General features: G+C 51.8%; 107 protein-coding genes, 1 tRNA gene and 4 pseudogenes (2 of these 112 running past the window's edge). 46 read left to right on the forward strand and 66 right to left on the reverse strand.

The annotated features are described in order from the left end of the window. A protein-coding gene (gene tesA / locus A7Z29_RS03520; protein ID WP_001295836.1) for a multifunctional acyl-CoA thioesterase I/protease I/lysophospholipase L1 crosses the window boundary here: on the reverse strand, positions 1 to 60 show its 5' portion. It extends 564 nt beyond the left edge of the window; the window shows 60 of its 624 coding nt (coding positions 1–60); the start codon lies at positions 58 to 60; the stop codon falls past the left edge of the window. On the opposite strand from tesA, the gene ybbA reads away from it, so the two are divergent. Together ybbA and ybbP are read left to right on the forward strand one after the other, a co-directional pair. Next, complete coding sequence (gene ybbA / locus A7Z29_RS03525; RefSeq protein ID WP_001110581.1) at positions 31 to 717, forward strand: putative ABC transporter ATP-binding protein YbbA; 687 nt, start codon at positions 31 to 33, stop codon at positions 715 to 717. The two genes, tesA and ybbA, sit on opposite strands and share 30 nt — an antisense overlap. Further along, the gene (gene ybbP, locus A7Z29_RS03530) at positions 714 to 3,128 is read left to right on the forward strand and encodes a putative ABC transporter permease subunit YbbP (RefSeq protein WP_105289789.1); all 2,415 of its coding nucleotides are present in this window, start codon (positions 714 to 716) and stop codon (positions 3,126 to 3,128) included. The genes ybbA and ybbP overlap by 4 nt, the downstream gene beginning before the upstream one ends. Before the next feature lie 124 nt (positions 3,129 to 3,252). On the opposite strand, the gene dinQ is transcribed toward ybbP, so the two are convergent. From dinQ to allS, 3 genes are all read right to left on the reverse strand, one after another. After that, on the reverse strand, positions 3,253 to 3,408 hold the full coding sequence (gene dinQ / locus A7Z29_RS23900) for a damage-inducible type I toxin DinQ (RefSeq protein ID WP_001308457.1): 156 nt from the start codon (positions 3,406 to 3,408) through the stop codon (positions 3,253 to 3,255). Positions 3,409 to 3,747: 339 nt separating this feature from the next. Then, on the reverse strand, positions 3,748 to 4,842 hold the full coding sequence (gene mnmH, locus A7Z29_RS03535; RefSeq protein ID WP_105289790.1) for a tRNA 2-selenouridine(34) synthase MnmH: 1,095 nt from the start codon (positions 4,840 to 4,842) through the stop codon (positions 3,748 to 3,750). Between the two features lie 68 nt (positions 4,843 to 4,910). Further along, positions 4,911 to 5,837 (reverse strand): HTH-type transcriptional activator AllS, encoded by a 927-nt coding sequence (allS, locus tag A7Z29_RS03540; RefSeq protein WP_065226315.1) that lies wholly within the window; start codon positions 5,835 to 5,837, stop codon positions 4,911 to 4,913. A 229-nt stretch (positions 5,838 to 6,066) separates the two neighbouring features. Here allS and allA point away from each other — a divergent pair, with 229 nt between their 5' ends. From allA to glxK, 9 genes are all read left to right on the forward strand, one after another. Continuing rightward, positions 6,067 to 6,549: an ureidoglycolate lyase gene (gene allA / locus A7Z29_RS03545; protein WP_000776394.1), complete on the forward strand. Its 483-nt coding sequence runs from the start codon at positions 6,067 to 6,069 to the stop codon at positions 6,547 to 6,549. A gap of 77 nt (positions 6,550 to 6,626) precedes the next feature. Beyond that, positions 6,627 to 7,442 carry an HTH-type transcriptional repressor AllR gene (gene allR, locus A7Z29_RS03550; protein WP_105289791.1) on the forward strand — a complete coding sequence of 272 codons (816 nt, stop codon included), beginning with the start codon at positions 6,627 to 6,629 and terminating at the stop codon, positions 7,440 to 7,442. Between the two features lie 89 nt (positions 7,443 to 7,531). Continuing rightward, the gene (gene gcl / locus A7Z29_RS03555; protein WP_105289792.1) at positions 7,532 to 9,313 is read left to right on the forward strand and encodes a glyoxylate carboligase; all 1,782 of its coding nucleotides are present in this window, start codon (positions 7,532 to 7,534) and stop codon (positions 9,311 to 9,313) included. A gap of 12 nt (positions 9,314 to 9,325) precedes the next feature. Beyond that, on the forward strand, positions 9,326 to 10,102 hold the full coding sequence (gene hyi, locus A7Z29_RS03560) for a hydroxypyruvate isomerase (protein ID WP_105281317.1): 777 nt from the start codon (positions 9,326 to 9,328) through the stop codon (positions 10,100 to 10,102). A gap of 99 nt (positions 10,103 to 10,201) precedes the next feature. After that, complete coding sequence (glxR, locus tag A7Z29_RS03565; protein ID WP_000765851.1) at positions 10,202 to 11,080, forward strand: 2-hydroxy-3-oxopropionate reductase; 879 nt, start codon at positions 10,202 to 10,204, stop codon at positions 11,078 to 11,080. A gap of 197 nt (positions 11,081 to 11,277) precedes the next feature. After that, positions 11,278 to 12,732, forward strand: coding sequence for an allantoin transporter (locus A7Z29_RS03570; RefSeq protein WP_000401111.1), 1,455 nt, complete (start codon positions 11,278 to 11,280; stop codon positions 12,730 to 12,732). A 59-nt stretch (positions 12,733 to 12,791) separates the two neighbouring features. Then, positions 12,792 to 14,153: an allantoinase AllB gene (allB, locus tag A7Z29_RS03575; protein WP_000006875.1), complete on the forward strand. Its 1,362-nt coding sequence runs from the start codon at positions 12,792 to 12,794 to the stop codon at positions 14,151 to 14,153. Positions 14,154 to 14,209: 56 nt separating this feature from the next. Next, positions 14,210 to 15,511 carry a uracil/xanthine transporter gene (locus A7Z29_RS03580; protein WP_105289793.1) on the forward strand — a complete coding sequence of 434 codons (1,302 nt, stop codon included), beginning with the start codon at positions 14,210 to 14,212 and terminating at the stop codon, positions 15,509 to 15,511. Between the two features lie 21 nt (positions 15,512 to 15,532). Continuing rightward, positions 15,533 to 16,678, forward strand: a complete 1,146-nt coding sequence (gene glxK / locus A7Z29_RS03585) for a glycerate 3-kinase (RefSeq protein WP_085460481.1) — start codon at positions 15,533 to 15,535, stop codon at positions 16,676 to 16,678. A 232-nt stretch (positions 16,679 to 16,910) separates the two neighbouring features. Here the strand turns inward: glxK and allE are convergent, their stop codons facing one another. The 3 genes from allE to allD are packed head-to-tail and all read right to left on the reverse strand — an operon-like array spanning position 16,911 to position 20,013. Then, positions 16,911 to 17,696 carry a (S)-ureidoglycine aminohydrolase gene (allE, locus tag A7Z29_RS03590; protein WP_000540971.1) on the reverse strand — a complete coding sequence of 262 codons (786 nt, stop codon included), beginning with the start codon at positions 17,694 to 17,696 and terminating at the stop codon, positions 16,911 to 16,913. A 10-nt stretch (positions 17,697 to 17,706) separates the two neighbouring features. Further along, positions 17,707 to 18,942 (reverse strand): allantoate deiminase, encoded by a 1,236-nt coding sequence (gene allC / locus A7Z29_RS03595; RefSeq protein ID WP_024212677.1) that lies wholly within the window; start codon positions 18,940 to 18,942, stop codon positions 17,707 to 17,709. 21 nt (positions 18,943 to 18,963) lie between these two features. Beyond that, positions 18,964 to 20,013: an ureidoglycolate dehydrogenase gene (gene allD / locus A7Z29_RS03600; RefSeq protein WP_000703919.1), complete on the reverse strand. Its 1,050-nt coding sequence runs from the start codon at positions 20,011 to 20,013 to the stop codon at positions 18,964 to 18,966. 316 nt (positions 20,014 to 20,329) lie between these two features. Here allD and A7Z29_RS03605 point away from each other — a divergent pair, with 316 nt between their 5' ends. From A7Z29_RS03605 to A7Z29_RS03620, 4 genes are read left to right on the forward strand one after another with little or no spacing between them, the layout of a single operon-like run. Next, on the forward strand, positions 20,330 to 21,997 hold the full coding sequence (locus A7Z29_RS03605) for an acyl-CoA synthetase FdrA (RefSeq protein ID WP_105289794.1): 1,668 nt from the start codon (positions 20,330 to 20,332) through the stop codon (positions 21,995 to 21,997). 9 nt (positions 21,998 to 22,006) lie between these two features. Beyond that, positions 22,007 to 23,266, forward strand: coding sequence for a YlbE family protein (locus A7Z29_RS03610; RefSeq protein ID WP_085460486.1), 1,260 nt, complete (start codon positions 22,007 to 22,009; stop codon positions 23,264 to 23,266). 10 nt (positions 23,267 to 23,276) lie between these two features. Further along, complete coding sequence (locus A7Z29_RS03615; RefSeq protein WP_065226323.1) at positions 23,277 to 24,092, forward strand: oxamate carbamoyltransferase subunit AllH family protein; 816 nt, start codon at positions 23,277 to 23,279, stop codon at positions 24,090 to 24,092. Then, positions 24,089 to 24,982 (forward strand): carbamate kinase, encoded by an 894-nt coding sequence (locus A7Z29_RS03620; RefSeq protein WP_105289795.1) that lies wholly within the window; start codon positions 24,089 to 24,091, stop codon positions 24,980 to 24,982. The genes A7Z29_RS03615 and A7Z29_RS03620 overlap by 4 nt, the downstream gene beginning before the upstream one ends. Positions 24,983 to 25,118: 136 nt before the next feature. Here the strand turns inward: A7Z29_RS03620 and purK are convergent, their stop codons facing one another. The 4 genes from purK to ppiB all read right to left on the reverse strand — a co-directional run bounded on the left by purK (position 25,119) and on the right by ppiB (position 28,028). After that, on the reverse strand, positions 25,119 to 26,186 hold the full coding sequence (gene purK, locus A7Z29_RS03625) for a 5-(carboxyamino)imidazole ribonucleotide synthase (protein WP_065226324.1): 1,068 nt from the start codon (positions 26,184 to 26,186) through the stop codon (positions 25,119 to 25,121). Beyond that, positions 26,183 to 26,692, reverse strand: a complete 510-nt coding sequence (purE, locus tag A7Z29_RS03630; RefSeq protein ID WP_010349513.1) for a 5-(carboxyamino)imidazole ribonucleotide mutase — start codon at positions 26,690 to 26,692, stop codon at positions 26,183 to 26,185. Before purE ends, purK begins: the two co-directional genes overlap by 4 nt. Before the next feature lie 116 nt (positions 26,693 to 26,808). Continuing rightward, positions 26,809 to 27,531: a UDP-2,3-diacylglucosamine diphosphatase gene (lpxH, locus tag A7Z29_RS03640; RefSeq protein WP_105289796.1), complete on the reverse strand. Its 723-nt coding sequence runs from the start codon at positions 27,529 to 27,531 to the stop codon at positions 26,809 to 26,811. Between the two features lie 2 nt (positions 27,532 to 27,533). Beyond that, positions 27,534 to 28,028, reverse strand: coding sequence for a peptidylprolyl isomerase B (gene ppiB, locus A7Z29_RS03645; protein WP_000256002.1), 495 nt, complete (start codon positions 28,026 to 28,028; stop codon positions 27,534 to 27,536). 173 nt (positions 28,029 to 28,201) lie between these two features. Between ppiB and cysS the strand changes: the two genes are divergently transcribed. Next, positions 28,202 to 29,587, forward strand: coding sequence for a cysteine--tRNA ligase (gene cysS, locus A7Z29_RS03650; protein ID WP_000912349.1), 1,386 nt, complete (start codon positions 28,202 to 28,204; stop codon positions 29,585 to 29,587). Between the two features lie 35 nt (positions 29,588 to 29,622). Here cysS and A7Z29_RS03655 read toward each other — a convergent pair whose 3' ends face one another. The 3 genes from A7Z29_RS03655 to folD form a co-directional block, all read right to left on the reverse strand. Further along, positions 29,623 to 30,144: a metal-dependent hydrolase gene (locus A7Z29_RS03655; protein ID WP_065226326.1), complete on the reverse strand. Its 522-nt coding sequence runs from the start codon at positions 30,142 to 30,144 to the stop codon at positions 29,623 to 29,625. A gap of 107 nt (positions 30,145 to 30,251) precedes the next feature. Then, the gene (gene ybcJ, locus A7Z29_RS03660) at positions 30,252 to 30,464 is read right to left on the reverse strand and encodes a ribosome-associated protein YbcJ (protein ID WP_000190288.1); all 213 of its coding nucleotides are present in this window, start codon (positions 30,462 to 30,464) and stop codon (positions 30,252 to 30,254) included. A gap of 1 nt (position 30,465) precedes the next feature. After that, positions 30,466 to 31,332, reverse strand: a complete 867-nt coding sequence (gene folD / locus A7Z29_RS03665; protein WP_105289797.1) for a bifunctional methylenetetrahydrofolate dehydrogenase/methenyltetrahydrofolate cyclohydrolase FolD — start codon at positions 31,330 to 31,332, stop codon at positions 30,466 to 30,468. A 260-nt stretch (positions 31,333 to 31,592) separates the two neighbouring features. Here folD and A7Z29_RS03670 point away from each other — a divergent pair. Beyond that, positions 31,593 to 31,669: transfer RNA gene (locus tag A7Z29_RS03670), tRNA-Arg, on the forward strand. Between the two features lie 15 nt (positions 31,670 to 31,684). On the opposite strand, the pseudogene A7Z29_RS03675 reads toward A7Z29_RS03670, so the two are convergent. After that, a pseudogene (locus tag A7Z29_RS03675) lies at positions 31,685 to 31,855 on the reverse strand (integrase); the annotation flags it as partial. A 94-nt stretch (positions 31,856 to 31,949) separates the two neighbouring features. Between A7Z29_RS03675 and emrE the strand changes: the two are divergent. Beyond that, entirely contained in the window at positions 31,950 to 32,282 is a 333-nt protein-coding gene (gene emrE, locus A7Z29_RS03680; RefSeq protein ID WP_001070447.1) for a multidrug efflux SMR transporter EmrE, read from the forward strand. A 354-nt stretch (positions 32,283 to 32,636) separates the two neighbouring features. Here the strand turns inward: emrE and A7Z29_RS03685 are convergent, their stop codons facing one another. The 6 genes from A7Z29_RS03685 to cusR form a co-directional block, all read right to left on the reverse strand. Continuing rightward, entirely contained in the window at positions 32,637 to 33,311 is a 675-nt protein-coding gene (locus tag A7Z29_RS03685; protein ID WP_105289799.1) for a hypothetical protein, read from the reverse strand. A 324-nt stretch (positions 33,312 to 33,635) separates the two neighbouring features. Next, positions 33,636 to 34,526, reverse strand: coding sequence for a DUF4434 family protein (locus A7Z29_RS03690; RefSeq protein WP_105289800.1), 891 nt, complete (start codon positions 34,524 to 34,526; stop codon positions 33,636 to 33,638). Further along, positions 34,527 to 37,499, reverse strand: a complete 2,973-nt coding sequence (gene nfrA, locus A7Z29_RS03695; RefSeq protein ID WP_105289801.1) for a bacteriophage adsorption protein NfrA — start codon at positions 37,497 to 37,499, stop codon at positions 34,527 to 34,529. Further along, positions 37,486 to 39,723 (reverse strand): cyclic di-3',5'-guanylate-activated glycosyltransferase NfrB, encoded by a 2,238-nt coding sequence (gene nfrB / locus A7Z29_RS03700; RefSeq protein WP_032224863.1) that lies wholly within the window; start codon positions 39,721 to 39,723, stop codon positions 37,486 to 37,488. Before nfrB ends, nfrA begins: the two co-directional genes overlap by 14 nt. Before the next feature lie 149 nt (positions 39,724 to 39,872). Beyond that, on the reverse strand, positions 39,873 to 41,315 hold the full coding sequence (cusS, locus tag A7Z29_RS03705; RefSeq protein WP_105289802.1) for a Cu(+)/Ag(+) sensor histidine kinase CusS: 1,443 nt from the start codon (positions 41,313 to 41,315) through the stop codon (positions 39,873 to 39,875). After that, positions 41,305 to 41,988 carry a copper response regulator transcription factor CusR gene (gene cusR / locus A7Z29_RS03710; protein WP_000770938.1) on the reverse strand — a complete coding sequence of 228 codons (684 nt, stop codon included), beginning with the start codon at positions 41,986 to 41,988 and terminating at the stop codon, positions 41,305 to 41,307. Before cusR ends, cusS begins: the two co-directional genes overlap by 11 nt. A gap of 156 nt (positions 41,989 to 42,144) precedes the next feature. Here cusR and cusC point away from each other — a divergent pair, with 156 nt between their 5' ends. The 5 genes from cusC (at position 42,145) to pheP (ending at position 49,755) form a co-directional block, all read left to right on the forward strand. After that, a complete protein-coding gene (gene cusC / locus A7Z29_RS03715; protein ID WP_105289803.1) occupies positions 42,145 to 43,527 on the forward strand; it encodes a Cu(+)/Ag(+) efflux RND transporter outer membrane channel CusC in 1,383 nt (460 codons plus the stop codon). Positions 43,528 to 43,550: 23 nt separating this feature from the next. Then, positions 43,551 to 43,883, forward strand: a complete 333-nt coding sequence (gene cusF / locus A7Z29_RS03720) for a Cu(+)/Ag(+) efflux RND transporter periplasmic metallochaperone CusF (protein WP_105281333.1) — start codon at positions 43,551 to 43,553, stop codon at positions 43,881 to 43,883. 15 nt (positions 43,884 to 43,898) lie between these two features. Next, positions 43,899 to 45,122: a Cu(+)/Ag(+) efflux RND transporter periplasmic adaptor subunit CusB gene (gene cusB, locus A7Z29_RS03725; protein ID WP_105289804.1), complete on the forward strand. Its 1,224-nt coding sequence runs from the start codon at positions 43,899 to 43,901 to the stop codon at positions 45,120 to 45,122. An 11-nt stretch (positions 45,123 to 45,133) separates the two neighbouring features. Beyond that, complete coding sequence (gene cusA / locus A7Z29_RS03730; RefSeq protein ID WP_105289805.1) at positions 45,134 to 48,277, forward strand: Cu(+)/Ag(+) efflux RND transporter permease subunit CusA; 3,144 nt, start codon at positions 45,134 to 45,136, stop codon at positions 48,275 to 48,277. 101 nt (positions 48,278 to 48,378) lie between these two features. Then, complete coding sequence (gene pheP, locus A7Z29_RS03735) at positions 48,379 to 49,755, forward strand: phenylalanine transporter (protein ID WP_105289806.1); 1,377 nt, start codon at positions 48,379 to 48,381, stop codon at positions 49,753 to 49,755. 79 nt (positions 49,756 to 49,834) lie between these two features. Here the strand turns inward: pheP and ybdG are convergent, their stop codons facing one another. The 6 genes and pseudogenes from ybdG to A7Z29_RS23905 all read right to left on the reverse strand — a co-directional run. Beyond that, a complete protein-coding gene (ybdG, locus tag A7Z29_RS03740; protein ID WP_001153137.1) occupies positions 49,835 to 51,082 on the reverse strand; it encodes a mechanosensitive ion channel YbdG in 1,248 nt (415 codons plus the stop codon). 111 nt (positions 51,083 to 51,193) lie between these two features. Continuing rightward, positions 51,194 to 51,847 (reverse strand): oxygen-insensitive NAD(P)H nitroreductase, encoded by a 654-nt coding sequence (nfsB, locus tag A7Z29_RS03745; RefSeq protein ID WP_105281335.1) that lies wholly within the window; start codon positions 51,845 to 51,847, stop codon positions 51,194 to 51,196. A 92-nt stretch (positions 51,848 to 51,939) separates the two neighbouring features. Next, complete coding sequence (locus tag A7Z29_RS03750) at positions 51,940 to 52,308, reverse strand: MmcQ/YjbR family DNA-binding protein (RefSeq protein ID WP_105289807.1); 369 nt, start codon at positions 52,306 to 52,308, stop codon at positions 51,940 to 51,942. 64 nt (positions 52,309 to 52,372) lie between these two features. Then, on the reverse strand, positions 52,373 to 52,621 hold the full coding sequence (locus A7Z29_RS03755; RefSeq protein WP_000682511.1) for a DUF1158 domain-containing protein: 249 nt from the start codon (positions 52,619 to 52,621) through the stop codon (positions 52,373 to 52,375). A gap of 65 nt (positions 52,622 to 52,686) precedes the next feature. Further along, positions 52,687 to 53,805 (reverse strand): YbdK family carboxylate-amine ligase, encoded by a 1,119-nt coding sequence (locus A7Z29_RS03760; protein ID WP_105289808.1) that lies wholly within the window; start codon positions 53,803 to 53,805, stop codon positions 52,687 to 52,689. A gap of 234 nt (positions 53,806 to 54,039) precedes the next feature. Further along, positions 54,040 to 54,289 (reverse strand): annotated as a pseudogene (locus tag A7Z29_RS23905) (hypothetical protein); the annotation flags it as partial. Between A7Z29_RS23905 and hokE (A7Z29_RS03770) the strand changes: the two are divergent. Beyond that, positions 54,258 to 54,410, forward strand: a complete 153-nt coding sequence (gene hokE, locus A7Z29_RS03770; RefSeq protein ID WP_000956467.1) for a type I toxin-antitoxin system toxin HokE — start codon at positions 54,258 to 54,260, stop codon at positions 54,408 to 54,410. The pseudogene A7Z29_RS23905 and the gene hokE (A7Z29_RS03770) overlap by 32 nt on opposite strands. Positions 54,411 to 54,528: 118 nt before the next feature. Here the strand turns inward: hokE (A7Z29_RS03770) and A7Z29_RS23910 are convergent. Beyond that, positions 54,529 to 54,790, reverse strand: a pseudogene (locus tag A7Z29_RS23910) (hypothetical protein); the annotation flags it as partial. Here A7Z29_RS23910 and hokE (A7Z29_RS03775) point away from each other — a divergent pair. Further along, positions 54,759 to 54,911 (forward strand): type I toxin-antitoxin system toxin HokE, encoded by a 153-nt coding sequence (gene hokE, locus A7Z29_RS03775; RefSeq protein ID WP_000956467.1) that lies wholly within the window; start codon positions 54,759 to 54,761, stop codon positions 54,909 to 54,911. The pseudogene A7Z29_RS23910 and the gene hokE (A7Z29_RS03775) sit on opposite strands and share 32 nt — an antisense overlap. A gap of 121 nt (positions 54,912 to 55,032) precedes the next feature. Here hokE (A7Z29_RS03775) and entD read toward each other — a convergent pair whose 3' ends face one another. Continuing rightward, positions 55,033 to 55,653 carry an enterobactin synthase subunit EntD gene (entD, locus tag A7Z29_RS03780; RefSeq protein ID WP_085460758.1) on the reverse strand — a complete coding sequence of 207 codons (621 nt, stop codon included), beginning with the start codon at positions 55,651 to 55,653 and terminating at the stop codon, positions 55,033 to 55,035. Positions 55,654 to 55,828: 175 nt separating this feature from the next. Continuing rightward, positions 55,829 to 58,069, reverse strand: a complete 2,241-nt coding sequence (fepA, locus tag A7Z29_RS03785) for a siderophore enterobactin receptor FepA (protein WP_001612583.1) — start codon at positions 58,067 to 58,069, stop codon at positions 55,829 to 55,831. A gap of 242 nt (positions 58,070 to 58,311) precedes the next feature. Between fepA and fes the strand changes: the two genes are divergently transcribed. The 4 genes from fes (at position 58,312) to wzz(fepE) (ending at position 64,961) form a co-directional block, all read left to right on the forward strand. Continuing rightward, positions 58,312 to 59,514, forward strand: a complete 1,203-nt coding sequence (gene fes, locus A7Z29_RS03790; RefSeq protein ID WP_105289809.1) for an enterochelin esterase — start codon at positions 58,312 to 58,314, stop codon at positions 59,512 to 59,514. 2 nt (positions 59,515 to 59,516) lie between these two features. Continuing rightward, positions 59,517 to 59,735, forward strand: a complete 219-nt coding sequence (locus A7Z29_RS03795; protein ID WP_085460498.1) for an MbtH family protein — start codon at positions 59,517 to 59,519, stop codon at positions 59,733 to 59,735. Continuing rightward, on the forward strand, positions 59,732 to 63,613 hold the full coding sequence (gene entF / locus A7Z29_RS03800) for an enterobactin non-ribosomal peptide synthetase EntF (RefSeq protein WP_105289810.1): 3,882 nt from the start codon (positions 59,732 to 59,734) through the stop codon (positions 63,611 to 63,613). The genes A7Z29_RS03795 and entF overlap by 4 nt, the downstream gene beginning before the upstream one ends. A gap of 214 nt (positions 63,614 to 63,827) precedes the next feature. Next, positions 63,828 to 64,961: an LPS O-antigen length regulator Wzz(fepE) gene (gene wzz(fepE) / locus A7Z29_RS03805; RefSeq protein ID WP_105289811.1), complete on the forward strand. Its 1,134-nt coding sequence runs from the start codon at positions 63,828 to 63,830 to the stop codon at positions 64,959 to 64,961. On the opposite strand, the gene fepC is transcribed toward wzz(fepE), so the two are convergent. Genes fepC through fepD form a run of 3 tightly spaced genes read right to left on the reverse strand, consistent with a single transcriptional unit; the run spans position 64,958 to position 67,763 of the window. Further along, a complete protein-coding gene (fepC, locus tag A7Z29_RS03810) occupies positions 64,958 to 65,773 on the reverse strand; it encodes an iron-enterobactin ABC transporter ATP-binding protein (RefSeq protein WP_105289812.1) in 816 nt (271 codons plus the stop codon). The genes wzz(fepE) and fepC overlap by 4 nt on opposite strands. Continuing rightward, entirely contained in the window at positions 65,770 to 66,762 is a 993-nt protein-coding gene (gene fepG, locus A7Z29_RS03815; RefSeq protein WP_105289813.1) for an iron-enterobactin ABC transporter permease, read from the reverse strand. Before fepG ends, fepC begins: the two co-directional genes overlap by 4 nt. Beyond that, positions 66,759 to 67,763 (reverse strand): Fe(3+)-siderophore ABC transporter permease, encoded by a 1,005-nt coding sequence (fepD, locus tag A7Z29_RS03820; RefSeq protein ID WP_001295314.1) that lies wholly within the window; start codon positions 67,761 to 67,763, stop codon positions 66,759 to 66,761. The genes fepG and fepD overlap by 4 nt, the downstream gene beginning before the upstream one ends. 110 nt (positions 67,764 to 67,873) lie before the next feature. Between fepD and entS the strand changes: the two genes are divergently transcribed. Then, the gene (gene entS, locus A7Z29_RS03825) at positions 67,874 to 69,124 is read left to right on the forward strand and encodes an enterobactin transporter EntS (RefSeq protein WP_001041810.1); all 1,251 of its coding nucleotides are present in this window, start codon (positions 67,874 to 67,876) and stop codon (positions 69,122 to 69,124) included. 80 nt (positions 69,125 to 69,204) lie between these two features. Here entS and fepB read toward each other — a convergent pair whose 3' ends face one another. Next, positions 69,205 to 70,170 (reverse strand): Fe2+-enterobactin ABC transporter substrate-binding protein, encoded by a 966-nt coding sequence (fepB, locus tag A7Z29_RS03830; protein ID WP_085460500.1) that lies wholly within the window; start codon positions 70,168 to 70,170, stop codon positions 69,205 to 69,207. A 374-nt stretch (positions 70,171 to 70,544) separates the two neighbouring features. Between fepB and entC the strand changes: the two genes are divergently transcribed. The 7 genes from entC to A7Z29_RS03870 all read left to right on the forward strand — a co-directional run bounded on the left by entC (position 70,545) and on the right by A7Z29_RS03870 (position 78,009). Continuing rightward, positions 70,545 to 71,720, forward strand: coding sequence for an isochorismate synthase EntC (gene entC, locus A7Z29_RS03840; protein ID WP_105289815.1), 1,176 nt, complete (start codon positions 70,545 to 70,547; stop codon positions 71,718 to 71,720). A gap of 9 nt (positions 71,721 to 71,729) precedes the next feature. Further along, positions 71,730 to 73,340, forward strand: a complete 1,611-nt coding sequence (entE, locus tag A7Z29_RS03845; RefSeq protein ID WP_105289816.1) for a (2,3-dihydroxybenzoyl)adenylate synthase EntE — start codon at positions 71,730 to 71,732, stop codon at positions 73,338 to 73,340. A 13-nt stretch (positions 73,341 to 73,353) separates the two neighbouring features. After that, on the forward strand, positions 73,354 to 74,211 hold the full coding sequence (gene entB / locus A7Z29_RS03850) for an enterobactin biosynthesis bifunctional isochorismatase/aryl carrier protein EntB (protein ID WP_085460503.1): 858 nt from the start codon (positions 73,354 to 73,356) through the stop codon (positions 74,209 to 74,211). Further along, a complete protein-coding gene (entA, locus tag A7Z29_RS03855; protein ID WP_000347667.1) occupies positions 74,211 to 74,957 on the forward strand; it encodes a 2,3-dihydro-2,3-dihydroxybenzoate dehydrogenase EntA in 747 nt (248 codons plus the stop codon). The genes entB and entA overlap by 1 nt, the downstream gene beginning before the upstream one ends. A 2-nt stretch (positions 74,958 to 74,959) precedes the next feature. Beyond that, a complete protein-coding gene (gene entH / locus A7Z29_RS03860; protein WP_000637953.1) occupies positions 74,960 to 75,373 on the forward strand; it encodes a proofreading thioesterase EntH in 414 nt (137 codons plus the stop codon). 180 nt (positions 75,374 to 75,553) lie between these two features. Further along, positions 75,554 to 77,659, forward strand: a complete 2,106-nt coding sequence (gene cstA / locus A7Z29_RS03865) for a pyruvate/proton symporter CstA (RefSeq protein ID WP_001043146.1) — start codon at positions 75,554 to 75,556, stop codon at positions 77,657 to 77,659. A gap of 152 nt (positions 77,660 to 77,811) precedes the next feature. Further along, positions 77,812 to 78,009 carry a YbdD/YjiX family protein gene (locus tag A7Z29_RS03870; RefSeq protein ID WP_000460431.1) on the forward strand — a complete coding sequence of 66 codons (198 nt, stop codon included), beginning with the start codon at positions 77,812 to 77,814 and terminating at the stop codon, positions 78,007 to 78,009. A 9-nt stretch (positions 78,010 to 78,018) separates the two neighbouring features. Here A7Z29_RS03870 and hcxA read toward each other — a convergent pair whose 3' ends face one another. Further along, a complete protein-coding gene (gene hcxA, locus A7Z29_RS03875; RefSeq protein WP_105289817.1) occupies positions 78,019 to 79,107 on the reverse strand; it encodes a hydroxycarboxylate dehydrogenase HcxA in 1,089 nt (362 codons plus the stop codon). Between the two features lie 108 nt (positions 79,108 to 79,215). On the opposite strand from hcxA, the gene ybdL reads away from it, so the two are divergent. Then, positions 79,216 to 80,376, forward strand: coding sequence for a methionine-oxo-acid transaminase (ybdL, locus tag A7Z29_RS03880; protein ID WP_105289818.1), 1,161 nt, complete (start codon positions 79,216 to 79,218; stop codon positions 80,374 to 80,376). Here the strand turns inward: ybdL and A7Z29_RS03885 are convergent, their stop codons facing one another. The 4 genes from A7Z29_RS03885 to dsbG form a co-directional block, all read right to left on the reverse strand. Then, positions 80,377 to 81,006 (reverse strand): IbrB-like domain-containing protein, encoded by a 630-nt coding sequence (locus A7Z29_RS03885; RefSeq protein WP_000528559.1) that lies wholly within the window; start codon positions 81,004 to 81,006, stop codon positions 80,377 to 80,379. Beyond that, complete coding sequence (locus tag A7Z29_RS03890) at positions 80,979 to 82,199, reverse strand: phosphoadenosine phosphosulfate reductase (RefSeq protein ID WP_105289819.1); 1,221 nt, start codon at positions 82,197 to 82,199, stop codon at positions 80,979 to 80,981. Before A7Z29_RS03890 ends, A7Z29_RS03885 begins: the two co-directional genes overlap by 28 nt. Positions 82,200 to 82,339: 140 nt before the next feature. After that, positions 82,340 to 83,245 carry a DNA-binding transcriptional repressor CitR gene (citR, locus tag A7Z29_RS03895; protein ID WP_000002457.1) on the reverse strand — a complete coding sequence of 302 codons (906 nt, stop codon included), beginning with the start codon at positions 83,243 to 83,245 and terminating at the stop codon, positions 82,340 to 82,342. 208 nt (positions 83,246 to 83,453) lie between these two features. After that, the gene (gene dsbG / locus A7Z29_RS03900) at positions 83,454 to 84,200 is read right to left on the reverse strand and encodes a thiol:disulfide interchange protein DsbG (protein ID WP_000913736.1); all 747 of its coding nucleotides are present in this window, start codon (positions 84,198 to 84,200) and stop codon (positions 83,454 to 83,456) included. 373 nt (positions 84,201 to 84,573) lie between these two features. Between dsbG and ahpC the strand changes: the two genes are divergently transcribed. Together ahpC and ahpF are read left to right on the forward strand one after the other, a co-directional pair. After that, a complete protein-coding gene (ahpC, locus tag A7Z29_RS03905) occupies positions 84,574 to 85,137 on the forward strand; it encodes an alkyl hydroperoxide reductase subunit C (RefSeq protein ID WP_000052796.1) in 564 nt (187 codons plus the stop codon). 244 nt (positions 85,138 to 85,381) lie between these two features. Beyond that, the gene (gene ahpF, locus A7Z29_RS03910) at positions 85,382 to 86,947 is read left to right on the forward strand and encodes an alkyl hydroperoxide reductase subunit F (RefSeq protein WP_032224910.1); all 1,566 of its coding nucleotides are present in this window, start codon (positions 85,382 to 85,384) and stop codon (positions 86,945 to 86,947) included. Positions 86,948 to 87,066: 119 nt separating this feature from the next. Here ahpF and uspG read toward each other — a convergent pair whose 3' ends face one another. The 11 genes from uspG to citC all read right to left on the reverse strand — a co-directional run bounded on the left by uspG (position 87,067) and on the right by citC (position 96,150). Next, positions 87,067 to 87,495, reverse strand: a complete 429-nt coding sequence (uspG, locus tag A7Z29_RS03915) for a universal stress protein UspG (protein WP_010346594.1) — start codon at positions 87,493 to 87,495, stop codon at positions 87,067 to 87,069. Between the two features lie 123 nt (positions 87,496 to 87,618). After that, positions 87,619 to 87,708, reverse strand: coding sequence for a small membrane protein YldA (gene yldA, locus A7Z29_RS23915; RefSeq protein WP_016159109.1), 90 nt, complete (start codon positions 87,706 to 87,708; stop codon positions 87,619 to 87,621). A gap of 142 nt (positions 87,709 to 87,850) precedes the next feature. Beyond that, positions 87,851 to 88,261: a nucleoside diphosphate kinase regulator gene (gene rnk / locus A7Z29_RS03920; protein ID WP_000089725.1), complete on the reverse strand. Its 411-nt coding sequence runs from the start codon at positions 88,259 to 88,261 to the stop codon at positions 87,851 to 87,853. A gap of 229 nt (positions 88,262 to 88,490) precedes the next feature. Beyond that, a complete protein-coding gene (gene rna, locus A7Z29_RS03925; protein WP_010346591.1) occupies positions 88,491 to 89,297 on the reverse strand; it encodes a ribonuclease I in 807 nt (268 codons plus the stop codon). Positions 89,298 to 89,410: 113 nt separating this feature from the next. Beyond that, on the reverse strand, positions 89,411 to 90,874 hold the full coding sequence (citT, locus tag A7Z29_RS03930) for a citrate/succinate antiporter CitT (protein ID WP_085460509.1): 1,464 nt from the start codon (positions 90,872 to 90,874) through the stop codon (positions 89,411 to 89,413). A gap of 50 nt (positions 90,875 to 90,924) precedes the next feature. Then, the gene (gene citG, locus A7Z29_RS03935; protein WP_085460510.1) at positions 90,925 to 91,803 is read right to left on the reverse strand and encodes a triphosphoribosyl-dephospho-CoA synthase CitG; all 879 of its coding nucleotides are present in this window, start codon (positions 91,801 to 91,803) and stop codon (positions 90,925 to 90,927) included. Beyond that, positions 91,778 to 92,329 carry a citrate lyase holo-[acyl-carrier protein] synthase gene (gene citX, locus A7Z29_RS03940; protein ID WP_032224916.1) on the reverse strand — a complete coding sequence of 184 codons (552 nt, stop codon included), beginning with the start codon at positions 92,327 to 92,329 and terminating at the stop codon, positions 91,778 to 91,780. The genes citG and citX overlap by 26 nt, the downstream gene beginning before the upstream one ends. A 3-nt stretch (positions 92,330 to 92,332) precedes the next feature. Beyond that, complete coding sequence (citF, locus tag A7Z29_RS03945; RefSeq protein ID WP_000192233.1) at positions 92,333 to 93,865, reverse strand: citrate lyase subunit alpha; 1,533 nt, start codon at positions 93,863 to 93,865, stop codon at positions 92,333 to 92,335. A gap of 10 nt (positions 93,866 to 93,875) precedes the next feature. Then, a complete protein-coding gene (gene citE, locus A7Z29_RS03950) occupies positions 93,876 to 94,784 on the reverse strand; it encodes a citrate (pro-3S)-lyase subunit beta (RefSeq protein ID WP_000622357.1) in 909 nt (302 codons plus the stop codon). Further along, positions 94,781 to 95,077 (reverse strand): citrate lyase acyl carrier protein, encoded by a 297-nt coding sequence (gene citD / locus A7Z29_RS03955; RefSeq protein ID WP_000700703.1) that lies wholly within the window; start codon positions 95,075 to 95,077, stop codon positions 94,781 to 94,783. The genes citE and citD overlap by 4 nt, the downstream gene beginning before the upstream one ends. Positions 95,078 to 95,091: 14 nt before the next feature. Then, entirely contained in the window at positions 95,092 to 96,150 is a 1,059-nt protein-coding gene (gene citC, locus A7Z29_RS03960; protein ID WP_000467676.1) for a [citrate (pro-3S)-lyase] ligase, read from the reverse strand. Positions 96,151 to 96,528: 378 nt separating this feature from the next. On the opposite strand from citC, the gene dpiB reads away from it, so the two are divergent. After that, positions 96,529 to 98,187 (forward strand): sensor histidine kinase DpiB, encoded by a 1,659-nt coding sequence (gene dpiB, locus A7Z29_RS03965; RefSeq protein WP_000938911.1) that lies wholly within the window; start codon positions 96,529 to 96,531, stop codon positions 98,185 to 98,187. Continuing rightward, positions 98,156 to 98,836 carry a two-component response regulator DpiA gene (gene dpiA, locus A7Z29_RS03970; RefSeq protein ID WP_000126493.1) on the forward strand — a complete coding sequence of 227 codons (681 nt, stop codon included), beginning with the start codon at positions 98,156 to 98,158 and terminating at the stop codon, positions 98,834 to 98,836. Before dpiB ends, dpiA begins: the two co-directional genes overlap by 32 nt. Positions 98,837 to 98,874: 38 nt before the next feature. Here dpiA and dcuC read toward each other — a convergent pair whose 3' ends face one another. Further along, positions 98,875 to 100,260, reverse strand: coding sequence for an anaerobic C4-dicarboxylate transporter DcuC (gene dcuC / locus A7Z29_RS03975; protein ID WP_032224920.1), 1,386 nt, complete (start codon positions 100,258 to 100,260; stop codon positions 98,875 to 98,877). Between the two features lie 689 nt (positions 100,261 to 100,949). On the opposite strand from dcuC, the pseudogene pagP reads away from it, so the two are divergent. Both pagP and cspE read left to right on the forward strand, forming a co-directional pair. Beyond that, positions 100,950 to 101,223 (forward strand): annotated as a pseudogene (gene pagP / locus A7Z29_RS03980) (lipid IV(A) palmitoyltransferase PagP); the annotation flags it as partial. Positions 101,224 to 101,397: 174 nt separating this feature from the next. Continuing rightward, on the forward strand, positions 101,398 to 101,607 hold the full coding sequence (gene cspE, locus A7Z29_RS03985) for a transcription antiterminator/RNA stability regulator CspE (RefSeq protein ID WP_000034825.1): 210 nt from the start codon (positions 101,398 to 101,400) through the stop codon (positions 101,605 to 101,607). 53 nt (positions 101,608 to 101,660) lie between these two features. On the opposite strand, the gene crcB is transcribed toward cspE, so the two are convergent. Further along, on the reverse strand, positions 101,661 to 102,044 hold the full coding sequence (gene crcB, locus A7Z29_RS03990; RefSeq protein ID WP_000939738.1) for a fluoride efflux transporter CrcB: 384 nt from the start codon (positions 102,042 to 102,044) through the stop codon (positions 101,661 to 101,663). Positions 102,045 to 102,136: 92 nt separating this feature from the next. Between crcB and A7Z29_RS03995 the strand changes: the two genes are divergently transcribed. Beyond that, positions 102,137 to 102,925 (forward strand): deaminated glutathione amidase, encoded by a 789-nt coding sequence (locus A7Z29_RS03995; RefSeq protein ID WP_024212406.1) that lies wholly within the window; start codon positions 102,137 to 102,139, stop codon positions 102,923 to 102,925. A gap of 128 nt (positions 102,926 to 103,053) precedes the next feature. Continuing rightward, positions 103,054 to 103,257 carry a twin-arginine translocase subunit TatE gene (gene tatE / locus A7Z29_RS04000; protein ID WP_000503931.1) on the forward strand — a complete coding sequence of 68 codons (204 nt, stop codon included), beginning with the start codon at positions 103,054 to 103,056 and terminating at the stop codon, positions 103,255 to 103,257. 98 nt (positions 103,258 to 103,355) lie between these two features. Here tatE and lipA read toward each other — a convergent pair whose 3' ends face one another. The 14 genes from lipA to leuS all read right to left on the reverse strand — a co-directional run. Beyond that, on the reverse strand, positions 103,356 to 104,321 hold the full coding sequence (gene lipA, locus A7Z29_RS04005; protein WP_000042625.1) for a lipoyl synthase: 966 nt from the start codon (positions 104,319 to 104,321) through the stop codon (positions 103,356 to 103,358). A gap of 410 nt (positions 104,322 to 104,731) precedes the next feature. Beyond that, entirely contained in the window at positions 104,732 to 105,373 is a 642-nt protein-coding gene (lipB, locus tag A7Z29_RS04015; protein ID WP_105289820.1) for a lipoyl(octanoyl) transferase LipB, read from the reverse strand. 101 nt (positions 105,374 to 105,474) lie between these two features. Continuing rightward, entirely contained in the window at positions 105,475 to 105,738 is a 264-nt protein-coding gene (gene ybeD, locus A7Z29_RS04020; protein WP_000850550.1) for a DUF493 family protein YbeD, read from the reverse strand. Between the two features lie 108 nt (positions 105,739 to 105,846). Next, positions 105,847 to 107,058 (reverse strand): D-alanyl-D-alanine carboxypeptidase DacA, encoded by a 1,212-nt coding sequence (dacA, locus tag A7Z29_RS04025; RefSeq protein ID WP_001092444.1) that lies wholly within the window; start codon positions 107,056 to 107,058, stop codon positions 105,847 to 105,849. A 139-nt stretch (positions 107,059 to 107,197) separates the two neighbouring features. Further along, on the reverse strand, positions 107,198 to 108,286 hold the full coding sequence (rlpA, locus tag A7Z29_RS04030; protein WP_085460513.1) for an endolytic peptidoglycan transglycosylase RlpA: 1,089 nt from the start codon (positions 108,284 to 108,286) through the stop codon (positions 107,198 to 107,200). Positions 108,287 to 108,296: 10 nt separating this feature from the next. Then, complete coding sequence (gene mrdB, locus A7Z29_RS04035; RefSeq protein ID WP_000131717.1) at positions 108,297 to 109,409, reverse strand: peptidoglycan glycosyltransferase MrdB; 1,113 nt, start codon at positions 109,407 to 109,409, stop codon at positions 108,297 to 108,299. Positions 109,410 to 109,411: 2 nt separating this feature from the next. After that, positions 109,412 to 111,313 (reverse strand): peptidoglycan DD-transpeptidase MrdA, encoded by a 1,902-nt coding sequence (mrdA, locus tag A7Z29_RS04040; RefSeq protein ID WP_000776207.1) that lies wholly within the window; start codon positions 111,311 to 111,313, stop codon positions 109,412 to 109,414. Between the two features lie 30 nt (positions 111,314 to 111,343). Further along, positions 111,344 to 111,811, reverse strand: a complete 468-nt coding sequence (rlmH, locus tag A7Z29_RS04045) for a 23S rRNA (pseudouridine(1915)-N(3))-methyltransferase RlmH (protein WP_000776104.1) — start codon at positions 111,809 to 111,811, stop codon at positions 111,344 to 111,346. A 3-nt stretch (positions 111,812 to 111,814) separates the two neighbouring features. Continuing rightward, positions 111,815 to 112,132 (reverse strand): ribosome silencing factor, encoded by a 318-nt coding sequence (rsfS, locus tag A7Z29_RS04050; RefSeq protein WP_001161665.1) that lies wholly within the window; start codon positions 112,130 to 112,132, stop codon positions 111,815 to 111,817. 260 nt (positions 112,133 to 112,392) lie between these two features. Next, a complete protein-coding gene (locus A7Z29_RS04060) occupies positions 112,393 to 113,004 on the reverse strand; it encodes an adenosylcobalamin/alpha-ribazole phosphatase (protein WP_010346554.1) in 612 nt (203 codons plus the stop codon). A 23-nt stretch (positions 113,005 to 113,027) separates the two neighbouring features. Continuing rightward, a complete protein-coding gene (gene nadD, locus A7Z29_RS04065; protein ID WP_105289834.1) occupies positions 113,028 to 113,669 on the reverse strand; it encodes a nicotinate-nucleotide adenylyltransferase in 642 nt (213 codons plus the stop codon). Position 113,670: 1 nt separating this feature from the next. Beyond that, on the reverse strand, positions 113,671 to 114,702 hold the full coding sequence (gene holA / locus A7Z29_RS04070; protein WP_000620515.1) for a DNA polymerase III subunit delta: 1,032 nt from the start codon (positions 114,700 to 114,702) through the stop codon (positions 113,671 to 113,673). After that, entirely contained in the window at positions 114,702 to 115,280 is a 579-nt protein-coding gene (lptE, locus tag A7Z29_RS04075) for an LPS assembly lipoprotein LptE (RefSeq protein WP_001269667.1), read from the reverse strand. The genes holA and lptE overlap by 1 nt, the downstream gene beginning before the upstream one ends. Before the next feature lie 14 nt (positions 115,281 to 115,294). Continuing rightward, positions 115,295 to 115,343 carry the 3' end of a leucine--tRNA ligase gene (gene leuS / locus A7Z29_RS04080; protein WP_010346551.1) on the reverse strand. The gene runs 2,534 nt beyond the window's last position, so 49 of the gene's 2,583 nt are visible here — the last part of the coding sequence; its start codon lies off the right edge, out of view; the stop codon is at positions 115,295 to 115,297.

Consider the following 115,343-nt stretch of genomic DNA (forward strand, 5'->3'; position numbering starts at 1 on the left):
GGTTAACAGAACCAGGAACAGGAAGGGCAAATGCCAGCGGAAAACATTGTTGAAGTTCATCATCTTAAGAAGTCCGTCGGTCAGGGGGAGCATGAACTCTCCATCCTCACCGGAGTTGAGCTGGTTGTCAAACGTGGCGAAACCATCGCACTGGTGGGCGAGTCGGGATCGGGTAAGTCAACCTTACTGGCGATCCTCGCCGGGCTGGATGACGGCAGCAGTGGCGAAGTGAGTCTGGTGGGACAACCGCTACATAATATGGACGAAGAAGCGCGGGCAAAGTTGCGCGCGAAGCACGTCGGCTTTGTTTTTCAGTCATTTATGTTAATTCCTACCCTTAACGCGCTGGAAAACGTCGAGCTTCCGGCGCTGCTGCGCGGTGAGAGTAGCGTGGAAAGTCGTAACGGAGCGAAAGCGTTGCTCGAACAGTTAGGGCTGGGTAAACGTCTTGATCATCTTCCGGCACAGCTTTCCGGCGGCGAACAGCAACGTGTGGCGCTGGCGCGAGCCTTTAACGGTCGGCCTGATGTGCTGTTTGCCGATGAACCCACCGGCAACCTTGACCGCCAGACGGGCGATAAAATTGCCGACCTGCTGTTTTCCCTCAACCGTGAACATGGCACCACGTTGATTATGGTGACCCACGACCTGCAACTGGCGGCACGCTGCGACCGCTGCTTACGGCTGGTGAACGGGCAATTGCAGGAGGAAGCATGATTGCACGTTGGTTCTGGCGCGAATGGCGCTCGCCGTCGCTATTAATTGTCTGGCTGGCGCTAAGCCTGGCGGTGGCCTGCGTGCTGGCGCTGGGCAATATCAGCGATCGCATGGAGAAGGGCTTAAGCCAGCAAAGCCGGGAGTTTATGGCGGGCGATCGGGCGTTGCGCAGTTCACGCGAAGTGCCGCAAGCGTGGCTGGAGGAAGCGCAAAAGCGCGGCCTGAAAGTCGGCAAGCAGCTGACTTTCGCCACAATGACCTTTGCAGGCGACACACCGCAGCTGGCGAACGTCAAGGCGGTGGATGATATCTACCCGATGTATGGCGATCTGCAAACTAATCCCCCAGGCCTGAAACCGCAGGCGGGCAGCGTATTGCTGGCCCCACGCCTGATGGCACTGCTTAACCTGAAAACGGGCGACACTATTGACGTGGGCGATGCCACCTTGCGGATTGCCGGAGAAGTGATTCAGGAGCCGGATTCCGGTTTTAATCCCTTCCAGATGGCTCCGCGTCTGATGATGAATCTGGCGGATGTCGATAAAACCGGAGCCGTGCAGCCGGGAAGTCGGGTCACCTGGCGCTATAAATTCGGCGGCAGCGAGAACCAGCTCGACGGCTATGAGAAATGGCTGTTACCGCAGCTTAAACCCGAACAACGTTGGTACGGGCTGGAACAGGACGAAGGCGCGCTGGGGCGATCGATGGAACGCTCGCAGCAGTTCCTGCTGCTTTCGGCGCTTCTGACCTTGCTGCTGGCAGTGGCAGCGGTGGCTGTGGCGATGAATCATTACTGTCGCAGTCGCTACGATCTGGTGGCGATCCTCAAAACGCTGGGGGCAGGGCGAGCGCAACTGCGTAAGCTAATCGTCGGTCAGTGGTTGATGGTGCTGACGCTTTCAGCCGTTACCGGTGGGGCGATAGGTCTGTTGTTCGAAAACGTGTTGATGGTGCTGCTCAAGCCCGTTCTGCCTGCTGCACTACCGCCAGCCAGCCTCTGGCCGTGGCTGTGGGCGCTCGGCACCATGACGGTCATCTCGCTGCTGGTGGGGCTACGACCGTACCGCTTGTTGCTGGCAACGCAGCCTTTACGCGTATTACGTAATGATGTGGTAGCGAACGTCTGGCCGCTGAAGTTTTATCTGCCGATTGTCAGTGTGGTGGTTGTGCTGCTGCTCGCCGGATTAATGGGTGGCAGTATGCTGCTCTGGGCGGTGCTGGCGGGCGCGGTAGTGCTGGCTTTGCTGTGCGGTGTGCTGGGCTGGATGCTGCTTAATGTATTACGCAGCATGACGCTAAAATCGCTACCTCTGCGTCTGGCAGTCAGCCGCCTGTTACGTCAGCCGTGGTCAACGTTAAGCCAGCTTTCGGCATTTTCGCTCTCCTTTATGCTGCTGGCACTGCTGCTGGTGTTGCGTGGCGATCTGCTCGACCGCTGGCAACAGCAGCTACCGCCAGAAAGCCCGAACTACTTTTTAATCAACATCGCAACAGAACAGGTTACACCGCTAAAAGCGTTCCTTGCGGAACATCAGATAGTCCCGGAATCGTTTTATCCGGTGGTGCGGGCGCGGCTGACGACGATTAACGGCAAGCCGACAGAAGGCAATGAAGATGAGGCGCTCAACCGTGAACTCAATCTCACCTGGCAAAATACGCGACCCGATCATAACCCGATTGTCGCCGGTAACTGGCCGCCAAAAGCGGATGAAGTGTCGATGGAAGAGGGGCTGGCGAAACGCTTAAACGTTGCCCTCGGCGATACCGTGACTTTTATGGGCGATACCCAGGAGTTCCGCGCTAAAGTGACCAGCCTGCGCAAAGTGGACTGGGAAAGTCTGCGGCCTAATTTCTATTTTATTTTCCCGGAAGGGGCGCTGGACGGGCAGCCGCAAAGCTGGCTCACCAGTTTCCGCTGGGAGAACGGCAACGGCATGTTGACGCAACTCAACCGCCAGTTCCCGACCATTAGCCTGTTAGACATTGGCGCGATTTTAAAACAGGTCGGTCAGGTGCTGGAGCAGGTAAGTCGGGCGCTGGAAGTGATGGTGGTGCTGGTCACCGCCTGCGGTATGTTGCTGTTGCTGGCGCAGGTGCAGGTGGGAATGCGTCAGCGCCATCAGGAGCTGGTGGTGTGGCGCACTCTCGGTGCGGGCAAAAAACTGCTGCGCACGACATTGTGGTGTGAGTTCGCCATGCTCGGGTTTGTTTCTGGCCTGGTGGCCGCCATCGGTGCGGAAACGGCGCTGGCGGTACTGCAATCAAAAGTGTTTGATTTCCCGTGGGAGCCAGACTGGCGATTGTGGATTGTGCTGCCGTGCAGCGGTGCGTTGCTGCTGTCGCTTTGCGGCGGCTGGCTGGGTGCGCGACTGGTTAAGGGGAAGGCGCTGTTCAGGCAGTTTGCGGGGTGATGACAGGCGTAGCGCATCCGGCATGAATAGTGCGCCCTTTGGCAACAATCTGAAACCAACTGTCATGTCGGTTTTTTTAAAGGCCGAAGGTGGTAAACCTTCGGCCTTAGCTACGTTTCCTCAGTTATTCAATAAACTGACGGATCAGTTCCAGCAGCGCGATTAGCGCCTTAAGAACGATGAGAACTTTATCGAGAAAAGTTTTCATCCGTTGCTCCCTTAAGGGAGAAAGACAATCACAGCTTACCCTTACGTTGCCTGTAACTATGATTTTCTTCATGTGCTAGATGAGGACTGCCTCTCTCCAAATTAGAGCACCAGAATCAGCACCACCTGTATCCTGACCAGGACTTAAAAGTACTTTTCCGCACTGCGGTAATCCCTTGAGGCAGTATCACTACTAGCGTCGGGATTGTATCGCCAACATAGCTGTTTGAATATGTAGGCATCCTGACTTATAATTCACTTGCTAGATGAGGACTGTTTCATTTCTGCCCGGAACCACCAAGTCTTGGGCGGAAAAAATAAAAAAACCGACTGTCATGTCGGTTTTTTTATATCTGTATTCTGGTGCAACCATTCTGTTCTCACGACAATCGCCGTTTCAGAATACCGCCCATCACTGCGTCTTAACCCATTCCGCCACTTCCGCCCACTCACCGCGAAAGACAACTTTTTCCGCTTTTTTCTCAAGCTGATAGCGATACATTGGGTCGTAATATTCTTTAAGTAACGGCACCAGCCAGGCCAGATGACCGTCGGTGCTGCCGGTGGTGAGTTGCGTTGTCAGCGCCGTATCCAGCCGGGCAGCCAGTTCGTTATATCGCTGTAACCCCAGCCGACGCTTAATCGCCGAAAGTCCGTGATGCAGGTATTCGCAATACGCTTGCCAGCCCTGTTCGTCGCCATAAGCGTGGGTAAAATCATGATGCATACGCAAGAAATACTCTTCGTTCAGGCGTTCAAGACGGATCTCAAACGGATCTTCTACCACCGCAATCGCCGCCTGAGTCATTCGCTCGCGCAGACATTCCGGCAGGTGATTCGAACCGATCATCCGGCTTTCATCTTCCAGCACCCACAGGCGCAAATCCTGACGGGCGTCGGTTTTTAGCATTTCGGCAGCCAGCAGGTTTTCAAAACTCGCCTGGCTAAGTTGTGGTTGTAACGTGCGACCAAACGCCGAACCGCGATGACGCGCCAGCCCTTCCAGATCAACACCGTTCGGCTGTTGTTGCACTAACAGCGTTTTACCGCAGCCGGTACAACCGCCAATCAGCACTATCGATTTTTGTGACAGTTCAATGGTCGCCTGAATCGCAGTCTGGCGCAGTACCTTATAACCGCCTTCCACCAGCGGATAATTAATCCCCACTTCATGCAACCAGCGTTGCACAATATGTGAGCGCTGACCGCCACGGGCGCAGCAGAGAATACCTTGCGGATTTTGCAGGCACGCTGCCCGCCAGGCGTCTATGCGCTGCTGACGAATTTCACCCGCCACCAGTTTATGACCCAGCGCCAGCGCCGCGTCTGACCCTTGCTGTTTATAGCAGGTGCCAACAGCGGCGCGTTCATCGTTATTCATTAACGGCAGGTTGATTGCGGCGGGCATTGCGCCTTGCTCAAACTCGATGGGGGCGCGAACATCAATAATGGGCGTATCAGCAATCAGCAGGGCACGATAGTCCTGTTCCGTGTGTCTCTCTTGCATAGTTAAAAGTGAACCTCAAATCAGCTTGCGCGCTATTTTACGCGCCAACGCGCAAGGAAACTTGATTTTTAACTGCGTGGGTTGCCGAAAATTTCTAAAAATCCGCTGATTTCCGGCCTGCGCTGGGTAAACAAGGTCACAATATCTTCTACCGCTTTGCCGCTGCCAAATTTGCGCCATGCCAGACTCAATGGCGAAGGAGGGCGCATCGTTGGGATTACCCGGCTGACCAGTTGTTGATTATCGATCATTGACTGGCAAAGTGATTTTGGCAAAAAACCAATGCCAACGCCCGCCAGATGGGCGGCGATTTTCGTTTCCATATCGGGAACAATAATCTCTTTTTGCCCCGGCAATCGCCAGGCGACGCGTTTGGTTAGTGTGCGGGCGCTGTCTTCAATATTGACCGCCGGAAAGCGCCGCAACTGCGCTTCTGTTAGCGGCTCTTCAATGTTCGCCAGCGGATGATCCGCCGCCATGACAAAGCGCCATTGCACCGATCCTAAGGGATCAAGACTAAAGGTATTTGCCAGCGCCTCGGTTCCCGTGACGCCGATAGCCAGTGAAAAACCTTCGTACAATAGCGAGTCCCAGACGCCCATATAGATTTGTCGGGAGATGTGAAACTGGGTAAAGGGGTAACGTTCATTCAGCCACGCCAGCAGTTGGGCGACGGCCTGGGGGTTGTAGAGCAGGTTGTTGATGACAATATTCACCTGGCGTTCCACGCCATCATTCACCTGTTGCAGCTCGCTGGGCATACTTTCCAGCCAGCTCAGCCAGTCTCTGGCCTGAGAAAGTAGATGCTCGCCAGCCGCTGTCAACGTCACGCTGCGAGTCGTGCGGAAAAACAGCGCCACTCCGGTATTCTCTTCCAGAAGTTTAATGCGATAACTGATCGTCGCCGTGGTTTTACATAATCGTTCTGCCGCTTTTGAAAAACTTCCTGTTTCAGCAACCGCAATGAAAGTCCGCAAGGTTTCTGGATCGAACATCTTCAGGTATCCCCTTTTAAATCAGCAAGTTGCGTGATTTTCTTATCCTCTGATTTATCAGTATTTTTACATGATAACCCTGTTCAATTTGTGGACTAAATCTAGTTTTGGAAAAATATTCCAACTTTTGTGTTGATGTTGTTCTCTTAAGGTTTTAGATTGCCTGTTATTGAAACCAAGCTGACCGGTCGGCGCTGGTTGAACGGAATTATGTTACAAGGACAACAAGATGAAACTTCAGGTATTACCGTTAAGTCAGGAAGCCTTCAGTGCTTATGGCGACGTAATCGAAACGCAGCAACGGGATTTTTTTCATATTAACAATGGCCTGGTGGAGCGTTATCACGATTTGGCGCTGGTTGAGATTCTTGAGCAAGACCGTACTCTGATTAGCATTAACCGCGCGCAACCGGCCAGGCTGCCGCTGACCATTCACGAACTCGAACGTCATCCGCTGGGCACTCAGGCGTTTATCCCGATGAAAGGGGAAGTGTTTGTGGTGGTCGTGGCGTTAGGTGACGACAAACCAGACCTGACAACGCTGCGGGCGTTTATCACCAACGGTGAGCAGGGGGTGAATTACCATCGTAATGTCTGGCATCACCCGCTTTTCGCCTGGCAGCGAGTCACCGATTTTCTGACCATCGATCGCGGCGGCAGTGACAACTGTGATGTCGAAAGTATTCCTGAGCAGGAGCTCTGTTTTGCGTGACGCCTACAACCGACTTGCATAAGATAAACGAATTGTTCATTGTTTATGCTCACTTGTAGGTCGGAGTTAACGTAGGTATGACGGAAGTTAGACGGCGCGGCAGGCCAGGACAGGCGGAGCCTGTGGCACAGAAGGGCGCACAGGCATTAGAGCGGGGAATTGCGATTCTGCAATATCTGGAAAAAAGTGGGGGAAGTTCGTCAGTTAGCGATATTTCTCTCAATCTGGATTTGCCGCTCTCCACGACCTTTCGCCTGCTGAAGGTTTTACAGGCAGCGGATTTTGTCTATCAGGACAGTCAGTTAGGCTGGTGGCATATAGGATTAGGTGTCTTTAACGTCGGTGCGGCGTACATCCATAACCGCGATGTCCTCTCCGTCGCCGGGCCGTTTATGCGCCGCCTGATGTTGCTTTCCGGCGAGACGGTCAATGTCGCGATTCGTAACGGCAATGAAGCGGTATTAATTGGTCAGTTGGAGTGTAAATCGATGGTCAGGATGTGCGCGCCGTTGGGCAGCCGTCTGCCGTTACATGCTTCCGGCGCAGGTAAGGCGCTGCTTTATCCGCTGGCGGAAGAGGAGCTGATGAGCATCATCCTGCAAACCGGTTTGCAGCAGTTTACGCCAACGACGCTTGTGGATATGCCCACCTTGCTGAAGGATCTGGAACAAGCGCGTGAACTGGGCTATACCGTAGATAAAGAAGAGCATGTTGTAGGCCTGAATTGCATAGCTTCAGCAATTTACGATGATGTGGGTAGTGTTGTTGCCGCTATCTCCATCTCCGGGCCTTCATCAAGACTGACAGAAGAGCGTTTTGTCAGTCAGGGTGAGCTGGTCAGAGACACCGCCCGCGATATCAGCACGGCGTTGGGACTGAAAACACATCCATAGTGTCTGTCGCATCCCGCTCTGCGGAGCGGGTTTTTTTGACAAAATTTGAAAGTTGGAAAATTTTTCCAATTAATAGAGGTAGGAATAAAATGGCAAAAATGAGAGCCGTTGACGCGGCAATGTATGTGCTGGAGAAAGAAGGTATCACCACCGCCTTCGGCGTTCCGGGAGCAGCAATCAATCCTTTCTACTCAGCGATGCGTAAGCACGGCGGTATTCGTCACATTCTGGCGCGTCACGTGGAAGGTGCGTCGCACATGGCGGAAGGCTATACCCGCGCAACGGCAGGGAATATCGGCGTATGTCTGGGAACGTCGGGACCAGCAGGCACTGACATGATCACCGCGCTCTATTCCGCTTCTGCTGATTCCATTCCTATTTTGTGCATTACCGGCCAGGCTCCGCGTGCCCGTCTGCATAAAGAAGATTTCCAGGCCGTTGATATTGAAGCAATTGCCAAGCCGGTCAGTAAAATGGCGGTTACAGTACGTGAAGCGGCGCTGGTGCCTCGTGTGCTGCAACAGGCATTTCACCTGATGCGTTCTGGTCGTCCGGGGCCGGTACTGGTGGATTTACCGTTCGACGTTCAGGTAGCGGAAATCGAGTTTGATCCTGATATGTACGAACCGCTGCCGGTCTACAAACCTGCTGCCAGCCGTATGCAGATCGAAAAAGCCGTAGAAATGTTAATCCAGGCTGAGCGTCCAGTGATCGTTGCCGGGGGCGGGGTTATCAATGCTGACGCAGCCGCGCTGTTACAACAGTTTGCTGAACTGACCAGCGTTCCGGTGATCCCAACGCTGATGGGCTGGGGCTGTATCCCGGACGATCATGAACTGATGGCCGGGATGGTGGGTCTGCAAACCGCACATCGTTACGGTAACGCAACGCTACTGGCGTCCGACATGGTGTTTGGTATCGGTAACCGTTTTGCCAACCGTCATACCGGTTCGGTAGAGAAATACACCGAAGGGCGCAAAATCGTTCATATCGATATTGAGCCGACGCAAATTGGCCGCGTACTGTGCCCGGATCTGGGTATTGTCTCCGACGCCAAAGCGGCACTGACGCTGCTGGTTGAAGTGGCGCAGGAGATGCAAAAAGCCGGTCGTCTGCCGTATCGTAAAGAGTGGGTCGCCGACTGCCAGCAGCGCAAACGCACTTTGCTGCGTAAAACTCACTTCGACAACGTGCCGGTGAAACCGCAGCGCGTGTATGAAGAGATGAACAAAGCCTTTGGTCGCGATGTTTGCTATGTCACCACCATCGGTCTGTCACAAATCGCTGCGGCGCAAATGCTGCATGTCTTTAAAGACCGTCACTGGATCAACTGTGGTCAGGCAGGCCCGCTGGGCTGGACCATTCCGGCGGCGCTGGGTGTGTGTGCGGCTGATCCAGAGCGTAATGTGGTGGCGATTTCCGGTGACTTCGACTTCCAGTTCCTGATTGAAGAATTAGCCGTTGGCGCACAGTTCAATATTCCGTACATCCATGTGCTGGTTAATAACGCCTATCTCGGCCTGATTCGTCAGTCGCAGCGTGCATTTGATATGGATTACTGCGTACAGCTTGCGTTTGAAAATATTAACTCCAGTGATGTGAACGGTTATGGCGTTGACCACGTGAAAGTGGCAGAAGGTTTAGGTTGTAAAGCGATTCGCGTTTTCAAACCGGAAGATATTGCACCGGCCTTTGAACAAGCGAAAGTCTTAATGAATCAGTACCGTGTCCCGGTGGTGGTGGAAATTATGCTGGAGCGAGTAACCAATATTTCGATGGGTAGCGAACTGGATAACGTCATGGAATTTGAAGATATCGCCGATAACGCAGCGGACGCGCCGACTGAAACCTGCTTCATGCACTATGAATAAGGGAGATAAATAATGTTACGTTTCTCTGCTAATTTATCGATGTTATTTGGCGAATATGATTTTCTCGCCCGTTTTGAGAAAGCCGCGCAGTGTGGTTTTCGCGGCGTTGAATTTATGTTCCCTTATGACTACGACATTGAAGAATTAAAACAGGTGCTGGCGAGTAATAAACTCGAGCATACGCTGCATAATTTACCTGCGGGTGACTGGGCGGCGGGCGAGCGGGGTATTGCCTGTATTCCTGGCCGTGAAGAAGAGTTTCGTGATGGCGTAGCAGCGGCGATTCGTTATGCCCGTGCGCTGGGTAATAAAAAAATCAACTGTCTGGTCGGTAAAACTCCGGCGGGTTTCAGCAGTGAACAGATTCACGCAACGCTTGTGGAAAACCTGCGTTATGCCGCGAATATGTTGATGAAAGAAGATATTTTATTACTGATTGAACCTATCAACCATTTCGATATCCCTGGTTTCCATCTCACCGGAACTCAGCAGGCGCTGAAACTGATTGATGATGTAGGCTGCTGCAATTTGAAAATTCAGTATGACATTTATCATATGCAGCGGATGGAAGGTGAATTAACCAACACCATGACCCAATGGGCCGATAAAATTGGTCACCTGCAAATCGCCGATAATCCACATCGTGGCGAACCGGGAACCGGAGAAATTAATTACGATTATCTCTTTAAGGTAATTGAAAATTCTGACTACAACGGTTGGGTTGGCTGTGAATATAAACCCAGAACCACCACGGAAGCTGGTTTAGGCTGGATGAAACCGTACCGTTAAAACGTAACGCTGTTCAGACAATGCTTTTTTAGGCCGCTACGTCGGCAGGGGATCGTGTTGTCTGAATTCAGGAAAAGCGACATTTAAAAGAGGCTAAATATGAAACTGGGATTTATTGGCTTAGGCATTATGGGTACTCCGATGGCCATTAATCTGGCGCGCGCCGGTCATCAACTGCATGTCACAACTATTGGTTCGGTTGCTGATGAATTACTGTCACTCGGTGCCGTCAGTGTTGAAACTGCGCGCCAGGTAACAGAAGCGTCAGACATCATTTTTATTATGGTGCCGGATACGCCACAGGTTGAAGAAGTTCTGTTTGGTGAAAATGGTTGTACCAAAGCCTCGCTGAAGGGCAAAACCATTGTTGATATGAGCTCCATTTCACCGATTGAAACTAAACGTTTCGCCCGTCAGGTGAATGAACTGGGCGGCGATTATCTCGACGCGCCAGTCTCCGGCGGCGAAATCGGCGCCCGTGAAGGGACATTGTCAATTATGGTTGGTGGCGACGAAGCGGTATTTGAACGTGTTAAACCGCTGTTTGAACTGCTCGGTAAAAATATCACCCTCGTGGGCGGTAACGGCGACGGTCAGACCTGTAAAGTAGCAAACCAGATTATCGTGGCGCTCAATATTGAAGCGGTTTCTGAAGCCCTGCTGTTTGCATCGAAAGCCGGTGCCGATCCGGTGCGTGTGCGCCAGGCGCTGATGGGCGGCTTTGCTTCCTCGCGCATTCTGGAAGTTCACGGTGAGCGTATGATTAAACGCACCTTTAATCCGGGCTTCAAAATTGCTCTGCACCAGAAAGATCTCAATCTGGCGCTGCAAAGTGCGAAAGCACTGGCGCTGAATCTGCCAAACACCGCAACCTGCCAGGAGTTATTTAATACCTGTGCGGCAAACGGCGGCAGCCAGTTGGATCACTCTGCATTAGTGCAGGCGCTGGAGTTAATGGCGAATCATAAACTCGCCTGATAAAAAGGCATCGTTGCCGATAAAGCCTCGATGCCTGCAATAAAAATGGCCGATATCAAATAATTGATTCGGCCAGCAGTAAAAAAAGAAAGCAGCCAACGACGTTGCTTCAGTATTAAAAATTATTTTTTATTTTATTAGTTCCTCATAGCTAGATTAAAACAGCGTTATTCGATACGTGAAATTAAGAGGGATTTATGGAACATCAGAGAAAACTATTCCAGCAACGCGGATATAGCGAAGATTTATTACCGAAAACACAAAGTCAACGTACCTGGAAAACATTTAACTACTTTACCTTATGGATGGGTTCGGTTCATAACGTTCCCAATTATGTAATGGTCGGCGGCTTTTTTATTCTCGGCTTGTCTACTTTTAGTATTATGCTGGCAATTATCCTTAGCGCCTTTTTTATAGCTGCGGTAATGGTATTAAACGGTGCTGCGGGCAGTAAATACGGCGTGCCTTTTGCTATGATCCTGCGAGCTTCGTATGGCGTGCGTGGCGCACTGTTTCCCGGACTGTTAAGAGGCGGGATTGCCGCCATCATGTGGTTTGGTTTGCAGTGTTATGCCGGATCGCTGGCCTGCTTGATCCTGATTGGCAAAATCTGGCCGGGATTTTTAACTCTCGGCGGTGATTTTACCCTGTTAGGGCTTTCTCTACCGGGCTTAATCACTTTCTTACTCTTCTGGCTGGTTAACGTTGGTATTGGTTTTGGCGGTGGCAAAGTTTTAAATAAATTCACCGCTATTCTTAACCCGTGCATCTATATCGTCTTCGGCGGTATGGCAATTTGGGCGATTTCGCTGGTAGGGATTGCTCCAATCTTTGACTACATTCCGAGCGGTATTCAGAAAGCAGAAAATAGTGGCTTCCTGTTCCTGGTGGTGATCAACGCGGTGGTTGCGGTCTGGGCGGCACCGGCGGTGAGCGCATCAGACTTTACGCAAAACGCTCACTCTTTCCGTGAGCAAGCGCTGGGGCAAACGCTCGGTTTGGTTGTGGCCTATATTCTGTTTGCGGTCGCCGGGGTATGTATTATTGCCGGAGCCAGTATTCATTACGGCGCTGACACCTGGAACGTGCTGGATATTGTTCAGCGTTGGGACAGCCTGTTTGCCTCGTTCTTTGCGGTACTGGTTATTCTGATGACGACCATTTCCACGAACGCCACCGGTAATATTATTCCGGCTGGTTATCAGATTGCCGCTATTGCACCGACGAAACTGACCTATAAAAACGGCGTACTGATTGCCAGTATTATCAGCCTGCTGATCTGCCCGTGGAAATTAATGGAAAACCAGGACAGTATTTATTTGTTCCTCGATATTATCGGTGGGATGCTGGGGCCGGTAATTGGTGTGATGATGGCGCATTATTTCGTAGTAATGCGCGGACAAATTAATCTTGATGAACTGTACACCGCACCAGGCGATTTTAAATATTACGATAACGGTTTTAACCTCACTGCATTCTCAGTCACTCTGGTGGCGGTTATTTTATCTCTCGGCGGTAAATTTATTCCGGTCATGGAACCGTTATCGCGTGTTTCATGGTTTGTCGGCGTCATCGTCGCCTTTGCGGCCTACGCTTTATTAAAGAAACGCACAGCAGTAGAAAAAACAGGAGAGCAAAAAGTCACAGGTTAATTAATCCCGATATTGAACATTGAGTTAAAAAACAATCTGTATTTTACAAGGAGTTTGTTATGTCTTTTGATTTAATTATTAAAAACGGCACCGTCATTTTAGAAAACGAAGCTCGCGTTGTAGATATTGCCGTTAAAGGCGGAAAAATTGCCGCTATCGGTCAGGATCTGGGCGATGCAAAAGAAGTTATGGATGCGTCTGGTCTGGTGGTTTCTCCGGGCATGGTCGATGCGCACAGCCACATTTCTGAACCGGGTCGTAGCCACTGGGAAGGTTATGAAACCGGCACTCGCGCAGCGGCAAAAGGCGGTATCACCACCATGATCGAAATGCCGCTCAACCAGTTGCCAGCAACCGTTGATCGCGCATCGATTGAACTGAAGTTCGACGCCGCTAAAGGTAAGTTGACTGTCGATGCGGCACAACTGGGTGGCCTGGTCTCTTACAACATCGACCGTCTGCACGAACTGGATGAAGTGGGCGTTGTCGGCTTCAAATGCTTCGTTGCGACCTGTGGCGATCGTGGTATCGACAACGACTTCCGTGACGTAAACGACTGGCAGTTCTTCAAAGGCGCGCAGAAGCTGGGCGAAATGGGGCAGCCGGTGCTGGTGCACTGCGAAAACGCTCTGATCTGTGATGAACTGGGCGAAGAAGCGAAGCGTGAAGGTCGCGTAACCGCACATGACTATGTGGCTTCTCGTCCGGTATTTACCGAAGTGGAAGCGATTCGCCGCGTACTGTACCTGGCGAAAGTTGCCGGTTGCCGTCTGCACGTTTGCCACATCAGCAGCCCGGAAGGTGTTGAGGAAGTGACTCGTGCGCGTCAGGAAGGTCAGGATGTTACCTGTGAATCCTGCCCGCATTACTTTGTGCTGGATACCGATCAGTTCGAAGAAATTGGCACCCTGGCGAAGTGTTCACCGCCGATCCGCGATCTGGAAAACCAGAAAGGCATGTGGGAAAAACTGTTTAACGGTGAAATCGACTGCCTGGTTTCCGACCACTCTCCATGCCCGCCGGAAATGAAAGCCGGTAACATCATGAAAGCATGGGGCGGTATCGCCGGTCTGCAAAGCTGCATGGACGTGATGTTCGATGAAGCAGTACAGAAACGCGGTATGTCTCTGGCCATGTTCGGCAAATTAATGGCGACTAATGCAGCAGATATTTTCGGTCTGCAGCAAAAAGGTCGTATCGCCCCAGGAAAAGATGCCGACTTCGTCTTCATTCAGCCGAATAGCAGCTATGTTCTTACCAATGACGATCTGGAATATCGCCACAAAGTCAGCCCGTATGTTGGCCGTACCATTGGCGCGCGTATCACGAAAACCATCTTACGTGGTGATGTGATTTACGACATTGAACAGGGCTTCCCTGTTGCGCCGAAAGGTCAATTTATCCTTAAACATCAGCAGTAATCTGGCCCCTGCAATGCCCGTCCTTGCGGCGGGCATTCTCCGGTTAAGGTGTGTTTATGTTCAATTTTGCAGTGAGCCGCGAAAGCCTGTTATCAGGATTTCAGTGGTTTTTCTTTATTTTTTGCAACACGGTTGTGGTTCCTCCTACGCTGCTTTCGGCTTTTCAGTTGCCGCAAAGTAACCTGCTTACGCTCACGCAATATGCTTTTCTTGCTACTGCACTGGCCTGCTTCGCTCAGGCGTTCTGCGGTCATCGTCGCGCTATTATGGAAGGGCCAGGCGGCCTGTGGTGGGGAACTATCCTCACTATCACCCTTGGCGAAGCATCGCGCGGAACACCTGTCAATGATATCGCCACCAGTCTGGCGGTGGGGATTGCGATTTCCGGCGTGCTGACGATATTGATTGGACTTAGTGGATTAGGTCATCGCCTTGCGCGGTTGTTTACTCCGACGGTGATGGTGCTGTTTATGCTGATGCTGGGCGCGCAGCTGACTACTATCTTTTTCAAAGGTATGCTCGGGCTGCCGTTTGGCATAGCCGACCCAAATTTTAAAATTCAGTTACCGCCGTTCGCGCTCTCGGTGGCGGTGATGTGCCTGGTACTGGGGATGATTATCTTCCTGCCGCAACGTTTTGCCCGTTATGGCCTGCTGGTCGGCACCATAACTGGCTGGTTGTTGTGGTACTTTTGCTTTCCTGCTTCGCATTCGCTCTCCGGTGAGTTGCACTGGCAGTGGTTCCCGCTCGGCAGTGGCGGTGCGTTGTCGCCGGGAATTATTCTGACGGCGGTGATTACAGGTCTGGTAAATATCAGCAATACCTACGGTGCGATTCGGGGCACGGATGTTTTTTATCCGCAGCAGGGCGCGGGAAATACGCGTTATCGTCGTAGCTTTGTGGCGACCGGATTTATGACGCTGATAACCGTACCGCTGGCGGTAATTCCATTTTCACCGTTTGTTTCATCCATTGGTTTATTAACCCAGACTGGCGATTACACGCGGCGTTCGTTTATTTATGGCAGCGTTATTTGCCTGCTGGTGGCACTGGTTCCGGCACTCACGCGACTATTTTGCAGTATCCCTTTACCAGTGAGTAGCGCGGTCATGCTGGTTTCTTATCTGCCTTTACTCTTTTCCGCGCTGGTGTTTAGTCAGCAAATAACGTTTACCGCTCGCAATATTTATCGACTCGCATTGCCGTTATTTGTCGGCATATTTTTAATGGCATTACCGCCTGTGTATCTGCAAGACCTTCCATTAACGCTTCGTCCTCTGCTCAGTAACGGCTTACTGGTCGGAATTTTACTGGCTGTTCTTATGGATAACCTTATTCCGTGGGAACGCATCGAATAATTTGTTGAAAAAGGATTGATAATGAAGATTGTCATTGCGCCAGACTCGTTTAAAGAGAGCTTAAGTGCAGAAAAATGTTGTCAGGCAATTAAAGCCGGGTTTTCGACCCTCTTTCCCGATGCGCACTATATCTGTTTGCCAATAGCAGATGGCGGCGAAGGAACGGTGGATGCGATGGTTGCCGCGACGGGCGGCAACATCGTGAAGCTTGAAGTCTGCGGGCCGATGGGCGAAAAAGTGAATGCTTTTTATGGCCTTACCGGCGACGGGAAAACGGCGGTGATTGAGATGGCGGCAGCAAGTGGCCTGATGCTGGTCGCGCCTGAAAAGCGTAATCCGTTGCTGGCGTCAAGTTATGGCACCGGCGAGCTGATTCGTCATGCGCTGGATAACGGCATTCGCCATATTATTCTCGGCATTGGCGGCAGCGCGACGGTAGACGGCGGTATGGGCATGGCGCAGGCGCTCGGTGTGCGTTTCATTGATGCCGACGGTCAGGCGCTGGCGGCAAACGGCGGCAATTTAGCGCGTGTGGCAAGCATTGAGATGGAGGAATGCGATCCGCGTCTGGCGAGCTGTCATATTGAAGTGGCGTGTGATGTTGATAACCCGCTGGTAGGGGCACGCGGCGCGGCGGCGGTGTTTGGCCCGCAAAAAGGGGCAACGCCGGAGATGGTCGAAGAGCTGGAGCAGGGGCTGCAAAATTTCGCCCGTGTTTTGCAGCAGCAAACGGAAATCAATGTCTGCCAGATGGCGGGCGGCGGCGCGGCGGGCGGTATGGGTATTGCGGCGGCGGTATTTCTCAATGCGGATATTAAACCGGGTATTGAGATTGTACTGCGGGCGGTCAACCTGGAGCAGGCGGTGCAGGGAGCGGCGCTGGTGATCACCGGGGAAGGGCGCATCGACTCGCAAACGGCAGGCGGTAAAGCGCCGCTGGGCGTGGCGTCGGTGGCGAAGCAGTTTAATGTACCGGTGATTGGGATTGCTGGCGTATTGGGTGATGGCGTGGAAGTGGTGCACCAGTACGGCATTGACGCGGTGTTCAGCATTTTGCCACGTCTGGCACCTTTAGCCGAAGTGCTCGCCAGTGGTGAAACCAATCTCTTCAACAGCGCGCGAAATATTGCCTGCGCCATTAAAATAGGTCAGGGAATTAAACCCTGATTCTTACCTTTAAAGCGGATGCGGTTCATATCGCATCTGCTTCTGATTGCTACGAGCATGGCTTTCCCCCTCTCCCCAAAGGGGCGAGGGGATTGTCTGTGCGGTTTTCAGCCTGAAGCGGATGCATTTTATCCCGCATCTGTTTTTTACCTGAATTTACCGCAAAAAAAGCCACGGTATAAACCGTGGCAAAATCCAACATAGCTAAAAATAATCAGGCGAGTGGTATGACTTAAATTTCTACGTCGCGGTTGCAATCTTTCGAGTAAATATAGCTGAACGCTTCACCACGCCCTACGCCATAACCGGCCTGTAAAGAATAAGCGCCCATAAAGATGTAATCGCCTTTTTTTACCGGGATCCAGTTATTATCGAGGTTATAAACTCCCTGACCGGAAAGAATATAAGCACCGTGCTCCTGAACGTGGGTTTCGATATAACCGTGGCTGGCACCTGGCGCAAAAGAGAGGATATGCATATTCATATCAAAACCTAACTCTTTGGGCAGAAAATCCAGCAGAATAACATCGTCCATGCCTTCATAATGAATGCGTTCCAGTTCGCTGGCATTGCCAGAAACCAGCCACGGCGCATGACCTTCTACCGGAACATAGCGGCGCTTATACAAGAAGATTTGGCTGTCTTCGGCCTGGGCATTAACAAACGTCATTAAGGAGCCTGGCGGGCAATAAAGATAGCCACCTTCGCTTAAGGCAAATGTTTTTCCTTCGGCTTCGGCAGTGATATTTCCAGAAATGACATACAGGAACGTTTCAATTCCTTCTCCGCCGAATCCCTGCTGATTACCGCCGTTTTGATGCAGCGTCACCAGATAATCGACAAACGTAGCGCCAAGCTTTGGTGTGGACAGGATTGTCGCGTCACAATTTTCAAAGCCAGGAATAATATTTTTTACCAGACCATCCGGGGTTAACAGCGCGAAATTACCGTGTTTAACAATCGCACGGTTAGCCAGTAAATCATCGCGGTAACCGGTGACGTTATTTAAATATCCCATTTATAACTCCTTATTTCTGCCAGGCAAGTTGATAAAGCATGAGTGCCAACGTTTTGACCCCTTCGGCAAGGTCGGTAATATTGGTGCGTTCCGCCGGGTTATGGCTGATCCCGTTAATGCTGGGAATGAAAATCATGCAGGTCGGCACGCGAGGCGCGAAAATTTGCGCGTCGTGCCCGGCACCACTGTGCATCACCCGGTAATTCAGTTTTTCTGTTTCACACAGTTCCGTCAGGGTGGTGACCAGCTCTTCGTTCATCGGCACCGGTTCTTCGTCCATCCATAAATCGATATCAATACCAATGTCCATTTCATCGCAAATCGCCCGCATGTCGTTTTCTAACTGTTGGGTGAAATCGCGCAGCACGGCAGCGTCGGTGTGACGACAATCAATGGTGAACGTGGTTTTACCCGGCACTACGTTAACCGTATTTGGGCGCGGCTCCACTTTGCCAAAGGTCAGCACCAGCGGATCGCCCATCTTTTTCGCTTTGGCTACGGACTGATTGCAAATGCGGCTAAACGCATAAACCGTGTCACGACGATAGCCCATCGGCGTGGTGCCTGCATGGTTTGATTCGCCGTTCAGCGTCACCGTATAGCGACGTTGCCCGACAATTGCATTCACCACGCCAATTGACTGCCCATTACTTTCCAGCACACAGCCCTGTTCGATATGCAGTTCGACAAAGGCTTGAATATCCTGACGCGGAGTTAGTGGGGCGTTCGGCAGAGTGAATCCGCAAGCCTTCATCGCATCGACAAAACTATTTCCTTTGGCATCACAGATATTCCGCACGTCGTCAGGATTCGCCAGCCCAAAGATATTTTTACTGCCCCAGAAGACATACGGGAAGCGGCTGCCTTCTTCTTCCGCCATCGCCACCACTTCGACAGTACGTAGCGGCGCGCCGTATTGTGTTTTCAGCCAGTCAATTGCCAGCCACGCCGCCAGTGCGCCGAATTGCCCGTCGAGGTTACCGCCGTTAACCACGGTATCGATATGCGAACCGCTCAGAACCACTTCCTGTGGATATTCGGTGCCATTCAGGCGACCGTATAAATTTCCCACTTCATCGAAACGTGTTTCCAGCCCGCTTGCTGCCATTCTTTTTTTAAATTGCTGTTGGGTTTCCAGCCATTCCGGCGAATAAAGTAAACGGGTCATCCCACCCGTAGGGTCAGCGCCAAAAGAGGAAAGCCAGGGCAGCGTTTCTTCTATGGCTTGACGGAAATGTGTAATCATAAGAAAGTCCTGTCTCAATAATTATTGCGCAAAGGGATTTTTCGTTTCGTATGACGTGTTATAAAGCGCGTCGGAAATTAAATACTGGTAAATGTCATCAACAATTTCGATGCCTTCGACGGCGGCTTTGCGTTGTTTAATATCCTGATCCTGTCCGGGATAATAAACCTGGTTAAAACCGGGCGCGGGGGTAATGGCATTTAATTCGCGCATGGTCTGGCTAAGATGTTGACGGAATAATTCGCTGGAGGAGAAAAAGTTCGGATTAATAACTATATGTAATTGCCCCAAATTACGCCCGGCGTGTAAATCGTCATACATCGAACTGACCTGGCGCCCGAACGGTAAGCCGAGTAACACGCCTGAGAGGACGTCAATCATCATCATCAGGCCATACCCTTTCGGCCCAGCGGCGGGGAGCAGAGCATGTACCGCGAACGGATCGGTTGTTGGTGCACCGTTTTTATCGACCGCCCAGCTTTCCGGGATAGACATATTACGCGAGCGGGCGTCGAGCACTTTTCCCCATGCCTGTACGGTAGTCGCCATATCAAAGGTAAGGATCTCGTCGCCTTCTCCCGGCGCGGCAAAGGCAAGTGGGTTAGTACCGTAGTAAATTTCCGCGCCGCCAAACGGCACCACCATTGGATCGGACTGGCACATCGAAATGCCAATTAATCCGGCGCGGGCTGCCTGCTGCACAAAATAAGAGATTGCGCCGCTGTGACCCATCCGGCTGATACCGACCACCGCAACGCCATTTTGTTGTGCTGTTTTAATGGCATGTTCCATGCCCATTTTCGCGGCGACCTGCCCGGCGGCATTGTCGGCATGTAAAATTGCCGAACACGGCCCCGTTTCTTCAAGACGGAACTCCGGTTCGCGGTTGGTGCCGCCTTTTGAAATACGTTCTGCGTAGTATTCCACGCGTACCGCGCCATGAGAGTGGATCCCTCTGGCATCGGCATAAACCAATACTTCAGCCACGGTTGCAGCGTGCTCACGTTTTAATCCAGCCTGGCAGAGTTTATTCTCGATTAGCTGGTGGAGTGTTTCCCGACTGATTTTCATCTGTCTTCCTTTTTAACGACGGTGTGAAGCATGACTGCAATTAACATACAGGGAAAATATCTGGATTATGTGATCCAGACAGGCAAAAAAATATAATTAGAATTTATTTGATAATCCGCGCACTTTTGGTTTGTTTTTTAAAATAACCCTGCTTGTTAAAAATTAGCAGATAATAGTCTGGCGGTTATTTGAATTCTTTTGCTAATAATTCCCGTGTGATATTCATCACCTTATTTTTCATCGGTCATCGATACCGTAATTGACACATTAACACTGCTCGTGCAATTGCCATGGGTGCAATTTTTAAGGAGTTGTTATGATCCACGCCTTTATTAAAAAAGGGTGTTTTCAGGATTCGGTCAGTTTAATGATTATTTCACGAAAACTCAGCGAATCAGAAAATGTTGATGATGTTTCCGTAATGATGGGTACTCCCGCCAATAAAGCGTTATTAGATACCACAGGTTTCTGGCATGACGATTTTAATAACGCCACGCCGAACGATATTTGCGTGGCAATTCGTAGCGAAGCGGCGGATGCGGGGATCGCGCAGGCGATTATGCAGCAGCTTGAAGAGGCGCTAAAACAACTGGCGCAAGGTTCAGGCAGCAGCCAGGCGTTGACGCAGGTGCGTCGCTGGGACAGTGCCTGTCAGAAATTACCCGATGCCAATCTGGCGCTGATTTCAGTGGCTGGTGAGTACGCGGCGGAGCTGGCGAACCAGGCGCTGGATCGCAACCTCAACGTGATGATGTTCTCCGATAACGTCACGCTGGAAGATGAAATCCAACTCAAAACCCGCGCGCGGGAAAAAGGCTTGCTGGTGATGGGACCGGACTGCGGTACGTCGATGATTGCCGACACGCCGCTGGCTTTCGCCAATGTGATGCCGGAAGGCAATATTGGTGTCATTGGCGCTTCTGGTACAGGGATTCAGGAACTGTGCTCGCAGATTGCGCTGGCAGGGGAGGGAATTACTCACGCGATTGGTCTTGGCGGGCGCGATCTCAGTCGTGAAGTGGGCGGGATCAGTGCGCTGACGGCGCTGGAAATGTTGAGTGCCGATGCGAAAAGTGAAGTGCTGGCGTTTGTCTCTAAACCACCTGCCGAAGCCGTGCGCCTGCGTATCGTTAACGCGATGAAAGCGACGGGTAAACCGACGGTGGCGCTGTTTTTAGGTTATGCCCCGGCGGTGGCTCGTGACGAAAATATCTGGTTTGCCTCCTCGCTGGATGATGCCGCGCGTCTGGCTTGCCTGCTTTCGCGGGTCACTGCGCGACGTAACGCAATAGCGCCGGTCAGCAGCGGAGTTATTTGCGGCTTGTATACCGGTGGTACGCTGGCCGCCGAAGCGGCGGGATTACTCGCCGGGCATCCTGGCGTGGTAGCCGACGATGTCCATCATCATGGCATGATGCTGGACGCTGATGGTCACCAGATCATTGACCTGGGCGATGATTTCTACACCGTCGGGCGTCCCCATCCGATGATCGACCCGACCTTACGCAACCTGCTAATTGCCGATCTTGGCTCAAAACCACAAGTGCGCGTGTTGCTGATTGACGTAGTCATTGGCTTCGGCGCCACTGCCGATCCTGCTGCTTCATTGGTAAGCGCCTGGCAACAAGCCTGTGCCGCGCGTGAAGACAACCAACCGCTGTACGCCATTGCCACGGTGACAGGTACCGAACGTGACCCGCAATGCCGCTCGCAGCAAATCGCCATCCTGGAAGATGCGGGGATCGCGGTAGTGAGTTCGCTGCCGGAAGCCACATTACTGGCGGCGGCACTGATTCGCCCGCTTTCGCCTGCCACACTGCAACACACACCGTCATTACTGGAAAACGTCGCCGTGATTAACGCCGGATTACGCAGTTTTGCGCTGGAACTACAAGGCGCCAGCAAACCGGTCGTGCATTACCAATGGGCGCCAGTCGCTGGCGGCAATAAAAAACTGGCTCGTTTATTAGAACGTTTGCAATAAGGGGTTCCCATGTTTACATCAGTGGCGCAAGCCAATGCTGCGGTTATCGAACAAATTCGTCGCGCTCGTCCACACTGGCTGGATGTGCAACCGGCGTCTTTACTCATTAGCGAATTGAATCAGGGCAAAACACTGCTTCACGCCGGGCCGCCGATGCGCTGGCAGGAGATGACCGGACCCATGAAAGGGGCGTGCGTGGGCGCATGTCTGTTTGAAGGCTGGGCGAAAGATGAAGCGCAGGCGCTGGCAATACTGGAGCTGGGGGAAGTGAACTTCATTCCTTGTCACCATGTGAATGCCGTCGGGCCAATGGGCGGCATTACTTCTGCCAGTATGCCGATGCTGGTGGTCGAGAACGTGACCGACGGCAACCGGGCGTACTGCAACCTCAACGAAGGTATCGGCAAAGTGATGCGTTTTGGCGCTTACGGCGAAGATGTCCTGACTCGCCATCGCTGGATGCGCGATGTGTTAATGCCAGTATTAAGTGCGGCGCTGGGGCGCATGGAGCGCGGTATCGATCTCACCGCGATGATGGCGCAGGGCATTACGATGGGCGATGAGTTCCATCAACGCAATATTGCTTCCTCAGCATTGTTAATGCGTGCGCTGGCCCCACAAATTGCCCGACTCGATCATGATAAACAGCACATCGCCGAAGTGATGGATTTCCTCAGCGTGACCGATCAGTTCTTCCTCAACCTCGCGATGGCTTACTGCAAGGCGGCGATGGATGCTGGCGCGATGATCCGCGCAGGCAGCATCGTTACGGCTATGACCCGCAACGGCAATATGTTCGGGATTCGGGTAAGCGGGCTGGGTGAACGCTGGTTTACTGCGCCTGTAAACACTCCGCAAGGTCTGTTTTTCACCGGCTTCTCGCAGGAGCAGGCAAACCCGGATATGGGCGATAGCGCGATTACCGAAACCTTTGGTATTGGCGGAGCCGCAATGATCGCAGCGCCTGGCGTAACGCGCTTTGTCGGTGCGGGTGGCATGGAAGCGGCCAGAGCGGTATCTGAAGAGATGGCGGAAATTTACCTTGAACGCAATATGCAGTTGCAGATCCCAAGCTGGGATTTTCAGGGCGCGTGTCTGGGACTGGACATTCGTCGCGTGGTAGAAACCGGCATTACGCCACTCATCAATACCGGTATCGCCCATAAAGAGGCGGGGATCGGGCAGATTGGCGCAGGCACTGTGCGGGCACCGCTGGCGTGTTTTGAACAGGCGCTGGAAGCACTGGCTGAAAGCATGGGGATTGGTTGAGGAACGTGCAATGACGATCATCCATCCTCTGCTTGCCAGCCGTAGCGCACCGAATTATCGCCAGTCCTGGCGGTTAGCGGGAGTGTGGCGACGGGCGATTAACCTGATGACGGAAAGCGGCGAACTGTTAACGCTGCATCGTCAGGGTAGTGGTTTCGGCCCCGGAGGATGGGTGCTTCGCCGCGCGCAATTCGATGCGTTATGCGGTGGATTATGCGGCAATGAACGACCACAGGTTGTGGCTCAAGGGATTCGCCTCGGGCGTTTCACGGTTAAACAGCCACAGCGTTATTGTTTGCTGCGTATTACGCCGCCTGCACATCCTCAACCGCTTGCCGCTGCATGGATGCAACGCGCGGAGGAAACCGGGCTTTTCGGGCCACTGGCGATGGCGACAAGCGATCCGCTGCCTGCTGAATTACGCCAGTTTCGTCACTGTTTTCAGGCCGCGCTCAATGGCATTAAGACCGACTGGCGGCACTGGCTGGGTAAAGGCCCCGGATTAACGCCGAGTCATGATGACACGCTGAGCGGAATGCTGCTGGCGGCCTGGTATTATGGCGCTTTAGATGCGTGCTCCGGTCGCCCGTTTTTTGCCTGTTCCAACAATCTTCAACTCGTTACCACAGCGGTGAGCGTCAGTTATTTACGTTATGCCGCGCAAGGATATTTCGCCTCGCCACTCCTGCACTTTGTTCATGCTCTGAGTTGCCCGAAACGTACCGCTGTTGCGATTGATTCGCTGCTGGCGCTGGGGCATACGTCAGGGGCAGATACGCTGCTGGGGTTCTGGCTTGGCCAACAATTATTACAAGGAAAACCATGAAAACACTGGTTGTAGCTCTTGGGGGCAATGCCTTGCTTCAGCGCGGTGAGGCGCTGACGGCAGAAAATCAATATCGCAATATCGCCAGTGCTGTACCTGCGCTGGCGCGCCTGGCCCGTTCTTATCGGCTGGCGATTGTTCACGGCAACGGGCCGCAGGTGGGGCTGCTGGCGTTACAGAATCTGGCGTGGAAAGAGGTAGAACCGTATCCGCTGGATGTGCTGGTGGCGGAAAGCCAGGGGATGATTGGCTATATGCTGGCGCAGAGTTTGAGCGCACAGCCGCAGATGCCGCCTGTCACGACGGTGCTGACGCGCATTGAGGTTTCGCCGGATGATCCGGCGTTTTTGCAGCCAGAGAAGTTTATTGGTCCGGTTTATCAGCCAGAAGAACAAGAGGCACTGGAAGCGGCTTACGGCTGGCATATGAAACGTGATGGTAAATATTTGCGCCGGGTGGTGGCGTCTCCGCAACCGCGTAAAATTCTCGACAGCGAAGCCATCGAGTTGTTGCTCAAAGAGGGGCATGTGGTGATTTGCAGTGGCGGCGGTGGTGTGCCTGTGACGGAAGACGGGGCTGGGAGTGAAGCGGTGATTGATAAAGATCTCGCCGCTGCGTTGCTCGCCGAGCAGATTAATGCCGATGGACTGGTGATCCTCACCGATGCTGATGCGGTATATGAAAACTGGGGAACGCCGCAGCAACGTGCCATTCGCCATGCCACACCGGATGAGTTAGCTCCATTTGCCAAAGCCGATGGTTCGATGGGGCCGAAGGTAACGGCGGTGAGTGGCTATGTCAGAAGCCGTGGTAAACCCGCGTGGATTGGGGCGTTATCGCGGATTGAAGAGACTCTGGCGGGCGAAGCGGGGACCTGTATTTCGCTGTAGTGATGAGAGCATCCGGCAATCGGCGCACCATGCCTGATGCGACGCTTGACGCGTCTTATCAGGCCTACAATGGGTACCGGAGCGGTAAGCCGGATAAGGCGTTCACGCCGAATCCGGCAAGAATATGAGCACCAGGTTAATTGAACTTACTCTGCGCCCACATCACGCCGCTGGCATACTCTGGCGGCAGCAGCGGGATTAAGGCTTCCAGCGTCGCGGTCAGACGCGATGTGTCGCTGTCGGTCAAATTCAGATGCCCCACTTTACGCCCCGGACGGACTTCTTTGTCGTACCAGTGCAGATGCACCAGCGGCAGTTTCAGCCAGTCATAATTCACATCGCTACCAATCAGGTTGATCATCACCGACGGACTATTCACTACCGGTTGCGGTAACGGCAGATCGGTAATCGCCCGCAGATGCAGCTCAAACTGGCTGATGCTGGCACCGTTTTGTGTCCAGTGACCGCTGTTATGCACACGCGGAGCCAGTTCGTTGATCAGCAGACCTTGCGGGGTGACAAAACACTCCATCGCCATCACGCCCACATAGCCCAGCTCCTGCATAATCGCCGACAGCATCTCTTCGGCCTGCGCCTGCTGCTGCGCGTTGGCCTGCGGGAAAGCGACGCTGGTGCGCAAAATACCGTCCTGATGCAGGTTATGCGTCAGCGGATAAAACACGGTGCTACCATCAAAGCCGCGCGCGCCAACCAGCGACACTTCGCCAGAGAAGTTAATGCCCTGCTCGACAATACATTCGCCGTAACACTCTGCCGGTAACTGTTCGGTTTCATTGGCGCGTAAACGCCATTGACCGCGACCGTCATAGCCACCAGTGCGACGCTTAACAATCGCCAGTTCACCTAAACGATCAAACACCGCAGGCCACTCGCTGCGATCGGCAAGTAACTGCCACGGCGCGGTCGGCAGGTGGAGCTTATCGAAAAGCTGCTTCTGAGTCAGACGGTCGGCAATAATCGGGAACACATCGCGGTTCACAAAGGCCGGATGGCGCGCCAGCTCGCGGGTTAATGCAGTTTCCGGCCAGCGTTCGATCTCAGCGGTAATCACGCTTTGTTGAAAAGGCACCGCCGCCGGTTCAGCGTCCAGCCCGACCGGCCAGACAGCAATGCCTAACGGTTCGCCTGCCTGACGCAGCATACGGCCTAACTGCCCGTTACCGAGGACGCAAACCTGTTTCATGCCGCACCTCGCGGGTCCGGGTTTTCCAGCACTTCGTCGGTCTGGGCTTTACGCCAGTCATTCAGACGCTGGTGCAGTTCTTTATCATGAGTCGCAAGAATTTGTGCTGCCAGTAACGCCGCGTTTGCCGCGCCAGCTTTACCAATCGCCAGCGTACCCACCGGAATGCCGCGCGGCATTTGTACGATGGAGTAGAGACTATCGACACCGCTCAGTGCGGCGCTCTGTACTGGCACGCCCAGCACTGGCACCAGCGTTTTGGCGGCAATCATGCCTGGCAGATGCGCTGCGCCGCCTGCGCCCGCAATAATCACCTGATAACCGCTTTCTTCGGCGCTTTCGGCGAAGCTGAACAGTTTATCGGGGGTGCGGTGAGCAGAAACCACTTCAACGTGGTGCGGGACATTCAGGATTTCGAAGATTTCGGCGGCGAACTGCATGGTAGCCCAGTCGCTTTTGGACCCCATCACGATGGCGACACGCGCCGGATTATTGCGGGAAGACATGCGTCTAAAAACTCCTGTGGTGCACAACTCTCGGCTTTAGAGGGCACAGAGAATAGCACGGAAAGAGAGCAAGGAAAACGGTTGCGTGGCTGTGGAATCAGCAAACTTGTGCGTTATTAAAACGGGAAATGGATTAGCTCAACGTCATCCGCCGTGACTTTCACCATCGAACCTTCGGTATGCCAGGCACCCAGCACCACGCGAAAAGCAGGTTGCTGATTGGCGATGAATTCATGCACCGCCGGGCGATGCGTATGCCCGTGGATCAGCCATTGCACCTGATGTTTTTCCATCGCACTGACCACCGCGTTTTGGTTAACGTCCATGATCGCCAGCGATTTGCTGCTGTTGGCTTCTTTACTGTTCGCTCGCATTCGTGCGGCAATGCGTTTGCGTACAAACAACGGCAGGGTGAGGAACAGTGTTTGCAGCCACGGTTTGTGGACTTTGGCGCGAAAAGCCTGATAACCCGCATCATCGGTGCACAGCGTGTCGCCATGCATAATAAGCACCCGACGACCATAAAGTTCGAGCACCTTTTCTTGCGGCAATAACGTCATGCCGCTTTCACGGGCAAAGCGTTTGCCGAGCAGAAAATCACGGTTGCCATGAATGAAATAACAGGGAACACCGGAATCGGACACCGCTTTGATCGCTGCCGCCATCTGGCGATGGAGTGGGTTGGGATCGTCGTCGCCAATCCACGCTTCAAACAGATCGCCAAGAACATACAGCGCGTCGGCCTTGCGGGCTTCCCCCGCTAAAAAACGCAGAAAACCGGCGGTGATCGCCGGTTCTTCCGCGCAGAGATGAAGATCTGCAATAAAGAGTGTCGCCACGATTACTCGCTAACGGTCACGCTTTCAATGATAACGTCTTCTTTTGGCACGTCCTGGTGCATACCGCTACGACCGGTTGCAACACCTTTGATTTTGTCTACCACGTCCATGCCTTCAACCACTTCAGCAAACACGCAGTAGCCCCAACCTTGCAGGCTTTCGCCAGAGAAGTTCAGGAAGTCGTTATCAACCACGTTGATGAAGAACTGTGCAGTTGCAGAGTGCGGTGCCTGAGTACGGGCCATTGCCAGCGTACCACGGGTATTTTTCAGGCCGTTGTTGGCTTCGTTTTTGATCGGTTCTTTGGTAGCTTTTTGTTTCATGCCCGGTTCAAAACCGCCGCCCTGAATCATAAAACCGTTGATAACACGGTGGAAAATGGTGTTGTTGTAAAAACCTTCGCGGCAGTAGTCCAGGAAGTTTTTAACTGTTTCAGGTGCTTTATCGTCAAAAGTTTTGATGACAATATCGCCGTGATTGGTGTGGAAAGTAACCATTTTTGCATCCTGTTCCGTTTGATTGGTGCTTCAACCCGGTTCGGGTCATATATAGGGTGGTGTTATAGCATAACCGCACGATCGGATCATCTCGCAATGTATGCTGAATCGCGCGGGAAATATGGGTATTATACGCAACTCAATTACCCACACATGTCTAAACGGAATCTTCGATGCTAAAAATCTTCAATACTCTGACACGCCAAAAAGAGGAATTTAAGCCTATTCACGCCGGGGAAGTCGGCATGTACGTGTGTGGAATCACCGTTTACGACCTCTGTCATATCGGTCACGGGCGTACCTTTGTTGCCTTTGACGTGGTTGCACGCTACCTGCGTTTCCTCGGCTACAAGCTGAAGTATGTGCGCAACATTACCGATATCGACGATAAAATCATCAAACGCGCCAATGAAAATGGCGAAAGCTTTGTGGCGCTGGTGGATCGCATGATCGCCGAAATGCACAAAGATTTTGATGCTTTGAACATTCTGCGCCCGGATATGGAGCCACGCGCGACGCACCATATCGCAGAAATTATTGAACTCACTGAGCAACTGATCGCCAAAGGTCACGCTTATGTGGCGGACAACGGCGACGTGATGTTCGACGTACCGACCGATCCAACTTATGGCGTGCTGTCGCGTCAGGATCTTGACCAGCTGCAGGCAGGCGCGCGCGTTGACGTGGTCGACGACAAACGCAACCCGATGGACTTCGTTCTGTGGAAGATGTCTAAAGAGGGCGAACCAAGCTGGCCGTCTCCGTGGGGCGCGGGTCGCCCAGGCTGGCACATTGAGTGTTCAGCAATGAACTGCAAACAGTTGGGTAACCACTTTGATATCCATGGTGGCGGTTCTGACCTGATGTTCCCGCACCACGAGAACGAAATTGCCCAGTCCACCTGTGCCCATGATGGTCAGTATGTAAACTACTGGATGCACTCCGGCATGGTGATGGTTGACCGCGAGAAGATGTCCAAATCGCTGGGTAACTTCTTTACCGTGCGCGATGTGCTGAAATACTACGACGCGGAAACCGTGCGTTACTTCCTGATGTCGGGACACTATCGCAGCCAGCTGAACTACAGCGAAGAGAACCTGAAGCAGGCGCGTGCGGCGCTGGAGCGTCTCTACACTGCCCTGCGCGGCACAGACAAAACCGTTGCTCCTGCCGGTGGCGAAGCGTTTGAAGCGCGCTTTATTGAAGCGATGGACGACGATTTCAACACCCCGGAAGCCTATTCCGTACTGTTTGATATGGCGCGTGAAGTAAACCGTCTGAAAGCAGAAGATATGACAGCGGCGAATGCAATGGCATCTCACCTGCGTAAACTTTCCGCTGTATTGGGCCTGCTGGAGCAAGAACCGGAAGCGTTCCTGCAAAGCGGCGCGCAGGCAGACGACAGCGAAGTGGCTGAGATTGAAGCGTTAATTCAACAGCGTCTGGATGCCCGTAAAGCGAAAGACTGGGCGGCGGCAGATGCGGCGCGTGACCGTCTTAACGAGATGGGGATCGTGCTGGAAGATGGCCCGCAAGGGACCACCTGGCGTCGTAAGTAATTGCGCTATTGCCGGATGCGAGTTTTCGCATCCGGTTATCGTCTGCGCCACCACAACATTCCCATCAGTAGCATCCCCGGCAACCACACCCACATCAATTCAGAAATAATCACCTGATGCCCGTACGGCGTGGTGTAACGAGACAATGCAAACGGCGCGACTTTAATCACCTGCCAGGGAGCGAAAAAGCGTTCATCTGACCACGGCCACAGCCAGCCAACCCCTTTACCGCCAGTGGTTACCGAATCCAGCAAGCTGTGCGATAGCAACGAGACGGTTAAAAACAGCCAGCAGCGAATCAGCCCAGCCCTGAACCATCGGCGTCCAATCAGCACACATAACAGCGGGACAACAAACGCAAACACCAGCGAATGGGTAAACCCGCGATGACCAAAAACATTGCCGTAAGCAATGCCAAATTTAAACGACAATACGTCGGCGTCGGGCAGCATCGCCAGGATGATTCCGGCAAATAACAGACGCGGAGGGATGACTTTCGAACCCAACCCTAAACCAATGCATAGGGGAACGGCGGCGTGCGTAATAACGGTTGGCATGATGGTCGCTTCGGCAAAATGTCGATGCTATCAGCATGGATGAACGGGGCGTAGAGGGCAAAAGTCTGAAAAGAGAACCGGCCTGTTGATACAGGCCGGGAAAGGGATCAGGCAACAACCTGTACGCTGTGACCTGCAAAACTCACTGTCTGACCGGCGACGATTTTGCAGCGTTTGCGCGTTTCAACCGCGCCGTCGACTTTCACCTGGCCTTCGGCAATCGCGATTTTCGCCTGCGCGCCGCTTTCGCTCCAGCCTTCCAGTTTCAGCAAGTCGCACAGCTCAACGTGCGGATGTTTACCTAAAGAAAATGTCGCCATGTTACTCATCCTGTGGATCATGATATTCAACGCACGCCTGTAGCGTGTTTTCAATCAGCGTGGCAACCGTCATCGGGCCAACGCCGCCGGGAACAGGCGTAATGTATGAGGCGCGTTTAGCCGCGTCTTCAAACACGACGTCGCCCACAACTTTGCCATTTTCCAGACGGTTGATGCCAACATCAATCACAATTGCGCCTTCTTTGATCCAGTCACCGGGAATAAAACCTGGCTTACCGACGGCAACAATCAACAGATCGGCATTTTCTACGTGATGACGCAGATTTTTAGTGAAGCGGTGAGTCACGGTAGTGGTGCAACCTGCGAGCAACAGTTCCATGCTCATTGGACGACCGACGATATTCGATGCGCCAATCACCACGGCGTTGAGGCCGAAGGTATCAATGTTGTAACGCTCAAGCAGCGTGACGATACCGCGCGGGGTGCAGGGACGCAGACGCGGCGCGCGCTGGCACAGACGACCGACGTTGTAAGGATGGAAACCGTCCACGTCTTTGTCCGGATGAATACGTTCCAGCACTTTGACGTTATCAATACCCGCCGGTAACGGCAGTTGAACCAGAATGCCATCGATGGTGTTGTCGGCATTCAGCGCATCGATAAGCTCCAACAGCTCCGCTTCGCTGGTGGTTTCCGGGAGGTCATAAGAGCGGGAGACGAACCCGACTTCTTCACAAGCCTTGCGTTTGCTTGCGACATAAATTTGCGATGCAGGGTTACTACCCACCAGCACAACGGCCAGTCCTGGTGCCCGCAGTTCGGCTGCAATACGCGCCTGAACTTTTTGAGCAACTTCAGAGCGCACCTGCTGCGCAATCGTTTTACCGTCAATAATCTTTGCTGCCATCAGAGAGAGGATTCCATCTGTTACGTAGGTCGAAGGGGATGCGCCTATTTTGTCAGAAGCGGGGCGCGCTGTCAGGTTTCGTTTTCTGAAAAGTAAAACCTTCTGTACCTGGCGATAATGATAACCGTCGTTGGTTTGCCGCTGTGGCGAGGTAAATCAGATGCGGTCGTACACTTGTTCAGCAACCGGTTCAAAAGCCATTGACTCAGCAAGGGTTGACCGTATAATTCACGCAATTACACACACATTGTGGTATCAATGCGCCCTTAGCTCAGTTGGATAGAGCAACGACCTTCTAAGTCGTGGGCCGCAGGTTCGAATCCTGCAGGGCGCGCCATTAAAATTCAATCAGTTACGCCTTCTTTACCTCCTCCATAATTCCAGAGTGGGACATATCTGGGACATCATCACCAAAGATGTCGTCTATTTTCCTCGCGTGCTCTGTCAAATGATTAGGCGCAAGGTGAGCATAACTACGCACCATTTCTATGGGTTCCCATCCGCCCATTTCCTGAAGCACTGATGAAGAACATCAATGAATGCACCAGAATGAATCCGGTGAGTTAAGTTCAAACTGTAGTACAATTCGCTCCGGTATTAACAGGAAAGAATATGCTATGAACCCTTATATTTATCTTGGTGGCGCAATACTTGCAGAAGTCATTGGTACAACTTTAATGAAGTTTTCAGAGGGTTTTACACGGTTATGGCCCTCTGTTGGTACAATTATTTGTTACTGTGCATCATTCTGGTTATTAGCTCAGACGCTGGCTTATATTCCTACAGGGATTGCTTATGCTATCTGGTCAGGAGTCGGTATCGTCCTGATTAGTTTACTGTCCTGGGGATTTTTCAGCCAACGGTTGGATCTGCCAGCCATTATAGGCATGATGTTGATTTGTGCCGGAGTGTTGGTAATTAACTTATTGTCACGAAGTGCACCACATTAAAAATAATTACTTTTGAATCGAGTGAAATATGGCAGTCCGTATGTTTATATGGGCTGCTTTTTTATACTGCGGGTAAATTTTTTTTGGCAAGTGGAGTAGGGGATTACCTCATTTGCGTTTTGAACAGTAGCAATAAAGTTTTCGGTGAGAAATTCTGTCGACATTTTATGATTAAATGGTTTATAGCAATATAAAAATAAACTCTTAAGTCTGTTTATTTTGTTAAGCTCATACACATCGTAAATAAAAATGAGAACCACCCGCTGAACGGGTGGTTATGCGTAAGTTTAATTTTATAATTTCAGTGAATGTTTACGCTGTAATAATACAAATGATAGTGGACAAAAAGCACAATCAGTTGATAGATTCACCGTAGGATGCGACTGCCTGAGCGGTGAATCCCCCGATCAATACCTGCCTGACTCCATCATTTTCCAGCCAATAATAAGTATTATTTTCTTTATTAAAAGCGTAAATTCTACAAATACCGCCAGGCTCATTATTTGTATTCCATCCACTATTAGCTACATTGCCCCACTCCTGGTAAAGACCTGCGTTAACTTCTCGCGAGATAATATGACCTGAATTATGATCATTATAATCGTAACTATCGATATCCTGCGCTTCAGGAAATTCTCCGTTCATGCTCTCAACCCATGATAAAATCTTTTGAATTGAATCATAAGTTTCAATACTGTATTTAAAAAAACGCTTAACAGTAAAAATATAAATACCGGCAGTTTTGTTCGTTGATTTATCAGTGGCGAAAATAGCAAAAATCTTCCCAATACACTTTTCGTCAACGTCAGGAAAAGTCACTGTGCCATCTTGACTGACCGCCAGAACATTATTGTCTGCATCAGTGCTACAGCTCCATTTTACTTTGCCATTATTAACTGGGTCATTATCAATAACCATCTTAAAGGTGGCGCCTGGAAACAAGCAGTTAGGAAAATGGTAACCATTCTTCATATCATTGTTAATATCATAGATATGGTTGTCAACTAAAACGCCTGTAATTTTACTCATCTTTGACTCTCTTTGTTTATTAAATAAAAGGTTTTATTCCTGTGTAAAGGAATATGCTGATGTTATTGCAATCAATGAATGATTGTTCTTATTTACAGGTTATATAGTGGCATGAATATAACTATATAATGCCTCTGAGTAGTGGCTACACCGATTATTTGTGTTACGGCTATCTTCTTATTGGCTATGCAGGTTGTAGTGGGGCAAAACCGAAACGCATAAAATGCGTTGAAAAAAGAGAATCTGCTAAACAATTAATACAAACAGGATTCTGATTAGGAAAGTGAAAAGGAAGGGAGCAAGCAAAGTTGCTCCCTTAAACAATTAATACTCGAGGATGCCACGCGCGACGGGCAAATAGCGAAGGGAGAAATAGAGCGCGTCTTTGCCGCAGGCGGAACGTTTTGCTAATAGCGAGGCGATCTCTGCATCCGGTTTTGGTTTAGCTTCAAACGTTTTACCTTTGCCCGCGACAAACAATTCATAAACAATGCCGTTGGCGGGTGAGGAAGCCTGGCAATCTGCACTGGCTTGCAGATAACGTTCGCGTTGCCCGGCGGTGAGTTTATCCACGCCGCTGCCATCCTGTACCCAGACATTAACGCCGGTTGCTTTAACTTGTTCCAGCAGTTGCCGATAGCCATCGGGCGACATATTTCCAGCGAAAAAACTACTGATATAAACCGGTTTTGCCGAAACATCGCTAATCAGTCGCTGCGCATTGTTTAACCATTTCAGTAATGGCTGACGGGCGGCTTCGCTGCGCCAGTTCAGGTCGTCAATTTCCGCACTGATGTACCAGCCATCCGGCGTTACGCCCGGTGCGGCGCTCCATAATCTGGCTTGCTGGAGATCGGCCGCCAGCAGGCGATTAAGATAGCTCTCCAGCGCCGCAGATGACTGCTTCTGATGCATAAAAAATTCCGGATCGGCATTCAGGCCAACAATCAGCTTCAGGCCAGCGTGCTGCGCTGCCGCTGCGCGACTGAACAATAATGCACGCTGTTCTGGCTGGGTGAACGCATCGCCGTAACGGGTCCATTGCAGAATCAGGGTGTCGAATCCTTGCAAATGCAACTGACTCATCAGTCCCTGCCACTGGGCGTCGGTGACCTGACTGTCACGATTTTGTGGTTGCCAGATAATACCTTTCATCGCAAAAGAAAAAGGGCTGACCAGCAGCAGTGTCAGCATTACGAAAATTAACTTACGCATTTACCAGTGCACTCCAATGGTGAGAAACGCGTTGTTGCGCTCCCCGCTACGTTGATTAATCGCCTTAAAGGTATGCTGATATTCGACGCCGAGACTGACTTTGTGCGGCCAGGCATCATAGTGCGTCTCGCCGGTCCAGATATTCCAGCGCACGCCAACACCGCCAAGCTGCGCGCCCTGAGTGCCTTTATCACGATAGCCGTTGTCCTGAACGTGAGCGTAAGGCTCAATGGTTTGTCCGTTCGCCACCTTCTGATGCCAGCTCACGCGATAATCTGCCGTCCACGCCTGAATATCCTGGCGGACATATTGCGCCGCATCGAGATACAGGTTTTGGGCAAACCAGCCTGAACCGTTCGGGTGCCACTCGTCGCTGTATTTGCCGCCGTTAAAGAACGAGGCACTGGCGCGCAGCATGGTATCGGAGGCGCCATTTTGTCCGTTCAGCGGCAGCTGCTGTTCAACGGCGAGGAAAAAGATTTGATCGCGCAGGGGCTTCCAGCGCAGGCCGGTGCCGGACATCGGATTTTTCACCGGCATTGCTACACCGTTTTCTCCGGTATCGGCAAAGACGCGGCTGTAAACCGAAAGCAGGTCGCCTTCCAGCAGCATATTGCGCCCGATGCGGTACTCGGCTTCCAGTTGCGCGTAGCTACGATAGCTTTTCCCTGGCGCAGCGCCGCCAACATTGTTGTTAGCGGTACTCATCGCCCCGGAACGCAAGCCGATGGAAGAATCGAAACTGAACGTCCAGCGGCGACCGACATCTTCATGCAGACGGCGGAAATTGAAGCGTTGCTGATTTTGCTCTGGCGTAAGTGGGGTTATCAGCGCCTGGTTATCAATATCATCAATTACCCGCCGGGCGTACTGTTGTGTTGCAGGCATATCATCCAGACGCTGGTTCACGTAGGCCAGTTGTCGGATCAGTGCCGGATCGTCCGGCAATCCTTTATGTGCCTGTTCCAGCATTTCCCGCGATTGCGCGATATCACCGCTATCCCACAAGGCGTAACCGAGCGCCGCCTGGGTATTGCTGTTATTGGGTTCCAGTTCCAGAGCGGCGCGCAAATCGCTCACCGCCGCAGAGACATTATGACGTTGGCGATAAATCGTCGCCCGCGCAACGTAAGCGTTAGCAGAAGGTGCAATGTTAATTGAGCGCGTGAGATCGTTCAGTGCGAGTTCCGGCTGACCAGGAATATAGCGTTGTGCATGTAGCCACCAGTACAGAGCATTGTTTCCCAGCCCGCGTTGTTCTGCCTGCTGAAGCCAGCGATCGCGAGCCGCGCCATTTCCTGCCGCCTGAGCGGTATTGGCGGCAGCAAGTAGATCTTCATTGCTCATGTCGTGAAGGCTGATTTTCTGCCAGGCCGCCAGTGCGGTGGCGTAGTCCTCAACCTGATACGCCTGATAAGCCACCGCGCGATGTTGCCAGGCGTTCGGTTGCCGTTGTTCGGCCTGAAGCCATGCATACAGCGCCACACCGGGTAGCGTGTCCCGATAACACTTTGCCAGACGGTTCCAGGCGGCAGCATCGTAGGAAGGCGACATATCGCCCAGCAGGCGGACTATCGCCGGGCAATTATCTGCAATACCCGGCAACTGACTTTGCCACTGACGTTGCTCCGCCAGCGGCAAGGGTTTCGATAAAATCGCCACTTTCGCAGGCGTCGCCAGGTAAGGATGACTTTCCAGCAGAGACGCCAGTCGCGCCATTAGAGTCTGGCTGACACGCGCATCGCCCTGGAAAGGATAGCGGTGCAGCAATAAATCGGCAGCTTCGCGTGACTGCTCGTTCTGCATCAGTTGCCAGGTCAGTTGATCCAGGCGGGTAAGATTTGCCGGTTCTTGCTGATACAGCAATCGTGCCAGACGTAGAGCTTCAGCCTTGTTACGGGTCGCTACGCTAACGGCATAACGCTCCTCAAGCATTTCATTGGCGGGGAGGGTGGCGAGCAGTGTTTGCGCTGCGTCGTACTGACCTTCTTTTAAAAGCACCGGTAGCGTTGCGCCAACAACATACTGGCGGTTATCGGCAAACTGTACCGTGTGATTCGCCAACGCCTGAACGGGGTTGGCGCTGTATTTAGATAACAGATAGAGCCAACTTTTCTCTTGTGCGTCCGTGGTAAACAGCGGCTTATTTTCAATGAGATAATGCTGGAGGCGTGCTTTTTCGCCACGATAAGCCAGCGCGGTCGCGTAAGTAATATATGACTGTGGATCGGTGAAGATCCCCTGTGATTGCAGCGCCAGTATCCGATCGTCCAGCTGCCCGGCAAGCAGAACATCAAACCACTGACGGCGCTCAGCTGCGTTTAATGTATTTTGTTGCCGTGATTCACTGAATAACGCTTCTGCCAGCGGCCACTGCTTGAGGTAGATTGCGCGTTGCAGCAGATCGGTACGCAACGTTTTTCCTTCCGGCGATGCGGCAAACGTTGCATCGTTCAGTTGCGCTCTGGCGACAGGCAACTGTGCCAGTCGCAGGGCATTCTGCCCGACTTCACTGCGGCAACGCAGGGTCGGCGCAGCATCGCACGCCTTTTGCTGAGCCAGCAGTTCTTCAACGGTATTAACGGTTTTGACTTCTACTGGAATAGCCGCAAGATTGCGTTCAAGGCGGGCATCACCAGGATGACGTTTCAGTTGATCCTCAAGCAACAGCCGCGCGCGATCATCATGACCAAAATGGCGATAGGCTTCCGCCAGATATAACGTCAACGGAATATTATCCGGCACCTGCTGATGAATATATTCAAATTCGCGGATGGCGGTTGCTTCGTCGTTATTTTTCTGTGCCTTTAGCGCCTTATCGAGACGGGGATAAATAACAAAATGGCGATAGTCGCTAAGCCCCAGCTCTTCTGCGCTGGTGCCGATAGTGTCTGCGAGTGCGCTGGTACTCAATAAAGACGTCAGCAGTAAACCAGACCATCCGATGACGCGATTAAGGTTATTCTCCTTCATTTTCGGACTCCAGTTGCGCAACCTGTTCTGTGTTTAAACCTGCTTTGAGTAATAGTGATTGCATCGAAACTTGTAATTCGCGTTGAATTGTCAGGACGCGATCCAACGTTTCCTGGCTGATAACGCCTTCGGTGACCAAAAATTTACCGAGCGGCAGTGAGCTGCGTTCATGGCGCAATAACAACACGTTAATTGCAGAACGATTAATATGGCCGAGCGTGGTCAGTATTTCGGCGAACAGGAACTGATGCGGTACATATTGCTGCCAGATGTCGCTGGCCTGCTGTTCAGTGAGCCATTGCTGCTGAACCGCATTGTGCAACATTGCTCGTGGGTCATAACCGCGACGACGCGCATACCAGTGACGTAAACCGGTGACGATTTGCCCGCGCAGAACAATGACGTAACGCACCTTGCGTCCGACCTTACGTGTCAGAGCCGCCAGTGAAACCGGATCGATACCATCTTCGCTGCCGACAATTAACTCATCGTTTTCCAGACGCAGCGGCAGTACCGCATAATGTAGCGCCACGGACGCAGGCATTTCGTCAATCAGAGAGGAAGGGATCTGCCAGGCATCGATCGATTCCCACGCCACGCCGTTTTGCTCTGCCAGCGCCTGTGCAAGCTGTTCGGCGCTAATCAGCCCCTGCATCAGCATCGAACCGCCGAGGCGTAGACCTTCAACACGATTACGCAGTGCTGTATCGAGTTGCTCTTCAGTGATGACCTGATTTTCCAGCAGGATTTGACCTAACGGGCGCAACGAACGGGTATCGCCAGTCACGCTGGGGAAATCATGCGTCGTTTTATCCCATGCCACGCGACGCGGGTCGCCGTGCTGAAGAACCTGTTTCAACGCGCGCCAGTTGGCCATAAAGTTAATCAGGTTGCCCCAGAATAGCCGCAGGACGGAGAGTAAACCTTGCGTCAGGCCGTAGTAGCCGGTGACAAAAATCACCCGTTGCACAATGCGGTTGATCATCAAGCCAAAGTTTAGCCACAGCAGGGTCATTAACCATGCGCTGCCGCTGAAAATAGAAAGAAAATGCCAGGCATCGGAGCACAAACTTTCATACGCCATCAACAGCAAAAGCTGGAGCATCACCAGCATCGCGAGGAAGCTGACAAAGTTACTGATTGCCCCTTTGCGGTCGCGCCAGAGAAAGTAGTTCAGCGTCAGGCTGGAGGTCCATTTATGGGTTTTAAAGCCCTGGAAAACAATGCCGATGATCCAGCGAGATTTTTGTCGAACCGCAGTCGAAAAGGTATCGGGGAAATATTCGCGCACGCAGATCATGTTTGACGTCCGCGCGTGCTGTAAAAATTTACGCTGCTCGCGTTCTTTGGCTTCGTCCACCACCGGAAAACGGACAAAAATTTCCGTCATACCTTTTTCTTTCAGGCGGAAACCAATATCGTAATCTTCGGTAAGACTCTGCACGTCGAAAGCGATACCGTCACCGTCGGCTAACAGCGCGGTCACGGCGCGGCGGCTGAAGCAGGTGCCGACGCCTGCGCTAGGCACCTGTCCGGCGAGAGCTTCACGCACCGGAACATCTTTGCCATGCAGTTCTGAAAATTCATCGATATAGGTCATGCTGGTGAAGTGTGTCCACTCGCGTTCAAACGGATACACCGGGATCTGAATCAGATCTTTACGCTCGACCAGATAGTTGAACAGACGCAATTCCATCGGTGAAATCACATCTTCGGCGTCATGCAGAATAAAACCAGCAAAAGCGAAATTGGCGCTACGTTCAAACTGGGTGATGGCGTCCAGCACGTTGTTCAGACAGTCGGCTTTGCTGGTGGGGCCAGGACGCGCGCAGACTACCTTATGCACATTCGGGAAGCGAGCGCACACTTCGTCAACATCACGCTGAGTATCGGGGTCGTTGGGGTAGGTGCCAACAAAGATATGATAGTTTTCGTAGTCGAGCGTGGTCGCCGCCAGCTCGGCCATATTGCCGATGACGCCCGTTTCATTCCACGCCGGAACCATAATCGCTAACGGTTTTTCATCTGGTTTATACAGTTCGCGGTAACTCATTCGCGGGTAGCGGCGATAAACACTCAACTTGCGTTTAATGCGGCGTACCCAGTAGACGACATCAATAAAAAAATCGTCCAGCCCGCTGATGAACATGATGACCGCTAACGTTATCGCGATGACTTTTAAGCCGTAGAGCCAGGTAGCAAAAACATCAAGAAGCCAGTCCACACAAAAACCTTACATTAATTCTGGTTATGTTTAGGGTGGCGTATATTAAGGTTTTTTATGAATTGTGACAGCTTTTTACCATTAATAGGTATGACTATTGCGGCACGTTATTTTTACACTGGTTATAAAAGTTGCCGTTTGCTGAATGATTAAGCGGGTAATGTGATCACAAACCTTGTCCCCCGCGCATCTGACGTTACTGCAACCGTGCCTTTATGCGCGACAACAATTGATTTCACTATCGCCAGACCAATACCACTGCCTTCGCCTTTTCGCTGGCGGGAGGGGTCAACGCGGTAGAAGCGGTCAAACAATCGCGGTAAGTGCTCGGGCGCAATGGGCGTACCGGGGTTTTCGACGGTAACTTGCACCTGGTGATCGACCGTCTGGCAACGAACTACAATCGCCTCACCGGGCGGTGTATAACGCAGGGCGTTAGAAAGCAGGTTACTTAACGCCCGGCGCAGCATCAGCGGATCGCCCACAACCTGACACTCGTCGCCAATAAACCGCAGTTCCACGCCGCGATCTTCCGCTAACGCCTCGAAAAAATCGAACACCTTGCTGACTTCATCCGCCAGGTCGAGCATTTTCTTTTCGGGGATTAACTGGTTGTTATCGGCCTGGGCAAGAAACAGCATATCGCTGACCATTTTCGCCATTCGTGTCAGCTCTTCGAGATTAGAGTAGAGCACATCTTCCAGTTCCTTCTGGCTGCGCGACTGGCTGAGGGCGATTTCCGTTTGCGTAATGAGATTAGTAATCGGCGTGCGAATTTCGTGGGCGATATCCGCTGAGAAATTGGACTGGCGGGTAAAGACATCCTCAATACGCTCGATCATATGGTTGAACGACAGTACCAACTGTTCCAGCTCAATCGGCACGGTCTGCGGGTCAAGGCGAACATCGAGATCTTTTGAAGTAATGTTCTGGATCTGACGACTGACGCTGCGAATTGGCGAATGGCCTTTATGTACTGCCAACAGCACGATAAAGACGATCAGGATGCTGATGATCGATGCGGTCATAATAAGTTTATTCATCAAATCATTTATGTAATGAAGATGAAAATCGATCGAAAGTGCGATATAGAGCGTATAAATCGGTTTGCCGTCCGCTAGCGGGCCAACCGGCAAGCTAATCATCCGCCAGTTGCTGTGTTTCATATGCCCATGACCGTGGCCCGGCATCATCATCGTCGGGCCAGAAAGGAGAAACACCTCGCCATTCCGGGCGTCTTTATCGGGTATGGCGTCGCGCGCAAACTCGCGGATATCGGGCGCGTCGGGGGAGTGATACACCGTTTTTCCGTGGCTATCTGCCAGGGAAATCAACACGTTGGAATAACCACTGACAATGTCTTCCAGCGTCATTAAGCGTCGGGCTTGTGTCTCTTCGGGATGATTAAGAACGCGCTTTAGCGTGGTGCTAATCTCTTTTAAATCATTAATATCCTGCTCGGCAAAATGCACCTTTACCGAGTGGATCATGATCCATGCAAAGGCGAAAAATGCCGCGATGGTGGCCAGGCTGATAAAAAAGGTCAGGCGGGTTGCCAGTGAAAACGGGCGCTGAAACGGCTTACTGGCCATCCGGCACCTCGAGCATGTAACCCACGCCGCGCACGGTCTGAATCAGCTTTGGTTCAAAGTCGTTGTCGATTTTGCCGCGCAGCCGCTTCACCGCCACATCAATGGCGTTGGTATCGCTGTCAAAATTCATGTCCCATACCTGCGAGGCGATAAGCGAGCGGGGCAGCACTTCACCCTGATGGCGGAGAAAAAACTCCAGTAGAGTAAACTCTTTACTGGTCAAAGTGATGCGCGTGCCGCTGCGGGTGACTTTGCGGCTGACGAGATCGACCATCAAATCGGCAACCTGAAACTGACTTTCGATAATCACCGCCGCCCCGCGCCGCAGTAGAGTGCGCACCCGCGCCAGCAGTTCAGCAAAAGCGAACGGCTTCACCAGGTAGTCATCCGCTCCCAGCTCCAGTCCCTTGACGCGATGTTCAATCGTACCCAGCGCGCTGAGCAACAGAATCGGCATCCCTTTATTGGCAGAACGCAACATGCGCACGATATCCCAGCCGTTCACGTCCGGCAGCATAATATCGAGGATTATCAGGTCATAATCACCGGTCATCGCCAGATGGTAGCCATTCAGCCCGTTGTCGGCTAAATCGACCACAAAACCGGCTTCGGTTAACCCTTTGGTTAGGTATTCGCCAGTTTTCTTTTCATCTTCGACAATCAACAGTTTCATATTTCCTCCGCATGTTGCCCGGGCAATTCTAGAGGAGCGGGATCAGATGGCAATCGCTTATTGGCAAAATGACAATTTTGTCATTTTCCTGTCACCGGAAAATCAGAGCCTGGAGGGTAAAGTTGGCGGCATAAAATCACTAAAAATTATGTGCCTATGTCTCCTTGTAAACTTCTGACATTTTGTGTGGGTCTTGTGCTAACCGGTTGTTCGCTGGCACCGGATTATCAGCGTCCGGCAATGCCCGTGCCGCAGCAGTTCTCACTCAGCCAGAACGGGCTGGTTAACGCAGCAGATAACTATCAGAACGCGGGCTGGCGCACCTTTTTTGTTGATAATCAGGTGAAGACGCTGATTAGCGAGGCGCTGGTGAATAACCGGGATTTGCGCATGGCGACGCTGAAAGTGCAGGAAGCGCGTGCGCAATATCGTCTGACTGATGCCGATCGCTACCCACAGCTCAATGGCGAGGGCAGCGGTAGCTGGAGCGGCAATCTTCAGGGCGATTCGGCTACGACGCGGGAGTTCTCGACTGGCCTTAACGCCAGCTTTGACCTCGATTTTTTCGGTCGCTTAAAGAACATGAGCGAAGCCGAGCGACAAAATTATTTAGCCTCTGAGGAAGCTCAGCGCGCGGTGCATATTCTGCTGGTTTCTAATGTCGCGCAAAGCTATTTCAATCAGCAGCTGGCGTATGCGCAATTGCAAATAGCCGAAGAAACGCTGCGTAATTATCAGCAGTCATATGCGTTTGTCGAAAAACAACTGTTAACCGGCAGTAGTAATGTTCTGGCGCTGGAACAGGCTCGCGGGGTGATTGAAAGTACCCGCAGCGATATCGCTAAACGTCAGGGGGAACTGGCGCAGGCGAATAATGCATTGCAACTGTTACTGGGAAGCTACGGCAAGCTGCCGCAAGCGCAGACAGCGGATAGCGACAGCCTGCAAAGTGTTAAATTACCGGCGGACTTGTCGTCACAAATCTTGTTGCAGCGCCCGGATATTATGGAAGCTGAACACGCGTTAATGGCGGCTAATGCCAATATTGGCGCCGCACGCGCGGCATTTTTCCCGTCTATAAGCCTGACCAGCGGAATATCGACCGCTAGTAGCGAACTGTCGTCATTATTTAACGCCAGCAGCGGGATGTGGAATTTTATTCCCAAAATTGAGATCCCCATTTTTAATGCCGGGCGCAACCAGGCCAATCTGGATATCGCCGAAATTCGCCAGCAGCAGTCGGTAGTGAATTATGAACAGAAAATCCAGAACGCCTTTAAAGAAGTGGCAGATGCGCTGGCATTACGTCAAAGCCTGAATGATCAAATTAGCGCCCAGCAGCGTTATCTGGCGTCGCTACAAATTACCCTGCAACGGGCGCGGGCATTATATCAGCACGGCGCGGTAAGTTATCTGGAAGTGCTGGATGCCGAACGTTCTTTATTTGCAACCCGACAAACTTTACTCGACCTGAATTATGCCCGTCAGGCTAACGAAATTTCTTTATATACCGCACTTGGTGGCGGTTGGCAGCAATAATTTTTAACTCCAGGAGAAAATAAATGAAAAAAGCACTGCAAGTCGCAATGTTCAGTCTGTTTACCGCTATTGGCTTTAATACTCAGGCTAACGAACATCATCATGAAACCATGAGTGAAGCACAACCGCAGGTCATTAGCGCCACCGGTGTGGTAAAAGGCGTTGATCTGGAAAGCAAAAAAATCACCATCCATCACGATCCGATTGCCGCAGTCAACTGGCCGGAGATGACCATGCGTTTTACCATCACCCCGCAGACGAAAATGAGCGAAATTAAAACCGGCGACAAAGTGGCGTTTAATTTTGTCCAGCAGGGCAATCTCTCTTTATTACAGGATATTAAAGTCAGCCAGTAACCCAGGTTTAATTCAATGAAAAAAATCGCGCTTATTATCGGCAGCATGATCGCGGGCGGCATTATTTCTGCGGCAGGTTTTACCTGGTTTGCAAAGGCGGAACCGCCAGTGGAAAAAACGCCAACCGCAGAACGTAAAATCTTATTCTGGTACGACCCGATGTATCCCAATACGCGGTTCGATAAACCGGGTAAATCGCCGTTTATGGATATGGATCTGGTGCCGAAATATGCCGATGAAGAGAGTTCTGCGTCTGGTGTGCGCATTGACCCGACTCAGACGCAGAACCTTGGGGTGAAAACGGCTACCGTCACGCGCGGGTCGCTGACGTTTGCCCAGAGTTTCCCGGCGAATGTCAGTTACAACGAGTATCAGTTTGCCATTGTACAGGCTCGCGCCGCCGGGTTTATCGACAAAGTTTATCCGCTTACCGTGGGTGATAAAGTGAAAAAAGGCGCGCCGCTTCTCGACCTGACCATTCCCGACTGGGTGGAAGCGCAGAGTGAGTATTTACTGCTGCGCGAAACCGGCGGTACGGCGACCCAGACTGAAGGCATTCTTGAGCGGCTGAGACTGGCGGGAATGCCGGAGGCTGATATTCGCCGCCTGATCGCCACGCAAAAAATCCAGACTCGCTTTACGCTCAAAGCGCCCATTGATGGCGTGATCACCGCGTTTGATCTGCGCGCGGGAATGAATATCGCCAAAGATAACGTGGTAGCGAAAATTCAGGGTATGGATCCGGTGTGGGTTACTGCCGCGATCCCGGAGTCCATCGCCTGGCTGGTGAAAGATGCCTCGCAGTTTACACTCACCGTTCCGGCGCGACCCGATAAAACGCTCACCATCCGCAAATGGACGCTACTACCGGGCGTGGATGCCGCGACCCGCACTTTGCAACTGCGTCTGGAAGTCGACAACGCCGACGAGGCGCTAAAACCGGGAATGAACGCCTGGTTGCAACTCAACACCGCCAGCGAACCGATGCTGCTCATTCCGTCACAGGCGCTGATTGATACCGGCAACGAACAGCGGGTGATTACCGTTGATGCCGACGGACGCTTTGTACCGAAACGCGTTGCCGTTTTCCAGGCCTCGCAAGGCGTCACCGCGTTACGTTCTGGTCTGGCGGAAGGGGAAAAGGTGGTTTCCAGCGGCCTGTTCCTGATTGATTCTGAAGCCAATATTTCCGGCGCACTGGAGCGGATGCGCTCTGAAAGTGCTACCCATGCGCATTGAGGGAATAACTAATGATTGAATGGATTATTCGTCGCTCGGTGGCGAACCGTTTTCTGGTACTGATGGGCGCGTTGTTTCTGAGTATCTGGGGCACCTGGACCATCATTAACACGCCAGTGGATGCACTGCCGGATCTCTCCGATGTGCAGGTGATTATTAAAACCAGCTATCCCGGTCAGGCTCCGCAAATCGTTGAAAATCAGGTGACTTATCCACTAACTACCACCATGTTGTCGGTGCCGGGTGCGAAGACCGTGCGCGGTTTCTCGCAGTTTGGTGATTCTTATGTGTATGTCATTTTCGAAGATGGCACCGATCCGTACTGGGCGCGCTCGCGGGTGCTGGAGTACCTCAACCAGGTGCAGGGTAAGCTGCCTGCAGGAGTCAGCGCCGAGCTGGGGCCAGACGCTACGGGTGTTGGCTGGATCTATGAATACGCGCTGGTGGATCGCAGCGGTAAGCACGATCTGGCTGATTTACGCTCATTGCAGGACTGGTTTCTCAAATATGAGCTAAAAACCATCCCAGACGTTGCGGAAGTAGCGTCGGTGGGCGGTGTGGTGAAAGAGTATCAGGTGGTTATCGATCCCCAGCGCCTGGCGCAATATGGCATCAGTCTCGCTGAAGTGAAAAGCGCGCTGGATGCCTCAAACCAGGAAGCGGGTGGTTCGTCGATTGAACTGGCGGAAGCGGAATATATGGTGCGCGCCAGCGGCTATCTGCAAACGCTCGACGACTTTAATCACATCGTTTTAAAAGCCAGTGAAAATGGCGTGCCCATTTATCTGCGTGATGTTGCGAAAGTCCAGGTAGGGCCGGAAATGCGCCGGGGCATTGCGGAACTGAACGGCGAAGGCGAAGTCGCTGGCGGAGTGGTGATCCTGCGTTCCGGCAAAAACGCCCGTGAAGTGATCGCCGCCGTGAAGGACAAGCTGGAAACGCTAAAAAGCAGTCTGCCGGAAGGCGTGGAGATAGTTACAACATACGATCGCAGCCAGCTCATTGATCGCGCCATCGACAACCTCAGCGGCAAGTTGCTGGAAGAGTTTATTGTGGTGGCGATAGTCTGCGCGCTGTTTCTCTGGCATGTGCGCTCGGCGCTGGTGGCGATTATTTCGTTGCCGCTGGGGTTGTGTATTGCTTTTATTGTCATGCACTTTCAGGGACTGAACGCCAATATTATGTCGCTGGGCGGCATTGCGATTGCCGTCGGGGCGATGGTCGATGCCGCTATCGTCATGATCGAGAATGCGCATAAACGGCTGGAAGAGTGGCAGCACCAGCATCCTGACGCCACGCTGGATAATAAAACGCGCTGGCAGATTATCACCGATGCATCTGTTGAAGTGGGGCCGGCACTGTTTATCAGTCTGCTGATTATCACGTTGTCGTTTATCCCGATCTTCACCCTGGAAGGGCAGGAAGGGCGTCTGTTTGGCCCACTGGCGTTCACCAAAACCTATGCCATGGCGGGTGCGGCGCTGCTGGCGATCGTGGTGATCCCGATCCTGATGGGCTACTGGATACGTGGCAAAATTCCGCCAGAAAGCAGTAACCCGCTCAACCGTTTTTTGATTCGTATTTACCATCCGCTGTTGCTGAAAGTACTGCACTGGCCGAAAACCACGCTGCTGGTGGCGGCGCTTTCGGTGCTGACGGTTATCTGGCCGCTGAATAAAGTTGGCGGGGAATTTTTACCGCAGATCAATGAAGGCGACTTGTTATATATGCCATCGACGCTGCCGGGGATTTCTGCGTCGGAAGCAGCGAGTATGTTGCAAAAAACCGACAAGCTGATTATGAGCGTACCTGAAGTGGCGCGAGTGTTTGGCAAAACAGGGCAAGCGGAAACTGCCACCGACTCCGCTCCGCTGGAGATGGTAGAAACGACCATTCAGCTTAAGCCGCAGGATCAGTGGCGACCAGGCATGACGATGGACAAAATCATCGAAGAGCTGGATAACACCGTGCGGCTGCCGGGGCTGGCGAATCTGTGGGTGCCGCCAATCCGTAACCGCATCGACATGCTCTCGACCGGCATTAAAAGCCCCATCGGCATTAAAGTTTCCGGCACTGTGCTGGCGGATATCGACGCGATGGCGGAGCAAATTGAAGACGTGGCGCGAACGGTGCCAGGCGTGGTTTCGGCCCTTGCCGAGCGTCTGGAAGGTGGGCGCTATATCAACGTTGAGATTAACCGTGAAAAAGCCGCGCGTTACGGTATGACGGTGGCGGATGTGCAGTTGTTTGTCACCTCTGCGGTGGGCGGGGCGATGGTTGGCGAAACGGTGGAAGGAATTGCCCGTTATCCGATTAATCTGCGTTATCCGCAAAGCTGGCGCGATAGCCCGCAGGCGCTGCGACAGTTACCGATCCTGACGCCGATGAAGCAGCAAATCACCCTGGCGGACGTGGCCGACGTTAACGTCTCCACCGGACCGTCGATGCTGAAAACCGAGAATGCGCGCCCGACAAGCTGGATTTATATCGACGCCCGCGATCGTGACATGGTGTCAGTGGTTCACGATCTGCAAAAAGCGATTGCCGAAAAAGTGCAGTTGAAACCGGGCACCAGCGTGGCGTTTTCCGGTCAGTTCGAGCTACTGGAGCGCGCCAACCATAAGCTGAAACTCATGGTGCCGATGACGCTGATGATCATTTTCGTGCTGCTATATCTGGCGTTCCGTCGCGTGGGGGAAGCGTTACTGATTATCAGCAGCGTACCGTTTGCGCTGGTGGGCGGCATCTGGTTCCTGTGGTGGATGGGCTTTCATCTTTCCGTCGCGACGGGCACCGGTTTTATCGCTCTCGCCGGAGTCGCTGCCGAGTTTGGCGTGGTGATGCTGATGTATTTACGTCACGCCATAGAGGCAGAGCCGTCGCTGGATAACCCGCAGACCTTTAGCGAGCAGAAACTGGATGAGGCGTTGTATCACGGCGCGGTACTGCGCGTGCGCCCGAAAGCGATGACGGTGGCGGTGATTATCGCCGGTTTGCTGCCGATTCTGTGGGGAACGGGGGCGGGTTCAGAGGTGATGAGCCGCATCGCCGCGCCGATGATTGGCGGCATGATCACCGCGCCTTTGCTGTCGCTGTTTATTATCCCGGCGGCGTATAAGCTGATGTGGCTGCACCGACATCGGGTACGGAAATAAAAGCAGGATACCCCGTTTAACCGTGTGGATTGTGTCTTGCGACGACCAGCACTAAATGTTAAAAGGAGCCCCTCAATAAAAAAGACACACAGGGGAAATGCGTGAAAAACGCGTCAACCGTATCGGAAGATACTGCGTCGAATCAAGAACCGACGCTTCATCGGGGATTACATAACCGTCATATTCAGCTAATTGCGCTGGGTGGCGCCATTGGTACAGGTCTGTTTCTTGGCATTGGTCCGGCGATTCAGATGGCGGGGCCGGCTGTATTGCTGGGCTACGGCGTTGCCGGGATCATCGCTTTCCTGATTATGCGCCAGCTCGGCGAGATGGTGGTCGAAGAGCCGGTATCTGGTTCGTTTGCCCACTTTGCCTATAAATATTGGGGACCGTTTGCGGGCTTCCTCTCCGGCTGGAACTACTGGGTGATGTTCGTGCTGGTAGGAATGGCTGAACTGACGGCTGCGGGTATCTATATGCAGTACTGGTTCCCGGATGTTCCAACGTGGATTTGGGCTGCCGCCTTCTTTATTATCATCAACGCCGTTAACCTGGTGAACGTGCGCTTGTATGGTGAAACCGAGTTCTGGTTCGCGCTGATTAAAGTGCTGGCAATCATTGGCATGATCGGCTTTGGCCTGTGGTTACTGTTTTCTGGTCACGGCGGCGAGAAAGCCAGTATCGATAACCTCTGGCGCTACGGCGGTTTCTTTGCCACCGGCTGGAATGGGCTGATTTTGTCGCTGGCGGTGATTATGTTCTCCTTCGGCGGTCTGGAGCTGATTGGGATTACTGCCGCTGAAGCGCGCGATCCAGAAAAAAGCATCCCTAAAGCAGTGAATCAGGTCGTGTATCGCATCCTGCTGTTTTATATCGGTTCACTGGTGGTTTTACTGGCGCTCTACCCGTGGGTGGAAGTGAAATCCAACAGTAGCCCGTTTGTGATGATTTTCCATAATCTCGACAGCAACGTGGTAGCTTCTGCGCTGAACTTCGTCATTCTGGTAGCATCGCTGTCAGTGTATAACAGCGGAGTTTACTCCAACAGCCGGATGCTGTTTGGCCTTTCTGTGCAGGGTAATGCGCCGAAGTTTTTGACTCGCGTAAGCCGTCGCGGTGTTCCGATTAACTCGCTGATACTTTCCGGAGCGATCACTTCGCTGGTGGTGTTGATTAACTATCTGCTGCCGCAAAAAGCGTTTGGTTTGCTGATGGCGCTGGTGGTGGCAACGCTGCTACTTAACTGGATTATGATCTGCCTGGCGCACCTGCGTTTTCGTGCGGCGATGCGACGTCAGGGGCGTGAAACCCGCTTCAAAACTCTGATGTATCCGTTTGGCAACTATCTTTGCATTGCCTTTCTCGGCATGATTTTGCTGCTGATGTGCACAATAGATGATATGCGCTTGTCAGCGATCCTACTGCCGGTGTGGATTGTGTTCCTGTTTGTGGCGTTTAAAACGCTGCGTCGGAAATAAGGCGTTCACGCCGCATCCGACAAAACGATGTCAACAATCTGAAGCCGCTCTCATCCATTCGATGAGAGCGGTTTTTTTATTATTGCTTAAATGCACCCGCCAGAGAGCGAATATCATTGCCGGTTGGCGACTGATGAAGTCGCAGGCCAAACTCTTCGACGATGGCAAATATATGGTCGAAAATATCAGCCTGAATGCTTTCATATTCCAGCCACACTACGGTATTGGTAAACGCATATATCTCAAGCGGTAAACCATTATCGCCCGGTGCAAGCTGACGTACCATTAAGGTCATATCTTTACGAATACGTGGATGGTTACGTAGATATTCGTTCAGATAGGCACGAAATGTTCCAATATTCGTCATTCGGCGCAGGTTTAATACTGACTCCGTAGACCCTTGCTGGCGGTTCCACTCATTAATTTCCTGATGGCGGCTGGTTAAATAAGGCTTTAACAGATGCGCTTTATTCAGCCGCTGCATTTCGGTTTCATCAAGAAAGCGAATGCTGGTGACATCAATACTGATACTGCGTTTAATGCGTCGTCCACCAGAGGCTGACATTCCGCTCCAGTTTTTAAAGGAGTCAGAAACCAGAGACCAGGTGGGAATAGTGGTAATGGTATTGTCCCAGTTACGTACTTTGACGGTGGTTAAACCAATATCGATCACCGCGCCATCCGCGCCGTATTTCGGCATTTCCAGCCAGTCGCCCAGTTTCAGCATATCGTTCGCGGAAAGCTGAATACCTGCCACCAGACCAAGAATCGGATCTTTAAATACCAACATCAGCACGGCAGCCATTGCGCCAAGACCACTGATCAGAATGGTCGGTGACTGACCAATCAGCAGCGAGATCATCAAAATGCCGACCAGAATAGCGCCGATCAGCTTTATCCCCTGAAATATCCCTTTCAGCGGTAACTGTTTTGCTGCCGGGAATTTCTGCGCCAGATTTAAAATAACATCCAGCAACGAGAAGACTGAAAGCAGCGCATACATCATGATCCACAACTGTGCGCAGGTGGTCAGAATATCAGCCGCTTCGGTGCCTTTTTGCAGCCAGAATACCGCCTGAATATTGACGATAATCCCCTGCAGGGTAAAAGCTAAACGGTGAAATAGTTTATTCTGGGTAATGATTTGCAGCCACAGCCGTGAACTGGCAATGGCGCGTTTTTCGAAGGTACGTAATACCACCCAGTGCAAAATAATATGCACTACAACGGCGGTCAGAAAAATAATACCGAAAATCATCACCATTGAGGTGGTGTGATCAATCTCAATACCCGCTAAATCTTCAACCTGGGATATTAAATCCTGCATAACGTCTCCTGTATACAACAGCGGACTATGATGACGGCTGAAACAGGGTTATGCAAATCAGGAAAATCTGATGTGAAATAGCCGGGATCAGTTCCCGGCTATAAAGGAGAATTACACTTCAGTTAAGGTGATACTTTGCGGCAGACGAGATTTTGGCAGGGTAGCGTTAAAATCTTCCACGCTGTGATGGCCTACCGGTACGACCACCAGACTGGTGTAACCTTTCTCTTTCAAACCAAATTCTTCATCGAGGATCGTCGCGTCAAAACCTTCGATTGGCACCGCGTCCAGACCCAGTGCCGCAACGCCCAACAGGAAGTTACCGACGTTGAGATAAACCTGTTTTGCCATCCACTCTGCATCATCATGCAGATCTTTACGGTGCATATCGGCGAAGAACTTACGGCCTTTATCGTTCGCGGCTTTCGCTTCCGGCGTGGCAAAGCGGCCGTCAGCATCTTCCTGGTCAATAACCCGTTTCAGCCATGCATCGTCCATTGCGGTTTTCGCGCAGAACACCACGACGTGCGAGGCATCAAGTATTTTACGTTCGTTGAACACGTAATTGTCGGCGGCGGATTTAGCGACACGCGCTTTACCTTCTTCCGTGCTGGCCACAATAAAATGCCATGGCTGGGAGTTGGTGCTGGATGGGCTGTACTGGAGCAGGGTTTTGATCTGCTCGGCTTGTTCCGGGGTAAGTTTTTTGCTGGCATCAAATGCCTTAGTGGAATGACGCTTTAGGGCGACAGAAATGATATCCATAAAGACTCCTTGTGAAAGATGTTTGTGTGCCAGCAGATTACAAGGATCGAAGTAAAATGGTAAGCGAGAAAAATGCGCTATAGATTTACGCTTTAGCCTGGACGTACTCTTTTTTGATCGCGTTTAGCCAGGCCATCAACCACTAAGTTCCACGAATCGTTAATCAGATCGCGAAGTAACGCTTCGGAGATTTCGTCGCCGGGATACACCGAAATCCAGTGCTTTTTATTCATGTGATACCCAGGCTTAATGCTTGGGTATATTTGCTGATTTAACAGGGATTTTTGTGGATCGGACTTCAGATTGATAAAGGGGACGCCGCGCAGTTCTGACGACAGCATAAAAATCTTGCCGCCAATTTTAAAAACATCGAACTCCGGGCCAAAAGGCCAGCAAAGCTCGACAAAGGGTAACTCAAGGGCCAGGCGTTTCGCCGTTTCGTGCAGTGATTGCTTATCCATAAACGTTCCTTAAGGCGAAGGAGAATAAGCAAAGTATGCCGCGAAGTACGGCGATAATCGACGTTTAATCCGCCAGCGAGAACCAGCGTCGCCAGATAAATCTAAGAATAAAATACTCAATAGCGCCCAGCACTAAAAACCACAAGCAAAACAATAAAGTGTAAAGCTGGCTAAGATCCATTAAATGGAACGTGGTCATCAGTTTCTGTGCCAGCGTCAGCCCCAGCGCAGGGGCGGGCAGCAGCAGGCAAGAAAGGAAAGCCATCAGCAAAATGCCTGCTGCGGTAGTTAAGGTTTCTAAGGGGTGTTTCATAACATTGTTAAATGTAAGTTAAAACACCATTGTCGGGGATATTTCTGCGTAACGCAATTCTCCGCTTAGTCTCCAGCCCAAATCTCACAATGCTTTTTCACCAGCCCAATCAGCGAGCCGCCATCGGCGACAAAATCTCGCATCAGCTGCGCTTCATTCAGACCGCTGATAACCTGGCGGTGCAGTGCTTCAATTGCACTGGATGCGCCAATTTTATGTGCAGAAGGAGCTATTTTTTCCAACAATCGCAAGGTGTCTTCTGTCAGTGGACGACGATCGCCGGTGTGCGGATCGGTAACGACGCCTTCCAGACCATAACGGCAGGCCTGGAAACGGTTGAATTTATACAGCAGATAATCTTTCTCCTGATGTTTGAACGGGCGTTCCGTCAGCAACCAGTGGGCGGTGGCCTGAATCAATCCCGCCATATTTACCGCATGGCTAAGGGTTAACGGGGTATCCATCACCCGAACCTCCACCGTGCCAAAATGAGGGCTAGGGCGAATATCCCAGTGTAGATCTTTAATGCTGTCGATCATCGTGGTGTAACTCAGGCAGCGAAACAGGGCTTCAAATTGTTGCCAGTTACTGACCCACGGCATTGGACCATTATCGGGAAAGGCAGAAAAAATATTCGGTCGTGAGGAGGCAAAACGTGTATCCGTTCCCTGCATATACGGCGATGCGGCAGAAAGGGCGATAAAGTGCGGTACAAAGCGTGATAAGCCGTGCAGCAAATAAATAGCGTCATCACCACTGGCGCAGCCAACGTGAACATGCTGACCAAAAACAGTCGCTTGTTGAATGAGATAGCCGAAGTTTTCCAGCGTCCGTTGATAACGTTCATTATCGCACACCTCCTGACGCTGCCATTTCTGAAACGGGTGCGTACCACCGCCGCAAATTTCCAGATGATGGTCTGCGGCTGCCTGCAATACGACTTTCTGCATCGCTGAAAATTGCCCGGCAGCCTGGTTGATATCACGGCAAACATCCGTCGCCAGTTCCAGCATACTTTCGGTGATATCGTGCTTCACCTCCCCGGCAGTGATCTTGCTTTTTACCGCGTCAATCAGCGTTGAAGAGTCCTGGCTAAGGTCATATCCCGGAGGATTAACCACCTGCATTTCCAGTTCAATACCGAGGGTAAAAGGTTCAGAGACATGAAAATCGGGTAATGGCATAGGTTTCTCTTATGTTGGCGTTTTCATTCCAGTATAGAAGTGTCAGCGGCAGGGCGAGATGCGGAAGTTCTGGAATGTTTCTTTTTTTGGTGATGGTGAACTGATTGCTACTGAAGCAATTTGGCTACTTTTGCAATGTGACAAGTAGCGGCAGAGCTGGCTGGCGGCGAAGAATTTTGACGATTGGGGCGTGCAGAAAAAAACTGGCTCAGCTTCGGTTGAGCATATGAGTAGTGTGAGAAGTCCGGAACAGGATTTACTGTATAAATAAACAGATATTTTGCTAAGGAAGGGTAAGATAACAGCGGGTGCCTGAAGCTTTCCGGTTTCAGGTTTACTCTGAGGTCTGGAAAGATGAAGCCCCAGGAGATATTTCTATCAACCCTGGGGCTGCCACTCCAAACCAGACAATTTGGATGGTAGTCCCTTCTTCGCATGGAGGCAATATAAACATGCTGACGAAATATGCCCTTGTGGCGGTCATAGTACTGTGTTTAACAGTGCTGGGATTTACGCTTCTGGTCGGAGACTCGCTATGTGAGTTCACCGTAAAGGAACGTAATATTGAGTTCAGGGCTGTTCTCGCTTACGAACCGAAGAAGTAGCCGTTGTGCGGGGAGCAATCCCCGCATATCCGGTTGTCAGGTCTGGATGGTAAGGCACCTGCTTTACACTTTCGCCCGCAGTCAGCAATGGCTGCGGGCGATCTCGTTTTAAGGCCATGATGAGTTGTATTAGCAGAAGTCCGGAACAGGATTTGCTGTATAAATAAACAGATATTTTGCTAAGGAAGGGTAAGATAACAGCGGGTGCCTGAAGCTTTCCGGTTTCAGGTTTACTCTGAGGTCTGGAAAGATGAAGCCCCAGGAGATATTTCTATCAACCCTGGGGCTGCCACTCCAAACCAGACAATTTGGATGGTAGTCCCTTCTTCGCATGGAGGCAATATAAACATGCTGACGAAATATGCCCTTGTGGCGGTCATAGTACTGTGTTTAACAGTGCTGGGATTTACGCTTCTGGTCGGAGACTCGCTATGTGAGTTCACCGTAAAGGAACGTAATATTGAGTTCAGGGCTGTTCTCGCTTACGAACCGAAGAAGTAGCCGTTGTGCGGGGAGCAATCCCCGCATATCCGGTTGTCAGGTCAGAGTGGTAAGGCACCTGCTTTACACTTTCGCCCGCAGTCAGTGATGGCTGCGGGCGAATCGTACCAGATGTTGTCAATTAATCGTGTTGGCACAGAGTTATGACTATTTTTTCTTTTATCTGCCAGTGCACAGCAAACATCTCATTCTCACGATGAATGATGACCTGCTGTTTATTCCAGCTAATTATCTGATAGTCCAGAAAACCTGCATCAGTTTGGATCTCACTTGCCTTAAATGCGCTCTCTTTGGCGGAAAATGCCAGTGTCAGCGCCAGAGAAAAGGCTAAACCGCAGTCTGCGAGTCGCTCGTGTTCTGCTGGTGTAATAATGTTGTCTGTCAATTCGGTCGCTGTTTGCGCAGAAAAAATTTCTTCGATATCAACGCCAATCGGTTGACGGGAAACCACGGTTAATGCCGTAGTCCCGCAGTGGCTAATACTGCCGTATACCTCCGCAGGCCACACCGGTTGGCGTAGCTCGCCGATTGCGGGCACACATTTATAGCCATATTCCCGCAAGGCATAAACAGCAGCGATCCGTCCGGCTAAATGCTCTGTTTTACGTTTACGTCCAGCGTGTTGCAGTTGTGCGTAGTGTGGCAGCCAGAGTAAATCCTGCTCGCGAAAACTCACCGGATCGAACTCAACAAAATGCAGCGTATGTCCGGCAAAGGGGAGGGAGGTATGCGTAGTTTTCATGTCGACCATATTAGGAGACTGATGACAAACGCAAAACTGCCTGATGCGCTACGCTTATCAGGCCTACACTATCCTGCAATATATTGAATTGGCAAGATTTTTGTAGGCCGGATAAGGCGTTCACGCCGCATCCGGCATGAACGACGCGCACTTTGTCAACAATCTGACGTTAGCATCAGAAGTGAGTGTTTACGCTCATATACCACGTACGTCCCGGTTCGTTATAGGTATACGCCCCGGCACCGGCAATATAGTTGGCTCCTGCCAAATCACCTGTGGTCTGGGCATTACCCGCACGCCACAAACGCTTGTCGAACAGGTTGTCCACGCCGCCGGTCAGACTGACGTTCTTCGTCACATCCCAGGTCGCGCTCAGGCCAACAATGCTGTACGGACTGATTTCTTTGGTTTCCGGCCCAACCGCTGGCTGGCCTTTGTAGTTGTACTTCTTCGGTTGCTGCTTGCCGTACCAGGTGAAGGTTGTTTGCATCGACAAATCTTCCCGCGCCTGCCAGCTCAGCGTTGAGTTCAACGTATACTCCGGGATGATCGACAAACGGTCGCCCGTGGTTTTGTTTTCACTCTTCAGCATGTAAGTGATGTTGTTGGTCCACATCACCGTTTCGCTAACCGGTACGTTTAACGATCCTTCCAGACCTTCAACCACCGCTTTCGGCACGTTATCCCACTGATAGAGATCGGTGCCGACTGCGTTTTGCCCTACAGCCACATAGCCCGCTTCAATCTTATTGCGATAATCGTTACGGAACCAGGTGACGCCCGCCAGCCAGCCGTCGCGTTTGAACTCCAGACCAATCTCTTTGTTGATGCTGGTTTCCGCTTTCAGGTCATCATTACCTTGCAGATAGCAGCCGCCCGCGCTGGCATAGCAGCCCTGACCTTTACTGTAGAGAATGTAGTTCGGGTTAGTCTGGTACAGGCTCGGCGCTTTATAAGCACGGGCAATGCCCATTTTCAGCGTGAAGTCATCGCCTAAACCTTGCGATATGTTCAGCGCCGGGCTCCAGTTATTGCCGACAATACTGTGATGATCGAAACGCAGCCCCGGCGTTACGATGGTGCTGTCAGTCAGCTCCATGTTGTTTTCGGCAAACAGCGAGAAAATTTCTGCTTTTGAATACGGGCTACGGTCGGTGGCACTCACGCCATCAATAGCGCCACCGGTATTCGTTCCGGTCAGTGCCTGGGTGTTGGAACTTAAGTCCTTCATCCGTTGCTGATTCCACTCCGTACCCAGCGTCAGCGTTTGGTTAACGAGGAAATCAATCGGCAGGTTAACTTCGCTGTGCAGCATCACGTCATCAAGATCGATATCGACGAAATCCTGTGTCGCTTTTTCGTTAAATTTCCCTTCGGTACCACCCGCCAGACCTTCCGGAATACGCGAGTTACGGGTGTGTTCGTACTGCACCCAGTTGCTGGTGGTCACGCCGTTATCCCAGCCACCGTTCCAGGTCAGCGAGTAGTTCTGGCGATACAGACGGTTGGTTTCATCGCCGTATTTAGAGCGGGTATAAGCGTCGGAGTTGGTGTTCTGGGTATCGCCTGCATACAGGTTGCCCTGGCGGCTGTAACCCGCTTCCAGTTCCAGCGATTGCAGAGGCGCGAAGTCCCAACGAACTACGCCGTTAATATCTTTGTTGATCACCCCTTCGCGCCCGGCTGGTAGGGTAGTTGCATAGGTTCCGGCACGCGCGGACTGATGACCCTGGTTAATATCCCACGCATCGGCCTGGGTTTTGTCGAGATTGCCATACAAGCGGAAGCTGAATTCGTCGCCCAGCGGACCGGTCAGGCTGAAGTTGGTGCGTTTGGTGGCACCTTCCTCTTTATGTTCTGGCGCATTGAAATAAGCGTCCCAGGAACCGTGCCACTCACCACTGCCTTTTTTGGTAATGATGTTAACCACGCCGCCCGCCGCGCCGTTGCCATAACGTGCAGCCGCCGGACCACGCAGAACTTCAATTCGTTCAATCATCTCCGGCGGCACCCAGGAGGTATCACCACGGGTATCGCGCTCGCCGCGCCAGCCCTGACGCACCGAGTTACGGCTGCTGACCGGTTTGCCGTCAATTAAAATCAGCGTGTTTTCCGGCCCCATGCCGCGAATATCAATCTGGCGGTTATTACCGCGCTGACCACTGGTGGAGTTACCGGTCAGGTTAACGCCTGGCATGGTACGGATGATCTCCGATACATCGCGGGCAACCGGATTTTTGCGGATTTCATCTGCGGTGATGGTCGAAACGCCAGGCGCCTGCAAGTTCTGCTCGGCGGCGGTAACGACAATGGTATCGTCATGTGAAACAGGGGTATCGGTTGGCTCTTGTGCCTGCGCTACCCCATAAATCCCCAGGTTGACCAACAAGGCCAGGGAATGAATCTTCTTGTTCATTGTTTTATTCCTGCATTTTTGCCACGAATTGCAACTGTCGGGCATGGTCGTCATCAGCATGACGCATCCCGCTACCGCGAAAACCTTTGATCCTGAAAGACACGCAGTGCAGTTGGTTAATTAATGTCCGCGCTTGACATGGCGCGCCAATACGCTATTGCAAATGCAAATAGTTATCAATAATATTATCAATATATTTCTGCAATCAATGAAAAATTGCACAGTAAACATGGGGTTATGGTGTGACGGTGTTAAATGTGGGAAATGAGAGCTGGTGGCAGTCGAAACATGGCCCGGAATGGCAGCGTCTTAATGACGAAATATATCAGGTCACTTTCTGGTGGCGTGATCCCCAAGGTTCTGAAGACCGCTCGACGGTGAAGCGCGTATGGGTTTACATCACTGGCGTTACCGATCACCATCAGAACAGCCAGCCCCAGTCGATGCAGCGCATTGCAGGCACCGACGTCTGGCAGTGGACGACACAACTCAATGCTAACTGGCGCGGCAGTTACTGTTTTATTCCCACCGAACGCGATGACATTTTTTCTGCACCATCACCCGATCGCCTCGAATTACGCGAAGGTTGGCGAAAACTATTACCCCAGGCGATAGCCGATCCGCTGAATCCGCAAAGCTGGAAAGGAGGGCGAGGGCACGCTGTTTCCGCACTCGAAATGCCGCAAGCGCCGCAGCAACCCGGCTGGGATTGTCCGCAAGCCCCCGCTAACTCAGCGAAAGAAATAACCTGGAAAAGTGAACGGTTGGGAAATTCACGTCGTGTATGGATTTTTACCACCGGCGATACGCCAGTCGAGGAGCGTCCGTTAGCTATTCTGCTCGATGGTGAATTTTGGGCGCAAAGTATGCCCGTCTGGCCTGCGTTGACTTCGCTGACCCGTCGTCAGCAGCTTCCTCCCGCCGTGTATGTGTTGATTGACGCCATCGACACCGCGCACCGTGCCCGCGAACTGCCGTGTAATGCGGATTTCTGGCTGGCAGTACAGCAAGAGTTACTGCCGCTGGTGAAAACGATCGCCCCTTTTAGCGATCGTGCCGATCGCACAGTGGTCGCCGGGCAAAGTTTTGGTGGGCTTTCCGCGCTGTATGCCGGATTGCACTGGCCTGAACGCTTTGGCTGTGTATTAAGCCAGTCAGGATCGTACTGGTGGCCGCGTCGGGGCGGTCAGCAAGAGGGCGTGTTACTTGAACAGCTTAAAACTGGCGAAGTTAGCGCCGAAGGTCTGCGTATTGTTCTGGAGGCGGGGATTCGTGAGCCGCTGATCATGCGAGCCAATCAGGCGCTGTATGCGCAACTATATCGCATAAAAGAATCCATTTTCTGGCGTCAGGTTGACGGCGGACATGATGCGCTTTGTTGGCGCGGTGGCTTGATGCAGGGGCTAATTGACCTCTGGCAACCGCTTTTCCATGACAGGAGTTGAATATGGCATTCAGTAATCCCTTCGATGATCCGCAGGGCGTGTTTTACATTTTGCGCAATGCGCAGGGGCAATTCAGTCTGTGGCCGCAACAGTGCGCGTTACCGGCAGACTGGGATGTTGTGTGTCAGCCGCAGTCACAGGCGTCCTGCCAGCAGTGGCTGGAAGCCCACTGGCGTACTCTGACACCGGCGAATTTTACCCAGCAGCAGGAGGCGCAATGAGCCAACATTTACCTTTGGTCGCCGCACAGCCCGGCATCTGGATGGCAGAAAAACTGTCAGATTTACCTTCCACCTGGAGCGTGGCGCATTACGTTGAGTTAACCGGAGAGGTTGATGCGCCATTACTGGCCCGCGCGGTGGTTGCCGGATTAGCACAAGCGGATACGCTACGGATGCGTTTTACGGAAGATAACGGCGAAGTCTGGCAATGGGTCGATGATGCGTTGACGTTCGAACAGCCAGAAATTATCGACCTGCGTGCCAACATTGATCCACACGGAACTGCGCAGGCATTAATGCAAACCGATTTGCAACAAAATCTGCGTGTCGATAACGGTAACCCACTGGTTTTTCATCAGCTGATACAGGTGGCGGATAACCGCTGGTACTGGTATCAGCGTTATCATCATTTGCTGGTTGATGGTTTCAGTTTTCCGGCAATTACCCGCCAGATCGCCAATATTTACTGTGCATGGCTGCGTGGCGAACCAACGCCTGCTTCGCCGTTTACGCCTTTCGCTGAAGTGGTGGAAGAGTACCAGCAGTATCGGGAAAGCGAGGCCTGGCAGCGTGATGCGGCATTCTGGGCGGAACAGCGTCGCCAACTGCCGCCGCCTGCGTCACTTTCGTCTGCACCTTTAGCGGGGCGCGGCGCCTCGGCAGATATTCTGCGCCTGAAACTGGAATTTACCGATGGGGAATTTCGGCAGTTGGCAGCACAACTGCCGACCGTACAACGTACCGATTTAGCTCTCGCGCTGGCGACCTTATGGCTGGGGCGATTGTGCAACCGCATGGACTACGCTGCCGGATTTATCTTTATGCGTCGAATGGGGTCGGCGGCGCTTACGGCGACCGGTCCCGTGCTCAACGTTTTGCCGTTGGGTATTCACATTGAGGCGCAAGAGACGCTGCCTCAGTTGGCAATCCGCCTGGCGGCTCAACTGAAAAAAATGCGCCGTCATCAACGCTACGATGCCGAACAGATTGTCCGTGACAGCGGGCGAGCGGCAGGTGATGAACCGCTGTTTGGTCCGGTACTCAATATCAAGGTATTTGATTACCAACTGGATATTCCTGGTGTTCAGGCGCAAACCCATACACTGGCAACCGGTCCGGTTAATGACCTTGAACTGGCGCTGTTCCCGGATGAGCACGGTGATTTGAGTATTGAGATCCTCGCCAATAAACAGCGTTACGATGAACCAACGTTAATCCAGCACGCTGAACGTCTGAAAATGCTGATTGCGCAGTTCGCCGCGAATCCGGCGCTGTTGTGTGGCGATGTCGATATTATGTTGCCTGACGAATATGCGCGGCTGGCGCAGATAAACGCCACCCAGGTAGAAATTCCTGAAACCACGCTGAGCGCGCTGGTGGCAGAACAAGCGGCAAAAGCACCGGATGCACCGGCGCTGGCAGATGCGTATTACCAGTTCAGCTATCGGGAAATGCGCGAGCAGGTGGTGGCGCTGGCGAATCTGCTGCGTGAGCGCGGCGTTAAACCTGGCGACAGCGTGGCGGTGGCGCTACCGCGCTCGGTCTTTTTGACCCTGGCACTACATGCGATTGTTGAAGCAGGTGCGGCCTGGCTACCACTGGATACGGGTTATCCGGACGATCGTCTGAAAATGATGCTGGAAGATGCGCGTCCGTCGCTGTTAATCACCACCGACGATCAACTGCCGCGCTTTAGCGATGTTCCCAATTTAATAAGCCTTTGCTATAACGCCCCGCTTACTCCACAGGGCAGTGCGCCGCTGCAACTTTCACAACCGCACCATACGGCTTATATCATCTTCACCTCTGGTTCCACCGGCAGGCCGAAAGGGGTGATGGTCGGGCAGACGGCTATCGTTAACCGCCTGCTGTGGATGCAAAATCATTATCCGCTTACAGGCGAAGATGTCGTTGCCCAAAAAACGCCGTGCAGTTTTGATGTCTCGGTGTGGGAGTTTTTCTGGCCGTTTATTGCGGGGGCGAAACTGGTGATGGCAGAGCCAGAGGCGCACCGCGATCCGCTCGCTATGCAGCAATTCTTTGCCGAATATGGCGTAACGACCACGCATTTTGTGCCCTCTATGCTGGCGGCATTTGTTGCTTCGCTGACGCCGGAAACTGCTCGCCAGAGTTGCGCGACGTTGAAACAGGTTTTCTGTAGTGGTGAAGCGTTACCGGCTGATTTATGCCGCGAATGGCAACAGTTAACCGGTGCGCCGTTACATAATCTGTATGGCCCGACGGAAGCAGCGGTGGACGTTAGCTGGTATCCGGCTTTTGGCGAGGAACTGGCACAGGTACGCGGCAGCAGTGTGCCGATTGGCTACCCGGTGTGGAACACGGGGCTGCGTATTCTTGATGCGATGATGCATCCGGTGCCGCTGGGGGTGGCGGGTGATCTCTATCTCACCGGCATTCAACTGGCGCAGGGGTATCTGGGACGACCCGATCTGACAGCCAGCCGCTTTATTGCCGACCCTTTCGCCCCCGGTGAGCGGATGTACCGTACCGGAGACGTTGCCCGCTGGCTGGATAACGGCGCGGTGGAGTACCTCGGGCGCAGTGACGATCAGCTAAAAATTCGTGGTCAGCGTATTGAACTGGGCGAAATTGATCGCGTGATGCAGGCGCTGCCGGATGTCGAGCAGGCCGTTACCCATGCCTGTGTGATTAACCAGGCGGCAGCAACCGGCGGCGACGCTCGCCAGTTGGTAGGATATCTGGTGTCGCAATCAGGCTTACCGCTGGATACCAGCGCATTGCAGGCGCAGTTGCGCGAAACCTTGCCACCGCATATGGTGCCCGTGGTTCTGCTACAACTTCCACAGTTGCCACTTAGCGCCAATGGTAAGTTGGATCGCAAAGCCTTACCGTTGCCTGAACTGAAGACACAAGCGCCGGGGCGTGCGCCGAAAGCGGGCAGTGAAACGATTATCGCCGGGGCGTTCTCGTCATTGCTGGGTTGTGACGTGCAGGATGCCGACGCTGATTTCTTCGCGCTTGGCGGTCATTCGCTACTGGCAATGAAACTGGCGGCGCAGTTAAGTCGGCAGTTTTCCCGCCAGGTGACGCCGGGGCAGGTGATGGTTGCGTCAACCGTCGCCAAACTGGCAACGATTATTGATGGTAAAGAAGACAGCACCCGGCGCATGGGATTCGAAACCATTCTGCCGTTGCGTGAAGGCAATGGCCCGACGCTGTTTTGTTTCCATCCGGCGTCCGGTTTTGCCTGGCAGTTTAGCGTGCTCTCGCGTTATCTCGATCCACAATGGTCGATTATTGGCATTCAGTCGCCGCGCCCTCATGGAGCTATGCAGACGGCGGCAAACCTGGATGAAGTCTGTGAAGCGCATCTGGCCACGTTACTTGAACAACAACCTCACGGCCCTTATTACCTGCTGGGTTATTCGCTGGGCGGTACGCTGGCGCAGGGGATTGCGGCGCGGTTGCGTGCCCGTGGCGAACAGGTGGCATTTCTTGGCTTGCTGGATACCTGGCCGCCAGAAACGCAAAACTGGCAGGAAAAAGAAGCTAACGGTCTGGACCCGGAAGTGCTGGCGGAGATTAACCGCGAGCGCGAAGCCTTCCTGGCGGCTCAGCAAGGGAGTGCGTCGACGGAGCTGTTTACCACTATTGAAGGCAACTACGCTGATGCAGTGCGCTTGTTGACCACTGCCCATAGCGTACCGTTTGATGGCAAAGCGACGCTGTTTGTTGCCGAACGTACACTTCAGGAAGGTATGAGTCCTGAACGCGCCTGGTCGCCATGGATAGCTGAGCTGGATATTTATCGTTTAGATTGTGCGCATGTGGATATTATCTCGCCAGGAGCGTTTGAAAAAATCGGGCCAATTATTTTGGCGACGCTAAATAAATAACTTTATCTTAAATAAAATCCATAATTATTATAAATGATTGTGGATTTTATTATTTATTATTATGATGAATCCTCAGTTGCTTCTCTGAAAACACGCTTAATGTTGTGTTCGGTGAGGGGAATTTACAAAGTTCAGCTTCGGATAATTCTTGCTAACTGATAAAGTGAGCGCCGTGGAGATTTAATCTTATTGGACTCATTTCAGGTCATATCGCATGTCATCACTGAATATTAAGCAGGGAAGCGATTCTCATTTTCCCGATTATCATCTGGCATCGCCCAGTAATAATGAAATTGATTTACTTAAACTTATCGAAGTTTTGTGGTACGCAAAAACGCGGGTAATCGCGGTGGCCTTAACCTTTGCCTGTATCGGGTTACTGGTGTCTTTCATTCTGCCGCAAAAGTGGACCAGCTCGGCAGTCATCACGCCCGCAGAGGCTATTCAGTGGCAAGATCTGGAGAAAACCTTCACCAAACTGCGGGTGTTGGGACTTGACGTGAATATTGATCGTGGTGATGTATTTAATCTGTTTATCAAAAAGTTTCAGTCTGTTAGTTTGCTGGAAGATTATCTGCGTTCGTCACCGTATGTCATGGATCAATTAAAAGAGGCGAAAATCGATGAACTGGATTTGCATCGCGCTATTGTCGCATTGAGCGAAAAAATGAAAGCGGTTGATGATAACGCCAGTAAGAAAAAAGATGAGTCCGCGTTGTATACTTCCTGGACATTAAGTTTCACCGCACCCACCAGTGAAGAAGCGCAGACAGTATTGGCAGGGTATATCGATTATATCTCTGCTATCGTGGTGAAAGAGTCGATTGAAAATGTGCGTAATAAACTGGAAATCAGAACCCAGTTTGAAAAAGAAAAACTGGCTCAGGATCGTATTAAAACGAAAAACCAACTTGATGCAAATATTCAGCGCCTCAATTATTCACTGGATATTGCCAATGCGGCAGGAATTAAAAAGCCTGTTTACAGTAATGGTCAGGCTGTTAAAGACGACCCTGATTTTTCTATTTCTCTCGGCGCAGACGGTATTGAACGCAAACTTGAAATTGAAAAAGCGGTCACCGATGTTGCGGAACTGAATGGTGAGTTACGTAATCGTCAATATCTTGTCAATCAGTTAACAAAAGCAAATGTCAACGATGTAAATTTTACGCCGTTTAAATATCAGTTGCGTCCGACTTTGCCGGTGAAAAAAGACGGTCCGGGCAAAGCAATTATCGTGATCCTTTCCGCGTTGAGCGGCGGTATGGTTGCTTGTGGCAGTGTGCTCTTGCATCATGCAATGGCATCCAGAAAACAGGATGCCATGATGGAAGATCGGTTAGTTTAAATCACGGCGGTTGACGGTGCCGTTCGTCCGAGCGGCACCACTAACGGTGTTCCTGCTACCGGATCATCAATAATCATGCAGCGCAAACCGTAAATACGCTCGATCAGTTCAGCAGTGACAATCTCTTTCGGCGCTCCCTGAGCGACAATTTTTCCTTCCCGCAGCGCAATCAAATGGCTGGCGTAGCGACAGGCCTGATTAAGATCGTGCAGCACCGCCGCCAGCGTATAGCCTTTCTCGCGGTTCAGTTCGCTCAATAATTCCAGTAGATCAATCTGATGACTGATATCCAGCCAGGTGGTCGGCTCGTCGAGCAGCATAATTGCCGTTTCCTGTGCCAGCACCATGGCAATCCACGCTCGCTGGCGTTGCCCACCGGAAAGGGTATCCACGCTTTGATCTGCCAGATGAGTTATTCCCGTGGCCTGCATCGCTTTCGTTACCGCTTCTTCATCTTCTTTGCGCCAGCGGGTAAACAGCGGTTGATGCGGATAACGCCCACGCGCCACCAGCTCCTGCACGGTGATATCGCCCGGCGTGGTAGCATTTTGCGCCAACAGACCAATCCGGCGTGCAACTTCTTTACTGGCGTAATGTTGAATGTGCTCGCCATCCAGCCAGACATGCCCGTGAGCAGGCGTCATAAGGCGGCTTAAGGTACGCAGTAACGTGGATTTACCGCAGCCATTTGGCCCGATAATTGCCGTGAAGTGACCGTCAGGAATTTCTACAGTAAGATTTTCCGCGACGGTATATTTGCCATATCCCAGGGTTAACTGTTCGCCGCGCAAACGGGCTACTGATTCGGTCATTTTTTGCGAGACTCCTGAATTAACAAGACGATAAGGTAAATACCGCCGAGACTGACGGTAACGACGCCAACCGGAAGTTGATACGGCATAAACAGTTGCTGAGCGCAGAGATCGGCCGCCAGCAGTAACAACGCCCCGCACAGCGCCGCCTGAGTTAGCCCCCAGCGAGCAGTGCCGCTAATGCGTCGGGCAATGTGCGGTGCAACCAGCGCGATAAAGGAAATTGGCCCCGCCAGGGCAGTGGCAGCTGCGGTAAGTATTACGGCGACCAGCATCATTAACAGACGCGAGCGTTCGACGCTGACGCCCAGTGCGCAGGCGGTGTCATCGCCCATCTCCAGCAAGCGCATCCGCCTTACCAGCAAGGCGGCGGCAATGAGCATCAATATAATAATGGGTGCGGAGGGCGAGGTTTTTGCCCACGTCAGGCCATTGAGCGATCCGGCATTCCACAACCCCGCTGTTAGCGCCGTTTCTAAAGACGCTTTCAGCAGCAGCCAGGTATTAAAGGCCACCAGCATGGCGCGAACGCCGATGCCGATAATAATCAGCCGAAAAGTGTCGATGCCGTTGCGCCATGCAAGCAGCCAGACCAGTAGAGAAGTGACAATGCCGCCCACCATTGCTGCCAGCGCGATAGCTGTCAGATCCTGACCAAACAGCACCATCGCCACCAGTACGCCGCTCCACGCTCCGGTGTTAAAGCCCATTACGTCAGGGCTGCCGAGTGGGTTACGCATCAGCGACTGAAAAATCGCGCCGCTGACGCCCAGTGCCGCGCCAATTAACAGCGCCATCAGCACGCGTGGTAAACGCCATTCGGTGACCACCATCGTCATACTGCGCGGCGCATCGCCCATCAACGCGGCGAATACCTGCGAGGTTTCCAGCGTGACGGCACCGCTGCGTAATCCCCAGATACCTGCAACCACACAGGCGGAAACCAGCAGCAAACAGGTGATGATTAATCGGCGAGAGACGTAAATCATGCGCCACCTCGCGTTTTACGTCGCACGAGGAAGATCAGCACTGGTGCACCAATAAACGCACTGACCACAGAAACGCGCAGCTCGCCGGGCACAATCACACGCCCGATGATATCGGCAAACAGCAGCAGGGCAGGAGTAGCAAGTAGCGTGACGGGCAGCGACCAGCGATGATCGGCACCTACCAGCCAGCGCGCCATATGCGGCATCATCAGGCCAATAAAGGCAATCGGGCCAACTACCGCCGTCGCACTACCACAAAGCACGGTAATCGCCAGCAGACCAATCAACTGTGTGCGCGCCACGCGGCTGCCCAGCGCCGTCGCGGTGTCGCTGCCGAGGCTTAAACTGTTCAGCGCGCGACTCAGTAATAGCGCAGTTGCTCCGGCGATCAGCACCGGGATCAGCACCACTTTTAAGGTATGTAGATTGCGAATATCCAGCGAACCGGCTTGCCAGAAACGTAACTGATCGTAGACGTCAGGATTAAGCAGGGCGATGCCGCTGGTCAGCCCTTCCAGCACCGCAGCCAGCGCCACGCCCGCCAGGGTTAAACGCACCGGACTTAACTGCCCGCCACCCTGGCTGCCGGTAAAGGCAACAATCAACGAGGCCACCAGCGCCCCGGCGAAGGCCATCGCCAGTTGTTCCTGCGCGGATGAGTAGCCAAACAGCGCAGCTCCCAGCACAATGGCAAAGCTGGCTCCGGCGTTCACGCCAAGCAAGCCGGGGTCGGCAAGTGGGTTTCGGGTGAGGGTTTGCATTAACGCCCCGGCAAGGCCAAGCGCACCACCTGCCAGTAAACCGGCAAGGGTGCGCGGCAGTCGCGCGTCGAGCACGATGGTGCAGTCGGCGCTCTGGCAGGTGCCGGAGAGGGCCTCCAGCACTACGGAAGCGGGGAGTGATTTTGCTCCAATGAGCAGGCTTAATGCCGTCGCGATAATCAGTAATAACAGCAATCCGGGCACGGCAATGGCGCGTGTCACGGCAACAGAACCAGACATACGAACTTCCATGATAATGAAATTAATTATCGTTATCGATCTTATTTGGATATGTTAGCATGTGCAGCCTAAGAATAGGTATTTAAAATATTTGATGGCAAGGCATTGTAATGAATAAACAATCCTGGCTGCTTAACCTCAGCCTGTTGAAAACGCACCCGGCGTTTCGCGCAGTATTCCTCGCTCGTTTTATCTCAATTGTGTCTCTGGGTTTGCTCGGCGTCGCAGTGCCGGTGCAGATCCAGATGATGACGCATTCTACCTGGCAGGTGGGGCTTTCGGTGACGCTCACCGGCAGCGCGATGTTTGTTGGCCTGATGGTTGGCGGCGTGCTGGCGGATCGCTATGAGCGCAAAAAAGTGATTCTGCTGGCGCGCGGCACCTGTGGCATTGGCTTCATTGGACTGTGCCTGAACGCGCTGCTGCCGGAGCCGTCATTGCTGGCAATCTATTTACTTGGTTTATGGGATGGTTTTTTCGCATCGCTTGGCGTTACGGCGCTACTGGCGGCGACACCTGCACTGGTAGGGCGTGAAAACTTAATGCAGGCCGGGGCGATCACCATGTTGACCGTGCGCCTGGGTTCGGTGATTTCGCCCATGATTGGCGGTTTATTGCTGGCGACCGGTGGCGTGGCCTGGAACTACGGGCTGGCGGCGGCGGGAACGTTTATTACCCTGCTGCCGTTGTTAAGCCTTCCGGCGCTGCCACCGCCACCGCAGCCGCGTGAGCATCCGCTGAAATCGCTTCTGGCAGCGATTCGTTTTCTGCTCGCCAGCCCGCTGGTGGGGGGAATTGCGCTGCTGGGGGGGTTATTGACGATGGCGAGCGCGGTGCGGGTACTGTATCCGGCGCTGGCTGACAACTGGCAGATGTCGGCGGCACAGATTGGTTTTCTTTATGCGGCGATCCCGCTCGGTGCGGCTATTGGCGCGTTAACCAGCGGGAAGCTGGCACATAGCGCGCGACCAGGGTTATTGATGCTGCTCTCCACGCTGGGATCGTTCCTCGCCATTGGTCTGTTTGGCCTGATGCCGATGTGGATTTTAGGCGTGGTTTGTCTGGCGCTGTTCGGCTGGCTGAGCGCGGTTAGTTCGTTGCTGCAATATACAATGCTGCAAACGCAAACCCCGGAAGCGATGTTAGGGCGGATTAACGGTTTGTGGACGGCGCAAAACGTGACGGGAGATGCCATAGGCGCGGCGCTGCTGGGCGGTTTGGGAGCGATGATGACACCGGTTGCTTCCGCAAGCGCGAGCGGTTTTGGTTTGTTGATTATCGGCGTGTTGTTGTTGCTGGTGCTGGTGGAGTTGCGACGTTTTCGCCAGACGCCGCCGCAGGTGACAGCGTCCGACAGTTAGCTAAAGGTGCATTTTCCCCTCACCCTAACCCTCTCCCCAAAGGGGCGAGGGGACTGTTAGTGCTCTAATTGTATGTTTTATCAATCTTTTTTAAACAGTGAATTAAGTCTGTCCAGCACTTGCATGGCGCTGTAGTAATCCAGACGGAACGTCTCGGTTCCCAGCGCATAAACCTGCTTGTTTTGTACTGCGGGCAGGTGTGCGAGCAGCGGATTAGCATAAATAGCATCGGCATCTTTCTGATCACCGGCAAACAGGAATAGCGACTCGCCATTTAACCCTGCCGCCAGATTTTCCCCACCAAGCTGAATGATGTCATGGCGTTTGCCCTGGCTTTGGCTGGCGTTTAAGCCTGCGGGCAACTTCGCCAGCGTAAAGCCGAGTTGTTCCAGCATCTGCCCTTGTGCTGATTCCGGCGTCCAGAGATTGGCACTGTGTGCAGCGGCAGTATAGACAATGGCAGTGACCGGCTGCGGCGGTAATTTGATTTGCTCTTTCGCCGCCGCCAGTTGCTTATCAAACTGTGCAATCCGCTCTGCCGCTTGTTTCTCATGCCCGGTAATTTCGCCAAGCTGCGTTAACAGCGACTGCCAGCTTTTGTCGTCGTAATTGATGATTAATGTCGGGGCGATGGTGGAAAGCTGATCGTACAGCGCCAGCGCCGAATCACCGCCGGTTGCGCTAATTAAAATCAGATCCGGCATTTGCGCGGCAACGGCTTCGGCGCTCGGTTCGCCGATATAGAGCCGTTGCAGTTTGCGTTCTTTCGCCACCTTGCTCCACTGGCGTAAAAAGCCCTGGTCATCCGCTACGCGGTTATTCGGCGTGGTCGCGCCGCTGGCAATCACTGGAGCATCGATCGCCAGCAGTGAGCCGGTCAGGGTGACGCTGGTGGAAACAATACGCTGCGGCTGGCTTTCCAGGGTATGAGTGCCACGGCTGTCAGTAATCTGACGCGGCCAGTCGGCGGCCTGAACGGCGGCTATTCCTGAAAGCAAAATTCCTGTTAATAGAAGGGCGTTGCGGTAGAGCGGGGCGAGTCTCACAAATCAGCTTCCTGTTATTAATAAGGTTAAGGGCGTAATGACAAATTCGACAAAGCGCACAATCCGTCCCCTCGCCCCTTTGGGGAGAGGGTTAGGGTGAGGGGAACAGCCAGCACTGGTGCGAACACTGACCCTCACCCCAGCCCTCTCCCTGGAAGGGAGAGGGGGCAGAACGGCGCAGGACATCACATTGCGCTTATGCGAATCCATCAATAATGCTTCTCATTTTCATTGTAACCACAACCAGATGCAACCCTGAGTTGCAGATTGCGTTGCCTCAAGAGTTGACATAGTGCGCGTTTGCTTTTAGGTTAGCGACCGAAAATATAAATGATAATCATTATTAAAGCCTTTATCATTTTATGGAGGATGATATGGATACGTCACTGGCTGAGGAAGTACAGCAGACCATGGCAACACTTGCGCCCAATCGCTTTTTCTTTATGTCGCCGTACCGCAGTTTTACGACGTCAGGATGTTTCGCCCGCTTCGATGAACCTGCTGTGAACGGGGATTCGCCCGACAGTCCCTTCCAGCAAAAACTCGCCGCGCTGTTTGCTGATGCCAAAGCGCAGGGCATCAAAAATCCGGTGATGGTCGGGGCGATTCCCTTCGATCCACGTCAGCCTTCGTCGCTGTATATTCCTGAATCCTGGCAGTCGTTCTCCCGTCAGGAAAAACAAGCTTCCGCACGCCGCTTCACCCGCAGCCAGGCGCTGAACGTGGTGGAACGCCAGGCAATTCCGGAACAAACCACGTTTGAACAGATGGTTGTTCGCGCTGCCGCACTTACCGCCACGCCGCAGGTCGACAAAGTGGTGTTGTCACGGTTGATTGATATCACCACTGACGCCGCCATTGATAGTGGCGTATTGCTGGAACGGTTGATTGCGCAAAACCCGGTTAGTTACAACTTCCATGTCCCGCTGTCCGATGGTGGAGTTCTGCTCGGTGCCAGCCCGGAACTGCTGCTGCGTAAAGACGGCGAGCGTTTTAGCTCCATTCCGTTAGCTGGTTCCGCGCGCCGTCAGCCGGATGAAGTGCTCGATCGCGAAGCAGGTAATCGTCTACTGGCGTCAGAAAAAGATCGCCATGAACATGAACTGGTGACTCAGGCGATGAAAGAGGTACTGCGCGAACGCAGTAGTGAGTTACACGTTCCTTCCTCCCCACAATTGATCACCACGCCGACGCTGTGGCATCTCGCAACCCCCTTTGAAGGTAAAGCTAATTCGCAAGAAAACGCACTGACACTGGCCTGCCTGCTGCATCCGACCCCCGCGCTGAGCGGTTTCCCGCATCAGGCCGCGACCCAGGTTATTGCTGAACTGGAGCCGTTCGACCGCGAACTGTTTGGCGGCATTGTCGGCTGGTGCGACAGCGAAGGTAACGGCGAGTGGGTGGTGACCATCCGCTGCGCAAAATTGCGGAAAAATCAGGTGCGTCTGTTTGCCGGAGCGGGGATTGTGCCTGCGTCGTCACCGTTGGGTGAGTGGCGCGAAACAGGCGTCAAACTTTCTACCATGTTGAACGTTTTTGGATTGCATTAAGGAGCGAGGATGAGCATTCCATTTACCCGCTGGCCGGAAGAGTTTGCCCGTCGCTATCGGGAAAAAGGCTACTGGCAGGATTTGCCGCTGACCGACATTCTGACTCGCCACGCTGCGAGTGACAGCATCGCGGTTATCGACGGCGAGCGGCAGTTGAGTTATCGGGAGCTGAATCAGGCGGCGGATAATCTCGCCTGTAGCTTGCGCCGTCAGGGCATTAAACCCGGCGAAACCGCGCTGGTACAGTTGGGCAATGTCGCTGAACTGTACATTACCTTTTTTGCCCTGCTGAAACTGGGCGTTGCGCCGGTTCTGGCGCTGTTCAGCCATCAGCGTAGTGAACTGAACGCCTATGCCAGCCAGATTGAACCCGCATTGCTGATTGCCGATCGCCAACATGCGCTGTTTAGCGGGGATGATTTCCTCAATACTTTCGTCACAGAACATTCCTCTATTCGTGTGGTGCAACTGCTGAACGATAGCGGCGAGCACAATTTGCAGGATGCGTTTAACCATCAGGCAGAGGATTTTACTGCCACGCCGTCACCCGCTGATGAAGTGGCCTATTTCCAGCTTTCTGGCGGCACCACCGGCACGCCGAAACTGATCCCGCGTACCCATAACGACTATTACTACAGCGTGCGTCGTAGCGTCGAGATTTGTCAGTTCACGCAACAGACGCGCTACCTGTGCGCGATTCCGGCGGCGCACAACTACGCCATGAGTTCACCAGGATCGCTGGGCGTATTTCTTGCGGGCGGCACCGTCGTTCTGGCGGCCGATCCCAGTGCCACGCTCTGCTTCCCATTGATTGCAAAACATCAGGTCAACGTTACTGCGCTGGTGCCGCCGGCGGTAAGCCTGTGGTTACAGGCGTTGGCTGAAGGCGAAAACCGGGCGCAACTTGTCTCGCTGAAACTGTTACAGGTCGGCGGCGCACGTCTTTCTGCCACGCTGGCGGCGCGTATTCCCGCAGAGATTGGCTGCCAGTTGCAGCAGGTGTTCGGCATGGCGGAAGGGCTGGTGAACTACACCCGTCTTGATGATAGTGCGGAGAAAATTATCCATACCCAGGGCTACCCAATGTGCCCGGACGATGAAGTATGGGTCGCGGATGCTGACGGAAATCCACTGCCGCAAGGGGAAGTCGGACGCCTGATGACGCGCGGGCCGTACACCTTCCGTGGCTATTACAAAAGCCCGCAGCACAATGCCAGCGCCTTTGATACCAACGGTTTTTACTGTTCCGGCGATCTGATCTCCATTGATCCAGAGGGTTACATCACCGTGCAGGGGCGCGAGAAAGATCAGATCAACCGTGGCGGCGAGAAGATTGCTGCCGAAGAGATCGAAAACCTGCTGCTGCGCCATCCGGCGGTGATCTACGCCGCACTGGTGAGCATGGAAGACGAATTGATGGGCGAAAAAAGCTGCGCTTATCTGGTGGTAAAAGAGCCTCTACGCGCGGTGCAGGTGCGTCGTTTCTTGCGTGAACAGGGTATTGCCGAATTTAAATTACCGGATCGCGTGGAGTGTGTGGATTCACTTCCGCTGACGGCGGTCGGGAAAGTCGATAAAAAACAATTACGTCAGTGGCTGGCATCACGCGCTTCAGCCTGAAGGAGAGAACACGATGGCTATTCCAAAATTACAGGCTTACGCACTGCCGGAGTCTCACGATATTCCGCAAAATAAAGTCGACTGGGCATTTGAACCGCAACGTGCCGCGTTGTTAATTCATGATATGCAGGACTATTTTGTCAGCTTCTGGGGCGAGAACTGCCCGATGATGGAGCAGGTGATCGCCAATATTGCTGCGCTGCGCGACTACTGCAAAAAGCACAATATCCCGGTTTATTACACCGCCCAGCCGAAAGAGCAAAGCGATGAAGATCGGGCGCTGCTGAATGATATGTGGGGGCCGGGTCTGACCCGTTCGCCGGAACAGCAAAAGGTGGTGGATCGCCTGACGCCAGATGCCGACGACACGGTGCTGGTGAAGTGGCGCTACAGCGCGTTTCATCGTTCCCCGCTGGAGCAAATGCTGAAAGAAAGCGGACGTAACCAACTGATTATCACCGGGGTGTACGCGCACATTGGCTGTATGACCACCGCGACCGACGCATTTATGCGCGATATTAAACCGTTTATGGTGGCGGATGCGCTGGCTGATTTCAGCCGTGACGAGCATTTGATGTCGCTGAAATATGTGGCCGGACGTTCTGGTCGGGTGGTGATGACTGAAGAGTTACTGCCAGCACCAATCCCTTCCAGTAAAGCGGCGCTGCGTGAGGTGATCCTGCCGCTGCTGGATGAGTCCGATGAACCGTTCGATGACGACAACCTGATCGACTACGGTCTGGATTCGGTGCGCATGATGGCGCTGGCGGCGCGCTGGCGCAAAGTACATGGCGATATCGATTTTGTCATGCTGGCGAAAAACCCAACCATTGATGCCTGGTGGAAACTGCTCTCCCGCGAGGTGAAATAATGGATTTCAGCGGCAAAAATGTCTGGGTAACCGGTGCGGGGAAAGGTATCGGTTACGCCACGGCGCTGGCATTTGTTGAAGCGGGTGCGAAGGTCACGGGCTTTGATCGGGTGTTCGCGCAGGAGCAATATCCCTTTGCGACCGAAGTGATGGATGTTGCCGATGCCGGGCAGGTGGCGCAGGTGTGTCAGCGGCTGTTAGCGGAAACGGAACGACTGGACGTGCTGGTCAATGCAGCGGGAATTTTACGCATGGGCGCGACCGATCAGCTCAGCAAAGAAGACTGGCAGCAGACCTTTGCGGTCAACGTTGGCGGCGCATTTAACCTGTTTCAGCAAACCATGAACCAGTTTCGCCGTCAGCGGGGCGGGGCGATTGTTACGGTAGCGTCCGACGCTGCACATACGCCGCGTATTGGTATGAGTGCTTACGGTGCGTCGAAAGCGGCGCTGAAAAGCCTGGCGTTGAGCGTCGGGCTGGAACTGGCGGGTAGCGGCGTGCGCTGTAACGTGGTTTCGCCCGGCTCCACCGATACCGATATGCAACGCACGCTATGGGTGAGCGATGACGCCGAAGAGCTGCGTATTCGCGGCTTTGGCGAGCAGTTTAAACTCGGCATTCCGCTGGGGAAAATCGCCCGTCCACAAGAGATCGCCAACACGATTTTGTTCCTCGCCTCTGACCTCGCCAGCCATATCACGCTACAGGATATCGTGGTGGATGGCGGCTCAACGCTGGGAGCATAAGCATGATCTGGAAACGCCATTTAACGCTCGACGAACTCAACGCCACCAGCGACAACACAATGGTGGCGCATCTGGGAATTGTGTATACCCGTCTGGGCGATGATGTGCTGGAAGCCGAAATGCCGGTTGATACCCGTACTCATCAGCCGTTTGGCCTGCTGCATGGCGGCGCATCGGCGGCGCTGGCGGAAACGCTGGGATCGATGGCCGGATTTATGATGACCCGCGACGGGCAGTGTGTGGTAGGCACGGAACTTAATGCCACACATCATCGTCCGGTGTCTGAGGGAAAGGTGCGCGGCGTCTGCCAGCCGCTGCATCTTGGGCGGCAAAATCAGAGTTGGGAAATCGTCGTTTTCGATGAACAGGGGCGGCGTTGCTGCACTTGTCGGCTGGGCACGGCGGTTTTGGGATGAACCCGACAGAATTAAATGAGATTGCAGGAAAACTCGGTTAACGGAGTGATCGAGTTAACATTGTTAAGTTAAATATTGGTTTCAACTCCGATTTACATGGTTACTGTGTTGTTAAATTATCCAGAGATGTTATAGAAACAAAATGTAACATCTCTATGGACACGCACACGGATAACAACTATGAACAAATCAGGGAAATACCTCGTCTGGACAGTGCTCTCTGTAATGGGAGCATTTGCTCTGGGATACATTGCTTTAAATCGTGGGGAACAGATCAACGCGCTGTGGATTGTGGTGGCGTCGGTCTGTATCTATCTGATCGCTTATCGTTTTTATGGTCTGTATATCGCCAAAAATGTGCTGGCGGTTGACCCGACGCGTATGACGCCAGCGGTGCGCCATAACGACGGTCTGGATTATGTGCCGACGGATAAGAAAGTGCTGTTCGGTCACCATTTTGCGGCCATTGCCGGAGCTGGTCCGTTGGTGGGGCCGGTGCTGGCAGCGCAAATGGGCTACCTGCCGGGGATGATCTGGCTGCTTGCTGGGGTGGTTCTCGCCGGTGCGGTACAGGATTTCATGGTGCTGTTTGTTTCCACGCGCCGTGACGGTCGCTCGCTGGGTGAGCTGGTCAAAGAAGAGATGGGGCCAACCGCCGGGGTGATTGCGCTGGTTGCCTGCTTTATGATCATGGTCATCATCCTTGCAGTGCTGGCGATGATCGTGGTGAAAGCCCTGACCCATAGCCCGTGGGGAACGTATACCGTTGCGTTCACCATTCCGCTGGCGCTGTTTATGGGGATCTACCTGCGTTATCTGCGTCCGGGGCGTATTGGCGAAGTGTCGGTGATTGGCCTGGTGTTCCTGATTTTCGCCATTATCTCTGGAGGTTGGGTGGCAGAAAGCCCAACCTGGGCACCGTACTTTGATTTTACCGGCGTGCAGTTGACCTGGATGCTGGTGGGTTACGGTTTTGTGGCGGCGGTGCTGCCCGTATGGCTGCTGCTGGCTCCGCGTGACTACCTCTCTACCTTCCTGAAAATCGGGACTATCGTCGGTCTGGCGGTAGGCATTTTGATCATGCGCCCGACGCTGACCATGCCTGCGCTGACCAAATTTGTCGATGGCACTGGCCCGGTATGGACCGGTAACCTGTTCCCGTTCCTGTTTATCACCATCGCTTGTGGCGCGGTGTCTGGCTTCCATGCGCTGATCTCTTCCGGCACCACGCCGAAGATGCTGGCGAACGAAGGTCAGGCGTGCTTTATCGGCTATGGCGGAATGCTGATGGAATCCTTCGTGGCGATTATGGCGTTGGTTTCTGCCTGTATCATCGATCCGGGCGTGTACTTCGCTATGAACAGCCCGATGGCGGTGCTGGCTCCGGCAGGGACGGCGGATGTGGTCGCTTCTGCGGCGCAGGTGGTGAGTAGCTGGGGCTTTGCGATAACTCCGGATACGTTAAACCAGATTGCCAGCGAAGTGGGTGAACAGTCGATCATTTCCCGTGCGGGCGGTGCGCCGACGCTGGCAGTGGGGATGGCCTACATTCTGCACGGTGCGCTGGGCGGCATGATGGATGTGGCCTTCTGGTATCACTTCGCCATTCTGTTTGAAGCACTGTTTATTTTGACGGCGGTAGATGCGGGTACGCGTGCTGCGCGCTTTATGTTGCAGGATTTGCTGGGCGTGGTGTCTCCGGGTCTGAAACGGACAGATTCTCTGCCTGCTAACCTGCTGGCAACGGCGCTGTGTGTGCTGGCGTGGGGCTACTTCCTGCATCAGGGCGTGGTCGATCCGCTGGGCGGTATTAACACCCTGTGGCCGCTGTTTGGTATTGCCAACCAGATGCTGGCAGGGATGGCGCTGATGCTCTGTGCCGTAGTGCTGTTCAAGATGAAACGTCAACGTTACGCCTGGGTGGCGCTGGTGCCAACAGCCTGGCTGCTGATTTGTACCCTGACCGCAGGCTGGCAGAAAGCGTTCAGCCCGGATGCGAAAGTGGGCTTCCTGGCCATTGCTAACAAGTTCCAGGCAATGATCGACAGCGGTAATATTCCGTCGCAGTATACTGAGTCACAACTGGCGCAACTGGTGTTCAACAACCGTCTGGATGCCGGGTTGACCATCTTCTTTATGGTGGTTGTGGTGGTTCTGGCGCTGTTCTCGATTAAGACGGCACTGGCGGCATTGAAAGAGCCGAAGCCAACGGCGAAAGAAACGCCGTATGAGCCAATGCCGGAAAATGTTGAGGAGATCGTAGCGCAGGCGAAAGGCGCGCACTAAAGTCAGAGTAAGGGGGGATGTTGGCGAATGTTGGCATAGTGCCGAGGGTTCCCCCTCACCCTAACCCTCTCCCCGGTGGGGCGAGGGGACTGACCGAGTGCGTTGATAGCTATTAATGCACTCTCTCAGCAATCTGATTACCGGAGGTATTGATGTTTGATTCACTGGCAAAAGCCGGAAAATATTTAGGTCAGGCGGCGAAGCTGATGATTGGTATGCCTGATTACGACAACTATGTCGAACATATGCGGGTTAACCATCCCGATCAAACGCCGATGACCTACGAAGAGTTTTTCCGCGAGCGGCAGGACGCGCGCTACGGTGGAAAAGGCGGCGCGCGCTGCTGCTAAATTTGTACGTCAGGCTTTAAACGATTCCACTTTTTCGAACGCTGCACGCAACGTATCTGGTGTCAGTGTAACAGGCAGGTAATGAATGGATTCCACCGGACGTAAGGTGTGGGCAATCACTTTGTCGATCTCCGCCTGATTATTGATATCCACTTCCAGCTCCGCCAGCGTAGTCGGCAGATGAAAACGGTGATACGCCTCGGTTAATTGCGCCAGCACATCATCTTGTCCCAGCAAGGCGCTTTGCACCAGAATGCCGTAGGCGACTTTGGTGCCGTGGAGAAACTTCTCGGTTTGCGGCAGCACAGTCAGACCGTTATGTACGGCATGAGCCGCCGCCACACGCGTAAAACGATCGCCCAGACCACCGACCATTCCACCTCCGGCGATAATCGCATCCACCACATCGCAAAATGATTGCGTTAACTGTTGATTTTGCTGATCGGCAAGCGCCTGTTCGCTACTGTTTAACAAGACGTCGCGAATGGCTTGCGCGTTATTAATCCCCAGACGCACGGTTAGCGGCAACGTGTCTGGTTGCGGAGCCAGCACCACCGCTTCATACCATTTCGCCAGCGTGTCACCGATCCCCGCCAGCAGATATTCTTGCGGCGCGTTGAGGACAATCTCCGGTTCCACCAGCACCATAAAATTGGCGTCGTCGAAAATCTCATAATGCAGCGCCTGTCCGGCATCGTTATACCAGACGGAGAGCGGTGTCCAGGCGGCGCAGGTAGCGGCGATCGTCGGAACGGCAACAAACGGCAGACCGAGACGGCGGGCGAGGGCTTTCGCGGTGTCGAGCAGTGCGCCGCCGCCGACGCCAATCACCACGCTGCGATCGTCACCGGACTCAGCCGCCAGTTGATGTACATCGCTTTCGCTGCAATGACCGCGAAACAAAATATGCTTTGCTCCTGGCAGTTCAAACGCTGGTGGAAGTTTGGTTTGCGCCGCAACAATGGCACGTTCACCATAAATCCACACAGCGCGAGAAAGCTGTTCAGTCGTGAAAAAATCATGCAGGTGATTGAGACTTCCGGGATGAGAAAAGTAGTTAGCCGGGCCGACGACGACGCGGATAGGATTGTGAGGCATGTTGTGTTGTCCTTATTGTTTTATTTAGACATCTAAACGTCTTGATTGCCAAATGCTAGCATCGTGTTATAGTGCCTTCAACACGCAACTTCGTCAGGCACAATAAAAATGACAAATAACCCTCTGATTCCACAAAGCAAACTTCCACAACTTGGCACTACCATTTTCACCCAGATGAGCGCGCTGGCGCAGCAACACCAGGCGATTAACCTTTCGCAAGGCTTTCCTGATTTTGATGGTCCGCGCTATTTACAGGAGCGGCTGGCGTACCACGTTGCCCAGGGGGCAAACCAATACGCGCCCATGACCGGCGTGCAGGCCTTGCGCGAGGCGATTGCTCAGAAAACGGAACGTTTGTATGGCTATCAACCAGATGCCGATAGCGATATCACCGTAACGGCAGGGGCGACGGAGGCGTTATACGCGGCGATTACCGCATTGGTGCGCAATGGCGATGAAGTTATCTGTTTCGACCCCAGTTATGACAGTTATGCGCCTGCCATTACGCTATCAGGTGGGATCGTGAAACGCATTGCGCTACAGCCGCCGCATTTTCGCGTTGACTGGCAGGAATTTGCCGCATTGTTAAGCGAGCGCACCCGGCTGGTGATCCTCAACACGCCGCATAATCCCAGCGCGACCGTTTGGCAGCAGGCTGATTTTGCGGCCTTGTGGCAGGCAATTGCCGATCGCGAGATTTTTGTCATTAGTGATGAAGTTTACGAGCACATCAACTTTTCACAGCAGGGCCATGCCAGCGTGCTGGCGCATCCACAGCTGCGTGAGCGGGCGGTGGCGGTTTCTTCATTTGGCAAGACCTATCATATGACCGGCTGGAAAGTGGGTTATTGCGTTGCGCCAGCGCCCATCAGTGCCGAAATTCGCAAGGTACATCAGTATCTGACCTTTTCGGTGAATACCCCGGCACAGCTGGCGCTTGCCGATATGCTACGTGCAGAGCCTGAGCATTATCTTGCGTTACCGGACTTTTATCGCCAGAAGCGCGATATTCTGGTAAATGCCTTAAATGAAAGCCGGCTGGAGATTTTACCGTGCGAAGGTACATATTTTTTGCTGGTGGATTACAGCTCCGTATCTACCCTGGATGATGTTGAGTTTTGCCAGTGGCTGACGCGGGAGCACGGCGTAGCGGCGATTCCGCTATCGGTGTTTTGTGCCGATCCCTTCCCACATAAACTGATTCGTCTCTGTTTTGCCAAGAAGGAATCGACGTTGCTGGCAGCAGCTGAACGCCTGCGCCAGCTTTAGCTATTTAACCGTCCAGGCGCGGGAATATTGACGGTCGGCAAACAGTTCTTGCAGGCCGTTAATTTGCTTGAGGCGCAATACTTCGTCGCTATCCATACCCAGCTCTTTACTGATTTTATTATCGTCCCAACCTAACTGGCTGAGTTCTCGAACAATTTCTGACATTGCCGTGACCTGGTGGCGACCACGCGCCCGGTTGTGGCGAATAGTTGCAGCGATACGTTCGTTACGTGTTCCTTCCAGACAGGTGACCGGTAAATACCCTTTTAATCGCAATTTTAACGTGTTAGAGCCTTTACCAATTTCATGACGGTGAAAACCATCAACAATTTCAAGTGTGCTGGCTCGTGTATTGGTCACCACAATTGGCTGGGTAAAACCATCGATCTCAATTGATTTTTGTAGTAATCGTTTCTCTGGCGGCGCGACGTTATTCGGATTGTAATCATTGGGAGTGAGTTGGGTGTTCTTAACCCACAAAACACAATCGACCGGTTCGTCGCGAAATGGACTCACTTGATGGATCGCCGTTCTGATCTCATTGATCGCCTTAATGCGATCTTCTTCTGCCAGACTGGCGAGAAATTGAGTTAAATCCTGCGTTAATCGCTGCTGCATAGTATTCCCCATTCCTGACGTTTTCCTTTAATCCGTTCGTTATAACGTTGATAATTTTTGGCTTTTGTGGGGCTGAATGATAATGCCCGACACCAATAATCATTGTTGAGCAATACCTTGCAGATACGTCGCCAGGAAGGGACGTCTTTTGAGCCAATATCTCCATGCTGCGTCTGAGGGATCTCGATGCCTTTTTTTTGATACCAGTGCAAATAAACAGCAATTTTATTGCGATAATGTTCAGCCGTTTTTTCCGGCATACTGTTAAGCAATAATAAGGCATATTCCTGCCAGTCTAGATGGTCGGGCTTAAGGATCTTCCTGTGACCATAAAATTGATTGTCATGACCTGCGTAAATTCCACCGCTTTTTACGCCACTGACCCGGGCGCACATTGTGGCCCATCGGTCAGGTTCAAGAACATGATATAGCCACAAACCTTGCCGTTGTTCTGGGCCAAAAGGTTCGCAGATTCGCATAAGACGCAGAGGGACGCCAGCCTGGTACATCAGGTTATACAAAGGGTTAGATAGAGACTGGTGTTTAGCATACCAGGTCCAGATATCGGCCACCTTCCAGTCGTAAATGGGATAAATATACCAACAATGGCCACCAGGTGCGGCGGTGGTCCACGGTTTATCGTCAGCAAAACGTTGTTTATTTAAGCTGGCAATGGCGACGAAACGATTATAAGACTCGTCGGCACGGATACCGACCATCATTGCGGCTGGGCGATGTTGTGAAAACCATTCGGCAAATTCACGCACGAAATGTTCAAAGCTCATGCCAGATTGATAAAACGAGAAAAATGCGGGATCGGTTATCGCATCTTCTGGCGGTTGACGAACCCATTCAATATCAGGCTGCCAGCACTGCCATTCGGGTTGATATTGGGATAATGAATTTTGCGTTGTTAGCGGTAGTGCCACCCAATAAAACTCTTCGATAACATCGGCATACTGCTCACGTAGCGATTGAACATAGTCAATCGTACAAGAAAACTGAGCTTCCCAGTCGATAAACAGGACGTGTATTTTTTTTCCCATTTTTCTGGCCAGATCTGCGGTCAAATGGAGCATTAAGCCAGAATCTTTACCACCAGAAAAAGAGACGCATACGCGAGGCAGAGTATTAAGTGTCCAGGTGATACGGTCTTGTGCTGCTTCCAGGATATTGAGAGGTAGCGGAATTTTATAAATGGACATCTGAAGACGCTCTCTTAACGTGACCGTGAGAAAAGTGCGATAGTTTCCTGATTATAATATTAATAAATTAAAATGAGGTATCTTATTTTATATTCATATAATAAATCTTTTTGGCGGATATTATCCATACTGGCAGATGTTTAACAAAAGTTATCATTCAAGCGATCAATAAAACGAGAGAAGCTCAGGTTGTTTAATGATGATTTATTATAGGAAATATAAAGAGTATTAGAAGGTAGATTTTGTTCTAGTTTTATTTGTTTTAATTGAAGGTTTTTTTGATAGTTACGATATAATTCGAAGGGGACAATACCCAGTAAATCGGTTACTGCAATAGTATTGACAATAGTAAACAGTGACGAGCTACGAAATGCTATTTTTCGGTTTGCCAGAATCGCTTCTATTTCCATCTGAAAATCTTCAAGGCCAGGTGCTTTTGATGCCAGGGAGGTGAACTCTTCATCAAGAATTTCTTCGCGGCTACTGTTTTCCGTTATTCTCGGATGGGTTGCGCTACAGATAAGCGTGTTTCGTATCGACTGAAAAGGCATGCAGATCACCGAGCGACTGATGACAGGCATTAATGTGATGACCAGATCTGCTTTGCGATAAGTCAATAAATCTTCGGCGCTTTCTGCTGACATCATAATGTCATGATGTTCAATTTCTACGGCTGTATCTTGTCGTAGACATCCGATCAAAAGGCTACTGTTAGTTGAAGAGATGAGTTGCGGGCCATAAATAATAAATTTTTTCTTCAGTTCTGCTTTATTGACAATGTTGATAGTTTGTTCAAGGTTTTTAAGATTCTTCTCAAGGTGATGATGCAAATTTAACCCTGTTGTTGTTGGTGCAATACCTTTCCCGGAGCGAATAAACAAGGGGTCATTAAATTGTGCGCGTAGACGTTGTAAAGATTGGCTTACCGCAGAAGGTGTTATATATAACGATTCTGCGGCCTTGCTAATGCTAAGATGCTGATATATGCATTCAAAAATGACAAGCAAGTTTAAATCAAATTTTTTTAAGTCGTAAAGATTAGCCATGATGCACTCCATTCATATGCTTGCTCTCATAATATTCATCAAGTCAATGATATGGCTTTATGTATTTTTATATATTATGTTGTTTTACTTAATTTACGATTAAGTTTTTCTAAAATAGCATAGTTGGTATGAGTGGGGTGAACAATACTTGCGATTTTATGGATAACTGAAAAAGAGTGATCTATTCCAATTATCCATAAAATGTATGCTATTTATTTCCCATAATAATATTTAAGGTCTTTTGATCCGGTAATCCGACAGCCTGCTGCAATGTGTTCTCTTGACTCATGTAATAAATCGCAGGTGTGACATTTGCACCCAATTCGTCCATCAACGCCTCATTGGCACTTAGAATCTTCATCTGCTCCGGGCTCACGCTCCCGGAGAGGTTCAGCTTTAACTTGCCGCCTGATGCTTCATACTCTTGCCACGTTTTTGCCGGATCCTTAGACGCAAGGATTGCCGCCGCAGTGGCTGGGCTTTCGGGTTTTATCACGCCAACCAGTAGGGTACGAATTTGTACTTTACCGGCATCAACCCAGGGGCGCGCTTGTTGCCAGAATTGTTTGCAATATGGGCAGAAAGGATCGGCAAAAACATAAACCACGACGGGTGCATCTTTTTTACCGTCAAGTAACCAGCTTGATTGTTCCATGCGCTGCCACATTTCGCGTCCGGCAGGTGCGTAAATCTCTTTTTCAATAAGGGCGTTACTGAGGTTTTCTCCCTTTTCGTTGTACATATAGCCAGAGATGGCATGTTTGCCGTCAGGCGTAAGGTAGATAGTGACTCCCATGTCCTGATATTTCCCCAGATAACCTTTCATGCCACCCGGTGCATCGAACGATCTAATAATCGTAATCCCCTGTTTTTCAATCGCTTTAACGGGCGCAGGAAGCTCTTCGGCGTAAGCTAATCCTGGGAGTAGGGTTAAAAAAATTATCTTTTTTAACATTGCTTTGTCCTTTTCGTTCAGTGCAAATACACAATAAAAGGCTTAACCTATCACTGTCATAGTTAAGACCTTATGTCAGATGATTGCCCTTTGTTTATGAGGGTGTTGTAATCCCTCTCGTCGTTGCGATCATCATTGCAACACCGCAGCCTGTTGAACAGGCGCTGAAGATACCAAAGGGTAGTTCAGGTTATGCGGTCACCTGGAAAGGGGACCCTTTTTACTTTTTATCGCCGCTGGCGGTGCAAAGTTCACAAAGTTGTCTTACGAAGGTTGTAAGGTAAAACTTATCGATTTGATAATGGAAACGCATTAGCCGAATCGGCAAAAATTGGTTACCTTACATCACATCGAAAACACGGAGGAAGTATAGATGTCCTTGATTAACACCAAAATTAAACCTTTTAAAAACCAGGCATTCAAAAACGGCGAATTCATTGAAATCACCGAAAAAGATACCGAAGGCCGCTGGAGCGTCTTCTTCTTCTACCCGGCTGACTTTACTTTCGTATGCCCGACCGAACTGGGCGACGTTGCTGACCACTACGAAGAACTGCAGAAACTGGGCGTAGACGTATACGCAGTATCTACCGATACTCACTTCACCCACAAAGCATGGCACAGCAGCTCTGAAACCATCGCTAAAATCAAATATGCGATGATCGGCGACCCGACTGGCGCCCTGACCCGTAACTTCGACAACATGCGTGAAGACGAAGGTCTGGCTGACCGTGCTACCTTCGTTGTTGACCCGCAGGGTATCATCCAGGCTATCGAAGTTACCGCTGAAGGCATTGGCCGTGACGCGTCTGACCTGCTGCGTAAAATCAAAGCAGCACAGTACGTGGCTTCTCACCCAGGTGAAGTTTGCCCGGCTAAATGGAAAGAAGGTGAAGCAACTCTGGCTCCGTCCCTGGACTTGGTTGGTAAAATCTAAATTTCCTTCGTCTTTCACGCCATAGCGGCGTTGGCGTCGCCCGCTCACCCCGGTCACTTACTTGTGTAAGCTTCCGGGGATTCACAGGCTAGCCGCCTTGCTCTGGCGTGAAATACTTCGGAAATTCACCTAATTCTTCGGGTGCTGCGGCACCCGATTTTCTTCCCCGCACCATGATGCAAGCTGCATCCAGGTAGCCGATGAGGCCGCTTGCATGATGATGTTTAAAGCCCAGGAGATAAACATGCTCGACACAAATATGAAAACTCAACTCAAGGCTTACCTTGAGAAATTGACAAAGCCTGTTGAGTTAATTGCCACGCTGGATGACAGCGCAAAATCGGCAGAAATCAAGGAACTGTTGGCTGAAATCGCTGAACTGTCAGACAAAGTCACCTTTAAAGAAGATAACAGCTTGCCGGTGCGTAAGCCGTCATTTCTGATCACCAATCCAGGTTCCAACCAGGGGCCGCGCTTTGCAGGTTCCCCGCTGGGTCACGAGTTTACCTCGCTGGTACTGGCGCTGTTGTGGACCGGCGGTCATCCGTCGAAAGAAGCACAATCTTTGCTGGAGCAGATTCGCCATATCGACGGTGATTTTGAATTTGAAACTTATTATTCGCTCTCCTGCCATAATTGCCCGGACGTGGTGCAGGCGCTGAACCTGATGAGCGTACTGAACCCGCGCATTAAGCACACGGCGATTGATGGCGGTACGTTCCAGAACGAAATTACCGATCGCAACGTGATGGGTGTTCCGGCTGTGTTCGTGAATGGTAAAGAGTTTGGTCAGGGTCGTATGACTATTTCCGAAATCGTTGCCAAAATCGATACGGGTGCGGAAAAACGTGCGGCAGAAGAACTGAACAAACGTGATGCTTATGACGTATTAATCGTCGGTTCCGGCCCGGCAGGTGCAGCGGCGGCCATTTATTCCGCACGTAAAGGCATTCGTACCGGTCTGATGGGCGAACGTTTTGGCGGTCAGATCCTCGATACCGTCGATATCGAAAACTACATCTCCGTACCGAAAACCGAAGGCCAGAAACTGGCTGGTGCGCTGAAAGTTCACGTTGATGAATACGATGTTGATGTAATCGACAGCCAGAGCGCGAGCAAACTGATTCCTGCGGCGGTTGAAGGCGGTCTGCATCAGATTGAAACGGCCTCCGGTGCGGTGCTGAAAGCACGCAGCATTATCGTGGCGACCGGCGCGAAATGGCGCAACATGAATGTACCAGGTGAAGATCAGTATCGCACTAAGGGCGTAACCTACTGCCCGCACTGCGATGGCCCGCTGTTTAAAGGCAAACGTGTGGCGGTGATTGGCGGCGGTAACTCCGGTGTGGAAGCGGCAATCGACCTGGCAGGTATTGTTGAACACGTAACCCTGCTTGAGTTTGCTCCGGAAATGAAGGCAGACCAGGTATTGCAGGACAAACTGCGCAGCCTGAAAAACGTCGATATCATTCTGAACGCGCAAACCACTGAAGTAAAAGGCGACGGCAGCAAAGTGACCGGCCTTGAATATCGCGACCGTGTTAGCGGCGATATTCACAACATCGAACTGGCCGGTATTTTCGTCCAGATCGGTCTGCTGCCGAACACTAACTGGCTGGAAGGCGCAGTAGAACGTAACCGCATGGGTGAAATCATCATCGATGCGAAATGCGAAACCAACGTTAAAGGTGTGTTTGCTGCTGGTGACTGTACGACTGTTCCGTACAAGCAGATCATCATCGCCACTGGCGAAGGTGCCAAAGCCTCTCTGAGCGCCTTTGACTACCTGATTCGCACCAAAACTGCATAAGAAGAAGTAAGATTCACCTGCTATTGTTTAGCCGCCGGGGTCAAATCTGGCGGCTTTTTTTCGTTATAAAAAACCTGCCGGGATTGCTCCGGGCAGGGCATCATAAATACGTTAATCTGTTAACGAACGACTAATACAGGCAGGTTGGTGTGGCGGATCACACTGGAAGCATTAGATCCTAACAGATGAGTTGAAATTGATGGATTACGTGAACCGATAACCACGACATCTGCATTCAGTTCTTTGGCTAACTCGTTCACCTCATCTCGCACGCTACCAAAACGTACATGAGTTTTGATACGGGAGGGATCAATATTGAAATGACCAACCATTGTCTGCAGGCGTTCTTCCGCCTCATGTTGCAAATGCTCTTCGAAACGACGCACATCGGCAGCAAAACGGTGCAGACTAAGGCTTGCGGCGCCAGGTAATACATGGAGTAAATGAATTACACCATCATCCTGGGCGAGAAATTCAGCATGACGAACGGCTTTGTCGCTTAATTCCATTTCAAATACGTCTACCGGCATAATGATTGTTTTGTACATAAGCATTCTCTCCTTGCTGTTGCATGAATACATAACATCACATTATTGATTGCAGTTCTGTGATTTGCGACGTTGATTTTATATCTATTAAGTATTGATTGGTAAAATATATTCACATAAACACTACCAGTGTTGCTCAAGGTATAGCACCGCGACAACAAGTATTGCCGCGATGAAAATATAAAATACTGTAATACCAAGAGCTTCACTCATAATGGAGTCCGCAGGTTGATAACCAGTTCAGATTAGAACGTAGCGGGGAAGAGCAAAATGATAAGTCTGGTTGATATTTGAACAGAAAGAGGATGCGGATGCATCCTCTGGGCAAAGCGAGTAAACGCTTGTGCAGATGGGATTAAAGCAGGTAGTCGCCAGCGGCTTCAGGCTGGTATTCGAGTTCCAGCACTTCAAGGTGGGTTGCGGTGCCGCCCGGAAGTTCCCAGTGAATGGTATCGCCAACGCGAAGTCCCAGCAGTGCGGCACCCACCGGAGCCATCACGGAAAGCTGAGTATTGCTGTCGGTCATTTTGGCCGGATACACCAGTGTGCGTACACGCACTTCGCCATCGCTAAGATTGCGGAATTTTACCCGGCTGTTCATCGTCACCACGTCGTGTGGCATCTCTTCTGGCCGACACATTTGGGCGCGATCCAACTCTGCGTTTAACGCGTCGGCGATTGGCAAACCGGCATAGGCGGGTTGCTCCAGCAGAATATCGATGCGTTCGGCATCCAGGTCGTTAATGATGATAGTTGGTCTGGACATTTTTACTCCATGTCGTCGGTACTGCGAGTGTCGCAGATAAACATACCCAAAAGAAAACCCTCACCGTCAGGCGGCGAGGGTTTAACTCATATGATGATACTGACTGTTGCTCACTCTTTGAAGTGATATACGTCACATTCAGGTAATTCCTCAATGCAGCGCATTATGTATATATATTAATCATCATGTTTTACGTAAAACGCGCGACGACGTTTTACAGATCAGATGATTAATAACCCACTTTATCAATCACAAAGGCTTTGCCACAGTTGCCAGGGTGTGGTTGTGGTAAGAATGAGTTTGCTGAGAGCGGTGCGTTGATGGCGTCAGCTTTTATCGAAATCTGGATTTCAGTCAAATACGCCGGGTTACCCTGGCACGTTAACTTGACCGCTTTGACGTTCTCTTTCCCCCAGCTTTTGGCAAAGGCCGCGTCAAAGTCACTGCGGCTTACGGTTTTACCGTAGTTATCCGCAAGGAATTTTCCGGCTGTGCTCTCTTTAATTTCTTGATTCAGACGCACCATCGTGCCGAAATAAGCGTCCGGGTCAAAACCAAAACAGGCACCATGTTTCGCGTATTCGTAACGTTCCAGACAGGAGCGTCCGCCAGCCCCTGGCATAACTTCACTCAGTTTAGCTGCGGTTTCCAGCGATAACCCGGTTTCCGGTGATGAACACATCCGGCTGGCGCGAGCTTCCGGCAAGTTCGGGATTGGACGAGTGGCGCAGCCGAAGCGCATCCAGCGGCGTTCATCAACGCCACGCGCTGCGACTGATTTTGGCAACCCCGGCCACAGGCCATGTACGGTCAGAAAATCAGCTTTGTTGGTCGTTTCGGTTTGCAGGCGACATTCATCTCGTTCGTTACGATTTCGATCGTGTTGACTCTGGCAAAATCCTGTTTGCCAGGAGAGAGCCAGGACATAGCGGTCAAAATCGCCATACTGTTTTGCCTGCAACGCAGCGGCGTTGACAGAAGATAAGGAGAGCAGAGAAGCCGTCAGTAAAGCGGCGTTACGCCAGAATGCTTTCATAATGGGTGTGGAACTCATACATACACTGAATACTATCTATTAAATCATAAAAAAGCCCGCCAGGTGGGGGTACCTGGCGGGCGTGATGATTTATTCAGCGTTTGACGAACGTATTAGTTCCACATGGCGAGAATCGGCCAGCCTACCAGAAGCAGCATGGCAATATAAATCACCCCGAAGATAGCGCCAAGACGCCAGTAATCTTTCGATTTCACATAGCCACAGCCGTAAATAATCACCCCAGGACCGGTTGCATACGGCGTCAGACAGCCCATGATACCGATAGACAGCACCAGCAGGATACACAGTTGTTCCATTGGTACGCCCGGAATCCCTTTACCGACGGCCAGAATGACTGGCAGCATAGTTGCGGTATGCGCAGACAGGCTGGCAAACAGGTAGTGTGCAAAGTAGAAGACCAGAACCAGTACAATCACTGTTGCGTGTGGTGAGAAACCTTCCAGGTGCGTACTCATGGTGCTGGCGAACCAGTCGATAAAGCCAGAACGGGTCAGGCCATTAGCCATGACAACCAGCGTTGCCAGGTTAACCAGCGTGTTCCATGCGCTGTTATAGCGGGTAATGTCTTTCCACGGCACAACGTGCAGCGCCAGCATCAGCGAAACTGCCAGCAGGCCAACCGCAGTGGCGTTAATCACTTCACTACCAAATACCCACAAACCTAAGCTGAGCAGAACAAGACCAATCAGCGTCCACTCTCTGCGAGTCAGGCGCCCCATAGTTTTCAGCTCGTCGCCTGCCCAGGTTGCCACTTCTTCACTATGAGTGACTTCCGGTTTGTACAGCACGTAGGAAAGCCACGGTGCAATGATAAGTAAGATAACCCCAACAGGCAGGAAGCAGAGGAACCACTGCAACCAGCTAATCTGGATACCGGCAATTTTGCTGACGAACTCCAGACCCAGCACGTTCGGTGCCGCACCGGTGACAAACATGGAGGAACTCAGACTGGTACTGATGACCATCATCCACATTAAATAGCCGCCAATACGACGCGCGGACGGATCGTTCGGGAATGATTTAAACAGCGGCGGCAGGTTTTTAATGACCGGGAAAACCGTACCCCCGGTACGTGCGGTGTTAGACGGTGTAAACGGAGCCAGCAGAATGTCGATAATGACAATTGCATAACCCAACGTCAGCGTGCGTTTGCCCATGAATTTCACCAGGAAAAGGGCAATACGACGGCCTAATCCGGAAACTTCATACCCTAATGCAAAGATAAATGCGCCAAATACCAGCCAGACAGTGGTACTGGAAAAGCCAGCCAGTCCCCATTTCAGTGCCTGTTTTTGGGCATTAAAAGCGGGGTCAGCTAATTCTTTGGCGTCAAAGAGCAGGTAATTACTGCCAATAACGCAAATAGTCACTGCAATAAAACTGATCGCCGTTGCCGGAATTGGCTCGAGGATCATGCCGACAATCATTGCCACAAACACGGCGAAGTAATGCCATGCCTGCGGCGGCATACCGTCGGGTACAGGGATAAGAAACATGACGCCCATCACCACCAGTGGGGCCAATAATTTCCATATCTTATCTTTTGCTAAAGACATACGGGTTCTCCGAAAATTAATATTTCCAAATTTATCAAGTGCTTAAATTATTAAATCTGTGCTAAAAACCAGGTAAGGATCAGCAGGTCGGCGCTGCCGCCTGGACTGAGATTTCGTTCGATACACTCCCTGTCGAACTGCCGGAGATAATCGAGATCGGCGGGGGTTCGGATGCCCCCTTTTTGCAATAATGTTTGCGCCTGGCGCTGTAGCCAGCGCAGGCCCCCCTCGCCACCGCGCGATGCGACGTTGGTATCGCCGTTGATCGCCATCAGTAGCAATAAGGTATCGAGCAATGCCAGTTCAGGATCCAGCCCCTGATCCAGCAGAGTGAGGTAATGCGGGAGGGCGCGGTTGATAACCAGCGGGTAGCCCGCTTCGGCTTCACCGCGCGCACCGGTAAGACCAAGTTGCTGATATAACCGTTGGCCTGCCGTTAGTTGTGGATTATTGGTGCGCAGTTCGCGATCGGTTAGACCACGGCAGAAACTGGCTGCCGTCGCACAAACGGTTTTGGGCATTACCGGCTGGTTGAGCTGAAGCAAACGACCAATTGCCGCACACATCAGCCCTAAAGAAAAAATACTGCCTTTATGGGTGTTTACACCAGCGGTAGCGCGGAACATATCGCCTTCGCAGGCCATACCAATTGGGCGTAATCCGCTGAGTACCGATTCTGGTGCCATTTCTGCACTACAGGCACCAAATTCAATGAAACGTGGTAGCCAGCCCTGAATCGCCAGCGCGCTACGGTGGAAATCTTCCAGCGACATATCTTTGTGCGCACCGCAGTTAATGCGATCCACGAGACCGGGTTTCGGTGACAGATTGACTTCAGTCAGCATGGCGCGCCAGCCCAGCAGGGCGTAGTCATTGATTAATGACGTCGCAAGCTTTGTGGTTTTAGTTGACGTTGCAGGCATCGACATCGTTCAGCAGCGCCTCCATACGGTTGAGTAAATCGGTCAGTTGGTGGGTTTTCCCACGCGCACAAACTGCCGCACTTTGCTCGCACAACAGGCAGCGGCGAGGCGGCAGTGAATAATTGCGGCGGGAGAGAATTTCGCCTTCGGGCGTCAGGACATCGATATCCCACAAACGTCCAAGAGCATGACTATGTTCAAGCTCAATGGTGGCGAGCTTGAGGTCGCGAGCCGGTGCGGCAATGCTCAACATGCCCTCCGGCCCGCTGGCGGAAACCAGTGCAGCCTGCTCCTGAATTTGCCAGCCCTGTTTTGCGGCTAAAGCACGCAGGGCAGTCACGCCATGATTAAAAATCCGGCGTGTGACCTCGCTGTCTTTAATCGGCCCAGGCGCAACCACAGTAAAGGAGACCAGTGGAACAGGATGGCGCTTGAGCCAGGCGTGTTGCCGTGCTTGCCTTTCATCCCGGCTGATGAGCAACTCGGGAATCGAAACCGCATGGTGGCTGGCGAGTTCAGGGAGCAGGTGCATGGCTTATTCCTTCACCTGATGTACAACATCAATCACTGAGCCATCGCGGTAACGCACGACGGCAACGACGCGGTCGGTGAATTCAATCGGCTGTGGTTCACCGGTCAACAGACGCGCACGTTCGCGCAGCCACTCAATGGAAACCACTTTAATGCCCGCTTCCTGCAGACGTTCTGCCAGTTCAGGACGTGCCGGGTTAACAGCGATACCGTGGTCGGTAACCAGGATATCGACGCTGGAACCCGGGGTGATGCAGGTCAGCACGTTATCCACCAGAGTCGGAATACGACCGCGTACCAGCGGTGCGACGATGATGGAAAGGGCGGATGCAATCGCGGTATCGCAGTGACCGCCGGAAGCGCCACGCAGTACGCCGTCAGAGCCAGTCAGCACGTTGACGTTGAACTGGGTGTCAATTTCCAGCGCGCTCAGTACCACCACGTCGAGACGATCAACCGATGCACCTTTCGAACCCCAGTTGGCGTACTGGTTGGCGCTGATTTCGATATGATTCGGGTTACGAGCCAGCGATTGCGCAGCGTGGCTGTCAAAGCTCTGCACATCCAGCAGTTTGCGGATCAGCCCTTTTTCGTGCAGATCAACCATCGTTGCGGTAATGCCGCCGAGGGCGAAGTCGGCGCGAATATCGCGGCTACGCATTTTGTCTTCCAGAAAACGGGTTACCGCAAGCGAAGCGCCGCCGGTGCCTGTCTGCATGGAAAAACCTTCTTTGAAGTAGCCAGAGTTGACAATCACATCTGCTGCGCTGCGGGCAATCAGCAGTTCGCGCGGGTTAGTGGTCATACGGGTCGCGCCTGCGCCGATTTTTGCGGCATCGCCAACGCGATCAACTTTGACGATCAGATCAACCTGATCCTGTTCAATACTGGCCGGGTTATGCGGATAAGGCAGCAGTTCCTCGGTGAGCATGACTACTTGTTTCGCATTGTCGGCATCGACCATCGCATAGCCGAGGGAGCCGCAGCAGGCTTTACCGGTGTAACCGTTGGCATTACCGAATTCATCACAGGACGGGACGCCGAGAAAAGCAACGTCGATATTCAGTTCACCGCTCTGTACCAGATGTACACGACCGCCGTGAGAGTGGATTTGTACCGGTTCAGCCAGCAGGCCACGGGAGATTTCTTCCGCCAGTGGGCCGCGCAGACCAGAGGTATAAATGCGGGTGACCACACCCTGACGAATATGTTCTACCAGCGGTGCATGGCAGTCGCTCAAAGAGCTGGACGCCAGTGTCAGGTTTTTAAAGCCCATCTTCGCGATGACGTCCATCACCATATTGACGGTCAGGTCACCGCCACGGAAAGCGTGGTGGAAGGAGACGGTCATGCCGTCCTTTAAACCAGAACGACGAATAGCGTCTTCCAGGTTGGCGCACAGTTTGCGATCGCGCGCTTTTTCAGCCTGGTAGGTTTGCTTTGGCGAGTTCTGGAAAGCGGCAAGATCGCATTCAGCGCGACGATTCCAGGCCGCTACCCGTTCTTGTCGTTGAGATTGTTCAATTTTCTGCGTCATTTTGATTGCCTTATTCTTCGCGGATGCCGGAAAGTTCTGCGCGGGAGAGCACCAGACGGGCACGATCGATAACCGGACCGTCAACCATCTTGCCGTTCAGGGAAACCACACCGAGGCCTTCGCGAGCGGCGGCTTCAGCGGCTTCTACGACGCGGCGTGCGTGATCCACTTCTTTCTGGGTTGGTGCGTAGAGGTTGTGGAGCAGATCAATCTGACGCGGGTTGATCAGCGATTTGCCGTCAAAGCCCAGCTGTTTGATGTGTGCGGCTTCTTGCAGGAATCCGGCTTCGTTGTTGGCGTCGGAATAGACGGTATCGAACGCCTGGATACCGGCAGAGCGCGCGGCTTGCAAAATGGAGCAGCGAGCGAACAGCAGTTCCGTACCTTCCGGTGAGCGTTCAGTGCGCAGGTTACGCACGTAGTCTTCCGCGCCCAGCGCGATACCGATTAAACGTTCAGATGCGTGAGCGATTTCTACCGCGCGGGTAATACCCAGCGGAGATTCAATTGCCGCCAGCAAACCGGTGCTGCCCGGTTCGCGTCCACAGGCTTTTTCAATACGCAGGATCTCTTTTTCGATATCCAGCACATCCTGAGCGGTATCAGTTTTCGGCAGACGCACAACATCTGCACCGCCGCGAACGACAGCTTCCAGGTCGTTCACACCCCATTCGGAATCCAGCGCGTTTACACGCACAATGGTTTCAATGTCGCGATACAGAGGATGTTGCAGTGCGTGGTAGACCATGCGGCGAGCGGTGTCTTTTTCACGCAGCGCCACGGAGTCTTCGAGGTCAAACATCAAGGCATCAGCCGGGTAGATGAAAGAGTTGCTGACCATCGCGGCATTAGCGCCAGGCACAAACAACATGCTGCGGCGGGTGCGGGTTTTACGTTGTTGCAGCGAAGCGGAAATCATTGGCAATCCTCCCATGGCAGAGCCGGGATACCGCTGGCGCGCGCCAGCAGGGCTTCCAGTCGTGCACGTAAAATGCAATCCAGTGCGCCTTTGTCATCGACATTCAGCTGTACGCCGCGCACGTTATAGCGGGCGAGAACGTCCAGGATGGTGGTGCGAATCGCATCACCAAACTGTTTCTCAACGCTGCTGTTGATTTGCAGGTCGATATCCTGCGTATCGAGCGGGGCGATGCGTATCATCACATCCCCAGACTCAAGGGTGCCTGCAACGGCGGGCTGGTTTATTTTCATTTTTCACCTGTTTCTCATGCGGGGGTCTTTTGACGAGCTGCCGCGTCCTGACGGGAGTGTTCAAGCAGATTCTGCAAGTAATGCAGCGTGGCTGCCGGAACCAGCGGCGCGATAGCCGTGAGATCGTTTTTCACCAGCAGTTGGCGTACCCGGGAAGCGGATATCGGCATCTCCTGGTAACGCAGCCGCTCAATTTCAACCAGTTCAATGGGCGGTGCGGAGATAGTCGGTGTTTCCAGCCAGTAGCGCATATCCTGGTTGTACTGGGCGGTCACGCGGCAATAAGGTTCAGTACCGACAAAGCGATGGGTAACGCCCAATGCTGGAGCGAGGTACTGACGGAAAATCTTCAGATCAATTTCGGTGTAGCAATGGTTAATGACGCTCTGTTCTTTAATGAAGTAGCAGGGGAACGTGGCGCGGGAGATGATGTATTCGGAGCCGCGATGCACGGTCAGGCGCGGAATATCGGCGGTGCCTTTCAACACCAGATCCAGCCGGTCTTCATAGGGAAAGCGCGAAGAATCTTCTTTGACTAAAAACAGATGCAGCCAGTCACACTGTGCCGCTGCCTGTTGAATCAGATAACGGTGACCGTTAGTAAAGGGATTGGCGTTCATCACAATGCAGCCAATTTTGTTCCCTTCATGACGAAATTTTTTTAGTGACTCGGCATAGCGTTTCAGACGTGTGGCACTGTTTTCCATCAACACCATCACGCCTGGTACGCTGGTCAGCGTGTAAAAACCGCACTGGCGGAACAGCGCCTCGTATTCGATTTTGGTATAAATAAACAGATGCGTGCTGTGCCGTTCATAGGCGAGGTTTATCAGTTCGGTGGCTAATGTCAGCGCCAGTCCTTCACCGCGAACAGATTCGCTGATAGCGACGCACTTAATAATATTTCCGGCGATTCCACCGCAAGCGATAAGCTTTTCATTGCGGGTTACGGTAATAAATACTTCGACTGTTGTGTCAACGCTCAAATCATTGTCATGCAGAAATTGGGCAATTTCTGCCATTTTTTTATTTTCTGAACGTTTTACCCGGGTGAAAATATCATTGCCGAACATAATAAGTCATATCCTGAAGGTATGTGTTGTTATCAATTTGCAATGAATGTTAGTCAGTGTTGCAAACTGATAACCTTTTATTTTCAGTTGGGAGAAAGGGCAGCGAGCGAGGTATATCTGTTTCTCCTTTTGCCATACATCCTAAGGAGTATTGCGGCGTGAAATTTTGATTTATTTCACATAGAGTTAGTGGTTTTTTATTTATTTAATGGTTTTAAGTTTTTTAATTAATGTAATTGCGGATTGGTGCGTGGTTTTAAGTTATTTAATTGATTTAATGAATGAATTTTGCCACGATCATATTTGATTTTTATATATCGAGATTCAACATTTTAATTACATTCACCAAAAGACAGGGTTTACCCCGCAAGGAAAACAATGTTGCAGTTTAATGAGAATAAACAGTTTGCTTTTTTCGAACGACTGGCATTTCCGTTGCGTATCTTCCTGCTGATTCTGGTGTTCTCAATATTTGTCATCGCAGCACTGGCGCAATATTTTACGGCCAGTTTTGAGGACTATTTAACGCTTCATGTGCGCGATATGGCAATGAATCAGGCGAAAATTATTGCCTCCAATGACAGCATCATCACGGCGGTTAAAGCGCGTAATTACAAACGGCTGGCGACCATTGCCGATAAATTACAAAGAGATACTGATTTTGACTATGTGGTGATAGGTGACCGCAACTCGATCCGCCTTTACCATCCTAATCCCGAGAAAATTGGTTATCCTATGCAATTCACCAAACCCGGCGCGCTGGAGAAAGGGGAGAGCTACTTCATCACGGGTAAAGGGTCGATAGGTATGGCGATGCGTGCCAAAACACCGATCTTTGATGATGATGGCAAAGTCATCGGCGTGGTGTCGGTGGGTTATCTGGTCAGTAAAATCGATAGCTGGCGCGCCGAATTTTTATTACCAATGGCCGGCGTATTTGTCGTGCTACTGGGTATTCTGATGCTGTTGTCGTGGTTCTTAGCCGCACATATCCGCCGCCAGATGATGGGGATGGAACCGAAGCAAATTGCGCGGGTTGTTCGTCAGCAAGAGGCGCTGTTTAGTTCGGTTTATGAAGGGCTGATTGCAGTGGATCCGCACGGTGACATAACCGCCATCAACCGTAACGCAAGAAAAATGCTGGGGCTGAGTTCCCCTGGGCGGCAGTGGCTGGGCAAACCCATTGCAGAGGTGGTCAGACCCGCCGATTTCTTCACCGAGCAGATTGATGAAAAACGCCAGGATGTGGTGACAAATTTTAACGGCCTGAGCGTCATTGCTAATCGGGAGGCTATTCGTTCTGGTGACGATTTGCTGGGGGCAATTATCAGCTTTCGTAGTAAAGACGAAATTTCCACCCTCAATGCACAACTGACGCAAATTAAACAATATGTCGAAAGCCTGCGCACATTGCGTCATGAACATCTCAATTGGATGTCTACGCTCAATGGTCTGTTGCAGATGAAAGAGTATGATCGCGTGCTGGCGATGGTTCAGGGGGAGTCCCAGGCTCAGCAACAGCTTATTGACAGTCTGCGCGAAGCCTTTGCCGATCGCCAGGTGGCGGGGCTGTTGTTTGGTAAAGTACAGCGCGCCCGCGAACTGGGGCTAAAAATGACAATCGTCCCCGGCAGCCAGCTTTCTCAACTGCCGCCAGGGCTGGACAGCACTGAGTTTGCGGCGATTGTGGGTAACTTACTCGATAACGCTTTCGAAGCCAGTTTGCGCAGCGATGAAGGGAATAAGATAGTCGAGTTATATTTGAGTGATGAAGGCGATGATGTGGTGATAGAAGTCGCCGATCAGGGTTGCGGTGTCCCAGAGGCTCTGCGCGACAAAATATTTGAGCAGGGCGTCAGTACGCGTGCTGATGAACCCGGTGAGCATGGCATTGGGTTGTATCTTATTGCCAGCTATGTAACGCGCTGCGGTGGAGTTATCACTCTTGAAGAGAATGACCCCTGCGGTACTTTATTTTCAATCTATATTCCGAAAGTGAAACCTAATGACAGCTCCATTAACTCTATTGATCGTTGAGGACGAAACGCCGCTGGCAGAGATGCATGCGGAATATATTCGTCATATTCCCGGATTCAGTCAGATATTGCTGGCGGGAAACCTGGCGCAGGCCCGAATGATGATCGAGCGTTTTAAGCCGGGGCTTATCCTGCTGGATAACTATCTCCCTGACGGTAGAGGTATTAATTTACTGCATGAACTAGTGCAGGCGCATTATCCCGGTGACGTGGTGTTTACTACTGCTGCCAGCGATATGGAAACGGTATCTGAAGCAGTACGCTGTGGTGTGTTTGATTATCTGATCAAGCCAATTGCTTATGAGCGTCTGGGACAGACATTGACCCGTTTTCGCCAGCGTAAACATATGCTGGAAAGTATTGATAGTGCCAGTCAGAAGCAAATTGATGAGATGTTTAACGCTTATGCGCGTGGCGAACCGAAGGACGATCTTCCGACTGGTATTGATGCGTTGACACTTAACGCAGTGCGGAAACTTTTCAAAGAGCCAGGTGTGCAACATACGGCGGAGACGGTAGCGCAGGCATTGACCATCAGTCGCACTACCGCCAGACGTTATCTTGAATATTGCGCCAGCCGCCATCTTGTTATTGCTGAAATTGTTCACGGTAAAGTTGGCAGGCCGCAGCGCATTTACCACAGTGGCTGAAGAGAGTGCCGGAGGAAGCATACCTCCGGCAAGGAGAATTATTTACCTGTAACTGCGGCGGCTGTTCCGGGTACAATCAACTCTGTAGCCACGATGACAATCACCAGCCCAACAAGCACCGGCACCGAGGTGCGTTTAACCACTTCAAAAGGCGAAATTTTTGCCATCCCGGCAACCGCAACCACAACGCCAGAGACAGGCGAAATCGTGCGACCCAGGTTTGACGCCTGTAGCATTGGAATAGTCAGGTATGCCGGGTTAATGCCTGAAGAGTGCGCCAGTTTCGGGATCATCTCAACGAATGCATAGAATGGCGCATTGCCGGAACCCGTAGTCACCGCCGCCAGCATCGTCAGGATAACCAACACCAGCATGAGGATAATGCTCGCTGAACCAAACGAGGTAGCGATTGAGATCAGGCTCTGGATAAAACCGATGGTGCTAAGTCCCTGGGCAAATACCCCCGCAGCAACTAATAGCATTACCACGTTAGCGAAGGCATCAGCCATGCCGCGATAAGCCACTTCGAGGCCAGAAAAGACTTTTTGTGTATTAAAGCTGCGAATAAATTCCAGAACGGAGGCAATCAGCATACATATCACCAGAATGGTGATGATGTGCAATTGCGGACCCCATTTGCCGTCAAAAAATAGCACGCCAATGATCGGTGTGAACGGCAGAATGGCGTAAAACGCGGGGGCGGTGGTAGTGATTTCGCTGACATCTAACATTTCATGAGAGATGTGCTCTTTTTTATCCAGATAACGCTGCCAGAAAAAATGGGCTATCGCCATGCCGATAATTGCGGTAATTGAGATAGGCAGCGTCGTTTTGAAGGCGAAGTCAATTAACGGCATTTCGGAAGCCTGCGCCGCCAGCACCACATCACCAGAAGTTGGTGCGAGAATAATTGCCGCCGGTGAGGCGCAAATGGCAGCAGCCGCGCCGCGACTAATACCCACGTTCACCATGACCGGGAACAACGTTGCCATCAGTAAAACGCCCAGGCCCGTTGCGGAGGAAACTGCCAGTGACATCAGGCAGGCAACAAAATAGGCGGCAATCATCAGCAGGTAAGGGGAGTTTATGTACTGCAGCGGTTTTGACGCCAGCTTGACGACCATATCGTTCGCGCCGATATGGGTCATATAAGCGGCAAAACCACACAGCATCATGATCATCATGCCAAGGTCGCCACCGCGACTCATCAGCAATATTTTAATGTATTCAACGATATCCGTGGCACTATAGCCCGTTGAAGTCTGGCTGGCAGGTAAAACTTTGTGCCCCATAATGGCACTGATAATCAGCAATAACAGACCACCTGCAAATAATACCCCGGTGGCGGAATACCCTTTAATGATGTAGCGAGCTACACCCACAATAACCATAACTCCAATAAGGAGCTCAATGAATGTCAGCATAATTTTTCCTGTTCCAGACTCCAAGGTAAATAATAACAAATTCCTAAGACTAAAGAAAAAATATGCCGAATAAATGGGTGGCGAATGCTGATTAAAATCAAGAAAAGCTACCATTAATACATTGATGTTTTTGTTTTTTATACCTGAATAACAAAATGCGTTTTTATGATCGGTATTTATCAATGTGATTATGTATGCTAATTGATAAGTAATTGATGCAGTTTTGTTAATCGCTTGATGGGAGAACCTTTTCTTACTTAAAAAATGATTTTCTGTATACGCGTGATGAGAGTGTAGGAGATGTTTATTTGCTGACTTATTATTTCATCTAGTTAAAAAATAAGGTTTTTTTCTGTTGTAGATTGCGAACCGTGCTGGGATGAATTTTGTGATTAAGCAGCTATATGAAAGAAAAATACAACTTAAGTCTCCGGAATAATTTGATGATATTTTCTTGTATAACGCTATTAAATATTAAGTTTGTTCTTTAGATTGAAGTAATTAAGGTTTGTTTATTTTAGTTTAGCTATGCTGACAGTGGATTTCTGATAAATATTTTATGGCCACTAATGGGCGCAAGTAAATGTATTGCCGTAATTCCCCTTGTTTTTATTGAGCGAATCCGTGTTGACTAAGTTTCTGCTGGTACGGATCTATGGATTACTACATTTAGATAGAATCTCGGTAAAACCTGGCATTCACTTTTCGCTTATAACAAAGAAAAAACGATCGCTATAACGAAAAATCGTGGGGCAGCGGTTTGGGTCAGTTGCGTTGGGATGAGAAAAGTAACGGGTACGGTTTGTACGTAACGACGCGTGATAACGGGAACGACATACCTGTCCCGGTGTACTGCCATTGGTTTGTGTGGGCTATGAGCTGGCTACTTTTCAGATGACCTATATTCCTGGCACCTACAACAATGGCAATGTTTACTTTGCCTGGATGCGGTTTCAGTTTTAGACAAGTTATGTTTTTACAAAACCTTTAAAAATCATAGCGTAAGGCAAGTATCACCAAAAATAACGCGACTTTTATCACTTTTTAGCAAAGTTGCACTGGACAAAGCGTACCACAATTGGTGTACTGGTAACCGACACAGCATTTGTGTCTATTTTTCATGTAAAGGTAATTTTGATGTCTAAGATTAAAGGTAACGTTAAGTGGTTTAATGAGTCCAAAGGATTCGGTTTCATTACTCCGGAAGACGGCAGCAAAGATGTGTTCGTACACTTCTCTGCAATCCAGACTAATGGTTTTAAAACTCTTGCTGAAGGTCAGCGCGTAGAGTTCGAAATCACTAACGGTGCCAAAGGCCCTTCTGCTGCAAACGTAATCGCTCTGTAAGATACGTCAGCAAGAATTCAAAACCCGCTTAATCAGCGGGTTTTTTTTGGTCTTTAGTGTGCGGTTGATGCTGAAAACAACCAGAAAGCCAGTGCAGTCATGGCAAAAGAACCTAACAGGTTTACGAAGACGTTCAGTAATGCCCAACCAAAACGCCCTTCCTGCAACAAAAACACCACTTCGGCTGAAAATGTTGAGAAGGTTGTCAACCCGCCACAAAATCCGGTGGTGATTAATACTTTCCACACTGGATCAATGTTTGTCATCCGACTGAACCAGGCAAATCCCATACCTATGATGAATGCGCCGATCAGGTTTGCTGCCAATGTTCCCAAAGGAATCGCCTGATGCAGCGGGTTAAATCGCATACTTAACAGCCATCTCGCCACGCTTCCCGTACCACCGCCAATAAAAACTGCTAAAAGGAGTTGTAACACTGCAAAATCCTGCTATTTGATTTGTATGAGTGATAAGTGTAACGCCGAATAATCATCGTTGGCGAATTTTACGACTTTGGCAGGAGGTGGTAATGCTGGTTGCCGCAGGACAATTTGCTGTTACATCCGTGTGGGAAAAGAACGCTGAAATTTGCGCCTCGTTGATGGCGCAGGCGGCGGAAAACGACGTCTCGTTGTTTGTCCTGCCGGAAGCCTTGCTGGCGCGGGACGATCATGATCCGGATCTATCTGTTAAATCAGCGCAGCGGCTGGAAGGCCAATTTATCGGGCGTTTATTGCGGGAAAGTAAACGTAACATGATGACGACGATTCTGACGATTCATGTTCCCTCTACGCCGGGGCGAGCATGGAATATGCTGGTGGCTCTTCAGGCAGGAAAAATTGTCGCTCGTTATGCCAAATTGCATCTTTATGATGCGTTTTCCATTCAGGAGTCGCGTCATGTTGATGCAGGTAATGAAATAGCCCCGTTACTGGAGGTCGAAGGCATGAAGGTCGGTCTTATGACCTGCTATGACTTACGCTTTCCGGAGCTGGCGCTGGCACAGGCTATACAGGGAGCAGAAATCCTGGTCCTTCCGGCAGCCTGGGTTCGCGGACCGCTCAAAGAGCACCACTGGTCAACGTTGCTTGCTGCTCGTGCTCTGGATACCACCTGTTATATGGTGGCGGCAGGGGAGTGCGGGAACAAAAATATCGGGCAAAGCCGGATTATCGATCCCTTTGGCGTCACCATTGCGGCGGCGGCAGAAATGCCGGCCTTAATCATGGCGGAAGTGACACCTGAACGCGTGCGTCAGGTACGTGCACAACTCCCCGTCTTAAACAACCGACGGTTTGCGCCACCGCAATTATTATGATGTTTTTTTATTCGGCGCTTGATTCACCTTGTTACAGATTGCTATTGTGTGCGCGCGTCGAATGACCGTTAATATTCTCTGGTTTTTAAGGCGCGTTCTGTTGCCGGTTTTATGTCAAGAAGGTATCTATGGGTGAGATTAGTATTACCAAACTGCTGGTCGTTGCGGCACTGGTCGTTCTGCTGTTTGGGACTAAGAAGTTACGTACGCTGGGCGGAGACCTTGGAGCGGCTATCAAAGGATTCAAGAAAGCGATGAATGATGACGATGCTGCGGCGAAGAAAGGCGCAGACGTTGATCTTCAGGCTGAAAAGCTCTCTCATAAAGAGTGACGTGGCGAGCAGGACGCTCCCTCTATATCTTGTTCGATAAAAAAACCCGCTTCAGATAGCGGGTTTTTATCAGACAGATGTAAGTAATTATTACGGGATTACTTAACTTCCATCCCTTTCGCCTGCAAATCAGCGTGGTAGGAAGAACGGACAAACGGACCACATGCAGCATGGGTAAAGCCCATCGCCAGTGCCTCGGCTTTCATTTCGTCGAACTCATCCGGGCTAACGTAACGTTGAACTGGCAGGTGATGGCGGCTTGGCTGCAAATATTGCCCCAGCGTTAACATGGTCACACCATGACGACGCAGATCTCGCATCACTTCAATAATTTCTTCATTGGTTTCGCCCAGACCCACCATTAAACCCGATTTGGTCGGGATTTCCGGATGCGCTTCTTTAAAGCGTTCTAAAAGTTTCAGCGACCAGTTGTAATCCGCGCCTGGGCGTACCTGACGGTAAATACGCGGCACGTTTTCCAGGTTGTGGTTGAACACGTCTGGCGGCGTGGCGGTCAGAATATCCAGCGCGCGATCCATACGACCACGGAAATCCGGCACCAGAGTTTCAATTTTGATTTCCGGGCTTTTTTCCCGAATGGCAGTAATGCAATCCGCAAAGTGCTGGGCACCGCCATCGCGCAGGTCGTCACGGTCAACGGAGGTGATAACCACATAACGCAGTGCCATATCGGCAATGGTCTGCGCCAGTTTCACCGGCTCATTGGCATCCGGAGCTACCGGGCGACCGTGGGCAACGTCACAGAACGGACAACGGCGGGTACAAATAGCGCCGAGGATCATAAACGTTGCTGTACCGTGGTTGAAGCATTCTGCCAGGTTAGGGCAGGAGGCTTCCTCGCAGACAGAATGCAGGCCATTTTTGCGCATTGCGGCTTTGATGCCCTGGATACGTGTAGAGTCTGCAGGAAGCTTGATTTTCATCCATTCCGGCTTGCGCAGCAGGGCTTCGCGCTCTGTTGCCACGTTTTTAACCGGGATAAGGGCCATCTTATCGGCATCGCGGTATTTTACACCGCGTTCCATCACAATGGGTTTACTCATAGCGTGCGTGTTCCAGTTGCGAATTACGAAGGAAAGCGTTCAACTCAATAGATTGTTGTAATTATCAACTATTTTTGAATTAACGACTGGCAGTATATCATTGAAACGGTCCAGAAAGCAGCCAAAGCGGTCGCGAAAATGTAAAATTGTTGTTGGTTTGTGCCATTTTGTCGTTTATCTCTGTGATCTGGCTGTAACAATAATTTTTTCAAATGACGTTGTCGGTAACATCAATCACTCATGAAGTCTGAGCACGCTGGATGAATGTGTTGTAATAGACAGCAAAATCCATTTGCCCCTCATTTAATGCTGAAAAGAGCTATTTCTCCAGAGGCCTGCAACGGTTAAAGAGGACATAAATGTGGGCATGAGTAATGACCCAGTACAAGTTGGGTCATTTATGAGCGTCGTTAAGCAGATATATATTCTACGGCAGGATTATTTAGCAGGGCTAAAATATTTCTCAGCAAGCGTGGCGCAACATTGTCGGTTGTTGCATCAGGTCTCCATTGCGATATTTTAGCCATTTCCATTCCCGCATACCCACAAGGGTTAATGCGTAAAAATGGCGAAAGATCCATATTGACGTTTAATGCCAGGCCGTGGAATGAACAACCGCGACGAATACGTAAGCCGAGCGAGCAAATTTTCTTTTCCCCGACATAGACACCCGGAGCATCTGCACGAGGATGTGCATCAATATCCAGTTCAGCCAGGGTATTTACAACCGTTTGTTCGAGTAAGGTCACCAGCTCACGCACACCCAGTTTGCGGCGTTTAAGATTAAACAAAACGTACATTACCTGCTGACCTGGGCCGTGATAAGTCACCTGACCGCCACGGTCGCTCTGGATCACCGGAATATCACCCGGCATTAAAATATGCTCCGCTTTTCCTGCTTGTCCCTGCGTGAATACCGGATAGTGCTCGACCAGCCAGATCTCATCAAGGGTATTTTCATCGCGGGTATCGGTGAATTCATGCATAGCCTGGGAGATTGGCTCGTAAGGCTGAAGACCGAGCTGGCGGACAAGAATTTTATCCTGATACAAAACGGCATCTCCGTGGAGAATGAGTAAAAGTGGAGAAAAAGTATATCACAGAGGAGGGAGGGGAGTTACCCGACCAGGAGGCCGGGTAATGGTAAAGCGAGTTACAGAACCATGCGGACAATATCGATTTTGCCCAGTTCTTCATACAGTGTTTCAACCTGCTCGATATGAGTGGCGTTGATAGTGATAGATACCGAGTGGTAGTTGCCTTTGCTGCTTGGTTTTACCGTTGGGGTGTAGTCACCTGGCGCATGGCGCTGTACCACTTCAACCACCTGATCAACCAGCTCAGGTAACGCCTGCCCCATAACTTTGTAAGTAAAAGGAGTAGGGAATTCAAGCAGTTCGTTAAGTTTGGTTTTCATGTCAGCTCCGGCGTAACGTAATTAAATAGCAACTCCCGCCAGAAGGCGGGAGTTTTTACTGATGCTTAGTATATGGGGGCGGAAATCACACTTTCAAGTGTTCAATTTTTAACCAAACCAGTGATGGAACATTAATTTAATGTAATCAATGATTTTGCCGAAGAAGTTGCCTTCCGGGATTTCCTGCAACACCACCAGCGGACGTTGCTCAATGGTTTTACCGTCAAGCTGGAAGTTAATAGTACCAACGACCTGATTCTTTTGCAGCGGCGCATGAAGCTCACTGCTGTTCAGCACGTAGCTGGCTTTCAGGTCTTTCATGCGGCCACGTGGGATGGTCAGGTAAACGTCTTTATCAACACCTAACGAAGCGCGATCAGAATCACCAAACCAAACCGGTTCAGAGGCGAACTCTTTGCCTACTTTCAGCGGGTTAACGGTTTCGAAGAAACGGAAGCCCCAGGTCAGCAGTTTTTTACTTTCGGCTTCACGGCCTTTGAAAGTGCGTCCGCCCATGACTGCGGAGATCAGACGCATCTGACCTTCTGTCGCAGAAGCAACAAGGTTGTAACCTGCCTTGTCAGTATGACCGGTTTTGATACCGTCAACATTCAGGCTGTTATCCCACAGCAGGCCGTTACGGTTGAGCTGACGAATACCGTTAAAGGTGAACTCTTTCTCTTTATAGATAGAGTATTCATTTGGCACGTCACGAATCAGCGCCTGACCGATCAGCGCCATATCTCGTGCAGAGCTGTACTGACCGTCAGCGTCGAGACCGTGTACAGTCTGGAAATGGGTATTTTTCAGACCCAGCGCGTTAACGTAGCTGTTCATCAGGCCAACAAAAGCATCCTGACTACCGGCGGCAAAGTCTGCCATAGCAACACAAGCATCGTTACCGGATTGCAGGTTAATACCACGGATAAGCTGCGAAACTGGAACCTGCATACCCGGTTTGAGGAACATCAGCGAAGAACCTTTAAACACCGGGTTACCGGTAGCCCAGGCGTCGTTGCCGATGGTCACTAAATCAGTTTCTTTAAATTTACCGGCTTTCATTGCCTGGCCGATAACGTAGCTGGTCATCATTTTGGTCAGGCTGGCAGGATCGCGGCGGACATCTGCGTTCTGTTCGGCGAGCACTTTGCCGGAGTTATAGTCGATCAGGATGTAGGACTCCGCGTCGATCTGCGGTACACCCGGGATCATAGTTTTGATATTCAGGTCATCGGCATGTGCAGCAGAGATAAAGGCTGTGCAAAGAGCCGTGGTGAGCGCCAGGCGCTTCATGATACGAGCGGAAGAAATGGTATTCATGGTCTGAACTACGACATCCGTGATGGAATTAAAAAAAGTGCCCTACTATAGCAAATGCACTACCGACAGGCATCTGACTTTCCGCGTGACTTTGTTAACGTCATTTACAGAAATTGACACTTCAGTTGCCTGCTTTACGCTATTGCGCGGTGGTAATAAATGACTGTAATTGGGCTTCGGTTTGTAAACGTTGCTGCAAGGTACTGGCTTCGGCTTTGCTGGCAAATGGGCCAAGCTGGATCCGCCAGACTGCGCCGTTTTGGGTCACTCGACCGGGGACGCCGAACTTCTGTCCTAACTGCTGTTGATACTGTTGAGCGCGAGCCTGATCGCTAACAGCACCGACTTGCACCATAAAGTTACCGCTGGCATTTTGCGAAGCAGCTTGCGGTGTCACCATTGCAGGTGTTGTTGCAGGCGTTGAAGCCGGTGCTGTGACCACTGGCTGTGGTGTCGGCGTCGGTTCACTGCCTTCCAGTACACCAGGCGCTAAGGTGGTTGGTGCGCCGAGGAAACCGCTGCTGGTGACAGGCGCGCCGGTCGGATCTTCACTTTTCAGCGTCGAATTGCTGACCGGAAGAATATCACCCTGCGGGCCAGATACTGAATTTGTTCCCGCTCCGCCGCTTAAGTCGGGGGGCGCTGGCAGGGCATAAGTCTGTTTGGCGACAGTGGTACAAGCCATGCCTGGACCAGAAAGAGAACCATCCTGGGCGACGATAATCGGATCGATACGAACTTTGGTGTTGTTCGAGGTGTTAAGACGGTCGGCTGCCGCGCGGGAAAGTGAAATTACGCGATCGTTGCCGTAGGGACCACGATCGTTAATGCGCACCACAATCATCCGACCATTAGCCAGGTTCGTGATTCGCGCGTAGCTGGGGATCGGCAGAGTCGGATGTGCCGCTGTTAGCTGCATCGGATCGAACGCTTCACCTGAGGCCGTCAGATTGCTGCCCGGTTCGGCATCATAAATAGCCGCCAGGCCAGCCTGACTAAAGCGTGAGGGATCCTGCACGATTTTGTAGCTTTTGCCATCGCGTTGGTAATCCTGATTCGCTGTCGCGTTCAGTGGTTCGAAACGCGGTTCTGCCCCGCCAATCTCAACTATTGGGCCGTTACATACCGCAGGCTGCGGTATACTTACCGTCTGTTGCTGACCATCATCGCTTGTACATGCCGCGAGCATTCCTGCCGCGATGCAGATCACGAGCCACTGCTTACGCATTGCGCACCTCTTACACGCTTTTCGACAACATTTTCCTGTGGGTGTGGATTGACATTACAATCCCAAACCCAGCCATCAGCACAATTAGCGCCGATCCTCCATAACTGACCAGTGGGAGCGGAACCCCTACAACCGGCAGAATACCGCTTACCATACCAATATTTACGAAGACATAAACGAATAATATCAGCATTAAGCCGCCAGCCATGACGCGACCAAAAGTGGTTTGCGCTCTGGCGGCTATCCACAGCCCGCGCATAATCAGCAGAATATAGAGAGCGAGCAGAATCAAAATGCCCACTAATCCCAGCTCTTCCGCCAGTACTGCGAAGATAAAGTCGGTATGGCGTTCGGGCAGAAATTCAAGCTGTGACTGAGTGCCGTGCAGCCAGCCTTTGCCGCGTAATCCGCCGGAGCCAATAGCTATTTTAGACTGAATAATGTGATAGCCCGCGCCAAGAGGGTCTGATTCTGGGTCGAGGAGCATCATTACGCGCTGGCGCTGGTAATCATGCATCAGGAAGAACCACAGAATCGGAATGAACGCTGCTACCAGCACCACTGCAACGCCGATCAGGCGCCAGCTAAGGCCAGAGAGGAACAGTACGAACAGACCGGAAAGCGCAACGAGAATTGACGTCCCCAGGTCAGGCTGCGCTGCGACCAGCAGCGTGGGCATAAATATCAGCACCAGGGCGATGGCGGTATTTTTTAACGACGGAGGACAAACGTCGCGGTTGATAAAGCGTGCCACCATCAGCGGCACAGCTATTTTGGCAATTTCCGACGGCTGGAAACGAACGATACCGAGATCCAGCCAGCGTTGAGCACCTTTGGAGATGGCGCCAAAGGCATCTACTGCTACCAGCAAAATAATACAGATGATATAGAGATAGGGCGCCCAGCCCTCATAAACGCGCGGAGGGATTTGCGCCATTACCACCATAATGACCAGACCCATTGCGATCTGACCGATTTTACGCTCCATCATGCCGATATCCTGGCCGCTGGCACTCCAGATTACCAGAGCACTGTAGACCAGCAATGCCAGTAAAATCAGCAGCATCGTGGGATCAAGATGGACTTTATCCCAGAATGTTTTTTTATTCGGATTATCCGTCATGATTAATGGTCCTCCGCTGCGGTAACCGCTGGGTTTTCCGCAGGCAGATCGGTGTTGTTATCGCCCAGCATAATGTGGTCGAGGATCTGGCGCATCAGCGTACCGACCGCCGGACCCGCGCCGCCGTTCTCCAGAATCATGGCGACAGCCACTTGCGGATTGTTATACGGCGCAAAGGCGGTCATTAATTTGTGGTCACGCAGACGCTCAGCAATTTTGTGCGCATTATAGGTTTCGTTCGCTTTCAGACCGAATACCTGAGCCGTACCAGATTTCGCCGCAATTTTGTACGGTGCGCTGGCAAAGTATTTATGCGCCGTACCGTTAGGGCGGTTAGCAACCCCGTACATACCGTCTTTCGCCAGCTCCCAGTAACCGGAATGAATATCGCCAACTGGCGGTTCATGCGGTTGTACCCATGGCACCTGTTTGCCGTCTTCGGCGGTGCTCATCAGCAAATGCGGAACTTTCACGACACCGTCATTAATCAGGATCATCAGTGCCTTACTCATCTGGATTGGGGTCGCTGTCCAGTAACCCTGACCGATACCGACCGGAATGGTGTCACCCTGATACCACGGTTTTTTAAAGCGTTTCTGTTTCCATTCGCGGGTAGGCATGTTGCCGGAACGTTCTTCTGCCAGGTCGATACCGGTGTAATGGCCATAACCGAATTTCCCCATCCATTCGGAAAGACGATCGATCCCCATATCGTAGGCCACTTGATAGAAGAAGGTATCCGCAGATTCTTCCAGCGATCTTGTGACATTCAGGCGTCCGTGACCCCATTTTTTCCAGTCACGGTAACGTTTTTCCGAACCAGGCAGCTGCCACCAGCCTGGGTCAAACAGCGTAGTATTGCGCGTGATCACCCCAGCACTTAATGCTGATACTGCTACATAAGGTTTAACCGTAGACGCCGGTGGATAAACCCCCTGCGTGGCTCGGTTCACCAGCGGTGTGTTCGGGTCGTTCAGCAATGCGGAATAATCTTTGCTGGATATACCGTCAACAAACAAGTTTGGGTCATAGCTTGGCGTGGAAACCAGCGCCAGCACACCACCTGTGCGCGGATCGGTGACTACCACAGCCGCGCGGCTGCCTGCCAGTAGTGTTTCAATATACTGCTGGAGTTTGAGATCTATCGTCAGGTAAATATCGTGCCCGGCTTGTGGCGGTACTTCTTTTAACTGGCGGATGACGCGACCACGGTTGTTAACTTCAACCTCTTCATAACCGGTCTGACCGTGCAACACATCTTCATAGTAACGCTCAATGCCTAGCTTACCGATATCATGCGTTGCCGCATAATTGGCTAGTTTGCCGTCATTATTCAGGCGTTCGACATCTTTATCGTTGATTTTCGACACATAGCCGATGACGTGGGTCAGCGCCGAACCGTAAGGATAGTAACGGCGTTTATAGCCTTTAACTTCGACACCCGGAAAACGGTACTGATTGACGGCAAAGCGAGCTACTTGTACTTCGGTCAGGTTAGTTTTCACTGGAATCGAGGTGAAACGGTGTGAACGTGCGCGCTCTTTTCTGAATGCAGCGATATCATCATCGGTCAGATCGACCACGCTGCGCAAAGCGTCCAGCGTTTGCTGCACGTTATCGACTTTCTCCGGCATCATCTCTACCTGATAGATAGTGCGGTTGAGTGCCAGAGGGATGCCGTTACGATCGTAGATAATGCCGCGACTGGGGGCGATAGGCACCAGTTTGATGCGGTTTTCATTAGAACGGGTCTGATAATCGGTAAAACGAACAATTTGCAGATTATACAGGTTGGCGATAAGCACGCCGGTCAGCAGCAAAATTCCCAAAAAGGCGACCAGTGCCCGGCGCACAAACAGTGCGGACTCTGCCGTATAGTCGCGAAAAGAGTTCTGTAGTTTCATCCGCTGCGTTTTCTACTCAAAGCTTTCTTATCACTCACGGTGATAAGGATGGTTGGTGGTAATGCTCCACGCCCGGTACAGACTCTCTGCGACCAGTACGCGAACCAGCGGATGGGGGAGGGTCAGCGCGGAAAGCGACCAGCTTTGTTCTGCCGCTGCTTTACAGGCAGGTGATAACCCTTCAGGCCCGCCAATAAGCAGGCTGACGTCGCGGCCATCAAGCTTCCATCGTTCCAGTTCAGCGGCTAACTGCGGTGTGTCCCAGGGCTTGCCTGGAATGTCGAGGGTGACAATGCGGTTTTTGCCTGCGGCTGCCAGCATCTGCTCACCCTCTTTGTCGAGTATGCGCTTGATGTCCGCGTTCTTGCCGCGTTTCCCGGCCGGAATTTCAATCAGCTCAAAAGGCATATCTTTCGGAAAACGACGCAGGTACTCGGTAAAACCGGTTTGTACCCAGTCCGGCATTTTCGTTCCCACGGCCACAAGTTGCAGCTTCACACATTAACTCCAGAGTTTTTCCAGTTCATACAGGCGACGGCTCTCTTCCTGCATGACATGGACAATAACTTCGCCCAAATCAACGACAATCCAGTCGGCGCTGTTTTCACCTTCTACGCCGAGCGGCAATAGACCAGCAGCACGAGACTCCTGCACAACGTGGTCAGCAATGGACATAACATGACGGCTGGACGTACCCGTACAGATGATCATGCAGTCGGTGATGCTGGATTTGCCCTGAACGTCTAAGGCGATGATGTCCTGACCTTTGAGGTCATCAATTTTGTCGATAACAAAATCCTGGAGTGCTTTACCCTGCAAGTTTTCCCCCTGGGTGAATTAAAAAGATAAAAAACGGTCTGCCAGTATACCTGAACCAGAGGCGATTTCGGGACAATTGTCGCCGAATCGGCTTTCGAAAGTGGGCTATCATCCCACCCTGCGCCGCAGATTGCATCGCCATTTTTGTAAAACAATTTCTACAAAGTCGTGTTTAGCGGAAAAAGTCCGGCTGCGGAGAATATCAGCCTGTCCGGGGCTGTCAATGGGCGCTGCACCTTACATGCAAAAAAACAGAAAAGTCATGCATCCCTGTGCCATATAGCACGGCTATTGAGGACACGTAGAGTTGCGAATGCGTCATTGATTTCAATGGCGCTCCAGCAGCCCTGGTCTACACGAAAATGCCACATCGCCCCGGCTGGCATACCAAGTAAGCGTGCAATTAACAGACTCAACACGCCCTGATGGCTGATGACTAATATATTTTTGTGGTGCTGATATTCAACAAATCCGGCAATAAACCTTTCTACCCGTTGCGAAAACGCCTGAAAACCTTCGCCGTTAGTTGGGACGGCATACTGCCAGTCATTGCACCATGCGCTATAGTTTTCGGCATCTTCTTGCATCAAATCGCGATGATGCCGCATCTCCCAGTCACCAAAAAACATTTCATTAAGCTCAGGGACGGTTTGTACAGGGAGCTGGCGGTCACTGAGAACCAGCCGCGCGGTATGCTGCGCGCGTTCCAGCTCACTACATAAAACCATATCGAAGGGAACATCACGCAACAGGGTATTCAGGCTTTGAGCTTGCTCGATACCGCGTGCAGTCAGTGGCGTCGGCGCATGACCGCTGTACAATCCATCGACATTTGCCTGCGTTTCGCCGTGACGAATTAACCACAGTCGCATCATTCCCTCCGTGATGACAGGTATCAGCGATACAAGCCTTGTTGGTTAATGTAGGTCAATACCGATTCCGGTAACAAATCTTCACATGATTCGCCGTTTTGCAAGCGTTCGCGGATGATGGTCGCCGAGATGTTAAACCACGGCGTTTCAGCGAGGTAAATTTTACCGGCAGACTGAAGGTGCAGATCTTCTGGATTATGCGTCAAATGATCTTCCAGCCACTGCTGGTATTGTGGTTGCGCCATTTCAAGCGGGTAACCGGGACGCCGACAGACAATTAAATGCGCATTGTCGAGAATTGTTTCGTATTCGTACCAGGTGGGAAAAGTCAGCAGTGAATCCTGACCAATAATAAACGCCAGTGGCACATCGTCACCTTGTTCCTGTCGCCACTCTTTGAGTGTTTGCGCAGTGTAAGAGGGGGCATTGCGCTTTAACTCACGTTCATCAAGGGTAAACAGTGGTTTGTCGGCAATAGCCAGTTCAAGCATGTGTTTTCGCTGCGCGCTGTTTGCTTCCGGCTGTGGACGATGCGGAGGAACATTGTTAGGGATAATAGTCACTCGCGTCAGACCAATCAGATTCGCCAGCGTTTCCACGGGTTTAAGATGACCATAGTGCACCGGATCGAAGGTGCCACCAAACAGAGCCTGTAAAGATTTCATATCAACCATCGATAAATACGTCTGCCAGTGGTTTATGGCACAACAGAAGAGATAATCCCTCCAGATCTGCCCACACCGACTGGCCGTAATCTTGTTTGAGGGTGAGTTCCGTTCGTGTGAGAAGTTGCACGGCCTGACGTAACTGCGGCTGGCTTAAGCGATTTAATGCCTCGCCCATCATGCCCCGCCGGTTCTGCCAAACGCGATGCTTATCAAACAACGCGCGTAACGGCATATGGGCAGACTGACGTTTCAAATTAACCAGTAACAACAGTTCACGTTGTAATGTGCGCAACAAAATAACCGGCTCGCTGCCTTCCAGACGCAGTTGCTGAAGAATGTGCAATGCGCGCTTGCTTTTGCCCATCAACAAAGCATCGACCCAATGAAAAGGGGTGAAATGCGCGGCATCATTCACTGCCTGCTCAACGCGCGGTAATGTCAGTTTGCCGTCCGGCCAGAGAAGCGATAAACGCTCCAGCGCCTGTGCCAGCGCCAGCAGGTTACCTTCATAACAATAGCAGAGCATCTGATTTGCAGCGTCATCCAGTTCTAAGTTGAGCTGTTTTGCACGCGCAGCAACCCAGCGAGGAAGCTGAGCCTGCTCCGGTGTCTGACAGGTTACCTGCACGCTTCGATTAGCAAGAGCAGTAAACCAGGCAGCATTTTCCTGCGCTTTGCTTAATTTATTGCCGCGCACGATCAGCAGCAAATCGTCATGCAGCAGTCCGGTCAGTGTCAGAAGTTGGTCATTGATCGCCGCATTTGGTCCGTTTTCTGGTAACAGCAGCAATAGCGTTTGTCGACTGGCGAACAGGCTCATGGCCTGGCATAGCGAAAATATCGCATTCCAGTCGGTGTTGGGATCAATGGAAAAAGTGTGGTGTTCTGCAAATCCTTGTGCTGCAGCTACCTGACGAACAGCGTCCTGGCTTTCCTGCAACAACAGAGGATCGTTACCAAGCAAAAGATACGCCGCGCGCAGCCCTTCATTGAGCTGCGCGCGGAGTTGTTCCGGGTACAACCGAATCATCAGTTACCCAGCGTAGTAGAGACGCGTGCAGGCGTTGCTGCAGTATCCGTTGTTTTCGACGTATCTTCGTCGGAACGGATATCCGCAGCGCGGATGCTTGGCAGCTTACGTATCAGCTGTTCGGCAGCACGGTCGTACATCTCTTGAATGATCATGCTTTGCTCATTATCTTTCGCTAACGCCATTTGCGGGTTATCGAAGAACGAACGGAAGACTTTGGCGCTAATCGGGTAGATGTCACGGCCAGGGATCAATACTGACGCGCTGACAGTCATCACCATTTGATATTCAGCGGTTTGACCATTACGGAAAACTGAAGCGGTATCCTGGGAGATTGATACAGCACCCAAACGCAGGGATGGAACATCCTTACGCGTGGTTTCTTTATCAAGCAACTCAACACCGTTCAGACGCAACTGATTACGCACCGCACGGCTTAACGGCCCGTTCGGGTCGCCAGAGTCCAGGATCATGACCTTCATAGTGGAAGGAACCTGCGTGGTATCACGCAGATGCCAGCCACACCCGGCGGTGATTAACACCGCCAGAGATAACAACAATGTTGCCAGATATCGCACGCTTCCTCCCGCGCTTAGCCAACGACCAGATTGAGGAGTTTACCCGGTACGTAAATCACTTTA

The sequence above is a fragment of the Escherichia sp. MOD1-EC6842 genome, assembly GCF_002965705.1.
GTDB lineage: Bacteria > Pseudomonadota > Gammaproteobacteria > Enterobacterales > Enterobacteriaceae > Escherichia > Escherichia ruysiae.

Coding starts and splice junctions, on each gene's coding strand:
- ybbA (WP_001110581.1), top strand. CDS start 31: ATGCCAGCGGAAAACATTGTTGAAGTTCATCATCTTAAGAAGTCCGTC.
- ybbP (WP_105289789.1), top strand. CDS start 714: ATGATTGCACGTTGGTTCTGGCGCGAATGGCGCTCGCCGTCGCTATTA.
- dinQ (WP_001308457.1), bottom strand. CDS start 3,408: ATGAAGAAAATCATAGTTACAGGCAACGTAAGGGTAAGCTGTGATTGT.
- mnmH (WP_105289790.1), bottom strand. CDS start 4,842: ATGCAAGAGAGACACACGGAACAGGACTATCGTGCCCTGCTGATTGCT.
- allS (WP_065226315.1), bottom strand. CDS start 5,837: ATGTTCGATCCAGAAACCTTGCGGACTTTCATTGCGGTTGCTGAAACA.
- allA (WP_000776394.1), top strand. CDS start 6,067: ATGAAACTTCAGGTATTACCGTTAAGTCAGGAAGCCTTCAGTGCTTAT.
- allR (WP_105289791.1), top strand. CDS start 6,627: ATGACGGAAGTTAGACGGCGCGGCAGGCCAGGACAGGCGGAGCCTGTG.
- gcl (WP_105289792.1), top strand. CDS start 7,532: ATGGCAAAAATGAGAGCCGTTGACGCGGCAATGTATGTGCTGGAGAAA.
- hyi (WP_105281317.1), top strand. CDS start 9,326: ATGTTACGTTTCTCTGCTAATTTATCGATGTTATTTGGCGAATATGAT.
- glxR (WP_000765851.1), top strand. CDS start 10,202: ATGAAACTGGGATTTATTGGCTTAGGCATTATGGGTACTCCGATGGCC.
- A7Z29_RS03570 (WP_000401111.1), top strand. CDS start 11,278: ATGGAACATCAGAGAAAACTATTCCAGCAACGCGGATATAGCGAAGAT.
- allB (WP_000006875.1), top strand. CDS start 12,792: ATGTCTTTTGATTTAATTATTAAAAACGGCACCGTCATTTTAGAAAAC.
- A7Z29_RS03580 (WP_105289793.1), top strand. CDS start 14,210: ATGTTCAATTTTGCAGTGAGCCGCGAAAGCCTGTTATCAGGATTTCAG.
- glxK (WP_085460481.1), top strand. CDS start 15,533: ATGAAGATTGTCATTGCGCCAGACTCGTTTAAAGAGAGCTTAAGTGCA.
- allE (WP_000540971.1), bottom strand. CDS start 17,696: ATGGGATATTTAAATAACGTCACCGGTTACCGCGATGATTTACTGGCT.
- allC (WP_024212677.1), bottom strand. CDS start 18,942: ATGATTACACATTTCCGTCAAGCCATAGAAGAAACGCTGCCCTGGCTT.
- allD (WP_000703919.1), bottom strand. CDS start 20,013: ATGAAAATCAGTCGGGAAACACTCCACCAGCTAATCGAGAATAAACTC.
- A7Z29_RS03605 (WP_105289794.1), top strand. CDS start 20,330: ATGATCCACGCCTTTATTAAAAAAGGGTGTTTTCAGGATTCGGTCAGT.
- A7Z29_RS03610 (WP_085460486.1), top strand. CDS start 22,007: ATGTTTACATCAGTGGCGCAAGCCAATGCTGCGGTTATCGAACAAATT.
- A7Z29_RS03615 (WP_065226323.1), top strand. CDS start 23,277: ATGACGATCATCCATCCTCTGCTTGCCAGCCGTAGCGCACCGAATTAT.
- A7Z29_RS03620 (WP_105289795.1), top strand. CDS start 24,089: ATGAAAACACTGGTTGTAGCTCTTGGGGGCAATGCCTTGCTTCAGCGC.
- purK (WP_065226324.1), bottom strand. CDS start 26,186: ATGAAACAGGTTTGCGTCCTCGGTAACGGGCAGTTAGGCCGTATGCTG.
- purE (WP_010349513.1), bottom strand. CDS start 26,692: ATGTCTTCCCGCAATAATCCGGCGCGTGTCGCCATCGTGATGGGGTCC.
- ppiB (WP_000256002.1), bottom strand. CDS start 28,028: ATGGTTACTTTCCACACCAATCACGGCGATATTGTCATCAAAACTTTT.
- cysS (WP_000912349.1), top strand. CDS start 28,202: ATGCTAAAAATCTTCAATACTCTGACACGCCAAAAAGAGGAATTTAAG.
- A7Z29_RS03655 (WP_065226326.1), bottom strand. CDS start 30,144: ATGCCAACCGTTATTACGCACGCCGCCGTTCCCCTATGCATTGGTTTA.
- ybcJ (WP_000190288.1), bottom strand. CDS start 30,464: ATGGCGACATTTTCTTTAGGTAAACATCCGCACGTTGAGCTGTGCGAC.
- folD (WP_105289797.1), bottom strand. CDS start 31,332: ATGGCAGCAAAGATTATTGACGGTAAAACGATTGCGCAGCAGGTGCGC.
- emrE (WP_001070447.1), top strand. CDS start 31,950: ATGAACCCTTATATTTATCTTGGTGGCGCAATACTTGCAGAAGTCATT.
- A7Z29_RS03685 (WP_105289799.1), bottom strand. CDS start 33,311: ATGAGTAAAATTACAGGCGTTTTAGTTGACAACCATATCTATGATATT.
- A7Z29_RS03690 (WP_105289800.1), bottom strand. CDS start 34,526: ATGCGTAAGTTAATTTTCGTAATGCTGACACTGCTGCTGGTCAGCCCT.
- nfrA (WP_105289801.1), bottom strand. CDS start 37,499: ATGAAGGAGAATAACCTTAATCGCGTCATCGGATGGTCTGGTTTACTG.
- cusS (WP_105289802.1), bottom strand. CDS start 41,315: ATGGCCAGTAAGCCGTTTCAGCGCCCGTTTTCACTGGCAACCCGCCTG.
- cusR (WP_000770938.1), bottom strand. CDS start 41,988: ATGAAACTGTTGATTGTCGAAGATGAAAAGAAAACTGGCGAATACCTA.
- cusC (WP_105289803.1), top strand. CDS start 42,145: ATGTCTCCTTGTAAACTTCTGACATTTTGTGTGGGTCTTGTGCTAACC.
- cusF (WP_105281333.1), top strand. CDS start 43,551: ATGAAAAAAGCACTGCAAGTCGCAATGTTCAGTCTGTTTACCGCTATT.
- cusB (WP_105289804.1), top strand. CDS start 43,899: ATGAAAAAAATCGCGCTTATTATCGGCAGCATGATCGCGGGCGGCATT.
- cusA (WP_105289805.1), top strand. CDS start 45,134: ATGATTGAATGGATTATTCGTCGCTCGGTGGCGAACCGTTTTCTGGTA.
- ybdG (WP_001153137.1), bottom strand. CDS start 51,082: ATGCAGGATTTAATATCCCAGGTTGAAGATTTAGCGGGTATTGAGATT.
- nfsB (WP_105281335.1), bottom strand. CDS start 51,847: ATGGATATCATTTCTGTCGCCCTAAAGCGTCATTCCACTAAGGCATTT.
- A7Z29_RS03750 (WP_105289807.1), bottom strand. CDS start 52,308: ATGGATAAGCAATCACTGCACGAAACGGCGAAACGCCTGGCCCTTGAG.
- A7Z29_RS03755 (WP_000682511.1), bottom strand. CDS start 52,621: ATGAAACACCCCTTAGAAACCTTAACTACCGCAGCAGGCATTTTGCTG.
- A7Z29_RS03760 (WP_105289808.1), bottom strand. CDS start 53,805: ATGCCATTACCCGATTTTCATGTCTCTGAACCTTTTACCCTCGGTATT.
- hokE (WP_000956467.1), top strand. CDS start 54,258: ATGCTGACGAAATATGCCCTTGTGGCGGTCATAGTACTGTGTTTAACA.
- hokE (WP_000956467.1), top strand. CDS start 54,759: ATGCTGACGAAATATGCCCTTGTGGCGGTCATAGTACTGTGTTTAACA.
- entD (WP_085460758.1), bottom strand. CDS start 55,653: ATGAAAACTACGCATACCTCCCTCCCCTTTGCCGGACATACGCTGCAT.
- fepA (WP_001612583.1), bottom strand. CDS start 58,069: ATGAACAAGAAGATTCATTCCCTGGCCTTGTTGGTCAACCTGGGGATT.
- A7Z29_RS03795 (WP_085460498.1), top strand. CDS start 59,517: ATGGCATTCAGTAATCCCTTCGATGATCCGCAGGGCGTGTTTTACATT.
- entF (WP_105289810.1), top strand. CDS start 59,732: ATGAGCCAACATTTACCTTTGGTCGCCGCACAGCCCGGCATCTGGATG.
- fepC (WP_105289812.1), bottom strand. CDS start 65,773: ATGACCGAATCAGTAGCCCGTTTGCGCGGCGAACAGTTAACCCTGGGA.
- fepG (WP_105289813.1), bottom strand. CDS start 66,762: ATGATTTACGTCTCTCGCCGATTAATCATCACCTGTTTGCTGCTGGTT.
- fepD (WP_001295314.1), bottom strand. CDS start 67,763: ATGTCTGGTTCTGTTGCCGTGACACGCGCCATTGCCGTGCCCGGATTG.
- entS (WP_001041810.1), top strand. CDS start 67,874: ATGAATAAACAATCCTGGCTGCTTAACCTCAGCCTGTTGAAAACGCAC.
- entC (WP_105289815.1), top strand. CDS start 70,545: ATGGATACGTCACTGGCTGAGGAAGTACAGCAGACCATGGCAACACTT.
- entE (WP_105289816.1), top strand. CDS start 71,730: ATGAGCATTCCATTTACCCGCTGGCCGGAAGAGTTTGCCCGTCGCTAT.
- entB (WP_085460503.1), top strand. CDS start 73,354: ATGGCTATTCCAAAATTACAGGCTTACGCACTGCCGGAGTCTCACGAT.
- entA (WP_000347667.1), top strand. CDS start 74,211: ATGGATTTCAGCGGCAAAAATGTCTGGGTAACCGGTGCGGGGAAAGGT.
- entH (WP_000637953.1), top strand. CDS start 74,960: ATGATCTGGAAACGCCATTTAACGCTCGACGAACTCAACGCCACCAGC.
- cstA (WP_001043146.1), top strand. CDS start 75,554: ATGAACAAATCAGGGAAATACCTCGTCTGGACAGTGCTCTCTGTAATG.
- A7Z29_RS03870 (WP_000460431.1), top strand. CDS start 77,812: ATGTTTGATTCACTGGCAAAAGCCGGAAAATATTTAGGTCAGGCGGCG.
- hcxA (WP_105289817.1), bottom strand. CDS start 79,107: ATGCCTCACAATCCTATCCGCGTCGTCGTCGGCCCGGCTAACTACTTT.
- ybdL (WP_105289818.1), top strand. CDS start 79,216: ATGACAAATAACCCTCTGATTCCACAAAGCAAACTTCCACAACTTGGC.
- A7Z29_RS03885 (WP_000528559.1), bottom strand. CDS start 81,006: ATGGGGAATACTATGCAGCAGCGATTAACGCAGGATTTAACTCAATTT.
- A7Z29_RS03890 (WP_105289819.1), bottom strand. CDS start 82,199: ATGTCCATTTATAAAATTCCGCTACCTCTCAATATCCTGGAAGCAGCA.
- citR (WP_000002457.1), bottom strand. CDS start 83,245: ATGGCTAATCTTTACGACTTAAAAAAATTTGATTTAAACTTGCTTGTC.
- dsbG (WP_000913736.1), bottom strand. CDS start 84,200: ATGTTAAAAAAGATAATTTTTTTAACCCTACTCCCAGGATTAGCTTAC.
- ahpC (WP_000052796.1), top strand. CDS start 84,574: ATGTCCTTGATTAACACCAAAATTAAACCTTTTAAAAACCAGGCATTC.
- ahpF (WP_032224910.1), top strand. CDS start 85,382: ATGCTCGACACAAATATGAAAACTCAACTCAAGGCTTACCTTGAGAAA.
- uspG (WP_010346594.1), bottom strand. CDS start 87,495: ATGTACAAAACAATCATTATGCCGGTAGACGTATTTGAAATGGAATTA.
- yldA (WP_016159109.1), bottom strand. CDS start 87,708: ATGAGTGAAGCTCTTGGTATTACAGTATTTTATATTTTCATCGCGGCA.
- rnk (WP_000089725.1), bottom strand. CDS start 88,261: ATGTCCAGACCAACTATCATCATTAACGACCTGGATGCCGAACGCATC.
- rna (WP_010346591.1), bottom strand. CDS start 89,297: ATGAAAGCATTCTGGCGTAACGCCGCTTTACTGACGGCTTCTCTGCTC.
- citT (WP_085460509.1), bottom strand. CDS start 90,874: ATGTCTTTAGCAAAAGATAAGATATGGAAATTATTGGCCCCACTGGTG.
- citG (WP_085460510.1), bottom strand. CDS start 91,803: ATGTCGATGCCTGCAACGTCAACTAAAACCACAAAGCTTGCGACGTCA.
- citX (WP_032224916.1), bottom strand. CDS start 92,329: ATGCACCTGCTCCCTGAACTCGCCAGCCACCATGCGGTTTCGATTCCC.
- citF (WP_000192233.1), bottom strand. CDS start 93,865: ATGACGCAGAAAATTGAACAATCTCAACGACAAGAACGGGTAGCGGCC.
- citE (WP_000622357.1), bottom strand. CDS start 94,784: ATGATTTCCGCTTCGCTGCAACAACGTAAAACCCGCACCCGCCGCAGC.
- citD (WP_000700703.1), bottom strand. CDS start 95,077: ATGAAAATAAACCAGCCCGCCGTTGCAGGCACCCTTGAGTCTGGGGAT.
- citC (WP_000467676.1), bottom strand. CDS start 96,150: ATGTTCGGCAATGATATTTTCACCCGGGTAAAACGTTCAGAAAATAAA.
- dpiB (WP_000938911.1), top strand. CDS start 96,529: ATGTTGCAGTTTAATGAGAATAAACAGTTTGCTTTTTTCGAACGACTG.
- dpiA (WP_000126493.1), top strand. CDS start 98,156: ATGACAGCTCCATTAACTCTATTGATCGTTGAGGACGAAACGCCGCTG.
- dcuC (WP_032224920.1), bottom strand. CDS start 100,260: ATGCTGACATTCATTGAGCTCCTTATTGGAGTTATGGTTATTGTGGGT.
- cspE (WP_000034825.1), top strand. CDS start 101,398: ATGTCTAAGATTAAAGGTAACGTTAAGTGGTTTAATGAGTCCAAAGGA.
- A7Z29_RS03995 (WP_024212406.1), top strand. CDS start 102,137: ATGCTGGTTGCCGCAGGACAATTTGCTGTTACATCCGTGTGGGAAAAG.
- tatE (WP_000503931.1), top strand. CDS start 103,054: ATGGGTGAGATTAGTATTACCAAACTGCTGGTCGTTGCGGCACTGGTC.
- lipA (WP_000042625.1), bottom strand. CDS start 104,321: ATGAGTAAACCCATTGTGATGGAACGCGGTGTAAAATACCGCGATGCC.
- ybeD (WP_000850550.1), bottom strand. CDS start 105,738: ATGAAAACCAAACTTAACGAACTGCTTGAATTCCCTACTCCTTTTACT.
- dacA (WP_001092444.1), bottom strand. CDS start 107,058: ATGAATACCATTTCTTCCGCTCGTATCATGAAGCGCCTGGCGCTCACC.
- rlpA (WP_085460513.1), bottom strand. CDS start 108,286: ATGCGTAAGCAGTGGCTCGTGATCTGCATCGCGGCAGGAATGCTCGCG.
- mrdB (WP_000131717.1), bottom strand. CDS start 109,409: ATGACGGATAATCCGAATAAAAAAACATTCTGGGATAAAGTCCATCTT.
- mrdA (WP_000776207.1), bottom strand. CDS start 111,313: ATGAAACTACAGAACTCTTTTCGCGACTATACGGCAGAGTCCGCACTG.
- A7Z29_RS04060 (WP_010346554.1), bottom strand. CDS start 113,004: ATGCGACTGTGGTTAATTCGTCACGGCGAAACGCAGGCAAATGTCGAT.
- nadD (WP_105289834.1), bottom strand. CDS start 113,669: ATGAAATCTTTACAGGCTCTGTTTGGTGGCACCTTCGATCCGGTGCAC.
- holA (WP_000620515.1), bottom strand. CDS start 114,702: ATGATTCGGTTGTACCCGGAACAACTCCGCGCGCAGCTCAATGAAGGG.